We start from the raw sequence: 115,343 nt of genomic DNA, 5'->3' as shown, positions 1-115,343 counted from the left end.
GAAAATATTCACAACAATATAAATGCTTTCGAGCAAAAAAAGAGGAAAAGGAAATTTAGGGATTATACCGTTGCGGCTGTTATTACTTTAGGGTTTGTAATTGCACGCATTACGGGATATAATAATTTCATTAAACCAGATATTTATTTTGAACACACGCAAAATATTACAGTAAAACTAACAGATGGTTCTATTATAGCATTGCTAAAGGGGCTGAGCTAACCGTAGGAAGATTTTTCCTGTCAGATATCGAGACGTATTTCTCAAAGGTAATGCCATATCCAAGGTTTCAAAATCTAAAGAGCATCCGCTTATTGTTCATGGTTCACTTGAGCCTGCCAGGATCGTTAAAATGACAATCTCGTTCGAAACCCTGTTGACCGCGACAGCAAAGATACAGGAAGGAAGATTAGTGCTACAGATCACGTCCGTAGAATATAGAGGTAATATAGTTCCTATAGATATTTCGGCCTATGATCTGGATGGTCAGCTGGGTCTAAACCTGCCCTATTCTCCGGAGGTAAATGCCTTTAAGGAGATCGCTTCCGGATTGAGCAGTTCTGCCGGCACCAATATAACACTGAGTAGTTCTGCGAGGCAGCATATGATCTCTGATCTGACTAAAGAAGTAATACAGAGAACTACGGGCTATATCTCTAAAAGGATCGGGCATATCAAAGTTACCGTTAAGGCAGACCACCAGTGTTTTTACTTCCGAAAAAATAATAATCTTAATTACAGTACCTATGAAAAATAGGTGTGAGACAATAACAGGATTTGTTCTCCTGTTTACGGTTATGTTCTCGACCGTTAGCGCACAAAATGAAGACAACAATTCTAAGGCCGATACGATTAGGGAGACATCTTATAGGGCTGTCGTTCCCTATGATGTGTATGTGACTTATAATAAGACAACCCATTTTATTTTTCCTTCGGCGATTTAGGAGACTGGGCCAGGAACTTTTCTGTTAATTGGGGTCTTAGTGTGACAGGTGGCTATGGGACAATAAACAGAGGTGAAGAGAGATTTGCCAATAGCGCTGTCATACTAAGTCAAGATAAATTTATCTATGGTGGTAGCGCCAGGCTTTCTATTGAAACATATTTAGGTAACCGGCTTCTTTTGTTGATGCAGGGAAAATGTAAGTATCTGCTGGGATGATCGTAAGAGGGCTTCAGACCTGCAACTTCAAAACACTGAAAAGTTTGTACTCTATTCTACGGCACACTCAGGAGAAGAGGGTCATGAATTGATATATGGATAGCGGACAATTTTGGTAATGAACAGACGGCAAACTTTTCTTTTAATATTAAATAATAATGATAATAAAATTTCTATATAGTTAATTATTGCTAATATCTGAATAGCTATAGAAAGAAACTATCAATAGATCATTGAGTCAAATTTGAATTTTCGATAGTTGCTAATTTCGCTTGATCTTTTGAAGATACTTAGTTGATAGTGAATAAGCATCTTACTCCGATATTCAAATTTAACTGTGTTTAAGTTTTATAAAATCCAGAGGTACGTCTAGTGTGGCTGCTACTCTTCAATGTACTAACAATAAAATGGAGCTTCTTTAAGCAACAAAACAAAATACGATTCGCTCTGGGTTGAATATAGTCAATTCAAAATCGAACGATTCTATAGGGCTAAAATACAGACACAACGCCGTTCCTTATTTTCTAATTATTTCTATAAATTCTTATCATGAAAAAAATGTCTTTTTTTTTACTTTTATTTTTGGCCATTGAAGCTATAGGGCAACGCCCATACATTACAGTCTGGAAAACAAACAATAGCGGAGTCAGCGCTACTAATCAAATCAGGGTACCTGCTGAGGGGTCTTATACATATGTATGGGAGGAGGTGGGAAACCCAGGCAATAATGGCAATGGAAGTGGTGCGGACGAATTAACCATTACGTTCCCTTCTATCGGTACTTACCGCCTTTCAATGACACCAACTGGTACAATACCTTTTCATCGTATTGCCTTTCCCGTTTCTCCGCTGGTTGATAACAGGAAGTTGCTGTCTATCGAACAATGGGGCGATGTGGTCTGGAGTAGTATGCAACGGGCATATTACAGGTGTAGTAGTTTGGGTGGTCTAGGGCCTGTCGATGTTCCTGATTTAAGTAATGTAACAAACATGGCAGCAATGTTCCAGGAGGCTGGTAGTTTTAATTATCCTATAGGGAATTGGAATGTAAGCAACGTAGTTATTATGGATGCGTTATTTTTTTCTGCTACCAGCTTTAACCAGCCTATAGGAAACTGGGACGTAAGTAACGTTACATCAATGGCAAGTATGTTTTGGAACACACCAAGGTTTAATCAACCTATCGGAAACTGGAATGTAAGCAAGGTTACCAGTATGGAAGGTATGTTTGCCTATGCTACTGACTTTAATCAGGCGATAGAGGGGTGGGATGTAGGTAATGTTACAACAATGAGATTAATGTTTATAGACGCACGAAATTTTAACCGTCCAATTGCCAATTGGGATGTTAGTAAGGTGACTGTAATGGATTGGATGTTTTCTGGCGCTCGAAGTTTTAACCAAGATATCGGGATATGGGATCTTTCTGTTCTAGCCAATGCAACAAGGATGCTAGATAACAGCGGAATCAACTGTGAGAACTACAGCCACATATTGCACGGTTGGGCGAATAATCCACTTACTCCTTCGGGAGTGCCATTGGGTGCTGTTGGTCGTACTTATGGAGTTGCGGCGGCAGTTGATCGTGATATGCTTACTAATACGTTGAATTGGACGATCAATGGTGATGGACAGGGGTCCTGTGTAGTGACGTTGCCTGTGGTTTTTAATGACGTGAAGGCGCGGTACAGGAATGGGCAACTGATTGTAAACTGGAGAAGTTTAACAGAAACCAGTAATAGCCATTTTGATATTGAGGTTTCTGCGGATGGAACAAATTTCACAAAAATAGGTACTATAAAGAGCAAAGCCATTAATGGGAATTCGAGCCAGGAGCTGCATTATGAATTTATTACTGCTTACAGTGGATTGGCAGCATTGGGTCTAACCGCTTTTATGTTCCTCGGTGTCTTAGGCAAAAGAAAATCCCGTCTAATGTTATCCCTGATAGGGATGGTATTGGTTGTAGTCATTTCCTGTAGCAAATCTGTAAGTGAAGCAATAGATAACAAGCAAAAGATTTTTTATATAAGAATAGCACAAACAGATAAGGATGGCACAAGGACCTTTTCCAAGGTAATTAAAGTGGTTTCTGAATAAAGAGGCATATGTTACTATCATATACAAGGTTAGCCCGGTCGAAGACCGGGCTTTTATATTATTAATATTCAAGTAGAATATTATTCTTGTTCTTTAGATCTTCGGGGCAATTCAAAATGTGATCGGAATCGATTTCTATCCATGAAGGAAGATAATCTTTCATTTGACCGGCACGAATGCGCTGCAGGATTGATCCTGATTTGCGTTCATTTCTGGCCAGTTCTTTGTTATATAATAAAAAGTTTAAATAAGCTGATATGGTAGTAGTTAAGTCAATTCAAACCAACTATAGAGATGTAATGAGATCAAAATTCTAATTTCTTCCTTAGAAATGTATCTGGCCGTATATAATTGGAATGCTGCTATTGGGGTATGGACTGCCATTACCACAATTGAATACTTTACTATCGGGAATAATATACTTTTTTCACCTTTATAATTGTTATCCTGCTCCCGGTATATCATTTCAGTGCAAGAAATATCGTAAGGGCTAACCCATTTGATGCGGAAGTGCTTTTTAGTGAACAAAATATTGTTGTCAGGAATAGGAACAAAGATCTGGATGAAGTGAAAGACTGGTCGTGGATAAAGCGTATGAATATGACCAGAGGAACTGTTATGTTAGACCCCAACCAGCCAGAAATACTGGATAGGGAAAAGTTAACAGAAAATGAATGGCTTTTTTTTAAGAATATCCAAGAAAAAAATCCAACAGGAAGAACAAGTCTTTTATTGTTCAAAGAAAAAGCTTGCAGCCTGTTTGAGAAAATACAGCGGGAGGTTTTGGGGAAGCAGGAGATTTTATCAAGGGGGCTGCACCGCTTTAATAAGCGAAAAGGCGTTTCCGTCCGATAGGAAGGAAGCGTCTTTTCGCCGCCTGGTGGCCCAAAATTAAAGGCTTAGACTTGCTGCATATTGTAGTTAAAGAACAATACCAATTGTCTTATTCATGCTTTAAACACCACTAATAAACCTAATCGTTTTATTAGTGGTAGGAATTTGTATTGTATTTACGAGGAATAACTTAATATGTGAAGTTTCAAGACTTTCGCTACATTTTCTCTATAATTATTTACGTAGATTTGGTTAAGGCTTGTTTAAAATAGTTGCCTGTCTTCATTCGGGCATTATCATGTCAAAACTATCAAAGACAACTGTTTAAAACGGGCAAGCTCGTGGCAGACGATTGCCGTTGGAGGTTATTTATTAATTCATTTTTCAATGGATACTAAGCAAAGGTAAATCAAAGCTAGAGAAACCTGGATAAGGTGTTATGAACAGCTGGGTTCAATAAATAAAGCTGCTCGAAAGTGTGGTATTCCCCGATCTACCTTGTACAGATGGATAAAGCGATTTAAAGATAATGGTAAGGATGCCTTAAAAGTTCATTCCACACGTCCAAAAGTTTTAGCTAAACAAAAGGTCAGTGATGAATTAGTCACACTTATAAAAGCCATACGAGTTGAGTATAATTTTGGCCCACAAAGAATAAGCCTTCATCTTCTTCGAGTCCATAATATGGATATTTCTGCACCTACGGTTTGGCGGGTAATTAAAGAGAGCGGAATGCCTAACATAAAAAAATATAGGAAGCATGGGCAGACAACCCGCTACAGCAGGCCCATTCCAGGAGATCGGGTTCAAATGGATGTTACTAAAATAGGCGCCAAATGCTATCAATTCACGGCCATTGATGATTGTACCCGGATGAGAGCAATTAAACTGTACCCAATAAAAAGCAGAATCCACTGTAGATTGTCTGGGTTATGTGCTTGATACTTTTCAATTCCCTGTACATAGGATACAAACTGATTAGGGAACCGAACTTTTCAATGATTTATTCCAGGAAGAGCTAATGGTTCATTTTATAAAATTTAGGCCCATTAAGCCTAGAAGTCCACATCTGAATGGAAAGGTCGAAAGATCCCAACTCACAGATAAATCAGAGTTTTATTCAATCATTAATCGTAAAGAAAGAACTCTCGATCTTGCTACGAAATTACTTGAATGGCAAAATTTCTATAACTACAAACGCCCTCATGCATCATTGAATGGGAAGACCCCAAACGAAAAACTTCTTGAATTGGAAAACCTGATACCTATTCAACCAGATGTAACAACAAAGTATTGGGAACAGGAAGTCGAAATAATACCACGAAACAGCAAAATGTACTACAGAAATCGATAGGCATTTTGTCTCACATGTCTTGAAATATCACATCTTAGGACTGAATTGGTCAAAGGCTTATTTGGTGCTGTATTGTGATTAATGCTAATGTTTTTTTTAGCAACGATGTGAATTGTGCAATTTGTGATATTTTTAATCGTTTGTAAGTTGAAAAGTAGTGAGTACCCTGCATGATCAGATGGCCAAACATCATCGATGTCAGGAGCTGTCCTTATTATCTTTGAAGTAATTGCTTTTATTCCACACCCCTTATAATAAATGAAATCTATTCTGCAGGCAGGCAATTGTCCGTAAATAGGTGACCATGTACCTTCTGATTGCGCTACTTCATTGGGGTTTTTTCCCTGAAACTATCTTTATATCCTTTGGCCAATAAATAACGTGAAGTCGGGAAAGCAACAGGTCCATATCCAAAATGTAAAGGAATGGCAGCTTTTGTCCAGTCAAGGTGGCTACATGAGTTGAAGTCGCCTCCAATGATCACTGGTATATTTGAGTCTTTCAGATATGGTTCTGTGTCTTTTGAAATAATTTCGTGTATGTCTAACAGGTTTGACATAGAGTCCTTTGCTATCCATAAGTTAGTATTTGAACCCTTGTTAGGGTAGAGTGAAGTGTATTCGGGATTAGTTGCATACCTGAGCCAACAAGCATTCACCAGAATTTTTTTGCTATTGGGTAAAGTGAGTATCACTGGATTTGAATTGAAAGTGCTATAGGGAGGTAAATGTTTAGCTATAGGAAAACGGCTATATATGGCAAGATTGTCATTAGAAGATGCTGTACTTAGAAAGTAATTTAATGATTCGGCAATACGCAATTGTGAGCCATATGCTTCTTGCATAGTAATAATATCTGCATGTGTTGCTTTTATTAGATTTATAATGTTGTTGATTCCGTTATTTCCTACGTGTATACCTCCATGCCATATATTCCATTGTAAGACTTTTATAATATTGGCATCGGTGTAATTGTTAGGTGTTATTGTTGGAGCAATAGATGAATTTGTAGTCTCCGGTGTATAATGCCTATTATTTAACTCAAAAACAGGAATGTCTATTTTTATCTTATTTCCTATGGCAGCCTTGGCAGAAAAGTCAGCTGTAATCAAGAAATAATTTATACCCGCAGATAAACGAATAGGCGTATTTCTTTCTGAAAGAACAATTTTTTTAGATGGGATTGTTCCTTTTCCGAATATTTCTGATTTTATAGTTGAATGAGCTGTCTTGCCTGTGTGATAAATATGTATTCGCGAAATGTCTGATAGAGCTGATACTGACGATAGGTCCAGAGTTATGCCTGTAAGTGCTAATGGTGTTAGTGAACCGGTAACCGCAATTCTTAATTTTAATATGGCGTTGTCGGAAGCTCCTTGGTCAATGTCCCATTCGCTATGAATTGTTATTGCGTTAAATAATTTCTGTTCTTTTGCGGGTTTTACAAATTTTGGATTATCATTTATTTCGGTATATGCCAACGGCTTTTGTCCTTTATAATTATTTCTTCCGTTTCGTAAATGATAAGCTTGGGAACCTTTTCCTACCCAATTAATAGCAGATTTATCTATACCGTCATTAAATTATAGTAAGCCACAATTTTCTTAAAATTAGGATGTGACGGATTAATAGATTGGTGTGCCCATTTTTGTATTGTCTGTGCAGCTACCTCAGTCTGCCAAATGCGAACTTCATCCACCCAACCCCCAAAAGCAGTTTTTCTATTTTCGCATACTCCAATGGCACCTGGTATGATTGGAAATGCAATTCTCTTACTGCATATTTTTACGCCATCCAAATAGAGATGAGTGAAAACTCCGTTACAGCTAATAGCTACATGGTGCCACTGATCATTTAAAATGGTAGGAGATAATAATTGTGCGCCGGCGCTATGTAATTTTCCTTTTTGATAACAAGTGGCAGATTTTCAGCCGTATTTAAAGCGCTGTATTCACCACCGCCAAAAATCACCTCTTCTTCTTTCCAAGAGGTGTCATTTCCTTTGATCCATGCTTCCAGAGTCCAGGGCGCTTTCATAATCCCTATACCTGTACGTATCTGATTATCTTCTCCATCCAGATGCAAAGCAAGGTTGTTGTCAGCATTTTGGGCAAATATTCCAAGGGGGATACAATGGAGTAGACATATAACAATATGGTTTACTCTTTTTGATAAGTCTTCTTCTACCCTGGGCCATAAATAAATATGTTTATATAATTGTAATACTTTTTAAATATAAAAGCTGTTTTGCAGGTAAAGGCCGTTCACTGGAACGACCTTTACTTATCGAAGGATAAATGAACAATGTAATTTTTAAATCAGGCAATGAACATTTCTGTTTATAGTTAAGGCATCAAATATTAATTACAAAAGTAGCCTGTGATATCCAGGTGCCATTGTCATCATAATATACCGTAATTGTTCTGGCCTGTCCACAACCCGATTCTGCTTTAAAGAATACACCAAATATGTTTTCTGCTGATGTAACTGGTGTGTAAGTAATAGGATTGCCATTAACAACAGTATAAAAAGCGCATCCATCTTCACTTACTACTTTAAATTTATTACCAACATTCAGGTTGTTATACTTAAAGTAAACTGATTTTGTATAAGGCGATGGAGGCGCAGGAGCTGCATGCACAGTAATGCCGGCAAAATTGCTTTCTTTTAAGTTGGTAACTTTAATTCTACTAACACCAGGGGCGCTCATATCTGATACCTCAGCGGGAATGTATGAAATAAAAGATAGAGACAGAACAAACAATAAGAGTAATAAAACATTCTTTTTCATTGTAATTTTTTTTTGAGAATTATAAAATTTGAGAGTTTAAATATTTGAATAGCTTTTTACGATTTCCTTATTCCCAACCATGGGGTTGTTGCAATTTTGGGTTTTGCGTTGTTTGTGATATCGGTATCGGGAAATAATAATATTTTGGAGCTACAAATGTTCTGGGTGCTAATCCGGTTACAATAGGTCCTCCGGTTTCTCCGTTCTCTAATGGAATGCTACCTGATTGGCCAAAAGTGCCTACTTTATAATAAACAAGTGTCACACCAAGCGAGTTTTTTATTCTTTGATCAACGGGAGGAATTGTAGCAGTTCTGCTTACTAAAATTATATCTGCAACATTGTCTCCTGTTAAATCATATTGGCCCAGTCCTGGGAAATACATTCCCTGTGGATACTTTTCAAATACCTTACCTCCATTCCAACGCATTAAGTCATCGTACCGTTTGCCTTCAAATGCAAACTCCACTCTTCTCTCTCTTCTGATTTCCAAAATAGCTCCTTTATTGGCGCCTGTTACATCAGAGAATTTATTCGCTAAAACCGGATCTGGGTTGGCATTTGCATTTGCAAGGTTGAGCCCGGGTATACCGGCTCTTGTTCTTAATAGATTAATGGACTTATCTATATCTGCCTGAGTGAGGCTGCCGAGTTCGGCACTGGCCTCAGCATAGGTAAGCAGCACTTCAGCGTATCGTAATTCCGGAACGTCTGCGCCGCCCCTTACGTTTGGATCAATGCTGTTTTGATAGCCTTTTTTCTGGTAATATCCTGTAAAACCCGTACTTAAAAGTGGTACCAGCGGAGTTGTGGCCGGCAGCCTTACAAATCCAGGAGTCATAAATGTTGCATAGATCCGTGGGTCTCGATTTTTAAATTCTTCTACGTATTGTTTTTTCTGGTAGTCGTCAGTACTGGTAAACCGTGAACCGTCTATCATTAAGTACTCTTGTACTAGGTCTCTTGAAGGAGATTGCTCAAAGTTGGCCGAAACAACACTGTTGATGTCAGAGCCCGCTTGTTTTGCTACATCATAAACTGTATTTAAAATCACTTCCTTGTTCGCGCTCAGGTCCTGGCTAACAAACAGGTCGCCATAATTAGGTGTCAACAAAAATTTTCCGGAAGTAATAATATCGTTAGCCTGAGTTTTTGCCAGCTCCAGAAAACGGTTGGCAGTATTCTGCAAATTTAATTCGGGATGGTATTTCCTGTAAGTGCCCTCATGTAATGCTAAACGGGCATACATTGTTTTAACTGCCCAAAGACCCGGTGTTCCTGCCGGCACGCTTTCTCTTACATTATTTACGGCATAGTCCAGATCTTTAAAAATGCTGTCTATAATGAGGCTTCTGGGATCACTGGCCTTATACAAACTTGCAGAGTCTGATGCTTCAATTACGTGGCTGTACCATGGAACATTTGAGTATACTTTCACTTTATCCATATAGAATAAAGCCCTGTAATATCTGGCCAGACCTGCATAATGATTTTTTACTTCTGCGGTGGTATTAGCGCCGGAATAGTTATCTAAGAAGTAATTAATATTTCTTAGAGTAGACCAGCCCCAAAAGCTGGGCGTATTGTCGGCAGATATATTACCAGCGAGCATATTTTTCATGCGCACATTTCCTGTTGTTGAATAATCATCTGTTGATTGCTCGTCACTGTTTACATAAATGCTTGTTCCTCTCTTACTCAACATGCCATTCACATATAGGCTTAAATCACTTTCTGTTTTAAAATAAAGTTGTGGCGAAATAACCGTTTGCGGGTATCGGTCTAAAAAGTCCTTTTTACAGGAAGCCGTTGCTATGATCAACAAACATAAGTATATATAATTTTTCATTTCTTTTGCTTTAAAATTTTTACGATCGATTACTAAAATGTAACATTTAAGCCTAAAGAATATTTTCTCTGGTAAGGGTAGGCCCAGCCGTATCCATCAACAATAGATTCAGGGTCGAGATACTTTTTGATTTTAGAAAATTCGGTAATGTTGTCGCCAGTAAAAAATAATCTCAACCGGTCTATTCCTATTTTCTTTGTTAACTGGTTTGGAAGTGTATACCCAACTGTTATGTTTTTAACCCGTAAATAGGATGCATTAAGTAAGTATTTCGATTGTGCCAGATCTAAACCATAATCTTTGCCTCCCTCGTGATAGTTATTGTCTGCCAGCCACGATTGTAATACCGGATAATAGGAGTTGAGATTTGCGTCAGCAAGTCCCGCGTTAATATAAGCTTGGGGATAGCCCGCTCTTTCTTCGGCAGAAGCAGCTTCAGGCCTGTAGAAGTCAAGTAACCAGGGGTACATGTTGGCGTATGGCTGCTGGTAAAGCCCCCAAAACAAATAATGTTGAGGATAATAATCCATTTTACCCACCCCTTGTAAAAAGACGGATAAATCAATATTGTTCCATGACATATCTACATTAAATGAATACCTATACCGGGCCTGGCTATTCCCAATTATTTTTAAGTCTTTCGGATCTTTATCGCTAAGCCCCTGGATGATTTTTTTATCTCCGTCCTGGTCAATATACTTCGGCCAGCCTGGTACAATTTCAAGGGCTCCCCAAGGAATAATTGCCGACTGATCCAGAGTGGCTATATCTGCCTTGTCTTTAAAAAAGCCATCACTTTCAAGACCCCATATTTCTCCAACTGTCTGTCCTTGTCTCCAGGCTGCTGAAAATAGTCCAAGTGGATTATCGTATTTCGTAATCTTACTCTTGCTGTCCCATAACTGTCCTTTTATAGTGTAAGAAAACGGTTTGTTAGCTACTATAAAATTGTTATTATAGCTCGCTGTAAGCTCCCATCCATTTGTAGACATGTCGGCAGCGTTTTGCTGGGGCGCACTGCTTCCCAGAACGGCCGGTAGTACCTTAGCGGGGCCAAGCATTCCGGTGGTTTTCCTTACGTAATAGTCAAATGTAATATTCAGATGGTTCTTAAAAAGTCCTATGTCGGTTCCAAAATTGTTCGAGATAACACTTTCCCATGTATAATTATTAGGATCGACTGACAGGTTAGGAGCTGAGGTAACAGGCGTTCGGTTGCCACCAATAAGATAGCCGGAGGTTCCAATTGGCAGATTCTGCAAATAACCGTAATAGGCTACCGACTGATTACCCTGATTGGCATATGAAGCCCGCAATTTAAAATTAGGAATTATGTTATTTAAGTTATCCCAGAATTTTTCCTTGTTTACTACCCATGCCCCGGACACTCCCGGTGTAAATGCCCACCGGTTGTTGGAGGGAAACCGGGAAGAACCATCTCTGCGAGCTATAAAATCAAGAATGTAACGATCTTTGAACGAATAGTTTAAACGGCCAAAATAGCTGCGAATAGCATATTCGTAGTAGGAGCTGCCGAAACCAGACTGAGAGATGGAGGCCGATGTATTATCAACCGTTAGTGAAATGTAAGGCAGGTCTCTTGATATAAGCTGGTTTCTGCTGGCTGAGGTAGGGTCCCATTGATAGTTCTCCTGGTTGTAACCAGCAGTTAGTGCAAAGCTATGTTCTCCCCATTTTTTATGATAGTTCGCAAACAGATCGTAAATATCCTGAACAACAGTTCCGTTTACAGTAGAAATATAACCAGGAGTATTGACCTGACGTACATCATTAGGGCCATACCCTACTTCAAAAGGCAAGCTGGAGTAGTTGCCTTTCCATAGTTCCCTTTTGTTGCTCATAGATCCTGTAATAACCAGGTCTTTATCAAAGAAGCTAAGAACACCTCTGAGGATATTATTAAATCCAAAGCGGGTTTCCAAATTTCTGCCACCATCAACCAGCCCTCCTGCTAAAATACCGGCGCTGTTATTACCCCAGGTGCCATCCGGATTTTTAGGTACGTTAACAGGCTGGGTATAGTAAACATCTGTTACATTATAGGTCGGTAAATCTTTTTTCAACTGGTAAATGGTCATGTTGTCTTCGATTTTCAACCACGACAATGGATTGATGCCTATATTGCCTCTAAAGCCGCTTCTGGTCCAATCATTCTTTGTTATTTTAATAAGACCATTTTCTTTTGTATAATCGGCAGATAACAGGTAGGTGATGGGCATTTTTCCAGAAGACGACCCGCTAAAAGCAAGATTTTGATAATGAGAGAAATTACTTTTGCTAAAGAAGTAATCGTTAAAGTTGTTACTCCCCATATAGGCCCACTGTGTCGGATCGTCGGGATTGGGCCTGACATCTTCTACCGATGGGTCGTCGGAACGCTGCTTTGCCCATTCCTGCTCCCAGGGAAAGAAGGTGCCATAGGAGTTGTCATTCCATGGAGAATTTTCGAGGGCTATACGCCTTAGCTTTTTATAAATGTAAGGGTCGGTAATCGGGTCGGGCATCACCGTTCTTTTGGACAAAGCAAAGTAGTTATTGTATGATATAGTTTGACGTCCTCCCAGTTTACCTTTTTTAGTTTCTATCATTAAAACTCCGAATGCCGCACGGGCTCCATAAATAGCAGCTGTTCCGCCATCTCTTAACGTCGTAATTGATTCTATATCGGTTGGATTTAATCTCAACATATCATCTATCTGTGATGCTATTCCGTCGATCAGTATCAATGGCGATCCGCCGCCTCCATTAATGGATCCCATTCCTCTGATATTAATATTAGGAGTGGCTCCCGGCGAACCGCCGGCATAAGAAATATTGAGTCCTGCACTTAGTCCCTGTAGTCCTTGCAAAACATTGGCAACAGGGCGGTCGGAAATTTTCTTGCCTGCAATCTGATCTACAGCCCCCGCTACGTTTGTCCGTTTACGGGTACCATAACCTACAACCACCACTTCGTCCAATCCCTGCTCATTTTTTTTAAGTACGATGTTTATAGGTCCGGAGATGTCGGTTTCAACATCCTGGGTTGTATAACCAATTGCTGAAACGGTTAACAGGTCTTTTGAATTTACAGACACGGTAAAAGCTCCTGAAGCATCGGCCTGTACAGTAATGCTGGTTCCTTTCACAGAAATTGTGGCCCCTGGTATTGAAGCCCCTGTTTCATCTTTTACGTTGCCGGTTATTTGCCTGGTTTGCGCAATAACCGATGTAACCGCAAATAAGAAAAACAGCAGAATAGGTAGTTTGAATTTACTCATTGCAATTGTTTTTTTAACTAATAAATGATATAGCGAGAGATATAATTTGTTTTTAAAGCCTTGATTATTTGAAGCACAAACAAAAATTACAAAACATATACCGGCATGCACTGACACAACAGGAGAATACAGTATGAGATAAAATGATATTCTGCTATTTGCTAATACAAATTTAAATTGAATGTTTATTCAATTTAAATTAAAACTTGTTTTTGCGCAAACGTTTGCATCGATAAAAGATAAAGCACATAACTTGTGTTATTGTATTCCGGTCGGTGCCTGTAAAAAGACATTCTCATTCTTTTATGGTTTAAAATGGTTTGAAGAGATTAATGTGTAGCCCTTATCCCTAAAATACTTCAACTGATCCATTCAAAAATCCGGTCAACGTGACTGTAATCCAACTCACTGTTTTCAGTCTGTCAAAAATATATGGCAATACAATACTAGAAAAATTAATTGAATGAACATTCAATTAATTTAATATTATTTTTGTGTTACTTGTTTTTTGTTTACAGATTATGTTTATATTTAAATTAATTTCCAGTTACCTTCTGGCAAATAAATATTGTATTGCCTAACTACTTACTGGTGTTGGCGCCACTCTAATATAACTACTATGGGAAGACGAAGCTTAAAAGATGCTCGACAAAAAGAAATTATTGAAGTGTTTTACCAGATAGCCAAACAAGAAGGCCTGGAAAATGCTTCACTGGCTAAAACGGCCGAACTGGCCGGGATGAATCCGAGTTTGATCATACATTATTTCAAAAGCCGCGAGCAACTGGTTTATGGGCTTATCGAATTTATACTGGATCGATACCTGCAGATATTCAACGTCCCGGCATCTGATAGCAGTACACCCAAAACAGTACTGTTGAAAATTATCGATAATGTATTCTCAAAGAAATGGAATGTTTTATTTGATGACAGTGTTTCTTATAGTTGCTATGCGTTAGCCTTACGCGACGAAACTATAGCGGGCAGGTACAGGCAGTTATTGGAAACACTGCGTAAGAATATGGAGCAATATATCAAAGCGTGTAAAAAAGAAGGATTGCTCCAGGTGGCCAATGCTGCGGTAACAGCGGATCTTATTTTTGTACTGGTAGATGGGGCATACTATTACCTAAGCCTTGTTAAAGATGAAAAAGAGTATGCGGCTGGTCTGAAACGTTATAAAAAGCAGGCCATTGCCCTTCTTAATTTTGTTTAGTCTTCCGGAAAAAAATAGCTAAAATGGCGATAACGGCTATGGACAGCCATGCCAGGTTGCAGATTAAATTAGGTCCGTCGTTCATATAGACCGCATGCACAATAAGGCCAACAGCTCCCAGTATGTTAAGGATATGGTAGGCCGGCTTATTGGCTTTTACTTTGTTGAAGCTTACCAGGAGGTAGGCCAGTAGATAAAATCCGGTGCCCAGCCATCCAACAAATGATGATACAGATTCACTTACAAAAGCTTTCAATAACGGAACAGCTAATAGTTCAATGCAAGACATCATAGTACTTTAGTTGATTCGTGTTTTTCGGAGTTCCAAAAGATTTAAAGCGTTAGGGGTAAAGCCGCTTACGTTTTTCTGCACCAGGTGGATCACTTTATCATACCATAAAGGCACAACGGGCGCGTCGTTAATTACTATCTGATCTGCCTGCCTGTACAATGTATACCTGATGGAGTCATTGGTTTCCTTTATGGCCTGTTCAAAAACCTTATCGAAAGCGGGGTTGTTGTACCGGGTATAATTGGGAGGGGCGGGGTTTTTCGAATAGAAAACCGACAGATAATTCTCTGCATCCGGATAATCTGCAATCCACCCGCCGCGGAAAAAAGCAGCTTTAGAACCTGATGTCATTTCAAAGAGTAATGATTTTTGTACCACTTCTACCTGTACCGGGATGCCTAATTCTTCGAGTTGTCTCGCTATAAAATTGCCAAAGTCGGCATAAATTGAAATGGTTAACAGCTTTACCGGTGCTAGCCCTTTCCCTCCCGCGAACCCCGCTTCTTTCAACAGCTGAGCCGCTTTGGCAGGATTGTAGGTATACCCTTTTACTATAGAGTCGTTGAACGAGGGAAGACCCATAGGAATAAAACCACTTTCAGCGGGCGTGCCTAGGGAATTTCTTAAATAAAGGATCATTTTACGACGGTCGAAACCATAGTTGATGGCCTGCCTGATCTTTTTTAACCTGAGCGGGGTATTCTTTACTATAGGATTGGTGCTATCTACTAAAATACCCAGGTATTCTATATTTAAATAGGGTTGCGTTTGCAGTTCTATTTTATCTTTCCAGATATCACGCAGCGTTCCTTTTTTAGTAAGTACTTCGTCCTTAAAACTAGGGTCAAGCTCATTGATAAAATCGAGCTGGCCCTGTCTGAATAAAAGGAACTCTGTGGCACGACTATCTTTAAAACTTATTTTAATGCCATCGAGGTACGGCAGGCGTATGCCCGCACTGTCTTTTTCAAAATAGTTTTCATTTTTACCGAAAATCAAAGCCTGTCCTTCTTCCCATTTTACAAACTTAAAAGGGCCGCTGCCTACCGGGTGCTGCCTGAAATCTTTGCCGTATAACCGAACCGCCTCCGGCGCTACTATGGAGCAATACTGCATAGATAAAATGCCCAGTATTGGCTGATAAGGCTGCAGTAGCCTGAGTTGAAAAGTAGTATCATTTAATGCTTTGAACGGCTGGATGCTGTCTACCTTGCCGTTAAAGATCCAGGCACCCGGACTAGCTGTGGCCGGATCAATAATGCGGTTGAGGCTAAATACTACATCAGCAGCAACCAACCTCCGTCCTTTGTATTGAGGAAAGCAAGCATCGTTATGGAATAATATGTCGGGCCTTAAATAAAATGTGTAAGTCTTTTTGTCATCGGAGATATCCCAGTGTGTGGCGATAGAGGGCTTGATATTCAAACTGTCATCAATTTCTACCAGTGTGTTAAACAACTGGTGGGCAGGCCACATGGTAGATTGATTTTTGGCAAATGCCGGGTCGAGGGATGCTATGCCCGTATATTCGTTATAATGGAATATATTTTTGCCGGATTTGCCTTTGGTTGTGCAGGAGCTGATGATTAGTAGGGTACAGGCCAATAACCATATAACGCGTGAACTCTGGCCTCTGCGACACGCTGCGGGCCGGCGGCGGGCACGCCATAAATCAGCTATATAAAATGTGCGACCGTTTATCAATTTATAAAAACAGATTTAAGGTTGAACGGTTAAATTTACACTTCAATCATTTGTGTATGCTTAAAAACTTTTCCAAAATACTTGTTTTATTTTTTATAGCCATATCTGTATTGCCGGCAAGTGCACAACTAGGCGTTTCCAGGAAAACCTTCACCAGGCAGGATACATTGAGAGGCAGCAATGGTACTGGTAGAATGGGATGGGACGTATTGCGCTACGATATTTCGGTAAAGCCCGATCTTGCATCGAAAACTATCCGGGGGAAAAACAAAATTACTTTTTATGATACCGGTGCAAAGCTTATGCAAATTGATTTGCAGGAGCCCATGTTGATCGATAGTGTGGTATATGATGGAAAGGTCCTGCCGCAGAAAAGGGAAGGTAATGTTTATTGGGTGGAGTTCAGAAATCCTGAAATCAAATATAAAATAAAGCCTGGTCCCCGGGAGATTGGTATTTACTTTCACGGAACGCCAAAGGTGGCGAAGAATGCGCCCTGGGATGGAGGCTGGATCTGGAGCAAAGACGAAAAGGGACGTGACTGGATCAGTGTTGCCTGCCAGGGGCTGGGTGCCAGTGTTTGGTATCCGTGTAAAGATTACCAGGGAGACGAGCCTGATAAAGGCGCTTCTTTGGCCGTAACCGTACCTGATACTTTAGTAGCTGTGGGTAATGGCCGGCTGACGGGCGACCAGAAAAACGGAGATGGTACTGCTACCTGGACCTGGGAGGTGAAGAACCCAATCAATAGTTATAATATCATTCCGTATATAGGCAAATATGTGAACTTTAAGGATAAAGTGAAGGGGGAGAGGGGGGCGCTGGACCTGGACTATTGGGTGCTGGATTATAACCTTGAAAAAGCCAAAAAGCAGTTTGAAGTGGTAAAGCCTATGATTACCTGCTTTGAAAGCTGGATGGGACCTTACCCGTTTTATGAGGATAGCTATAAGCTGGTGGATGCACCACATTTAGGAATGGAACACCAGAGTGCTGTGGCTTATGGTAACAAGTATGGCATGGGCTACCTGGGTAAAGATTTGAGCGGAAGTGGGTGGGGATTGGAGTTCGACTTTATTATTATTCATGAAAGCGGGCATGAATGGTTTGCTAACAATATTACATCAAAAGATATTGCTGATATGTGGATACACGAAAGCTTTACCAATTACAGCGAAACCATGTTTACCGAATGTGGGTTTGGGAAAAAAGCCGGCAGCGAATATGTGATTGGTACCCGCAAAAAAATTGCTAATGATATACCCATCATAGGTGTTTACGGGGTGAACGAAGAGGGTAGTGGAGATATGTATTATAAGGGAGGGAATATGCTACATACCATCAGGCAGGTAATTGATAATGACGCTTTGTTTAAAAGCATTTTAAGAGGGTTGAACAAAGATTTCTACCATCAAACAGTAACAACTCAACAGGTAGAAAGCTATATGAGCCAGAAAAGCAAAAAAGATCTGAGTAAGATCTTTGACCAATACCTGCGAACCACCCGTATACCTGAGCTGCAGTATAAGGTAGAAGGAGGCAATATTTTATACAAGTGGGGCAATACAGTAAAAGGGTTTAATATGCCGGTTTTATTAACCAATGGTCGTTGGTTATTTCCCTCTGAAACCTTTCAGAAAATAAGCCTCAAAGAAGCGGGTGGAGCCATAAAAGTGGTACCTGATTTTTATATAACCGTTAAAGAAATATGATTTTTAGTTTTGCTTTTCGTGATGCCACTTAAAAATGTTCTAAGTTTGACGATTGGGTTATGGACAATTTAAAACGTAAACCAGCAACTTCATAATGAGTGCAAAAATCAGGCGGCAAAGTATTGTTTCTTCAATAATCGTATACTTTGGCTTTTCGGTAGGGTTGCTTAATACTTTTTTCTTTGCGAAAGAAGGACTTTTTACCAGCACAGAATTCGGACTTACAAAAATTTTCATAGACGTAGCAGCGCTGATGGCTTCGCTGTCGACACTGGCAATGCCGTCATTTATTTATAAGTTTTATCCCTATTATAACGATAATTTAAAGCCAGGCAAAAATGATATGCTGGCCTGGGCGCTGATAGTAAGCTTGATAGGATTTTTAGCAGTTGTGATTCTCGGCCTCGCGTTCCAGGACCTGGTGTCTAAAAAATACAGTGAAAATTCTCCTTTATTTGTTACTTATTATTACTGGGTGTTTCCGATGGGATTGGGGCTTACTCTGTTTAACATCTTAGAGGCTTTTGCCTGGAATTTACATAAGTCGGTTTTTACAGCTTTTTTAAGAGAAGTAGAATGGCGCTTACTGGTGACAATTACCATTGTTTTATTTTTCTTTAATGTCATTCCCGATTTTGATCTGTTCATAAAATGTTATTCGTTTACATACCTGGGTATAGCTGCGACACTGGGAGGCTATTTGATAATTACCCGGCAGGCCCATTTTGTGTTTAGCTTTAGCAGGGTGACCAGGAAGTTTGTTAAAAAAATTGCCCGCTTCTGTTTGTTTATGTATGGTACAAGTGTAATTGTAACCCTTTCTACAGTGTTTGACTCTTTTGTAATAGGAGCTACTTTAGATGATGGGATGGCAAAGGTGGGTATATTTACGCTGGCCTACACACTCACGAGTTTGATACAGGCCCCGCAGCGCGGTATCATTGCGGCAACTATCCCGCACCTGGCAAAGGCATGGAAGGACAAGAATATGCAGTCTATTCAAAACATTTATCACCGCTCATCTATCAATCAGCTCATTTTTGCCACGCTGATGCTAATATTGATCACATTAAATTACCGGCAGGCAGTAATTACTTTAGATCTAAAATCCGATTATTTACTGGGCTTTAATGCTTTCATTATTTTGGGTTGTACCCGTTTAGTTGATATGGGTACAGGAGTTAACGCCCAGATTATCGGTACCTCTAATTACTGGCGTTTTGAATTGTTAAGCGGTTTGGTGTTGCTGGTACTCATGCTCCCGCTTAATTACCTGCTCACAAAACAGCTTGATATCATTGGTCCGTCACTAGCCAATCTAATTTCATTTTCGATCTATAATACTGTCAGAATTATATTTCTCTGGAAAAAATTCAGGCTGTTTCCCTTCACATGGAAATCACTCCATGTATTATTGCTGGGCTTTGTTATTTATATCATTACCTGGTTACTATTTGATAAGCTAGAAGGATGGGGTGGTTTATTTACACGGTCGATTTTTGTAATAGTATTATTTGCGGCCGGAGTTTTTTTACTGAAACCTTCGCCCGATATTAAGCCGGTTCTGGATTCTTTACTTGATCGGATCATTCCTGGCCGACAAAAAAGAGATTGATATAGTTAATTATACATCAAAAAAACCGGAGGACTTAGTTAAAAGGCCCTCCGGTTTCAGTTATGTTATAAAACATCTGATAAGCTGGGCTTACCATAAAATATTAGAAGGCATCAGCTCATAAATTACGCCAAAGCCATAGCTATAATACAGGTTGGGATTATTAATGCCCGCACCGGTACGGCCATCCAGGTTCCTTGAAAAAAGCCGGGCGCTTCCTTCAGCTACTAACTTTACCCGGTTGTTGAGCTTATATTTTACGCCGCCGCCCACAGGCATAACAAATCCTATTTTATCGCCGCTCTCTTTTGGCCCTTCAGTAGACGAATAATTGAATAGAGCGTAGCCACCTACTCCCAGGTTTACAAAAGGTGTTACTTTGTGGCTTTGTAAATCGATGAAATCATATTCACCTTTCACAGCTAGCTCCGCCATTTCTGTTTGAAACTGCCCGTTAGGTTTGTTGGCTTGCGAGGCAACATTAGAATTATCACCTCTCATCCGGCCACCGAATGCTTCTGCACGAACATATAGCTTGTCCCAAACCTTCCTTCGGTACGCAATGGATGCATACAAAGAGGTGTGACTGGCTAAAGATGCATCAACTGCAAATCGCCCGGAATAGCTCAATGCTCCGAAATTAAATCCAATACTATTCTTTTGTGGACTGAATTTTTGGGCAGAAAGACTCAAAGAGCCGAGGATCACGGTAGAAACGATAACAACTTTTTTCAGAAAAATGGTCATAATAACAAAATTTGATAAGCAATTTACTTGTTTGTCCAGCCTTTTGAGCTCAGGTTATTCAATTGCTTTTGGATTATTTCTGCCTGGTCTGCTTTAAGAGGTGTATTGTTAAACCCATTCTCAGCATCCAGTGAAGATTTTTGGATCTCACTTTCAAAAAGACGGTTTTCAAATACTTCTTCCCAGGTAACATAACCCGATATGTTTAGAGGATTGGTGATATTATTACGCACTAAAGCTTTGCGAAGATCAGGATAATAAACCCAGAAAACGGCATGCTCGCTGTTTTCCATTGTGTATCCATCAGAGCTGGTATAGCTGGTAAGCGGAGCGATACCCAGAATTCTTACATAAGTTTTGCCATCACGCTTATTGAATATCCACTCTTCTTTTAACCGGAATTTATATACCGAATCCGGTGCAACATCCCTCGCTCTCACCTGGTAACCTGCTATATTTCCTTCCATATCATATTTAGCTACAGTATCCACACCTCCTCCAAATCCGGCAACCGCTTCATCGAAACTTATAGGAGTAGTAAAGCGATCATCAACATTACTGAAAGCCTGTACACTATCTTCCTTAATAGCCCTCAGTATTATGTTGATCAGTCTTTTATCGTCATCACCGTCGATAGATTTATTGTAAAAGTAGCGGGCATTTTTTTGTGTGCGGGCGTCAATAGTACGCCATACCCTTACCCTGTACATAGCATCTGCAGCATATAACTGGGTATAAGCCAGTGGCGTAGCAGCGCTGTCGGTATGATCATCTTCCAAAATATTATCTTTTCTCAGCGATTGCCTGGATACACTATATAAACCGCCTTCGCCCTGGTCTTCTACCACTTCAATAGGCATATTGGCAGCCGGTGTATTATAGTCGCCACCTTCACCTGCCCCCGTTTGCGCCGGCTTATCTTTTGACGAGGTCTTCTTTGTATCTGTGGTTTTTTTCTCCGTGCTTTTTGCCGGCGTTGAAGGCGTATTATCATAAGCACTACGCCGTTGCGCCATTAACGAGCCGCTGATCATTAAAAACAATACTATACTACAAGTTATACGAAATTTCATTTCTTCAGTTTTTATAAGTAATCATGGCTCACAGACGAATATTTTCATATTCCGGTTGCCCAATGTGATAATCTAGCCCGCAAACATTAAACCAAATCGTACTATTAGAAAAGGTTGAATGCAATTGGAGGTAATGTTCGGGTACCGCCAGGTCCGGAAGCTCTTATTTCATCAATAGTGATGGTACTTCCTGGCCTTGCCCTTTCAATGAGGCTGCGCACCGCATTGAATGAGTTGCCGGATACTGCTTTATGCATAAACTCAGGATAGCCTGCGCCTGTAAATGTCATGGTATATTCTACTACTGTAAACTTAACACCCTCAAATACAAAGTTTTCTAACTCTGCTCTTACCCCGGCCTGTGCTTTAAATTCATTAACCCGCATGCGGCCACCACGGCTGGCACCCACCATCGCTGTAGGTGTTGGTACCGATTTTACGCGAAAATCGAAACTGGTTGATTGTTTGCCATCATTGATTGTAACTTTTGCTGTTCCCGGTGTAGTAACTTTCGCAATATATTTACCGCCACTGCCCGAAATAGACCCCTGGCTGATGGATACACGAAGATTGGCTGCATTGGTTCCGCTTCCGCCGCCTACCGAGATGGGGTTATCAAGCCCTACATATAATACTTTTACAGCATCTGCACTTACCGTAAGACCGGTAGGAGATGCTACAGTATAAGTAATATCTTTTGAAAGCGTGGCAGTGGTACCATCAGGTTTTACAAACGAGATATTTACCTTCCTGGTATAAGTGCCCGGTCCGCCGGCAGTGGTCTTATATTCTGCCAAACCGTTGGCGTTTAATGGTACTGCAGATCCGTCAATTGTTACAGTAGGCTTCGCATTTTTACTAAAGGCTCCAACTCCTGCTGTAATGGTAAACTCGCTGCCTGGCAAAAGGAATTGTGCGTTAGCTGTAGCCAAGGCCTGGAACTCGTCATACACTACCTGCACTTCGCCAATTTGATTATGGCAGTATTCAACTACCTGTGCTTCAGCATTTTTAATATCACTTTGAAATTTTGAAAGAACCGTAATTGCAGCAATTGCCGGTGTCCTTCTAAAATACGCGTCCTCCCAGTTTTTATTGCTTTTGTTCTGTACATCCGGCATGCTTAAATCAAGAGGCAGGCTGTTTTGGAACTGGGCATTAATCTTAGCGTCAATTCCCAGCAGGCTCTTTTTGTAGTCGGTAAGTTTATTAAACAATTGCTGTCCGCCATCACCATCCACCAATATTTTTGTAGCTGCATTGGTGTTCTTTTCGTTAAAGTGCCCGCCATTGGCGCCACCTGCTTCATTGGTGATCTGTGTTTTTACATTGTCTATATAAGCAACTATTTCGTCAGACAGTTGCTTGGCCCGGTCAGCTTTGGGTTTCCATACTGCTGCCAGATCCCTGGTTTTGGGGTCGTTTAATTTACTCTCAAGTGAAGAAAATATAGTGGCCGTTTTTTTGTCGATAGTAGCACTGGCATTGGAAAAGCTTTTATCCATTGTTTTAAAAGCATTTAATACCTCGCTTGATATATTCAGTGCCAGCAATGCTGTGAGCACCAAATACATCACGTTAATCATTTTTTGCCGGGGCTCTTTAGGTAAAGCCATAAATTATTACTGATTTATGAGTTTTGATTTGAGATGCAAGACTTCTCAATATTCAATTTTAGATTCTGTTACTTCGATTCCATCACTATTGTAGTGTGTTTCGAAGACTCGTTTGAGAAAATACCGGCAAACATATTTTGACGGTTATAATAATACTATGCACCTTTCATTTGCATCGCAGAGATCATGCTACTATAAACCTGGTTTAATTTTGCAAGGTTTTTAGCCAGTTCTGCCATTTCCTTCTGAGTCGCCTTTGCATCTTCAGCACTGTTAATTAAGGCATGAGAAGTTTCCGCCAGCTTATTATAATAGGTATTTACCCTGTGAATAGAAAGCGTAGCCTCTTTCACTTGCTTGGCATATTCTTCAGTTTCAACAACACTGTTAGAAGCGCTGCTGATTTTATTGATATTAGTTTCAAGTGATCTAAAACCTTCGCTTAGCCTGTTTAGTGAATCAGGTGTAATATCCGCTGCTTGCAACATTTCGTCCATTGATGCCAATGCACTGCCGGTACGCGATGTTTTTGCCGGAGCTGCTTCAACTACAGCTACCGTTGTTGCATCGTCCAGAACTTCGGGTTTAAAAGCATATACCGCTGCATATATTAAAAAAACCAGTGCCTCTGTGTACATACCAAACTTTAGCCAGGTGTCAGGGTCCCCAATGGGAGCAGTATTAGTTAGTTTGAACAAGGCTCCCAATAACACAGGAACAGCGCCCAATGAGAAGAAAATATTCAAATAACGCTGAATGTTGGAGTTTTTTTCTGCCGGCATATAGTTTATTTTTTGTTATGTTTTATTGTTATTTATCGTGTTACATTATTCTGGTAGGTTTATTACTACACGGAAGCCGATATAGGAGTGTGCGGCATCCATATCTTCATACGATCGGTTATTTGTGTTAACCAGAGATGGTGAATCTTTCCAGCTTCCGCCTCTTAATACTTTTCTTCTCTGGAATTTAGATTGGGACTGTGGTGTTCCGAACTGTATATCAGGGTTAAACCGGTTCTGGAAATTTTCACCGCCTTCGTAGTAGGAGGTAATCATCCATTCTGATACGTTATCAGCCATATTATACAGTCCCGCCTGCCCTTTTTTACCATCGTTTACATAAGCCGGGAAGATTTTACCCTGGGCCTCTACGTTGCCCTGGTCACTCTCTTTAGACTTTGAAGATTTCTTTTTTTCGTTGCCGGTAATGTCAAGGCTGGCAGCATAGGACCACTCGGCTTCTGTTGGCAGACGGCATTTACCCCCTTCGGCCATTTTGTTCTTAGCCTGGTAAGAATTAATTTTTTGTTTGGTCATCCAGTCACAAAAAGCGTTGGCCTGGTTCCAGCTCACACCAACAACCGGGTAGTTCTGAAATTTAGGGCTGCTAAAATAACCCACCGCCATTTGTTCATTGTTAGAATACCCGAAATCCCTCATCCATGAAAGTGTATCGGGATAAACAGGAACCGAATATTTATAAATGAATTCGCTAGGTGCTTTGTCTTTGTTTTCTTTCTTCGCAGCCTCCTGGTAGTTAAAACCTTGTAACAGGTAAACAAGTTTTTGAGGGTCAATAGCTCTTTTGTTGTTTATGGTCTTGGAAGGATCCATAAGCAAATCGCCCAATTGACTCATAATCTGGGGATCAGAATAATTGATTTTTGATGCCTGTTTCCAGTTTACAGCAGTATCACCCGCGATAATGGAAACATATGCTCCCCCCAAAATGCGGGCAGCTATGGAGTCTCTCACCCAGTAAACAAACTCTTTGTATTGTGCATTGGTAATTTCTGTTTGCGACAGATAAAATCCACTTATTAACACTGGTTTGGATAATTCTTTCTTTAAAACGGAGGAAGTATCAGCTTCGTCTCCCATTACGAAGGTTCCGGTAGGGATTTCAACAACTGATAAAGGTAAAGTTGCAGAGATATCGGATTTTTTACTTACTAGTTTCTTTAATCGCTGCCCTTTTTGTGCAAAGGAAAAATTTGTCGTTAAAAAAAGAACAAATACTACAGCCAGAAGTCTCTTCATGTTATAACAGATAAGGTTTAAAACTTTACAAAACTCATTTTTCGAGCAAAACATATACCAAAAAAGGATTTTGTTTCGCAAATATAAGCCTTGAATAACATTTTAAACCTTGCTGTTGGACAGGCGCGGCTTTAAATTGGATGAAACCCCCCGATTTCACAGACCAAACAGTGCGGACCGCTGATTTTTAATAAATAATTTATGATAATTTTTTATACGCATGCTGCCTGCAACAATGCTTGCTGAAGGTCATTTATCAGGTAATCGGAATCCTCCAGGCCAAAATAAAGCCGGATGTGGCGGTGGCTTTCATTGTCCTCATCGTACACATTTTCTTTTACAAAGGCGCAGCGGGGAATAACCAGGCTTTCATGCCCTCCCCAGCTTACCGCCATTAAAAAATGTTGAAGACTTTCGCAAAATTTGATGATGGCCGCCCTTTTTTTATTTTTAATAATGATGGTAACCAGTCCCAGGGCCGCCTTCATCTGTTTTTTAGCAAGGTCATACTGGTCGAAAGACGGATGGAAAGGGAAGATCAGTCGTTCAACTGCTTCGTGAAGCTCTAAAAACCTGACAATTTCCGTTGTTGTTTGTTTGATTCGCTCCAGGCGCATGGGAAGTGTTCTCAGACCACGCAATAGCAGCCACCCGTTAAATGGCTGCAACCCGCTGCCAATTGTCATAAATTCTGTGTCAAAAATTTTTTTCATCATGACATTTGTCCCACAAAGAACACCGCCCAGCGTATCGCTGTGACCACCGATATATTTGGTGGCAGTTTGCATAGCTATGTCAATGCCCAGTTCCATTACATTCTGATAGATTGGAGTGCAATAAGTATTATCTATAAAGGTGATAATATTTTTTTCCCGTGCAAATTCGGCTATTTCCTGTAAGGGCTGCAACTCGTAGGTCCAGCTGTTGGGCGATTCAAGATAAAATAAAACGGTATTGTCTGTGGTTGCTTCCCTCCAATTATCAACCAGCTTGCCATCAATGTAGCTTACAGTAACATTAAAACGGGGTAAAATGGCATCGAACATTTTTTTTGCAGAACTGTACGGATTTTTAACTGATACGATATGGTCGCCCGCTTTTACATTGGCCAGTATCCCTGCAAAAATGGCCGCTGCACCACTGCTAAAAAGCAAACAATCTTCCGAACCCTCTAAAGCTGCCAGTTTTTTGCGCAGAATGTCGGTAGTAGGGTTGATACCTCTGCTATAGATATAATCGTTTCTTTCGTCTTCGAAAGCATTGCTAAAACTTTCTACATCTTTAAACGAAAAATTACTCGCCTGCCAAATAGGAGGCGCTACAGCATTAAAGTATTGATCCCTGTTTTCTCCGAATTCATTTATGATATGTGAGAGGTCCATTTTATAAAGAAGTTTTTTTATTTTTTCGATAAAATAGAAAATAGATAGCTACAAAAACTGCCAATACAATAATACCGGTTAACGCGGCATAGTTGTTTTTTTGATAGTCTACTGCAATACTAACGGCCAGGAATGCATAAGCAGCAATAAAAATAGCCGGCAGAAGCGGATAAAGCTTCATACTGTAAATGCCTGTACCATCCAGGTGTCGCGTTTTTCTCCTGAAGTAGAAAATACTTCCTGCTGAGAGCGCCATACCAAAACAATCCAGGAAAATAGAAAAGCTCAGGATTTTATCAAATTCTTCAGCCCAGAAAACAACGAGTACGGCGATCAATGAGAAAATAGTTAATGATGAAGTAAGAACGCCGTTTTTATTGGTTTTGGAAAATAAGGCGGGAAGTACCTTGTCGTTACTCATTGCATACATGACCCGCGGATTACTCAGGAGTGAGCCATTGATATAGCCCAATACGCCAAGGAACAATAATACAGATAAAATATTTTCGGCTTTGGTACCCAGTACTTTCGAGGCCATAATGGCGGCGATATTCTTGCTGTCTTTTAGCTGTTCAAAACCTATTACTCTGACATATGCATAGTTTACCAGGAGATATAAAGACACAATAATAAAAATGCCCCAAAAAATGCTACGTGGTACAGTGCGCGACGGATCTTTTACCTCTTCTCCAAAATTGATGGTTTGCTGGTAGCCACCGTAAGTAAAGCTCACCGCAACCAGTCCTATACCAAAAGCTTTGATATAGTCAGTAAGAGCCGTTGTTGTAGCATTTCCCGGTATTATGACAGGCGCAGCGGGTGCGAATAAAATAGATACGATGAGCAAAAGAACCATTCCTATTTTGATGATCATCAGAATATTCTGGGCGCGGGAGCTTAGCTTAAGCCCCAGCATGTTTACCCCATAGAAAATAATGATAGCAATGATGGCAAACGAAAGTTCTATTGTTTTGATCTTATCTGATGCCGGAAACAATACGCCAGAGAGGTACTCGCTCCCTACCAATGCCACCATCGCCAGCGAAGCTGCATTACTGACCAGGATGATACAATTGATAGCAAATGCTATTGACGGGTGGTAGGCATAGGAAAAAACTTTATAATATCCTCCCGTGGCAGGAGTGCGGGATCCTATTTCGGCATAGGTTAATGCTCCGCAAAAAGCAACGATGCCTCCTGCCAGCCAGCAAAGAAAATAAGTCAGTACATCGGGAGTAGCTTTAGCAACATTTACAGGGGCTCTGAATATACCCATCCCTATCACAAAGGATACGCAGATCATTGTCAGATCAAAAAGACCGAGCTGTTTTTTCATTCGTAAATTTTTGGGCAGCAAGCTGCAGTAGTGAGTAAGAGTTGTTTTCTCAAGTCTTGTGTTTAAAAGTCTGATAGTTTATGCCAATTGCTCGCTGTTTTAAAAACGTTTATGAGTACTGAAGATAAAGAATTATTGAAAGGCTATCCCCCTTTAGTACTTTAAAACATGCATATTTGTATATTAATATATGGAGATTGCGGGCTACATAGCAGCATTATTAATTGGTTTAACATTGGGACTTGTTGGCGGAGGCGGTTCTATATTAACCGTTCCTATACTGGTGTATCTCTTCCAGGTATCTCCCGTTCTGGCAACCTCTTACTCACTGTTTATTGTGGGTATAACCAGCCTGGTTGGTTCAGTGAATAGCTTCGCAAATAAAAAAGTTGACATTACAACGGTTGTCGTATTTGGAACCTTATCAATAGTTACCGTTTTCTGTATAAGGCATTATCTTATACCTCATCTTCCTTCATTTATAAGTATTGCCGGATATCAAATGCCGGTGTCTCTTCTGACCATGTTGTTGTTTGCCAGTCTAATGATTGTGTCCTCCTTTTCAATGATAAAAGACGATAAGGAAAAGAATAGGAGCGTTGTTCACAAGGCAGGAGCCGGTACTATTGCTTTATATGGTATTACAGTAGGACTGGTTACAGGTTTATTGGGTGCTGGAGGGGGCTTCCTGTTAATACCTGCTTTAACAGTATTGCTCCGGCTGCCCATAAAAAAAGCTATTGGTACTTCGCTGGTAATAATCACGCTGAATAGTCTCATAGGTTTTGCCGATGATGTAACCCATCATCAAATGAATTGGCCTTTGCTGTTTAAAATAACGGGGATATCTGTTATAGGGGTTCTCATTGGTTCGGTGATTGGTCAAAAAATTGATGGAAGTTTTTTGAAAAAAGGTTTTGGGTGGTTCGTTTTGCTAATGGGCACCTATATTCTGCTGCATGAACTAATAGGGTTGTTTTCGCTTTAATAATAAATAATGATTGGGCAATTGGTTAACTTTATGGACTATGATGGAGTTAATTAAAAAGCCCTGGCCCTGGTATGTGGCCGGCCCTCTGATAGGGTTGATTGTACCCACTTTATTATTACTAGGCAACAAGCATTTTGGTATATCAGCCAACCTTCGGCATATTTGTGCAGCCTGTTTCCCAGCCAATATTCCCTTCTTTCAATACAATTGGAAAAAAGAGATCTGGAACCTGTTTTTTGTAGCAGGCATCCTCGTTGGTGGATTTATAGCCGCGCATTGGTTATCTGACAGCAACGCAGTATCTATAGCGCCCGCATTGGCTGCAGAACTACGGGCCTATAATGTTACGGATACCAGGCATTTACTACCACAGGAAATATTTAGCTGGGAACATTTACTAACCTTGCGGAGTTTTATACTATTGATAGTTGGCGGATTCCTGGTTGGTTTCGGCACCCGTTATGCAGGTGGCTGTACAAGTGGTCATGCCATTATGGGGCTAAGTAATCTGCAATGGCCATCTCTTGTGGCAACGATATGCTTTATGGCCGGTGGCTTTGTCATGGCCAATGTTTTACTTCCTATCATCATGAAATTATAAAACTACATCAATGAACAATAAGGTTACTGATTTTGAAGTCCAGTCTTCAGATAATACCCAACCTGTCAATACCAATATTGCGTATAATTTAAGGTATTTATTGGTGGGTATTGTTTTTGGAATTGTGTTTGTAAAAGCCGAGATCGTTTCATGGTTTCGTATACAGGAGATGTTCAGGCTGCAGAGTTTTCATATGTATGGTGTAATAGGAAGTGCAGTGGTTGTGGGAATTATTTCTGTTTGGATAATAAAGAAGTTGGGTTTAAAGGCCATAGATGGAACTCCTGTTACCTTTCAATCTAAAAAATTTAATAAAGGCCAGATTTTCGGAGGGCTTATGTTTGGACTAGGTTGGGCCATGACCGGGGCCTGTCCGGGTCCTTTATTTGCACAGATCGGGTCGGGGTTTACTGTTGTAGCAGTAGTGTTGCTCAGTGCTATTGCCGGTACCTGGGTGTATGGTTATATAAGAGGAAAGCTCCCTCACTAAGAGAAAGCTTTTCTTTGACTATGAGCCGATCCTAAAATGTTTTTATAGTCATTATCTTTTTTGTAAGGGTTATCTGCCACCTCCGGGACCTGCGCTTCCGCCGGCGCTTGTAACCATGGATGATGTTGTAAAGGTGGTTCCCGAAGCGGCGTTGCCTTTTATAGTATAGTGCAGGTGCTGTAGTACTTAAAATGATGCTCTTGGGATAAGCTGTTATAGCTTCAATATGATTTAGCCGCTGCACCAGATTTCAAATATTGTGAAGGTTGTGTAATTATATTAGTCAGGTAATACCTGCGAGAGGGCTGCGTAGGCATATATTTTAAGAAATAGCAGGAGCCTTGGGCGGGTAGGTATTTTAAGACCCCTTGTTCATGTTGAAACAAGCTTAATACATTTCTGTACTTTTGCGCCGAATTTTGGTCTCCGCAGTTAGCGGAGTTAAAAGGGAAGTCCGGTGTACTTGTCTGCCGCAGGCATGGAGTCCGGCGCTATCCCCGTAGCTGTAAGGTTACAGGAATTACAGATTCCTGTTTTCGCTCATGATCCACTGTTCGCCGACGGGCGGATGGGAAGGGAGCGAAGTTGAACCAAGCCAGAAGACCTGCCAATTTTCATTCAATATTATTCAGGCTTTCGGGTGAAAAAGCGTGAAATGTAACCGCTGCTGCGTTTATGTTTCTTTTTGCCCTGCCGTTCAACTAAAACAATTTAAGAGTGAAAAAAGTAATTGTAGTATTAGCTGTTCTGCCATTCTGTAGCACGCTTCAGGCTCAAATCCAAAAAGGTTCTGATCGGAATTTAGATGAGGTGATTGTAACGGCCTCAAAAAAATCACAAAAACAATCACAGACCGGAAAAGTAGTTACGGTGATAGACCAATCTACATTAATAAACAATCGCGGAAAATCGCTTACCGAAATATTAAACCAGTTTTCTGGTGTTTTTACCGTAGGAGCTAATAATGCGCCGGGAAGTAATCAGGAGTTGTATCTGCGTGGCGCGGCAACCGGCAATACATTGTTTCTTCTCGATGGTGTTCCTCTTCAGGACCCTAACATGATCACCAATACCTATGATCTTAATAATATTAATCCGGACCAAATAGAGCGTATTGAAATACTGAAAGGTGCTCAAAGTACAATATGGGGAAGCGCAGCAGTAGCAGGAGTAGTAAATATAATTACCAAAAAAGGTGGTCCCCGAAAAATAGGGGCTTCAGCCACTGTTGCTTATGGAAGTTATAATACATGGAGAGTAGGTGCAGGCGTAAACGGAAACGTTGATAAATTCTCCTATCATTTAAATTATAACCGGGTTAATACCGATGGCTTTTCTGCCGCATACGACAGCATGGGAAGCAGGGGATTTGATAAGGATGGTTTAAAGCAGGATGGTTTCCAGGCGAATCTGGGCTACCGGTTTTCGCCATCTGTAACCGTTAATTACACCAATAATTATGGCTTCTTTAAAACGGATGCTGACGGCGGTGCATACCAGGACGACAGGGATGTAAGGGCCCGTATTAAAAACATGGTGAACAGTGTAAGCGTTAATTATAAGAACTCGAAGTCGGCTTTGCACCTGGTTCAAAGCTTTATCAACTCCGACCGGTTTTTTTACAATGATAGTACTGACATAGGTGCACTAAGAATTGATCCCAATGCTTCTTTTTATACAATCTGGTCTGAAAATAATTTAAAAGGCCGTTCTATTGTAACAGACTTATATGGCAACCACGATTTCACTGGCCATATTTCACTGGTGGCTGGGCTGCAGCATACTTTTCAGAAAACAAATCAAACATTTAATAGTATTTCCAATTATGGGCCCTACGATGCTTTTCCCATTCAGGATGATTCTGCACGTGTTAGGAACTTTTCTGGCTATGCATCAGCTCTTTTTACAGATATACGGGGCTTTAATCTGGAAGTAGGAGGTCGTTTAAATCATAATAGTTTGTACGGTAACAACACAACATTTACATTTAATCCATCTTACAACGTGAATGAACAAACACGGGTTTTTGTCAATATTTCAAGCGGTTACAACGTTCCTACATTGTATCAACTATATAGTGAATATGGTAACAGGGATTTGGCGCCTGAGAAAAGTGTGAATTATGAACTAGGGGTACAAACATTTACCAACGATCAAAAAAACTCGTTACGACTTGTAGCCTTCAAAAGAGACATCAAAGATTTGATCATTTACTATACCGATCCCGAAACTTTTGCAAGTAAGTATATGAATCGGGATGAGCAGAATGATTACGGATTTGAGGTAGAAAGCAATATAGCCGTAGGTAAAATAGGGCAGTGGGTAAGTAATTTTACTTATATCAATGGGCGGGGAATTAATGCAGGCCTGTCATCCAGAAATCTTTTCCGCCGGCCTAATTTCACTGTAAATAGTACGCTGGCACTGAACCCTGTTAAGAACCTCACCGTAGCTCCGGCGTTCAGGTATATTGGAGAACGTATTCCCGGCGAATATGATTTAGGCGGCCCCAACCCGATGCCTGCTTACTATACCATAGATTTTTATGCATCATATGCTATTAAAAGAAAGATAAACCTGTTTGCCGATTTGCGAAATATTACCGATCAGAGATATTTTGATGTGTATGGTTACAACAGTCGTAGAGCCAACTATATACTAGGGGTGAATTTCAATTTGTAAGCCGCGTTGGCAAACGGGAACCAGCAACTGTCGGATACCCAAAACAATGATCTATATTCGTAGAGCATTTGCTATTGGTAACCAAACAAACCAGCTCGCATGAATTTTAGCTATAAAGAAATTCTTACTGTTGCATTCACCCTTTTTGCTATTATTGATATCATAGGATCCGTGCCGATATTGATTTCTATAAAAAATAAAGCAGGGGGTATCAGGGAATTGAGGGTGACACTAATTGCAGGTGCACTAATGCTCTTATTTTTATTTTTGGGAGGGCCTATTCTGAACATACTGGGACTTGATGTTAAATCCTTCGCGGTAGCAGGTTCTATCGTGATTTTTATACTGGGACTGGAGATGGTTTTGGGTATCGAGTTTTTTAAATCAGATGGTGATGTGAAAGCTTCAACGGTGGTGCCCCTGGCATTCCCGTTAATTGCCGGCTCGGGAACATTGACTACCATTATGTCATTAAAAGCCAACTATGGGGTATATACCATTCTTATTGCAATTGTATTAAACCTGATTGTTATCTACGGAGTTTTAAAATCTTTGAGTGGCATATCAAAACTATTAGGGCCCAGTGGATTGATCGCCATCAGGAAGTTTTTCGGTGTGATACTTTTAGCCATCTCGGTCAAAATTTTTGCGGCAAACGCAGCGGGATTACTGAATCACGGATGAGTCATGATAAAAGCAAAAGCTACCGAAAAACCGGTAGCTTTTTGTTTATATGAAATTGAATTATTTCCTGTTGTCCCAAAGTGGCTTTTTGCCTGAAGGTTTCTGGGTTGTTTTAGCTTTCGATGGATTGATATTACCATGATAGGGGTCTCGTGCCGATGCTTTGAAATCTTCCGGTATATATTGCTGGTTAGGCACAGTTGCTGCAAAAACCGCCTGATCACTTTCTGTTTCCGGCGTAACAATATTATTAACATCAGCATTGGTAACAGGGTCGTTTGCATCATTGGTCGTAGGAGTACTGATGAATTCTCCTGTATCAGACGTTTCACCCGGCATTTTAGCCTTCGACTTCAAAGGCTTCTCCTTACTCCTGCTTTTTGATACAGCTTTAGGTGCGGCGGATTTTGCACCAGATTTTTTAGAAGCCGCTTTTTTAGGAGGTGATTTCGATGGTGCACTCTTTTTACCGGCGGTCTTTTTAGGTGTGGCCGCCTTCTTCGTCGCCGTTCTGCCTGTCTGGCGGGTAGATTTTTTAGGTGCTGCTTTCTTTTTGGCGGCCGTTCCGCCTGCCGGACGGGCAGGCTTTTTAGGCGCAGCCTTCTTTGCTGCGGTTTTTTTAGCTGGTACTTTAGCACCTTTTTCTCGGGCTTCTGAGAGACCAATAGCTATCGCCTGTTTTTTACTGGTTACTTTTTTGTCCGATTTGCCGGATGTGAGTGTGCCTTTTTTCATTCTTTTGACTGCACTTTTAACAGATTTTCCGGCAGCTTTTGAATATTTAGCCATAATGTTGGAATTTAGTGGAGGTTAGAAAATGAATTAGAAGTATTCGTAAACAACAGGAATTCCAAAAAGTGTACCACTAATATATCTACAGCCTCTATTAAATTGCGCGGGAGTAACCTTTTTCCTTTAATTTTGCGCGCTGCCAAATGCAACAGGCCTCGTAGTACAATGGATAGTATAAGAGTTTCCGAAGCTCCAGATCCCAGTTCGATTCTGGGCGAGGCCACCAAAAACACCAATAGCTTGTATTATACCTATGTAATCAAGAGTGTAGCCCACCATTACTATTACAAGGGCCACTGTGCTGATCTTCAAAAGCGTATCAATGAGCACAACTCAGGCAAAACATCATCTATTCGCAAGTATATTCCTTTTGTACTGGTATATGTTGAAGAGTTTGAAACGAGGGCGGAGGCAGTAGCGCGGGAAAAGTATTTTAAAACAGGTGCCGGGAGACGTTATCTGCTTTGAGCGTCTCTTGTGCTGTTGCGTTTATACATACTCCCCCGTTTTTAATTTTAAGTAAACCTGATTTATAAACTGCGTTGCGAAACCAGAGTATCGTAACCGTAATAAATGTATTATGAGTAAAAAATTATCTTTTTGGACGCTATGCTTATTAGCCTTGTGCGCGATTGTTGTCATTTATTCCTGCACCAAGAGCAAAGCCGCTGAACCACAGAACTATCCTAAAGCTCTTGCCGACTATGGAGATTTTAAAACCTTAGTAGGCCAGGTAGAGCAGTACCGTCAACAAAGACTGGTGAACCTGAATGATTTTTTGAAAATGCAGAAAGAACCCAACACCATTGTTTTAGACACCCGCTCTGCAAACCGTTATGCCGCCAGGCACCTGAAAGGAGCGATTTCTCTTCCTTTTACCGATTTCACGCAAGCCAACCTGGCCCGGCTGATCCCGGACGCAAATACGCGGGTATTGATTTATTGTAACAACAATTTTATGGGAGATCAGGTTAATTTTGCCACTAAAACTGCGGCGCCTTCGGCGGCTAACAATCATACACCGGTAACTTTAGCTTTAAATATTCCTACCTACATTAATCTCTACGGTTATGGCTATAAAAATATTTATGAGCTGGATGAGTTGGTTAATATGACAGATGGCCGGGTTCAATTTGAAGGAGCGGCGAGATAGCTTTATATTATTTAGTCATCGCCCATCCTGCAAAAGTGGCCAGCAGGCCCAATATCACACTGCCTAGTATGTAGGTGAAAAAATAAGTGTAAGACCCTTGTTTGAAAAGTGTTAATCCCTCATTTGAGAAAGTAGAAAATGTAGTATAGCCCCCGCATACCCCCGTAACCAATAATAGTTTCCATTCGGTGGCCGGGGTGGTTTGCCGGTCAATTATTCCCAGTAAAAAACCGATCAGCAAACAGCCTGAAATGTTGATGAGAAAAGTGCCCCAGGGAAATTGGCTTTGGTACCATTTTCCTACCCAGCTTTGTGCAAGGTACCGGAGCAGGCTTCCTGCGCCGCCACCCATAAACACCAATATAGCTTCTTTCATTTTCTGATTTCTGATTTCAAAGATATTCAAAAAAGAAAACTCCCGGGACGCCGGGAGTTTTTAGTATCTGTTGCAATAATTTATTTTAAAGCAGCCAATGCTGCTTCGTAGTTGGGTTCCTGTGCAATTTCAGGTACCTGTTCTGTGTAAACGATCTGCCCTTCTTCATTGGCAACTACTACTGCGCGGCTTAATAAGCCCTTCATGCCGGAGTCTGCCAGTGTAACACCATAATCAGTTCCAAAGCTGCCGCGAAAATCGGACAGGTTCTCCATATTATCCAATCCTTCTGCAGCACAAAAGCGCTTTAAGGCAAAAGGCAGATCTTTGGAGACATTTATAACTACAGTATTCTCCAGCGTGCTGGCTTCTTCATTGAATTTTCTTGCTGAAGCAGCGCAAATACCCGTATCTATGCTGGGAAAAATATTCAGTACTATTTTCCGGCCCTTGTAATCGGACAGGCTTTTTTCACTAAGATCATCTTTAACCAGGGTGAAATCTTTCAACGGGCTACCCACTTCAGGCAAAGCGCCTATTGTATTCACAGCATTACCTTTTAATGTAATTGTCGACATGTTTATTGTTTTTGATTAATTGAGTATTGAAATTACTTCCAACAAAAGTATTGTTAATTACTGTTGCACTACAAACGAAAAAAAACAAATTTGTATTGGTTATAAATTTCATATATTCATGCCCAAATAACGACGGCTATATTACAGACTGCAAGGCATTTATATTAATTTAATGGTTATTTAATAACCATTTAGGGGCGTTAAATAATCATTAAACAATAGGTCTTTAATCAGAAAAAAATAACAAAGAAAAATTTTGTTATAAATTATTTTTTGTTAGAATTGTAATCTATTTCACAAGCTTTAATATTTAAAAAACTAAAAAAACTAAGATCATGGCTGAAAATCAAGCTAAGCCGGTAGCGGCAGCAACGACATCTGTGCAACCTAAAAAAAGCAGTAATGCAATTTCGTGGATAGCACCTATCCTGTGTGTAGTGGCAGGTTATTCTATTTGGAGATTTATTATGGGTGATCCAGCGGGTTTTGATGTACCTGATGCAGCAGGCGGATTTTGGCCTCACCACAAAGGTCCTAAAGGAGCATTTAACGCCATTTACGAAGGTGGTATCATCGTACCTCTTCTGATTGGAATGTTATTGGTAGTTATTGTATTTGCGATTGAAAGATTCTTGACAATCAGCAAAGCATTAGGTAAAGGAAATATCAGCAACTTTATCCGTAAAGTACAGTATCACCTGGCTAATAAAAATGTTGACGCAGCTATTGCTGAGTGTGACAAACAAAAAGGTTCAGTTGGTAATGTGATGAAAGCTGGTCTTCGTCGTTACAAAGAAATGATCAACGAAACTGGTTTAGAAACTGAGCAAAAAGTAGTAGCTATCCAGAAAGAAGTTGAAGAAGCTACAGCATTGGAGCTGCCTATGCTTCAGAAAAACCTGGTGTTCCTGTCTACTATCGTATCAGCTGGTACACTTGTGGCATTATTAGGTACGGTAATGGGTATGATCCGTTCTTTCGCAGCCTTAGGTTCTTCTGGAGGCGGTGGCGATTCTTCTGCTCTTGCGGTTGGTATCTCTGAGGCCCTGTATAACACAGCGATTGGTATCGGTACTTCTACACTGGCGTTGATTTTATACAACATGTTAACTACAAGAATTGATGCAATTACTTATGGTATCGACGAGTCTGGATTTACTTTAACTCAGTCTTTTGCTTCTTTGTACAAATAGTAACTTGTAACAAAGACGAAAGTTGATTTATGGAAATTCCGAATTAATACGTCTCATATCAAAATAATAAATTCAATATGCCTAAAGTTAATATAGCCAAAAAGTCGACTGATACGGACATGACGCCCTTCGTGGACATCGCGTTCCTTATCCTGTCGTTCTTTATCATGGCTACTAAGTTCAAACCGGCTGAGGCAGTTCCCATTCAGACCCCTAATTCGGTTTCATCTCAAAAATTGCCAGAGAATGATGCGGTGATGATCAGCATTGATAAAGATGATAAAGTATACTTCTCTATCATGGCTCAAAAAGATCCGCAACAGGCAAGAGATATTATTAAAGCTGCTGCACAGGCAAGAAATATTCCTGTAACCGATGCACAGGTTGCCGGTTATTTTCCCGGTGATATGATTGGTGTTCCTTTTAACAAATTGGGAGCGTTCCTGGCATTGCCGGCAGATCAGAAGAAAACGTACGTACAGGAAGGTATTCCGGTTAAAGATTCAGCAAATAATGAATTGTATTACTGGATCGCTGCTTCGCGTAGTGTTTTTGCCGGTCAGCCTTTAAAATATTTGATTAAAGGTGATAATGTATCCAAATACCCTGCTTTTAAAGCCATCATTGATGCTTTGAAAAAGAATGATGAGCAGAAGTATAACCTGGTTACAATGCCTGAAGGCGCCCCAAGCGGAACTGAATTGTGGGTAGAACGCAACAGTAAATAATAGTTATTAATTTTTTTAAACAGAATTAGTTATGGCAAGTTTAGATACCGGCGATGGTGGCGGTCACAAAAAAGGCCCCGGCGTTAAGAAAGCCAAAAAGCTAAGCACCAGGGTAGACATGACGCCGATGGTGGACCTCGGTTTCCTGTTGATCACCTTCTTCATATTCACTTCTACCATGAGCTCTCCAACAACTATGGATCTCAATATGCCGAAGGATACTGAGAAGAAAGAAGAAGAGACCAAGGTGAAAATGTCGGGTGCGCTCACCATTATGGTTGGCCGGGATAATAATATTTTCTATTACGAAGGAGAGTTGACAAATGAAAATGCCAGCCAGGCATTTAAGTCGTCAACTATCAAAGACATAAGAGATGTAATTATCAAGAAAAAGAAAGAGGTGGAATCGAGGTATGTTACCGATGCTGCCTGTGAAGCCAAAGCAAAGCAGGAAGGTAAAAACCCTAATGATTGCCGGCAGAAAGATTTCTTTGTATTGATCAAGCCAACCGAAGAAGCAAACTATAAGGATGTAATTGATCTGTTGGATGAAATGACCATTAATAAAGTAGCCCGCTACGCATTATTGGAGCCATTCGACACGGAGAAAGATCTGATCAACGCTTCGCAGGGAGCGGCTCCGGCAGCAGCCCCAACAGCTCCTGCTGCAAAATAGCAGCATTAATTGGTGCTGATTGTGTGGAAATATGCACAGATTGCATCTTATAATTAACAAATTAAAGTATAATGGACGCTAATAAAATTTTAAGTACCGACTTCTTGGATCTTCTGTTTGAAGGCCGCAATAAGAGTTATGGTGCCTACGAACTTCGTAGAGGCTATAATAAAAGATTGTGGATTGCTATCGGTGGTACTGCTCTTGGCTTTGCTTTAATTGCAGGAGGTATTTTCCTGAAAAGCCAGATGACGCCGGCAGTAGACGAGGATGCAGTAAAGATCAATGAAGTTACTATACAACAAATTGAGCAGGAGAAGCCGGAAGAACCACCGCCTCCTCCGCCACCGCCGCCACCCAAGCAGGCACCGCCTCCAAAAATTGAAATGAAGGCGTTTACTCCTCCCAAGATCGTAAAAGATGAGGAAGTAAAAGAACCACCACCCGCGGTTGAAGAGCTGAAAGAAACCAAAATTGGTACAATCAGCCAGGAAGGTATCAAAGATATCGGTATCGTTACACCGCCTGCAGCAGCAGACGGAGGTAAAGGCCTTGTTGAGGCAAAACCGGTTGAAAAAGAGCCTGAAGTTTTTACCAAAGTGGAGGTTGATGCAAAATATCCTGGTAACTGGCGTTCTTTCCTTGAAAGAAACCTTGATGGCCAGGTAGCCGTTGATAACGGAGCTTCTCCCGGAACCTACACTGTAATTATCCAGTTCATTGTGGATGTTGCAGGTAACGTAAGTGATGTAAAAGCATTAACAAGCGTTGGATTTGGAATGGAGCAGGAAGCTGTAAGGGTAATCAAAAAGTCTGGTAAATGGAACCCCGCCATTCAAAATGGTAGAGAGGTGAAAGCTTACAGAAAGCAACCTATTACTTTCCAGGTTACAGATCAATAGTTTTACAGTATTTTATACAACCGATATTAAAACCCGTCGCAATGACGGGTTTTTTTGTGTGTATAGAGCCCCTGCTATTCAGTAGGTTTCATTGGGGTAAAGATTTCGGGTAGTAGCCTGACTTTTCGTGATATTCCCCTTATCTATCGGAATATAGTTGCTAATTGATAAGCAGGCTTTCAACAAGGTTAAAGCGAGCGATAGCATCCTGAGCCGTGTTTTGATATACCTATGTTTGTTAAAAGGGAAAGCAGGGAGATTTATATCGGGTCGATATAGTTGGAAGGGCAGAAGCGAAAGTACCAAAACCGGCTGGGCATTAAAAAACCGCCGATAGACGGCGGTTTAAGCTTGTTTGTTGTGAATATATATTAGTTCCTGTATTCAGGGTTGATCAGCATTTGAATAGATTCGTTCAGCATCTCATTTTTCTTGGATAAAAACAGGTCCATCTTCTCCAAAGGCAACTTAAGCTGGTAAGTAGCGTTAGAAGCTAATACCTTATCCATGCTCGGGTTCAGATGGCTGAATTCTTCAAGACTCATGTCCAGGTATTTCACAATGGCTTTTGAATTGTATCTGCCACTGATAGTCTGAACTTTTACATCCTTGTGTGTTACCTCGTCTTTTACAGTAGTCATCATAGCTAAAGCCTGCTGTTTGGAAACAGTGGTAATACCTCCTTCGCCCTCCATTATATAATGTGTAGCGATAAACTTTTTAACGTGGTTACGGCTTTCAGTGGGTAAATGATATTGAAGCTTCCAGAAATCGCTGCTACCTGCTTTGGCAATAGCAGAGTTAACCCGGCCGGGCCCGCAATTATATGCAGCAACTACCAATAACCAGTCTTCGTAAATATCATATAGATAGTTCAGGTATTTGCTGGCCGCCTTGGTACTTTTCAGGTAATCTCTTCTTTCATCTACACCACGGCCTACGCGAAGCCCCATGGTAGTAGCCGTGCCGGGCATAAATTGCCATGGACCCACAGCGCCCACCCAGGATACCGCTGACGACTTTAAATTAGATTCTATTACCGCAAGGTATTTTAGTTGCTTTGGAATATTATTCTGAGTAAGAATGTCATCCATCATGTCAAAATAAGGCTTACCCCAGGTTTGAAGCTCCTTTAGATCTTCGGAATATTTCTCCATATAATCCTGAACAAAGCTTAGCGCCTGCGGATTCAGGTGTTCCATACTAACACCCTTGAATGAAGCTACTTTTGCCGATGAGCCACCCGAAGATTCAAAAAGATTCTTAAAGCCTCCTTTAGGATCTGCTTTTTTAACAGCCTCGGCATTATTATTGACGCCGGAAGCTATTACTAAAGGATTTATTTGCCCGAAGGAAATGTAAGACAGAGAAGAAAAAAGAATTACCATTCCGCAATGCTTCACCACCTGTTTTTTATTAATCATTCTTTGTAAAATGTTTTTTAAAAAAGGTCAATTAAAAGTATATGGTTTGGTTGTAGTAGTTATTCGAATTCTTAATAACGTTTAATTCTCTAAAATATTGTTGCAAAAAGAAAGCAAAGATAATTCATTAAAATGAGCGGACATCAATTGCAGGCCAAATGGCATTTGGTTGCCGGGGTGGGAAAATAAAGGCACTGCTATGCCGGGAACACCGGTCAAATTAGCTATAACGGTATAAATATCAGCTATATACATAGCTATGGGGTCTTCCATCTTTTCGCCTATTTTGAAGGCTACCGATGGAGATGTGGGTAAACACAGGAAGTCGAAATCGTTGAAAATCAGCGATAGTTTATTTGTTAAAGTTCTCCTTACTTTTTGGGCCTGGGTAAAATAAGCATCATAATATCCCGAACTTAATACAAAGTTGCCTAACATAATTCTTCGCTTAACCTCCCATCCAAAGCCCTGGGAACGGTTTTCCTTATAGAAGGTATCCAGGTCGGTAATTGCCGTCTTATTGGCCCTGAAACCGTATTTTACGCCATCATACCTGGAAAGGTTAGAAGTGGCCTCTGCCGTTGTGAGGATGTAGTAAGCCGGAACAATATAGTCTAGCAGATCAAAATGCACTTCTTCAACCGTATGACCCTGGTTCTTCCAGTCTTCCAGTTTGCTTTTTATCGCATTTGAAATTTCCGGATCCAACCCTGGATGAGAAAGTGCTTCGGGAAAGTAGGCTATCTTGTATTTTTTGCCGGTTTCCAGCTCTTTGGAATAAGCCGGAACGGGCTCGTTGGATACGGTACTGTCAAAATCATCAGCACCAGCAATTACTTCAAGCAAAAGGGCCGCATCTGTTACAGTAGTAGAAAAAATACCGATCTGGTCGAAAGAAGAGGCATAAGCTATCAGGCCATACCTGGAAATGCGTCCGTAAGTGGGTTTTAAGCCAATAATACCGCAAAAGTCTGCAGGCTGTCTTACCGAACCACCTGTATCACTTCCCAGGGATACCATACAAAGTCCTGCCTGAACGGCAACTGCCGATCCACCTGAAGATCCACCCGAAATGCGTGTTTCATCTGCCGCATTCAGTACTTTTCCGTATACTGAATTTTCGTTGGTAGATCCCATTGCAAATTCATCACAGTTCAAACGCCCTATAATGATAGCACCTTCCGCCAGCATGCGTTCAACTGCTGTAGCCGAGAAAATAGAAGTAAAGCCTTTAAGAATATGGGAGGACGCGGTTACTTCATGCCCCTGGTGGCAAATAACGTCTTTAATACCTATAACTACCCCATGCAACCTGCCCTGGGGTGCTTCCAGCTGATCCAGTTCTTTCGCCCGGTTTCTTGCTTCTTCAGCATAAACTTCCACAAAAGCATTTAGCTGCTTTTGTGCTTCTATTTTTTGAAGATAAGTTTCAACAGTAGTTAGGCAAGATGTTTTGCCCTCTTTTAAGTCCTGATGGTAACGGGCAATAGAAATGAAATCTGGCAAAAGAATGGCTTTTGTAAGTCAGAAAAAAATATAGGATTGCGGTTTATTCGGCCCTCTTGGGTTCGCTGGTAATAGAGTTTGCGCTATCTTCTATTTCTTTTTTAACATTGTCCTTGGCATCGTTAAACTCGCGCATACCTTTACCTAAACCTCTCATCAATTCAGGGATTTTACGACCTCCGAATAACAGCAGCACAATAACCAGTATAATGATGATTTCATTTGTACCCAATGCGCCCAATAGTTGAATTTGTGTCATGATCAATAAAAATTAGTTATCAAAGATACGAGAAGAATACAAATACAGATGTGAACTTGTTTAAAAAATCGGCAATCGTATTCATTTATGGAAAGTGATTCAACAAAAAATCCCGCCAGGCAGGCAGGATTTTTATCAATATCTGTAGTTAAATTATGCTTTTGCAGCAGCAGGCTTTTTAGCGCTAACAGCCATGCGTTTTTCACGGATACGTGCGCTTTTACCGCTTCTTTCTCTTTGGTAAAACAGTTTGGCTCTGCGAACCTGGCCAACTTTATGCAATACGATAGAGTCGATATTAGGAGAAGTAAAAGGGAATAATCTTTCAACACCTATACCGTCAGAAATTTTTCTAACTGTAAAGGTTGCAGTAGCCCCGCTACCTTGTTTTTTGATAACGTCTCCTTTAAAAGACTGGATACGCTCTTTATTTCCTTCTATAATTTTATAGTTTACAGTAATATTATCACCGGCTTTAAAAGCTGGAAATTTTTTTGTCTGTGTCAATTGCTCGTGAACGAAAGCTATCGCGCTGCTCATAACTTATTTTTTTAAGGACTGCAAAGGTAGGGAGAAATTTTTAAATTTTGATATGGTTACCCAAAGTTTTTCTTTAACAACGCATATTATAATTCAGAGATCATGTCTACCGAGCTTTTTTCAACCTCGGCCTTCCGTGCCCGGTAACGTACGATGCCTTTTCCTGTTAAAAGTATAAACAGTGCGGTTAATGCACAAAAGCCCATCACCAGGCCTAATGGGGTAGCAGTTTTGTCATGAAAAACGCTAACCATTGCCGAAGAAAAGGCGCCTGTTGCCATCTGTATACAACCTAAAAGCGCAGAAGCACTGCCTGCATTTTCATTAAAGGGCGCCAGTGCGAGAGCAGATGCATTGGGAAATGTAAATCCCTGGCAGGCCAGGAAGATGCTGCAAAGGATAATACTACTCGCCATACCCCACCAGTTACAGGCGAAGCCAACAAACAGTAAAATGCCGGCGAAGGTTTGGAAAAATATAGCCCGGGGAATGATTTTTTCGCTTGAGGTAATCCTGAGGATCTGCGCATTTATTTGTGTAGCTACAATAAGGGCGCCTGCAATCATAGCGAATATCCAGCCGTATAGTTTTTCACTGGCGCCAAAAACTTCCATAAAAACATGAGGGGAGCCGGCTACATAAGCGTATAAACCTGCTGCCGTGAAGGCACTTGCAAAGGTGTAGATCACAAACTGAGGTTGTTTAAAAACATCAGCAAATCTTTTAAGGATGGCTGCCGGCGCCAACGAATAGTTTGGCGAAGGTTGTTTGCTCTCTGGTAACAGGAAAATACACAACAGTAAAATAATAAGCACAATGGCCAGCAGGATAATAAAAACATAGCGCCAGCCAATAGCTGCAGTAACATATCCCCCGATAGTAGGCGCCAGCAGGGGCGAAACTCCAATTACCAACATTAACAATGAAAAAACTTTGGCGCTTTCTTTTACATCGAAAAGGTCGCGCACCATGGCACGGGATGCTACCATACCGGCACAACCTCCCAACGCCTGGAGAAACCTGAAAATAATGAGCATATTCACAGAAGTTGACATAACACAGCCCAGGGAGGCCAGGATATATAAACCAAGACCAAAATAAAGCGGTTTTTTACGCCCGTATTTATCTAATAAGGGTCCGTACAAAAGCTGTCCTGCCGAAATGCCAATAAAAAAACTGGAAAGAGTTAGCGATACATTGCTCACATCTGTTTGCAGCTCTTTAGCAATATTGGGGAAGCCAGGCAGGTACATATCGATCGAAAATGGTCCTATTGCACTGAGCAGGCCTAAAAGAAGTATTTTTAAAAATTTATTATTGCCCTTCATAAATAATTTATATGTGTTTGGGCAAGCAAGAGTAAGGATAAAATAAGCGGCAAAGCTAAGGCAATTTTCGGGAACAGCGTTGTGGGGCAACCTTGACGCTGTAACAGTCAGCTTTTCCTGTTGTCGTAATTACGCTCATTTTTGTAAATGTATTCGCGAGCACACCTCTATTTTTGCAGGTATTAAACTAAATTTTGATGCGTTTATTGCTAACGTTTTTTCTCTTGTATGCCCTTGCAAGTCCTGTATGTGGACAAAATCAATATATTGATTCCCTGATCAACCGTATTAGTGATCTGCAGGTAGCAGAAACAGATGCTAATTACCCGCCAGGCTTGTTTCCTTCCCAAAGGGCTTATTTACCGGGCAGGAAAGCTCCCAAAGAAGATGATAATATTTTTTTTACAGGGTTGATCACCTGGACGCTCAAAAGCCTGAAAGAAGAGCTATCTGCCAGGAACCAGGCAATAGTGGATGCCATGACGGAAAAGACTGCTGCCAATTATTACCGGTATCAAAATAAAGATGGCAGACCCGTGTATAATTTCTGGCAGACCAACCCGTCGAGGCATTTCCCTAATAGCCGCTATTTTTCTCAACGAAAAAAATATATTATACCTGATGACCTGGATGATACCTCGATATTATACCTGTCTGCTGCATTCAGCGATAGTTTAAAACTGGTGGTAAAAAACCTCATGGCAGAAAATGCCAATGGGCAAAAGACTAAGATCCGCAACACTTTCAGGCGTTATAAAAAGGTGCCTGCTTACTCTACCTGGTTTGGCAAAAACATGCCGGTTGATTTTGATATTTGTGTGCAGGCTAACGGCATGCGGTTTGTTTTAGACAACCAGCTGGAGTTAAATCAGTTCGACAGCGCTACTATATGGCTGATGAAAGATATGCTGATCGCGCGGAAACATATTAAACGCCCGCACTACACTTCACCTCATTATCAGAATACCGCTGTTATTTTGTATCATATGGCCCGGCTGGTGGCTGCTCATTCAGCACATCCGCTTCTGGCCGATCTTAAGCCTTTGTTGATAAAGGATCTGAAAAGAGAAAAGCAGCAGGCAAAAAATGGAATGGAGCAAGTTATGCTGCAAACCTCACTGATAAAACTTGGCGAAGCGGGGGGAGAGCAGATCGTTGTATCTCAAAAGGATTCGGATCGTTTTTATTTCTTTGTTGCCAATATGACCTCAGTATTCCCTAATCCTGTAAAAGGTATTTTTGCGAACAGCCGGAAAACTAATTTCTTTTACAGATCGCAGGCATATTATTTAGCGCTGTTATTGGAAAATGAAGTTTGGAGGCTGAAGGAATAAGATAGCTACTGGTTAAACAGCTGTTGTTTTTTCTCTACCTTTTCAGCGTCTATATTTTCCCGCATCTCCCTGAATTCATTGCGCTCCGCCTGGGGTTCGCCAATATATGCCAGCAACGCTTTTTTCACATGTCCTTTTTTGGCCTGCTTGTAAGCGTCTTTGTTTTCTTTTACCAGGTCAATGATGTCTTCTTTGGCAGCGATCCTGAACTTATCTTTTTCTTTAATAAACAATAGCTCGTCATCGCCTTCGGTCTGGTAAAATTGCTCCACATTTCTATTGAGTTTGGACAGCCAGTATTTATTGTTGAAGTTGATGAATATTTCCATACCCGCGCGCCCGTTACGGCTGAGTTGTTTTAACTGGGATGGTGTATAAGTGTGTTCCTTACCTTCCGGCGTTTTTATTTCAACTATCGACAGATCGTTTTTGAATTTTATGGCGCCACTACCTGTGATCGTAGTGCCGTCTTTTAATTCGGCACTAAAGAAATTGGCTGATGGCACGTTTCTGAGCTGCCCGTTGGGTAAACCATCGGGCCTGCCTGCATGGTCTCGCATACCGCCGCCGCCAGGACGGCCACCGCCCATGCCATTGCCGCCAAATTGTGCATGTACAGTTGATAGTGTAAAAAGGCCGATCATTAGTGGAAGGAAATGCTTCATGCAAGATGGATTTAGGATATCAAAAGTACTAATGCCTGAGTTTGACAAAGCGGGGGATATGATAAAGTAATATTAAACTTAAAAACCAATATACAGGATACTGCTTTTTTTGTGGGTATTATCGGGTCTGGTATGGATAAGTTATCCTACAGGTTTGAAGAGCGTACCAATAATGCAAATAAAAATACCCCAATACCCAGCCACATAATAATTTTACCCCAATGCCTGGTTTGCTCATCATAAACGTAATATTGTTCTTCGTTGTTATCTTTTATTTTCGACTGACTGTAAATGTAGCCAGCATAAATTCCTAACAATCCGCCTAATAAGGCTAGCACGAAACTTAGCAAAATATACAAGGGACTTCCTTTTTTTCCTTGCTGAAGTTGTTGCTTTCTTACCTCTTCATTTTGTTCCCGAACTTCAGTATAGGCCCCGAGGTTTATGTTTCTTAAGCGTAGCTCTTCTTCAACAAGCTTCACAAATGTTGGATTATAATTCCACGGGTTATTGTAGATGTCAGTTAATTCCTGATCAGTTTGCTTTTTTATTTGCAGCGTGAAATCTGGTTGCATGGGAAAATGATATGGTTTTAAAATTAAAGATAAAGAAGCTTTAATGAACCCAGAGGTTTGAAAGTTTCTTAAAATAATTAGATAGTTCAATAGTGTTACTGCAAACGAATGGAGCGTCGCAAGCAAAGCATCATAGAAGCAAAACAGCCGGTCTCATAATAGAAACCGGCTGTACTGTCTTTAGTTGTATAATTATCTTGCCACGTTTACCGCTCTTTTTTCACGGATCACGGTTACTTTAATTTGCCCGGGGAAGGTCATTTCCGTCTGAATCTTCTGGGCTATTTCGAATGACAGTTTATCACTATCCTGGTCAGTTACTTTATCAGACTCCACTATTACACGCAACTCACGGCCGGCTTGTATCGCATATGCTTTTTCAACACCAGGGTAGCTGGTAGCCAGGTTTTCCAGGTCTTTAATGCGCTGCAGGTATTGCTGCATGATCTCGCGACGGGCACCGGGACGAGCACCGCTGATGGCATCACAAGCCTGTATAATCGGAGAGATTACATATTGCATTTCCGCTTCATCATGGTGGGCGGCGATGGCATTTACTACAGCAGGATTTTCGCCATATTTCTCAGCCAGTTTAGCACCCAACAGTGCGTGGCTCAATTCGCTTTCTTCATCGGGTACTTTACCAATATCGTGTAGTAAGCCCGCACGTTTGGCCAGTTTGGTCATGTTTTGGTTCATTCCCAATTCAGCAGCCATAGTTGCGCAGAGGTTAGCCGTTTCGCGGCTGTGCATCAACAGGTTTTGACCATAAGAGGAGCGATAACGCATACGGCCTACCATTCTTACCAGTTCTTTATGCAATCCATGTATACCTAAATCAATAACAGTACGTTCACCAATTTCCATAACCTGCTCTTCAATCTGCTTGCGGGTTTTTTCTACCACTTCTTCAATACGCGCGGGGTGAATACGACCATCCGTTACCAAACGCTGTAAGCTCAAACGGGCAATCTCTCTGCGCAAGGGGTCAAAGCATGATAACAAAATAGCTTCCGGGGTATCATCAACAATCAGGTCCACACCTGTTGCGGCTTCCAGGGCGCGTATATTACGGCCTTCTCTACCGATGATCTGGCCTTTTACCTCATCGCTTTCCAGGTTGAATACGGTGATCGCATTCTCAATGGCCTGCTCAGCAGCAGTACGTTGAATGGTTTGAATGATGATTTTACGGGCTTCTTTGTTGGCTTTTTGTTTAGCCTCGTCAATAATTTCCTGCTGAAGGCCAATGGCTTGTGTATGAGCCTCATTTTTAAGGCTATCTACCAGCTGTATCTTGGCCTCATCGGCAGTAAGACCAGCAATTTTTTCCAGGCGGCGTATATGCTCCTCCTGGTGTTTTTCGAGTTCCGTGCGTTTTTTATTAACTACTTCAATCTGTTTGTTCAGGTTGTCTTTAATAATATCGTTGTCTTTTACCTGTTTTTCAAGATTGATTTCTTTCTGGCTTAAAGACTGTTCTTTTTGTTTAATACGGTTTTCGCTTTCAGATAGCTTGCGGTTACGTTCGTTTACTTCTTTGTCATGAGCCGATTTTAAGGAAACAAATTTTTCTTTGGCCTGCAATTCTTTTTCCTTTCTGACGTTTTCTGCACTTAGCTCGGCTTCTTTTACAATGGTTTGCGCTCTTAAGCTAGCTTCGTCGATTTTTTGTTGTGTGTTTTTAGCGAAAATAAATTTACCCGCCACGATGCCCAACACCAGGGCCACTGCTGCTACAATAATTATTGTGGGTTCCATTAAAAGTCATTTGCTTTTTCTTTCGAAAAATGGTTCTATAATTCTAAATATCAAAAAAATACCCAACCAACGGGATGGGTAGTGGGCGAAGATAAAAATAAATTTGGTATTTAAGTTTGAGATTTGCTATTTGGCCCGCCTATCTTAAAAAGGAACTGCCGTTTGATTTTACAGATCAGAAGGTTCGCCAGCTTCTCACTTACAGATGAGCGTTCTATTGAAGCTCATTATCGATCAATGATTCTAGTTGCTCCAGTTTGCCCAGCAGGTGGTTTTCATCAGCAATTGAAACATTTTTGTTCTTACTTTCTGTTACAAACCAAACCAGCACCATTGATATATAATCCTGCATATCTTTTCCAGGTATTTTGGTTTTAAACTCAACAATTTTATCATTGATAATGCGCACCGACTGACGAACAACCTGCTCATCTTCGGGAGACATTTGCACCCGGTAGATCCTGTCGGCTATATTAATATTGGCGGGAATGAGATTTTCTTGCATGATAATAAATGGTGAATAGTGAATAGTGAATTGTGAGTAGTGAATTGACTATGAACTATGATCTATCGGCTATGAACCGGTTGCTAAACACTTAATAGCGCAATACATTTATCAATTTCTTTAATATACCCGTTGATCTTTTTTTCAAAAGCTTTCTTTTCTTCCGGGTTCATCATAGCCTGACTGTATTTTTTAGCGTCCAGCTGATGTTGTAAAGCTTCTGCTACGTCGGCTGCTTCATTAAACTGCAGCCGGGTTTCTGCCAGGGTTTCTTTCAGTGCCTGGTTTTCTTTCTTTATAGCCGCGTTTTGCTTTGCCAGTAATTGCAATTTTTCCTGTATCTGCTTTATTTTATCTTCAAGAATTTGCGACATGAGAGCAATTTAAAGTTCAATATTCAATGAGTGGCTGTTTACCAGCACACGCGATAGTATTTTACCTACCTCTTCAGCTACTTTCTGATCTCAGCTTGCAGCTCTCTTTCGAGAACCTGCATGATCTTTTTCATCCAGCCATCAATTTCACCATCGGTTAATGTTTTTTCTTCATCAAGAAATGTGAAATTTACTGCAATGGATTTTTTACCTGCGCCAAGCTTTTCACTTTCGAATACATCAAATAGCTGAACCGATTGTAATTTTTTCAGGTTCAATTTTTTTACCTGCTCTTCAACCGCCGCATATTTCAGTTCTTTCGAAATGATAACGGCAATATCTCTTTGTACCGCCGGGAACTTGGAAAGTGGCTTAAACTGAACTTTATCAGCTTTAGATTTTTTGAGAATCAGGTCCCAGCTGAGATCTGCAAAGAAAACGGGTTGTTTTACATCAAATCTTTCCAGCATTTTCTTGTTCACCAGTCCTATCTGGCCTATTATTTCTTTACCTGCTAAAATGGTTAACCCATATTCCAGCTGCGCACTGTCGGCTTCATCAAAACTGATCCCGCTGATTCCAGCCAGGGCCAATACTTTTTCAACCGTTCCTTTCAGCGTGTAGAAATCATTGGCTGAACCTTTTCCCTTCCACCCGTCGGCCAGTTTTTTACCGGTCAGGTATAAGCAAATATGCTCCGGTTCTTCAAATTCACCTTTACCGTTGACAGCGTAAGTTTTGCCATACTCAAACAAACGGAGGTTCTCATTTTTGCGGTTGAGGTTATGTGCCACAATCTCCAATCCTGTCTCCAGCATTTGCGGGCGCATAATATTTAACTCTGCGCTCAGGCTATTCTTCATTTTCACCACACTGGCCAATTCATCTTCACTAAAGTAGGCTTTGTTGGTGATGGAATTGGTCAATGTTTCGTTAAAACCCAGTCCCACGAGGTAGTTGGCCACTTTTTCTTTCAGCACTTCAGCCGCCCTGTTTTCTTCAACAGCCGGTGTCATGGTTATGGAGGTGGGGATCGTTACATTATCCAGCCCGTCAATTCGCAGTATTTCTTCTACAATATCGGCTGGCAGGCTAATATCAGGTTTGTGATAGGGCACCGCTATTTTAAGTGAATCGATATCTTCTTTTTCAATAACAAAACCCAGTGCTGTCAGTATTTTTTTTACTGCATCGGGGTGATAATTTTTGCCACTTAATTTCTTAAGATAATGGTACTTAAGTGTTACGGATGTTTTGGGTTTTTCTTCAGGATAAATATCAATAATGCCTGAAGCCACTTCACCGCCGCAAATTTCTAAAATAAGCTCCACGGCACGTTTCAAAACATTAACGGTCGCCGAAATATCCGTTCCTTTTTCGAAGCGGGCAGCCGCATCGGTTCTTAACCCGTGCGAGAAGGACGTTTTACGAATGGTGATGGAATCGAAGCAGGCGCTTTCCAAAAAAATGTTTTTGGTAACGTCTGTAACACCACTGTTTAAACCGCCGTAAACGCCACCAATGCACATTCCTCCATTATTATCACAGATCATCAGGTCGAAACTGTTCAGTTTTCTCTCTTTTCCGTCAAGGGTAACAAAAGGCGTGTCCTGCGGCAGATTTTTTACGATAATTTTTTGGCCTGAGATCTTGTCCGCATCGAACGCATGCAAGGGTTGCCCGGTTTCGTGCAATATGAAATTGGTAATGTCAACTATATTGCTGATAGGCTTTACTCCGATCGACTTCAATTTATCCTGAAGCCATTGGGGGCTTGGCGCTATAGTTACATTGTTTATAGAGATGCCACTATACCGGGGGCAGGCTGCCGTATTTTCAACGGAAACTTCCAGTGGGTTTTTGCCCTTAAACACGGGTAATGCTTTTATAGCCGGCAGTCTGGCTCCACCATTTTTTTTATCATGATGAGCTAAATAAGCAGAAACGTCCCTCGCTACTCCCCAATGGCTCATGGCATCCATACGGTTGGGCGTGAGGCCAATTTCAAATATTGTATCTGTATATATATTAAACAACTCGGCAACCGGCGTTCCGGGCCTGGAAGTCTCGGGCAACACCAATATTCCATCGTGCGCATTACCCAGTCCTACTTCATCCTCGGCGCAGATCATTCCCTGGCTTTCTTCGCCGCGAATTTTGGCAGCTTTCATTGTAAGCGGCTCGGCATTAAGCGGGTAGATGGTAGTGCCGATGGGAGCTACAATTACTTTTTGCCCAACAGCAACATTCGGCGCACCGCAAACTATTTTCAGTGGTTCGGCGGCTCCGGTATTTACGGTGGTTAGTTTCAGCTTATCAGCATTGGGATGCTTTTCGCAGGTAAGTACTTCACCCACAACCAGGCCTTTTAATCCTCCTTTATGCGATTCGTAATGTTCTACTGCTTCTACCTCAAGTCCGATTGACGTCAAAATCTGGCTCAGTCTTTCGGGTTGCACTTTATCTGACAGGCCTGTTTGTCCGGCAGGCAGGTACTCACTCAGCCAATTATAAGAAATGGTCATTTTAAATAACAGATTTTTGCCCGAAGAACCCCTTCGGGGAGCGCAAAGATACGCAATGTTTAAAGTTCAGGTAGTAATTGATTGCCAGGTACTGCCTAAAAAAACTCCCCGGTATTTACCGGGGAGGCGGTTTGGATAATGGTGAATTTTTAAAATGGTTCTCTCTAAATTACTTTTTGTCAGAAGGGGTTAATGAGCTTTGGGTCAATGATTGCTCATCGCCGGTTAAAAAAATTGAAGAAATGAAAGAAAAATCCGCGAAGGTCTTGGTCAGGGATCCTGCCAATTAAAAGGGTTTGCATCTCGGATTGTTATCAGATTCTTCTTCCACTTCCCGTTTATCGTTTTTGCAATAGCTAACAGTAGTAGTCAGCAATAGGCTGGCAACGGCGATAAAACATAAAGCTTTCTTCATTTATAGGTTTTATTGCTGGTTAAAAAAGCACCCGGCCTAATACGTTCTCATGCGTGCGCTTTCATAAACCGCTTTGGTTTTTTGTTAGGACGAGAGAAAACCTCAATATGTAACAGACACATTAAAAAAAATATAGGTTAATTTTTGCCGGGCCCGGTTTCTCTTATCCTGGTCAGCCTGCCAAATGTGTATAACCTGTGTTTTCGTGTAAGGAAAATGTTTGGAAATAAAGATTTTTTTCTACCCTTTTTCGGGTCTAAATTCGCCCTTTGGTTTTAACGGGTAAGTACACCTTAACTATTTAATTTTACAGAATTACAGGTAGGATTGCACCCAATGAATCGTTGGTAATAACTGATGACAGGACCTTTTATCCTTTGAATTGAACAATGGACCCCATTAATTTAAATAAAGACAGGAAACAGAAACGCAGAACCACCGGTGGTAGTGCAGCAGATGTAGGTACCATGGTATACGGCAAAGTGCCACCACAAGCCCGCGAGCTGGAAGAGGCCGTATTAGGCGCGATCATGCTTGAAAAGGGCGCTTTTGACGCTGTGATTGAAACCATACGTAATCCCGAATGCTTTTACGTAGATGCGCACCAGCGTATTTTTCGTGCTATACAATCGCTGGCTAATAAAAGCCAACCTATTGATATCCTTACTGTAGTGGAAGAACTTCGAATGAAGGAAGAGTTGGATTTGGTAGGTGGACCTTATTATGTAACCAAGCTCACTAATACAGTGGTATCGGCCGCAAACGTGGAGTCGCATGCCCGTATTATTATGCAAAAGTTCATTCAGCGGGAACTGATACGGATCAGTGGAGAGATACTGAGTGACGCCTACGAAGATAGTGCTGATGTTTTTGATCTGCTGGATGATGCCGAATCAAAGCTTTTCGAGATCACTAACTCTCACATGAAGAGTACCATGCAGTCTATCGACTCTGTATTGGTGGACACCATCAAGCGAATCGAAGACCTGCGTCACCGGAATGAAGATGTAACGGGTGTACCCAGTGGTTTTAAACCTTTGGACAAAGTAACTTATGGCTGGCAAAACAGTGACCTTATTATCCTGGCGGCAAGGCCGGCCGTGGGTAAAACGGCTTTTGCATTAAACCTTGCCCGTAATGCCATTATGAACCCATCGAAGCAGACACCGGTGGCCTTCTTCTCGTTGGAGATGAGCGCCGCCCAGCTGGTACAGCGGGTATTGTCGGCTGAAAGCGAGATCATGCTGGAAAAAATTGCCCGTGGTAAAATGGAAGAGCATGAGATGAAACAACTATATACCAAGGGTATACAACGACTATCACAAGCCCCTCTTTTTATTGATGATACCGCTGCCCTGAATATATTTGAGCTGCGTGCTAAATGCCGTAAGCTTAAGAACAAGCATAATATTGGTATGGTGATCATCGATTACCTGCAGCTGATGAGTGGCGGGGGAGATAATAAAAACGGTAACCGCGAGCAGGAGATCAGTACCATTAGCCGGAACCTGAAAGGGTTGGCAAAGGAGCTGAATATTCCGATTATTGCCCTGTCCCAGTTAAGTCGTGCCGTGGAGCAGCGTGGTACTAAAGAGGGGAGCCGTGTACCGCAGTTGAGTGACCTTCGTGAATCGGGAGCGATTGAGCAGGATGCGGATATGGTTATGTTTCTGTACCGTCCTGATTATTACGATATCAATACCAATTCGGAAGGCGAAGATCAAAAAGGTTTGACCGAGGTAAAGATTGCCAAACACCGTAATGGTTCGCTGGAAACTGTGAAGCTAAAAGCATTACTGCATATACAGAAGTTTATATCCTGGGATGAGGATCCCTATAATGCGGTCGGATTGGGCGGTGGTACCTGGCGGCCGGTAAACGATGATGCGGATGCCGGTGGCGGGGGAGCGAGACTTTTCCAGGCGCAAAGTAAGATGAACAATATGAGTGATGATGAGCTGGATGAAGCGCCATTCTAACAATTAAGAGATGACAGTTGTTAGTTAACTGAAAACAGCCATCGCTCTGATCAAATTTAAATCAGGATTTTGTTACCTTATTTCTATATACAGGAACTTCAGCTTAATTCAGAAATATCAGAAAGTGATGAAGGTATTTTCACTGCTGTTAGCCTGGTGGTTGATCAGCCAGGTGTTAATGTGATAGCTCCATCCCCTGAGACGACGGGTAATGATGAGAGTACAGGAACAGAGATAAGCAACGAATTTAATGCTGCAGCTAAAAAGGAGAGAAGAAAGAGGCCGGTTGTAACTATTACATTAGATGAAACCAATTCCAAACATGCTATCCAGGTGTTGAGAATGAAAATAGGGGATCAAATGCACCTGACCGATGGGAAGGGCCACCTGATTACCGCTTCCATTGTTAATGATCACCGGAAACACTGCCAGGTATCGGTGGATATTATTGAACCTAAAGAAAAAAGAGGTGCCACAGTAACTGTAGCTATTGCACTTACCAAAAATACCAGCCGGTTTGAATGGTTCCTCGAGAAAGCAGCAGAGCTGGGTGTAAGCAGGGTGATCCCGCTTATTACCAAACGTACCGAAACAGAGAAGTTCAAAGAAGAACGCCTTCACAATATATTAGTAAGCGCCATGCTGCAAAGTCAGCAAACCTGGCTACTGCAAATGAGCGCTCCTGTTGAGTTTAATAAATTTATAGCTGATCCCGAACCTGTGCCTGCCGCCCAAAAATATATTGCCCATTGTATTGAAACGGATAAGCAATATTTAAAATATTCCTCATCTCCTTCACTTATTTTAATCGGGCCCGAGGGTGACTTCACTCCGGAAGAAATTGAAGCTGCTTTGAATAAGGGCTACCAGCCTGTTACGTTGGGCGAAACCCGTTTGCGAACCGAAACGGCCGGGATGGTTGCCGCAACAATATTACGCATCGGTCATTAGCGCCGATAACTTCATTATGTTTGCTAAAAAACCGCATCATGGCGCAGGCAATCATTAATGCAACTGTTTTTACCGGTTCTGAAGTTTTAAAAAATGTAGCTGTACTTACCCGGCATGGAAAGATACTGGATATAACAGCTCATGTACCCGAGGGTTTTGCAATTGTTGATGCCGCAGGAAAGAATGCTGCCCCTGCTTTTATAGACATACAGCCCAACGGAGGCTATGATCTTTATTTTTCAAAGGAACTATCTGCTGCTGCTCTGCAGGACATGTACCAGGCTAGCATCGATCATGGTACAGGTTATATACTGCCCACATTAATTTCCTCTGGTTTTGAAACTATTTTAAAAGGTATTGAGGTGGTTAAAAGCTTTATGCAACAGCAACCCGGTGTATTGGGCATGCACCTGGAGGGGCCTTTTATAAATATTGATAAACGGGGAGCGCATCCGGCTGCTATCATTCGTAAGCCCACTGATGAAGAGTTGAAACAGATCATCGATTCGGGTAAAGATGTAATAAAGATAATTACAATAGCTCCCGAGTGTTTTACGGATGATCAATTGCAGTTATTGCTGGATAGCGGTATTAATATTGCCATTGGCCATACCGCTGTTACCTACGAGCAGGCACAGTATTATTTTTCGAAAGGGATTCAACTGGTGACTCATTTGTACAATGCCATGAACCAGATGGGGCATAGGGAGTGCGGCCTGGTGGGAGCAATATTCGATAATGAAAGTATATATGCTCCCGTTATTCTTGATGGAGGGCATTGCCATTACGCAGCCGCCAGAGTGGCTTATAAGCAAAAGGGCGACAAACTGATTCTATTATCAGATGCTGCCTTCCTGGGGAGGAAAAAACAGGTATTTGATTGGGAAAACCTTAGTATAAAAATGGTAGATGGCTATTACCGGGATGGGGCCGGTAATTTGGGCGGCGCAGCCATTTCTATGATCGATGCCGTTAAGAATGCAAGAACACATTTACATGTTACCTTACAGGAAGCTATTGAAATGGCTACCAGCCGGGTGGCCAAAGCCATAAAAATGGACGATCGTATAGGGTTTATACAGCCTGGTTACGATGCAAGGTTTGTGTTATTTGATGATGAGCTGGATTCGGTGGCGTTTATAGAAGGGTAACTGTTAAACGTCGCCTTCTTCAAATGAAAGTGCAATATGTTTTTGCTGTGCTTCCATCTTTCTCATGGCAATGCCAGCTTTTTCCAGCATTTTTTTGGAAGCGATAAAACTGTCTTGCGTAGCATATTTATCTGACAGGTAAATTACTTCTCCGATACCCGCCTGAATGATGGCCTTGGTACATTCGTTACAGGGAAAAAGTGCGGTGTATATTTTACAGCCATGAAGGCTGATGCCGATATTGTTCAAAATGGCGTTCAGTTCAGCATGACAAACATAAGGGTACTTGGTTTCCAAGAAAGTGCCTTGCTTTTGCCAGGGAAACTCATCGTCGCTGATGCCGATGGGTAAACCATTATATCCCACGCCTACAATTTTATTCTGCTTATTTACGATACAGGCGCCCACCTGTGTTGAAGGATCTTTACTGCGTTTGCCGGAAAGCAATGCTACGCCCATAAAATACTCATCCCAGCTAATATAATTCTCTCTTTTTGACATTGCGGAACTTTAACAGTTCTTGCAAAATTATCGGAATTGTGGTATCGTACTTAAGAAAACTATACAGTGTATCTGCTACGCTGGTTTGATGGCTTCTGCTATTTCAAGGTACAGCTTGTATACTTTTTGAGCGCCCAGCAAGGCACTGCTATGATCCTCATATTGATTGATTTTTTCCAGGAACTGCTTCCACATCACTCCTGTACGATCTGCGTAAACATTGTAATAAGCTAAAGGCAATGTGGCGAATAAGTCATTTTTTTTCAATCGCTTAATAATAACCTGTCCGCCTAAAGTAGCGCCTTCCAAAACATATAAAGCTCCCAATGCCTCAGCTTCACTGTTAAAAGCCGGTCGCTCAACAGGTAACTGCCGGTCTTGAGAAAGGTTGATCCCTGACGCTTCCATATCTTCTTCAAGAGCGTGTAGCTTTCTTCTTTTGGTGAGTTCAACCTCCTGGCTTATTCGTTCGCCTAACACATCAAAGATGACCGGTTCCAATAGCTGGTGTACCATGTAGTTAACGCGTAATACTTTGTTGTAATCGGCAAGGGTAAAACTTCCGTCCATAATAGCAGCAGCAAACAAATCCTGTTCCAGCCGGGTATGCAATGGAGCCGTAGTTGATTTAATAATGTTACTCAGCATTTAAGAAGGTGTATTTTGAAATACAAGGTAGAAGGCGGTGCCTTCGCCGAGGTTACTGATGCACCAGGCGTAACCTTTATGTTTTTCAAGGATCGTTTGTACAATGGGCAGGCCAATACCGGAACCCTCAAATTCACCGGCATTCTGGCAACGGTTGAACAGGTCAAATATGTGAGCATGATCTTCCGGCGGAATACCAATGCCATTATCCAGTATACGATAACAGGTATAGTTGTCTTTCTTAAAGCCGCTGATCTCAACTTTCGGGTTACCGGTTTTGGAACTATATTTTAAAGCATTACCAATGATGTTGGAGAAGCAATGATAAATAAGGTGATGGTCCCCGAATATTTCAGGAGTATTACCAATAACAATTTTTGTTTTATGGTATTCATGAGCGATGGTATGATCGCTCACAATATCATTAATGAGTTTAGAAACGTCTACCTCCTTAAAGGTGATCTCGTTTTTATTAATACGCGTAAGCTGGTTGACCCCCGATATCATTTCGCTCATTTTGTCAACACTGGTTACGATCTTTTTCGTGATCTCTTTTTCCTTCGGGCTCATAGAGTCTCCCGCCAGCAATAGCAGCTGGGCATAAGACCTGATGACGGTTAAGGGCGTTTTCAGATCATGAGAAACCGTATAGCTGAAAAATTCAAGGTCTTTGGTAATACGATTCAGCTTGCTATTGTAATCGGAAATCTGCTTTCTTTCTTTTTCGAAAGAAGAATCCAGCAACACTGCCACCCGTTGGGCCGAACTGATTTCTTCATTAGTCCAGCTTTCAGATTGATGGGTAATATTCTCTCGCCAGACAGCAAAGGATTTCCTGGGAACATAACGCTGTAGCTGCTGATTGCCTTTTACGGGTTGGGTATCCTTATCATGTGGGTTACCTGCCCATTGAACTACGTACCGGTTTTCTTTTTTAAACCACATCAGGTATCCTTCTTCAACAGTCAGTGGAGCAATTAATATACCGCTCGCCTTTTTATAGTATGCCACTGCTCTATGCTCTTCTTTCGAAAACTGTTGTGTATAGTATAGGCCGTAAATGCTTTTGGCTTTATGCCATTCTATTATAGATAGTATCTGGTCTCTTTCAGGCACCAGGCCATGAGTGTATAACTGACCATCAAACATCAGCGCAAAACCAGATGCGTTGGTGGTATGTAGCAGATGTTGCAGCCCTTTATTTAAGCCTGATTTAAAGTTGTGCTCCTGGATGATCAGTTCCTGCAGCTTCGAATAACTGGCCGTATATTTTCTTTCTGCCTGCTTGGACAGGTCTTTTAACTTTTCCGAAATTCCCGACATCATTACTTTGGCAATAAGTAAAGTAGCCTGCCTTACCTTGTAGTCAATTATCTTCCCGGTACTGTGATGGCAGGAAACCAGGCCCCAAAGTACGTTATCATCCATTATAGAAACGCTATAACTGGATGTGACGCCCATATTTTTTAAGTACTCGATATGGGTTGGAGATACGGCGCGCAGTACAGAATAAGTAAGATCAAGTGGGGTTGGAGTAGACGAAATTACCAGCGGCGTTGTCCCACCAGCTTCGTGTACCAGGCGGGTATGGTTTTTTTTATAGAGTTCCCGTGCTTGCCGGGGTATATCTGTCTCCGGATATCGTAATCCCATAAAGGGTTCCAGGCCACCATCTATTGCTTCTGCTACTACCTGTCCGCTTCCATCAGCATGAAACTGGTATATCATCACACGCTCCAAACCAGTGATCCGCTTTATCTCCGAAACAGCTGCATCCATAATATCGGCAATAACATTCTGGCCGATAACAGTGTCTACTATTTCAAAGATCTTATCAGATACGTCACCTTCCTGCAAAACAGGTTCCGTTTCAAATATCAGGTAGTTATTGCTGAAAGAATGAATGAGGTAATAATTAATATGATTGCAGGTTACTACCGGGTAATGATTGGGCAGGTTTTCATCGCCTTTACTTAGCGATGCCGCATAATGCGAGAACAAAAAGCCGGGCCCGGTAATAAGCTTGTCTAAAATTTTACAGTGCCTTCCAATAAGGTCATTGGCATCTATCGATAATAAACTATTTACATTTTCGCTGGCATGGGTAACCTGTTCTTTGTCCTTCTCTACGCCAATCAGGAAGCCCCTGTCCTGGATTCTACCAAGGATGTGGATGGGTTCTGTATGGCATTGAAGTATTGAAGAAGGATGACTCATAACGGTTTTGAGGATTATTCCTTATACGCCGGAGAAGGTAAATGTAACTATTGTTTACGATATATGGCCTATAAACGTTTTATCGAACTGTTTAGCATTGAATTTCATACCAGTAGAATGTTAAAGTTATTGTAACTGCTATGGAATATAGCCTTGGTCCGTGTCCTTTTTAAAATAATCTTATGACGAGAATTGGTTTAATATCCCTGCTGTTTTTATCGGGATGTGAACAGATTTCTATTCGCTCGGCTGTATATGACGAGCCGGAAATGCCGGTTTCAAATGTTGGTGTTTTTCGAAATGTGGGCGCTATAGAGGTGCCTGCTGGTTTTGTGCGACTGCCATGTAGAGCGGGGTCTTTCGGGTACTGGCTGCGGAAAGTTCCATTAAAATCTGATAACCAGGTTTTCTTATATGACGGGCGGTTGAAAACCAACCAGGAGGCCCAGTATGCCGTGATGGATATTTCTGTTGGAAGCAGAGACCTCCAGCAATGTGCCGATGCGGTTATGAGGCTTCGTGCCGAATTTTTGTTTGAGCAAAAGCGTTTTTCTGATATTGTTTTTATTGATAACCTGGGTAAGAGGTATGCCTGGACAGAAGGAGGTGACAAAACTAATTTCTCCCGGTACCTGGATCGCGTATTTGGCATGTGTGGTACGGCTTCATTGGAAAAGCAGTTGCGCCCGGGATCAATGAAAAATATCGAACCCGGCGATGTGCTCATCAAAGGCGGTTTTCCCGGCCATGCTATGATTGTTACAGATGTGGTGGTTAATGAAAAAGGGGAAAGACTGTTTATGCTGTCGCAAAGCTATATGCCTGCGCAGGATATACATGTAGTTAAGAACCCCCATGCTAACAATAGCCCCTGGTACAAGGCAGATGAGCTGCAACCCATTGTGACGCCTGAATGGACTTTTACAGCCCGCCAGTTAAGAAAGTGGTAAGCCGGTTATAGAAATCAAAGCAGTCACTATTGACTACAATCACTATTTCTATTGAGTTTTGTCATAAGCAGGCTTAAAAGCAAAAGCTAGTTTTACACTATCTTGGCTAAAATGCAACTATATATTTCTGAAGGCACCAGACCTGAGGATGTTAAGAATTTCTTTTCATCCTGCTACCCTTTTCTAAAAATTGAACTATATAAAATTGAAAAAGATAGTAATTCTAATCAGGGTAAAAAGCATAACCCCGTGATAGATAAGTTTGTCGATCTGCCCGGTGAGGGAGTTGTTGATATTCATAGCGATATAACTGTTGCCGAGTTAGGAAACAGCTTCGCCAGCTTTGGCTTACGAACTGAAGTATTTAGAAAGAGTGGTAATGTATGGGTAGCTACCTTACTTACTGATAGCTGGACGCTTCAGCAACAAAATAGTGCCGGAGAGGAGATAACCAATAATACCTGAACTGGAATTTAGTAAGGCAGGTTTTTTAATTTGCCTTCGTTCAATATAATAATACTTCCCCCTTTTATATCAATCAGCTTTTCTGCTTTAAAATCAGATAAGGTTCTGATCAATGATTCAGTGGCGATACCTGTAACCTGGGCAAGGTTATCCCTGGATAATCTGATTTCTTTTGTGTCAGGAGATTCGGCCTTAAACTTTTCAAGCATCGCTGTTAACTGGTAGGCTACTTTTTTACGTAGTGAATTGTATGCAATATTTAATAAAGTTTCTTCCTTCTCCAGCACATTATGTGTGATCAGTTTAATAAATTGCCTGGCAACCTGCATATCAGCAGACATCAATACCAGGAAATCATCTTTGGGAATCGTCATGATTTCTGCATCTTCCAAAACCTCTGCACTTTCTTTATACACTATATTTTCAAGTATATAGGTATATCCCAGGAAATCTCCTTTACCCAGTACGTTGGTGATCAATTCCTTACCATCATCATTCGATTTGAAGGTTTTTACCTTGCCCGATTTTACATAGTATACTGCTTTGGGCCTTTGCCCTTCCGCATAGATCTGCTGTTTCTTTTTATAATTATATACTTCCCTTTCTTCAGAAACCAGTGGTATATGACTTACTTTTTTAACGTTGGTCAGGAAGCTGTTAAGTGAGTCAGCGCTTTCAATGTCACGGGCCAGCTGCTGCTTTACAGCATCAGATTTATGTAACCGCATCTCTACAGCTTTTAATAATTCTATACCTTCAAAAGGCTTGGTGATATAGTCGTCAGCCCCCAGTTCCATCCCTTTTCTAAAATCTGTTTTCTCAGATTTTGCAGTTAAAAAAATAAAAGGAATACTATTGGTTTTAAGATGTTGATTGAGCAGGTATACCACACCATAGCCGTCTAATACAGGCATCATGATATCGCAGATGATGAGGTCCGGAAGCACTTGTATCGCTATTTCCGTACCCAGTTTGCCATTCTCTGCAGTAATTACTTCGTAGCCGGATAACTCCAGTATTTCTGCTATATTGTCTCTTACTTCGTCATTGTCTTCTATTACAAGAATTTTCTTCATCCTGTGCTTGGGGGTTTATTGAGGGATATGTATAGTGAAAACAGAGCCTTTTTCCAGTTCGCTTTTAAATTCAATCGATCCGTTCATTAACTCTATATAACGCAGCACAATATTTAGTCCAAGGCCTGTGCCCTGTATATTTACCGCATTTTTAGCTCTGAAGAATCTTTCAAATAAATGTACCTGGTCTTCTTCAGAAATGCCGATTCCGCTATCTTTTACGGAAAGCAATAATTCTTTGGAAGCAATATGACACATTAACCCGATGGGGCTATTTTCGGGAGAAAACTTAATGGCGTTGGAGAGCAGGTTGATCAATACATTTTTCAGTAATCTTTCATCGATCGTTACCGGAGTATCACCTTTAAAGTCAGTTAGAATTTGCTGACCGGGTTTGCAATGTACCGACATCTCGTAGACCACATCATTCAGGGCTTCAAAACAGGCTTCAGCACTAAGCGTTTCAGGTTTTGCCTGCACAATGCCTTCATCCAGTTTGTCCAGCGATAAAAAATCATCCAGTATCATCTTCATATCATTAACCGCATACTTAATACGATTGATATGTTTGGTTCTTTTACCAGGTTCATCAAGATCATTATATTTCTCCAGCAAAAAAGATGAAGATAAGATAGTGCTGAGCGGCGTTTTAAATTCGTGCGAAGCCATCGATACGAATTTGGATTTCATTTCACCCAGGTCCTTCTCTGTTTTTAAAGCTTCACTTAACTCCAGCTTCGATTGTTCTAAAGCAGAAAGCGTCTCCCGCAACATTTTGGTTCTATCATCGATTTTTTTTTCAAGTGATACATTGAGTTGCTTTATCTCTTTTGTAATTTGCTCTAACTCTTCTTTTTGCTTAATTACAATTTCTTCCTGGTGCTTCCTAACTGTTATGTTGATGACAAATGCAATCACAAAAAGCTCGTTATTCACCGTATAGCTGCTTAAACTCACTTCTACCGGGAACACACTGCCATCTTTCCGTTGTGCATAAAGGTCTCTTCCGTGCCCCATAGAGCGGGGCGTAGGATGTTCATAATAACCCTCCCTGTAATTTTCATGCCTGGATTTGATAGCAGGTGGTAACAGTATTTCAAGCGGCTGATGAATCACTTCTTCTTTCGGATAACCAAAGTCCCGCTCAGCCTGCTTATTAAAATTGATGATCAGCCCGTTTCGGTTGGTCACCACTATCCCGATAGTGGCATGATCAAACAAGGCTTCTATCCAGTTACGCTGATCTTCGTTGGTATGTTCAAAAAGCTGATGCATGTACTTTAATGTTCTTCAGACGGCTGTGCAGACTTCTCTGCATTTTCTAAAGAAGGAGCATTCAATTTTACTACATGGGTAGTTTTTTTGCGCATAACCATATTGAGTAATTCCACAATAAAAGAGAAAGCCATTGCAAAGTAGATATAGTTTTTCAGGTGGAGCTCATGTGCCATATCAGCGTTCCAACCCTCAACAATAAGGCTCACACCAATCATTACCAGGAAGGACAGCGCCAGCATTTTTAATGTAGGGTGCTTTTCGATAAATGCAGCGATTTTAGGACTGAAGGTAAACATCACAATCATAGCTACGATTACCGCTGCTACCATTATCTCAAGGTGCTTAGCAGTACCGCCGGCAGTAATTACACTATCGAAAGAGAATACCGCATCAATTACCAGTATCTGTGCAATAGCCTGCCCGAAACTCAGTTTTTTCTGGTTTTGGGCATTGGCTGAAGGATCTTCCCCTTCCAGTTTATGATGTATTTCTTTAACCGATTTGTAAATAAGGAACAGACCGCCTGCCAGCATCACAATGCTTGCCAGGTCAAAACCTTTGCCAAACCAGGACTCAGGAATGATATGTTTACCTTTTTGAGCCAATAGCCAGCTCAATCCCGCCAGCAAAAGGCAGCGACTTAGTATCCCTGTAAACATCCAGGTACGCCTGGCTTTCTTTTGCAAATTAACCGGGAGCCGGTTTAAAATAATGCTTACAAAAATTACATTATCTATACCCAGCACTACTTCCAGTACCACGAGTATTAAAAAGCTGAGTAGAGATTCGAACGTAAAAAGTTCCGAACCGGAAATGAATAGAAGATCCATTTTATATGTTATAAGGATTTACAGATTTGCTTAACAATATCAGGACCCTGGTAAATAAAGCCGGTCCATACCTGCACTAACGATGCACCGGCAGCCATTTTCTCACGGGCATCAATCCCCGTAAAAATACCACCGGAGCCAATGATAGGTATACTTCCGCCTGTTTGTTTATGTACATACTCAATAATACCCGTGCTTTTGGCACGTACAGGCTTACCGCTCAATCCACCGGCTCCTATTTTTTCCTGTTCGGCTATTGGCGTATTTAGTCCGTTGCGGTCGATGGTAGTATTGCTGATAACCAGGCCGTCTAACTTTACTTCCGATGCCAGGTCTATTACATCATCAAGTTGTGATTGGGTGAGGTCTGGAGCAATCTTTAGTAAAATAGGCTTGGCCACAGCCTTGCCATTATTGATCATAGCCAGGTTCCAGATGATTTTACGCAGCGACTCCTTTTCCTGTAACTCGCGTAGGCCAGGTGTATTAGGGCTACTTACATTCACCACGAAATAGTCTACATAATGATGTAGCTTATTAAAGCAGGTGGCATAGTCCTTCCAGGCATCTTCATTAGGCGTAACCTTGTTTTTGCCAATATTACCGCCAATAATCAATGGTTGTTTATCCGTGCTTTTCGCTTTTTTCTCCCTCCATTTTTTCAATCGCTCCGTAATAACATCAGCTCCTTCGTTGTTAAAGCCCATGCGGTTAATCAGTGCTTTATCCTGCGGCAGGCGGAATAGCCTTGGCTGCGGATTACCATCCTGGGCCAGCGGTGTAACAGTTCCAATTTCGACGAATCCAAATCCGAGTGCTTCCAGCTCATTCAGGTAGCGGGCATTTTTATCAAATCCGGCACCCAGGCCAACCGGGTTTTTAAAGGTCATATTTAAAAACCGGGTCTCGTGTCGGTTATCTGCCGGTGCAGCTATGGCGCTCACCAGTTTTTTTCCGGCTTTGGAAGCTGTAAGCAGGCTTAGCTGGTTCATAGCCATATAATGGGCCTGCTCGGCCGGGAACATAAAATACAATTTGCGCAGTAATGAATACATTGGGTGCAAAAATAAGTATTCTGAATATTGCGCTAAGGTTTCTCCGTTAATGCGATAAAGAATATAGGCCATAATTGTATTGATCAGCATCATTATTTACTATTACCCGTTGATTAATACTGGCAGTCACCCATTTTATAATGGCTGGAAATACTTAAATTTGAGTAATAAAGTTGTTTATGCAACTAATTATTTCATTCAAAATAATTTGCCATGGAAGCATATATTGTTGCCGGGTACAGAACGGCAGTAGGAAAAGCAAAAAGAGGTGGTTTCCGTTTTTATCGTCCCGACGACCTGGCCATTGAGGTAATTAAAGGATTAATGAATAGCATTCCTCAGTTAGAGCCGGGTAGGGTAGATGATGTGATTGTAGGAAATGCGGTACCTGAAGCCGAGCAGGGCTTACAGGTAGGCCGGATCATTGCGGCACGTGCTCTTGGAATTGATACGCCCGGTATGACCGTGAATCGTTATTGTGCATCGGGTTTGGAAACCATAGCGATAGCCAGCGCCAAAATCAGGAGTGGAATGGCCGATTGTATTATAGCGGGTGGGACGGAAAGTATGAGCCTGGTGCCCGCTTCAGGCTGGAAAACAGTTCCTTCTTACTCAATAGCCAGTGATGCCCCAGACTACTACCTGAACATGGGCTTAACGGCGGAGGCTGTTGCCAAAGACTTTAATATAAGCCGGCAGGCACAGGATGAGTTTAGCTACAACTCGCACCGGAAGGCAATGGAGGCGATCTCGAAAGGCTATTTTAAAGAGGGTATTCTTCCAATTGATGTAGAGGAGGTTTACTTGGATGAGAAAGGTAAAAAACAGAAAAGAAATTTTGTGGTAGATACAGATGAGGGGCCGAGAGCCGATACGTCTTTAGAAGCGTTGAATAAACTGAAGCCGGTGTTTGCCGCGGGAGGAACGGTAACGGCCGGCAACGCATCACAAACCAGCGATGGTGCTGCTTTTGTGGTGGTAATGAGCGAAAAGCTGATGAATGAGCTGCTGCTTCAGCCTATCGGCAGATTGGTTGCATCCGCTGTTGCTGGGGTTGACCCGCGCATTATGGGAATAGGCCCCGTGGCTGCTATACCCAAAGCCTTGCAGCAGGCAGGTAAGAACCTGGGAGATATTGATTTGATAGAGTTAAACGAGGCATTCGCATCGCAGGCCCTGGCGGTTATACAGGAAGCCAACCTGGATCCCGAAAAAGTAAATATCAACGGGGGCGCCATAGCATTGGGCCATCCCCTGGGTTGTACCGGTACTAAATTAAGCATCCAGGTGTTGGGTGATTTAAAAAGATTAAACAAGAAGTATGGTATGGTGACGGCTTGTGTAGGTGGGGGACAGGGTATTGCGGGTATTATAGAAAGATTATAAGAGCCAGATTAAGGTTCAGGATTAAAGGTTTAAGGTTTGTAACAGGCTTTAAGCCTTTTTTTATATGTTTTGTTTTTTGCTATCAAATGAAAGTGGTGTTGTTGAACTATAAAAGTTTTTACCGGGAATCTCGTCTAATCAGCATAATAAACCTAACCCTTAATTTAAAGAATGGCGAAACCTTTTTCTAAAACATTAAACCTCGTAAGCATAGTCAGGCAGTTATGGCCTTTTGTAAAGCCCTATCGTACCATGATCTTTGGAACACTTGCGCTTACATTGATAGGTTCACTGGCTGCGCAGGTAAATCCGCTGGTTTTAAAATATACGGTTGATCATGTCGATAATTTAATACAACTGCCAGACCCTATGAAAGAGGGGTTAAGGCTGCTGACTATTATTTCGGTAATCCTTTTCACCAAAGAGATCGTCAATATATTTATCCAGTTTGGCCAAAAATTTTATGGGGAGAAGATCCGGATTAATGTAAGTAATAGCCTTGCACAAAAAGCAATACGGCGGATACTGACTTATCATATGGGATTTTTTGCGGCACCTGAAAACCAGTCAGGGAAACTGCAAACACGCATAGACAGGGGCGTTGAGAGCCTCACAAGACTGGTTCAGAATTTCTTTATAGATATATTGCCCTTATTCTGTAATGCCATCCTGGCCCTGGTAATTATGTTTATGGCCAATGTTTATGTGGGCCTGATAGCGATCACTATACTACCTGCCTATTTTTATGTAAGCGCCCGCCAGGCGAAAAAGCTGCAGGGGGTAAGGAGGCAATTGCGCGGAGGCCGGGAGAATAAAAGCAACGGCCTGCTCAATATTATCGACTCCATGACGGTGATCAAAAGCTTTGTAAGGGAAGATGTAGAAGAGAAGAAGCAATTAGTAATACAGCAACAGTTAACTGATGACCAGCTGTATACCCGGCGTACCAACTTTACCTATGACGGGGTAAAATCTTTTATTGAGCAGATTGGCGTAGTGTTGATCATCATTTTAACGGCTTACCTGGTATTGAACCACCAGATCAGCATTGGTGCTATTATGCTGCATATAATGTTGTTCAATAACGTATCGGCGCCCATCAGGCAATTGCATCGTATTTATGATGAGGTAAACGATGCCTTTATATATGCCGAAGCTTTTTTCCAGATCATTGAAGATGATGAGGAAATTGAACAAACGGGCACGCATGCGGTTACCGAAGCCGAAGGTACTTTTGGAATGAAGCAGGTAAACTTTACTTATCCGAATGGAACCAAGGCATTGCATGATATAAGCCTTAAAATTGAAAGAGGAAAGACCACGGCGCTGGTAGGCTTAAGCGGTGCAGGCAAGAGCACGATACTCAACCTGCTGAACAAATTTTATGAGCCTGATAGCGGAGCTATATTATTAGACGGAGTTAATCTTAATGAATATGAAAATGCTTCGCTTCGTAGCGAGATAGGGCTAGTACTTCAGAAGAATCATATTTTTAAAGGAACGATTGAAGATAATATCCGGTATGGAAAAATAGAAGCTACCAACGAAGAAATTATAATCGCGGCACGGAAAGCCTATCTGCACGATCAGATCATGGAACTTCCTATGCAATACCAAAGTGATGCACAATTGTTGAGCGGTGGTCAGCAGCAACGTATTGCCATAGCCCGTTTATTTCTGAAAGATCCGCCCATTATATTCCTGGACGAACCTACAGCCAGCCTGGATGCTATTGCAACCGAACAGATCAAGAACAGTCTGGATGCGATTAAAGAAAACCGCACTGTAGTGATTATATCACATTCTATTTCGCAGATCGTGGATGCGGACATCATTTATGTTTTAAAGCAGGGACGATTGGTAGAAAGTGGTAAGCATGAAGACCTTGTAAAACAGGAGGGCGTGTATAAAGAGATCTTTGATGCATCTGCGCGGAGTCTTAATATTGCCCGTATCGCGCAGACGCTTATGCCCTGATGCGTTTTTATTGTTTTGTTAACAACTGTAGCTCTTTTTGACAAGTCTTACCAGTAAATCCATTCAACGATGAAAGCAAGAATTACAATTTTAGCACTGGTATTTCTTTTATTAGGTGTTACGAGTGCCGACGCCCAAAAGCATTATCACAAAGGCAAAAAAATGTATGCCAGGCATGGCTACTATCATAAAGGCCACCCTCGTCATTATGGCGGTCATAAGTACCGGTACAGGAACGTGAGGTATGCTGAGCCGGTGCGTCATTATTATTATCCAGCCCGCTATAGCAGGAGAGCAGTGTATGCAAGACCTTATCCCGGCAGGCACCACAGCAGGGCACCCTATTACAGACCAGGAATTCAGGCGTCTATCTTTTTGCCGTAAACGCAATTCATTGTAGCCTATTTTAAAAAGACCGTTATGTATTAAGCACAACGGTCTTTTTAATTTGTATGACTGTTTATTTTCCCGATCTCGTAAACGGTTTTTCCCGATTTCGAAAATGAATGACGGAGAGTGATAGTATTTTCGTTTTACAAAAGCAATCGGGCATCTCTGGCTTTTTCTCCCGCTTCGGTGGTTGATTTTTGAGAGCAACCCAACAAAAAATAGTATAGTTTTCCTTAAGCCCGCCTGAATGACTAGTCGGGCAGGCAGATAGTTTTCGAGAGTGCACCGTTTATTTCTATAAGGGGTGCTTTTTTTTGACTATAATCGTAAGTAAAGAAAGTTGAGGGCGTATTGTATAAAAACCTTTTCAACTAATCAACCAGTAAACTTGTCAACTTATCTATGGCACATTAATATACTTATGTATCTGCAGGCTGAGCTCCCATTTAGGATTTTGTTTGATGTACTCAACAATAAGCGGTGTCATGGCATCAGCCTTGCTCCATTCTGGTTGCAGGTATAATTTGCAGTTATCAGAAACCTGGGCTGCAAAACTTTCTCCCCAGGCAAAATCAGACTTGTTATATACAATGATCTTCAGTTCGTTGGCTACGGGAAGAATTTCGGGTAGCGGAGCTTTGAATTTTTTGGGCGAAAGGCAGATCCAGTCCCAGCTACCGCTTAAAGGTGAAGAACCAGATGTTTCGATATTGGTAGCGATGCCTTCTTTTTGAATAGCGGCGGTCAGTTCATCCAGGTTGTGCATTAACGGCTCTCCGCCGGTGATCACTGCCAGCGGCGTATGGGAGGCTTTAATGGTGCCCACGATTGCTTCAAGTGGCATAATAGGATGACCGTCAAAAGACCAGCTATCTTTCACATCGCACCAAACACATCCCACATCGCATCCCCCCAGTCTTACAAAGTAAGCCGCACGACCCTGGTGGAAACCTTCTCCCTGTATGGTGTAGAAATGCTCCATAACGGGAAAGGATGATACTTGTTGCTCGATATTTGATATTTGATGTTCGATAATTTGATATTTGATGTTCGATAATTTGATGCCTGATAATGATCCTGCATCCAATATCTTGTATCCAGTATCTATATTTACTTCACACTCACATGGCCTTCTTCTACTGCTTGTATAAACCTGTTTAGCTTTCTGCCTAATAAATCAATTTTTTCTTTAAGTGAGATAAACGTTTGCTCATCGGTGAAGGAGCCTGTTTCAAACAGTGTTTCAAGATGATCAATTGTTTCATCATTTGATGCTTGTGCATAAACAAGGAACTTGATAAACTCGTTTTTGTATCTCCTTCTGCCGTAACCTTCAACGATAGTTGACTTCACAGACTTACTCGAACGTCTGATTTGCTGCCCTTCTTCAAACAGCTCAAATTTGGGAAGTTGGAGCGACATTTTGTGAACTTCGATAACAATTTCTCTGGATACTTGCCAGACTTCTAATTTTCGGTAGCTCATAGGATAGAATTTTTAATTATAAAACTAATATTGTCTAATCAGAGTATTACCGTATCCAGCATCGATTATCCAGTATCCCGCATCCTCTTAATCCCTAGCTACGCAAGATTTATACGTATTCTTCATCAACGCTGCGATGGTCATAGGACCCACGCCACCCGGAACCGGGGTAATGAAAGAGCATTTGGGAGCCACCTGTTCAAAATCTACGTCACCCACCAGTCTATAGCCCGATTTTTTAGAAGCATCTTCCAGGCGGGTTATACCTACATCTATTACTACAGCCCCTTCTTTAACCATTTCTGCTTTTAAAAACTCGGGTTGACCGATAGCTGCCACAATGATATCTGCCTGGCTGCATATTTCATTCAGGTTCTGCGTTCTGGAATGACAAACAGTAACCGTGCAATTACCAGGGTTGGTATTATTGCTTAATAAAATACTCATGGGGCGCCCTACTATATTACTACGGCCCAGCACAACGGCATGTTTACCGTTGGTAGCGATATTATTATGCTCTAATAATAGCATAATACCATAAGGAGTGGCAGGGATGAAAGCCTCGTCCTCACCCATGATCATGCGGCCGATATTCTCAGGGTGAAAGCCATCTACATCTTTGCTGACAGCTATAGCTTCGATCACTTTTTTTTCTGAGATATGGGCAGGTAAAGGCAATTGTACCAATATCCCGTCCACCGACATATCCTCATTCAGCTCCTGGATCTTATCCAGCAGTTTCATTTCACTTATTTCCTCTTCGTATTCTATTAGGGTAGAAATAAAGCCAATTTCGTTACAGGCTTTAACCTTTGAGTTAACGTAAGTTTGGCTGGCGCCGTTGGTACCCACCAATATTGCCGCCAGGTGCGGAATTTTTTTACCTGTTGCAGCCCGCTGCGCTACATCTATTTTAACGGTATTCAATATAGCTTTGGCCGTCTTTTTTCCATCCAGTAATTGCATTTTGCAAAGATGCATCAATTTTTTAAGAGGTGCTAAAATTTGTTAAGATAGAAGTTTAAACATCAAAATTAGAATTGACTACGATCAAGTTTGTTTTTATGTTATGTTATTAACTAATATGTAAGATTTTATATTGAAATACTTTTTAAATTTCTTTTGTAACTTTTTAAAATTTGTATTAAAAAAACGTCAACTTATTGTTAAAAAAAATATAATTTAGTCTTAGCGCTAAAATTATCTGAAACCAACCTCCAGGACATTTTAGCTGCTTTTTTTTTAAATACAAAAAGTTTTACATGAGAAAAATTCTATTGCTTTTAGCAATGTTTATGGGATTTTCGTATCTGGCCATTTCTCAAACCAGAACGGTTACCGGAACGGTGGTTGATGAAACTGCTAATCCCATACCTTTTGCATCTATTGCAGTTAAGGGAACAAGTTCCGGCGTTTCCGCCGACGCCGACGGAAACTTTTCCATACAGGCAGGTCCTGGCGCAACTTTAGTAGTTTCGGCAACAGGCTATACCAGTAAGGAAGTGGCTGCAAATCAAACATCATTAACTGTAATTCTGGTAAAAGGAGGCAATGATGTTATTGAAGAAGTAGTGGTAACTGCTACGGGTCAGAGGGTTAACAAAAAGACGGTAGGCTATGCCGCAACCGTGGTTAATTCAGAAACATTGGTGCAGGCTGCGCCCATAAATGCAGCAACGGCTTTATCTGGTAAAGTACCTGGTCTGCAAATCAATGTAACTGGTAGCGGCGTAAACCCTGCTGTCAGTGTGGTACTCCGCGGATACCGTTCTATTACAGGTAATAATCAGGCCCTGATAGTACTGGACAATGTTATCGTTCCTAATGAAATGCTTGGGAATATTAATCCTAACGACATCGAAAGTATCAATGTTCTGAATGGTTCAAGCGCAGCGGCCCTATATGGTTCGCGTGCATCGAATGGAGCTTTAATCGTAACTACTAAGAAAGGCACGCCAGGCAGAACAGATGTACGTATAGCACAAACCATTACTGCTTCAAGTGTGGCATTTTTGCCGAAAGTGCAAAAGAAGTTTGGTTCAGGATCTACTGGTTATGTAAAGATTTATGATCCATATGAAAACCAGCAATACGGTCCGGCTTTCGATGGGTCTATGGTGGACTTAGGGGAATACCCAACCCCTGGGGGACAAATGCAGAAAGTACCCTATACATATAAAGAAGATGGGGGAAAGCTTGATTTTTGGAAACCTGATGTTTCTTATCAAACCGATCTTTCAATGTCTACATCGGGCGAAAAAGGCAGGTTTTATTTTTCAGGTCAATTTGTAACCAACGAAGGTACCATTGAAGGAGATAGCTATAAACGTGCTGCAGTAGGGTTGGGTGGTACACAAAAAATTTATGACAACCTGAGTATAGACTATTCAGCCCGATACACACAAAATTATACGCGCCAAACTTCCGCAGCCGCCTCACTATATGATTTATTATTGAACTCGCCAGGCCAGGCACCAGTTACGTCGTATAAGAATTGGCGTCGCGACTCTTTTGCCATGCCCGATTACTATTATAATGCATACTATAACAACCCATATTTCATAAAGGACAATAACAGGTCGTTGGCCAGGAATGAATACCTGGTGGGAAATATTGCGTTGAAATGGGCTCCGCTAACCTGGTTAGATATAGTAGGTAAAGCAGGGATGACGTCCAGAAATTACTCTGGCAAGACATGGTCTGATAAATACATTTTTAGCACTTATGCTAAAGGGCTATCGCATGGGTCGTACAAAAAGTCTGATATTTTAGGAGGTGTATCTGAAAATCTATTCTATACCAATACGCTGGTTGGTGATTTTCAGGCGATGTTTAAAAAAACAAATATTGAGAACTGGGATTTCAAACTGAATTTAGGTACACAATTAATCCAGGATGACGCTAAAGATCTTAGTGCCAATATCAATGGGTTAGCGCTTCCGGGAATTTTTAATCTGTCCAATCTCACTACAACATGGAATGCTGGAGAAGGTATTTCCCAGGCAAGAACAATCGGGGTATATGGTGAGCTGTATGCCACATACAAAAAATTGGGTGCTACTTTACACGTTACCGGGCGAAGAGACCATGTATCTGTATTAGACCCAGGGTTCAATACTTTCTTCTATCCGTCTGCAGATTTAGCGGTAGTATTATCGGACGCGATTCCAGCTTTAAAAAATAACCGCAATATTAACCTGTTAAAAATAAGGGGAGGCATTTCAAATGTAGGTAATGTAAATCTTGGACCTTATAGCACAGAGCCCACGGTTGGCCAGGGTGCCGGATATCCCTATAACGGCATTGTATCCTACACAATTGGCGACAGGCTGGTACAAAAAGGGCTGAAGCCAGAGTTTACCCTCGGAAGAGAGATAGGTTTTGAGTTTGAATTTTTCAGAAAAGTGTCGGGTGAATTTACTTACTATGTAAACGAAACAAAAAATCAGACCCTGCCTGTGTCTATTGCCACATCGTCGGGGTATTCAGGCTTACTTACCAATGTGGGTTTGACAAGGGGTGCAGGGGTTGAAGCTACCTTAAATGTAAAAGTTTTGCAGACAGATAACTTCAGTCTTGCAGTCGGAGGTAATTATACCTACAATGATAATAAGATCGTAGATCTGGGCATTCAGGATATAGACAGGTTGGCCAGGTTTACTTTTGGAAACGGATCGGGCGTGTATGCTGCAGAAGGCTTACCTTTCCCTGCTTATTTTGGAACCACCCATGTCAGGGATTCTGCTTCGGGTAAAGTGATCGTAGATGCTATCACTGGTTTGCCAACAGTAAATACTACTATCAAATACCTGGGTAATACACAACCCCGGCATAGGGCTGGTGTTAATTTAGACGTTGAGTATAAAGGGATTAATTTGCGTGTGTTAGCTGAGTACAGGGGCGGATACATTATGTATGCCGGCGCAGGACCCACTTACGATTTTTCAGGATCTGGTATTAATACGGCTTTGTTTGACAGAGAACGTTTTGTATTTCCTAATTCTGTGTACAAAGATCCGGCAACAGGCCAGTATGTAGACAATACCAATGTTACGATAGCAGATGGTAATGTTGGTTACTGGACGCAGGATCAAAGAAGGGGTATTACTGAAAATTATATTGTTTCCGGCGACTTCTGGAAATTAAGAGAAGTATCACTTTCTTACAATCTTCCGAAGTATTTATTTTCCAATTCGAGGTTTATTAAAGGGGCTGCTATTAATTTAATTGGCAGAAACCTGTTAATATTAGTGCCTAAGGAAAATGTTTATGCAGCTGATCCAGAGTATAGCGATAATGGAACAGGAAATAACCTTGGTATAAGTACGTTATCGCAAAATCCACCTACAAGATTTTATGGGGCAACAATCTCGGTTAACTTCTAAATATTATTTGTATGAATACAATAAAGAGTAAAAAGTATGTGTTTTTGATGCTGATTGGGATCGTTGCTTTCTCAGCATCCTGCAAAAAATTTATGGATATTAATAAAAATCCAAATTCACCAACAGGAACTGTTGAAGAATCATTTTTATTGGGCAAAGCTATTGTTACCTGGGCCCGCACTTATCCTGCGGCAGACAGCTATGGTGGTGAAATGAGCGGATCCATCTCCAACCCCGGCGGTGTTTCGGGGTTTGCAGCCTTGATTAACTACAATTTCGGACCCGGTGATTATGGGTTCTGGTGGGGCTTATATGATAATATAACTGACCTGAACGCTATTATTGCCCGGGGCAAGGCCGAAGAAACCTATAAAAATTATGCAGGCATTGCTAAAATTATAAAGGCAATTCATTTTCAGGCCCTGGTAGACGCTTACAATAACGTACCTTTTTCAGGGGCTAATCTTGGGATAGAAGATATGACGCCCTCTTATGATAACGGCCCCGATATTTATAAGGCTATAGCGGCCATGATTGATGAAGCGTTCGTGGATTTCTCTTCTGCTAATTCGGCAGCTTTGAAACCTACCAACAGTACTGATCCGCTTTTTGGAGGAGATCTTACCAAATGGAAGCAGTTGGCCAATACCGTAAAGCTGAGAATTATTTTGAGAGGCGGTGATAAGGTTACTTTTAGCAATAAGACTTTTACCGCCGATGGTTTTTTAACAGCAGACGCTATGGTGCAGCCTGGTTTTGCTAACCAGGATGGGAAAACCAATCCTACATGGGGGCGGGTATATTCTGCCGCAGGTGCAGCTCAGGGACTTACCCAGCGTGTACCTACATTTTTTATGCTAGGCTTTTATGATGGGAACAAAATAACCGACTTTTTCCGCGGCCGTCTTTTATACAGAACCTTTCCTACACCAGCCGTTAATCAACTGGGAGAACCAGGTGGTACAGGCGCTGTTGTGAAGCAGCCTAACGACTGGTATCTAACGCTGGCTGCTACTCCTTCTGCCACCAACTATGCTGCACTGGGTATTTTTAAAGGCCCGGCGGCGCCTCAGCCGGTCGTACTTGCTGCCGAAAGCTATTTTCTACAGGCAGAAGCGCAGGTACGTGGCCTGATTCAGGGCAATGCTAAGACCTCCTTTAATGCAGGTATTTTAGAGTCTTTTAGGTATTTAAATAAAGACGAATCAGGTGGATTGTCTACTAAATTTGTAGATACTGCTACCGGAGCTATAGCAGCCTCAGCCACAACCGCTAGGTTTATTCAAATCAATCCTCAAAAGGAGTTTGATATATATTTGCGAAGTAACCCACTGAATTATTTGGTCAATTTTGATCTGGCAATAAGTGATGAGCAAAAGATCGAGGCAATTATTACTCAAAAATATATTGCGCACAATATGATTAGGGGCGATGAATCCTGGAATGAATATCGGAGAACGAAATATCCTTTATCGAGTGGAACGAACACAATAGCCAATAGATATAACAGTATAGCATCAACGCTTTCACCATCTACTCTCCCAGATAAATTACCGACCAGACTTCAGTATCCTTCCTCTGAATTTTCTTACAATGCAGATAATGTAAATCAACAAAAGGGGGCAGCGATTGGAGGCGGTGTTAGTCCTCTATTGGATAAAATATTTTGGGCCAAATAAATAATTATAGTATGAAGAAGTTAAATTTTTTGATATTAGCGGTTGTAGTTTTTATATTACAATCATGTTTGAAGGGAAGGGATATGGTATTGGATCCGGACCAGGTAAAAGACGTAATTGAGTTTGGTGATATTTCAGCCCCTACTTCTGCTGCTACGGCACCGTTTAGACTTTTTGTTCCTATGACCCTTGATCCTGAAGTATCCGAAGTTACTTTAGAAGCCTTTGTGAATTTTGTTGGTCCTAATACGGCCCCTGAAGACATTACTGTGTCAATAGGGGTGGATCCCGCGGCGCTTGCCAGGTATAACACTTCACAAAATTCAAGTTATAATCATTTAGAGGTTGGGGCATACGAAATGCCGACTACGGTTCTTATTAAGAAGGGCCAACGAAAAGGTACTTTCCCTATAAAACTAAAGACGGCCCAATTCGATCAGCTAAAGAATAATGCGTTGACGCTTAAAATAACTCAGGCGAGCAATGGACAAACAATCAGCGGGAATTTTGGCACTGTTATTTATAGTTTTCCCATTAAGAGTATTTGGGATGGTACCTACACTTATACAGTGAAGAATGATTTTGGCACAATTGATGGCAATAATATCAACTTTACAGAGACAGATATACCTTTAAGGACAGTAGGCCCTAATAGAGTGAGGATGACTAATTTGTGGCAAACTTATTCTGGATATTCAGAATATCAGTTTAATGCTTCTAATACAAATATTACCGAGGTTTTAGCTTTCAGCGGTTCTCTAAGGGCGTCTTCAATTAATCAGGTTGTAGTAGTTGATCCAGTGAATCATATTTTTGAAATTCATTGGACAGGTATAGGACGGGGCGTTAAGGAACGATTTGTTAGAACAGGCGATTAAGCTTTAGTACAATAGAATGCAAAAAAGCTGAAGTGAACCCCAAAAGTTAGACATAACTTTTGGGGTTCAACATTTATGTCGAGCACGCATTTGAGAATAAGTTGGGAGTAGTTTTTCGAGTAAGAAAAGGTAGCCTATATTTCAGATATATTGGCAACCGACACATTCGTTAGCGGGATGAATGTGGAAGTATGATCTTTACAATGAAAGTGACCTGATCAAACAACCTACCGTTGAGTTGCCTGCTTGCAGGGTTGTACGGGCTGTTAGAAAATGGATAACCTTTAGTAGAGGATATTCTTCAATTATGAAGTAAGCAAGACCGCATTAGAGCTCTGGGTAAAATCAGTATGAATAGAGGTGGGGTATGCCGCCCCACATCCACCCATTATGAGGCAATCAAAGAAACATGAACCTGAGACAACGTTAAAAAAGCTCCAGGCAGAGAATACTTGTTTGCGGGCAGAGAACGTTCTATTAAAATAAGTAAATGCTTTGGTCAAGAAAGAGAAGCCCACGACCCTATGAGATAAGTACGATGTCTGTCGAGTAACTTCTATATCATCAAGGCGCATGTCTGTAACTTACCATGAAATACTAAATATATTCTCGCTACTTGGTATGGATTCTTTAGTGGTGTACTTCTAAAATCCAGGCATGACTGTGGGTGTACCCTTGAAAATAACAGTAAATTCTACTATATCTTCATAACCTCTAAATGCCTGGATACAAAGCCACCAAAACTTTTGATTCATAGAATGAGTTATTAAGTTAAATAAATGAGCAGCGTTAAAAAGGTATGTATCGCTACATTATTCCAAAAGATAGTAATTCGTCATTTAAAACAAAATCACTGCCGTCCTGGAGTTTTCCAACACACGTAACATAGTATTTGTGTGTTTCTGGAGTACTGCCAAATTCCACCCTGAAACTACCGACGGGAGTTTCGGAAAATGGCAAATAACTTAACACTTCGGTTATGGGACCATAACCTCTATTAACATCAAAACTATTGGCTCGGAAAAAAACATAATTACTAATATTTCCATATAAATAGTATGATCCAAGATCACTATAGGTGTCATCTAGTGCAGCCTGATCATATGGGTAAATAGCCATTCCCGAAGGTGAATTAGTATTCATTAGTATCCTTCCTTTAATAATAAGAATACCATCGCTGTTAACAGCAAATACTGGCCCATCAAGCATTGTAGAACTTAGTGGGTTTTTTAATTTGATGCCTTTTGCTTTGGCTTTTATTGTATCGAGCGAATAGTATTTATTGGTTGATGTGTTCCAATATAGTGAAGTATATCGGTCTATATTTTGCCAGGTGGTATTTCCCACTGTTTGTATAGTTCCTAGGACATCTATCTCATATGCTGTCCAATTCAATACCTTTTGTGTGCTGTAGCTAGGCCCACTAGGCAATGTTGCATTGGGTAGAGATGGTAAATACGCCGTGAATTTATCTCCGTCAATGTCAACCCCGATAAGCCCTCATCCCTGGCGGACATAGAGCTGATGCCGACTCCGGCCTGCCCTGTTAAATATCCTGAACTGGGATGTGTCAGTTGAGGACCAAAATCAAAAAGAGCAGATTTGTAATGTCCGTCAACCGGATCTAAAGAAATGTATCCCGAACTTATTTCCGAATGGCCCGGCAAAGTCATTACAGCTTCTGGTGGCTCAATTACCTCCGGTTTTTGTTCTTCAACAATTGTTTTAGTACAACTAAATAGAGCCACAATTGCGACAATGCAGCTTAGTTTTTGGAATGCTTTCATAAATAAAAATATTAGGGTTAAAAAAAATAAGATAGTTACTAAATATAAAGAAAAGAAAATTGATGTGGTAAAATATTTATATATAATAGGCGACAATTTTATCGTTTGGCCCGCACACCTGATGCTAATCCCAATTCAGGTAGCCTTCAAGAGATTTGCGGGTTTCATTTTTAAATAGATTAGAATGATATTAATCTCATTGATCTACATCAATTTTTCTATAAAACAATTGTTTTTAACGATTATTTTTAATTTACTGTATATCAATTAATTAACAAAAAGGTGACAGAAGTATTTGTTTGAATTCGTAATAAATTATTAAGAAAAGGTGATTTTTTTGTTAAAAAGCTTCTAACTTGTATTAGAAAACTTAAGGAATGTGTTCCAATTACACACTCCATTTTAATCCGAGTTAACCAATTTTTTTAACCAAAAAGTTTTTCAATGAGAAGAATTCTATTGCTTTTTGCAATGTTAACGGGGCTGTCTTTTCTGGCTTTTTCTCAAACCAGAACGGTTACAGGTACTGTTTTAGACGAAACAGGTGCGCCAGTTCCCTTTGCCTCCGTATCAGTAAAGGGTGCCCAAACAGGCGTCTCCGCCGATGAAAAAGGTAATTTTAGCATCACAGTTTCTCCCGGTGCTGTGTTGGTGATCACTGCTACCGGTTACACCGCCGCAGAAACAGCAGCTACCGGAAACACGGTAAGTGTTGTTCTGAAAAAGGGAGAGGGACAAGTGATCGAAGAAGTGATAGTAACCACAGCTTTGGGAATACAGAGGCAGGCCCGATCTCTCGGAACAGCTGCCACAACTTTAAATAACAGCACCATTACCAAAGGTAAAGCGCCTAATTTTCAACAGGCTCTGAATGGGAAAGTTTCTGGTGTAAACGTTTCTACGGTAAACAGCGGCGTTTTTGAAGATGCAAAGATTAATATTCGGGGTATCCGATCTTTAACGGGTAACAACCAACCTTTATTAGTATTGGATGGACAACCGGTACCTTTAAGTTTTCTTAGTACCATCGCACCCGATGATATTGAAAGCTCTACGTTGTCAAAAAGCTCTGCTTCTGCGGCGCTTTACGGACCAGATGCGGTAAACGGTGTTATCTTCGTTAATACTAAAAGAGGCACTGGTTCCGATAAGCCTATTATAAACTATAGCACTACTGTGCAGGCAGCCAGAGTAGCTTTTTTTCCAAAGCTTCAACATGAGTTTGGAGGTGGTGCAGGAGAGGGGTATGATCCTTACGGTAACATAACTTATTGGCCTACCGAAAACCAGCTTTACGGACCGAGATTTGACGGATCAATGCGGCAGGTAGGTCCTGTTTTGGAAGATGGTACTTACCAGGAGTTCCCTTATTCTAACCAATTTGCCTCGGATAAAAAGAAATTCTGGAATACGGGGTTGACCATCCAAAATCAATTTTCTTATGCTGCGAAAAACTTTTATTTTGGCGTTACTGATGCTAACATTAAAGGGCTTATGCCTGACGATAGAAACAGAAGGACTGCTTTTCGTTTAAATGCAGGTAAAGAATATAATAAATTCAGCATTAAATATGGCGTTGACTATACATTACAAAACTGGGATATCGTAAATGAATCACTGTTACCCAGTGTGTTTGCAAGTAGTTCCTCTTATGTTGGAAGTGTATTGTCTGCCGTATTACAGACCCCCGATAATGTTCCCTTAACAAGGTACAAAAACTGGCAATCAGACAAGTGGTCTATGTATGACAATTATTGGAATGATTTTGCCCTGAATCCCTATTGGATTATTGGAAATTTACGGCAAAAAGGAACTCAGCATTATTTTATAGGTCATGCTGATGCCGCATATGATATTACAGATTGGTTGAAAGCGAATCTAAAAGTTAGTTCAACAGTAAGTTCTCAGTCATTTCGAAATACTACGGGGGCTATTGAAGTAAGTGACTGGACACACGCTAATCGCCCTTCTACACAGTACACAAGCAACCCTGGTAAAGTTTTTGATGGCAGCGCACTTTCCAGCAGAATAAATCTTGATTACTTTTTAAATGGGAAAAATGATTTTGGCGACATCAATTTACAATATGTTTTGGGTGGTAGTATCAGACAAGATAAGTCCTCTTCTGTAGGTGCAGGAGGTAATAACCAGATCGTTAAAGGTGTATATAATGTAAATCTCCGATTGGGAGAACCCACAGTAGGCGCGAACTCTATATTTATGAACAGGCTGGCTTCTGCGTATGGTAGTGCAAGTGTTGGGTATAAAAATTGGGCATTTGTTGAGCTTACCGGAAGAAATGATTGGGATAGCCGGTTAAGTTCTAAGAATTGGTCTGTTTTCTATCCTTCTGTCAGTGCGTCTCTGGTGTTATCCGATGCAATCAGCAGCTTAAAAAACGCCCATGCTTTATCTTATCTTAAAGTGAGGGGTGCCTACTCAAAATCGGGTAATGTTAATTTAGGTGCTTATGCTTTAGATCCTACCTATTCTCAATTTAGCGGATTCCCTTATGAAACAACACCAGGGTTTACTGCAAATAACGTTGATGTTGATCCGAACTTGTCTCCTGAAATTGTAACAACCACTGAGGCTGGTATTGAACTGGGTTTCCTTAGAAATCGTATTAATTTTGAAGCAACCTGGTTTAATCAAAATAATGACGATCAAATTTTAGCAGTAAATCGGTCTCCGGCATCAGGATATAGTTTTTATTTAACGAATGCTGCAAGCTTTAAAAACTATGGAGTGGAGTTAGATCTCGGATTAACTCCGTTGGTGAATATTGGAAAAGGAAAAATTGATTTAAAAGTAAATGCTACATATAATGATAACAAGGTAACAAAGACCTTGAATGGAAGTACAATATCCATTGGCGGTAGTGGCGGCTTCATCCAGAACTCTGTTTCATCAACCGGTGTATCAATTGTAGCTGAAGAGGGAGGACATGCATTTGCATTTCAAGGATATGACTACAAAAGAGACCCGGCTACAGGTAAAGTGATTGTGGATGCGGTAACAGGTTTGCCTGATCAGGCTGAACTAACTTCAAATTTCGGGAGAACATTACCTCTTTGGGTTGTTGGTGCAACTCCAACATTCAGTTACGGAAATCTCAGCTTTGCCATGACCTGGGATTATAAAACGGGGCATACCTATTTTGCTGGTGTAGGGGCCGACATGGATTTTTCGGGAATCTCTGCCAGAAGCGCAGCATATGGAAGACAAAGATTTGTATTCCCCAACTCTGTTTATTGGGATGAAGCGCAGGAAAAGTACGTTGATAATACCAACATTATGACTCAGGATGGAAATTATGCGTTCTGGACTGGTGGTAAGACCAATACGCTTATCCTGACCAACTATTTAAGCAGCGCCGCAGCTATAAGACTAAGAGAGGTAAACTTGTCCTACACAATCCCTGAAAACTTATTGGGAAAGGTATCAACAGTTATTAAAAAGCTAACTGTTAGTGCAATTGGCAGAAACCTGTTCTTGTTTGTTCCCAAATCAAATCAATGGGGGGATCCTGAATTTAACTATTCTTCTACAGGCAACACCTATGGAGTTAGTAGTAGTTATCAATCTCCGGCTTCAAGATTTTTTGGAGGTTCCCTTTCTATTCAATTCTAATATTAAAACTTTTATCAATGAGAAATACGATAAAATTTATTTGCGGGCTCATTTTTATAGGATCAATTACTTCATGTAAAAAGTTTTTAGATGTTAACCAGAATCCTAATCAGGCAGTTGACGCAAATGTCCCCTACAGACCCATATTTACAGGGGCGCTTCAAAGTGCAGCAGAGAACCAGGGTGGCGGCCCCAGCATTTTAATGAGATGGATGGGATATTGGGGTGTTCCGGGAGACTATGCAATCGATCAGTCTGAAACAAGCTATAATGTACCCAACACCACATCAAACGCACCCTGGATTGGCAACTACGATATCCTGTATGATTTATATCTGGCAAAAACAAAAGCGCTTGCGGTTAATGATAAGGTAACCGCCGGATGTGCGATGATTCTTTCTGTGAGATATTTCCAGGATTTGGTGGATATGTTTGGTAATGTTCCCTATCGGGATATATTTCAGTCAAATAAAAACCCTCAGCCCAAATACAATAAAGCGCAGGAGATTTATGCTGACCTGTTTAAAGTGTTAGATACAGCAATCACATATGTTAATTCTCCTATGAATGAAACACAAACGGCTGCTTTTAATAAGTCTGATATAGCAACCGGTGGCGATATAGAGAAGTGGAATAAATTGGCTAATACTTATAGGTTGAGACTATGCATAAGACAATCTGAGGTTTCGGGATTTAACCCTTCTCCGGAAATAGCGAAAATTGTTGCGAACGGCGGTGTGTTACATGCGGGAGAATCTTTTGATGTTAACCCCGGCTATGCTGATGCAGATAATAAACAATCGCCTTTCTATGGAAATTTTGCGTTCACGCCTTTAGGTAATGATGCGAGTGCTACTACGCGTGCCAACCAATATATGGTGCATATATTGGAAAATTCTGCTGACACCAGGTTAATCAACTATTACAGGCCACTTTCGGGAACTACAGTTATAGGTGTTACTTATGGCGCAAACTCTTCTGATAACCCGACTGGAAGCGGTAGCTCTAAAGTAGGTATTGGTATTGCAAAAAGTGCAACTCAGAATGCATGGATTTTCCCTTCTTTTGAATCAATGTTCCTGGAAGCAGAAGCCATTACAAGAGGCTGGATGCCTGGGAATGCCAAAGCTGCATATGAGGCTGCAGTTATCGAGAATTATGTCTGGTTAAATGCTAACCAATATGGACCACCGGCCGAAGATGCTGCATGGTATATGGACGAAAGCCAAAACCCGGATGGCGGCCCTATTTCTGATTTTGACAATGCAGGAACAACTGTGGCGTCAAAGGCTAAATTTATTGCATATCAGAAATATATTGCTCTGAATGGTATTGATGTTTTGGAGGCCTGGTTCGATCTTAATCGCTTACATATGATACCTGATAATGGATATATTTCTGCAAATCCTGCAAAAGTTTCTAATACTCTTCCCGTTAGATTCCCTTATCCGGATATTGAGCGCAGAACTAATGCCGCAAATGTGGCTGCAGAAGGCACCATTAATATTTTTACAGGAAAATTGTTTTGGCAACCCTAAAAACAACTTAAACAATGAAAAAACTATTATATACTATACAAACGGGTATTATACTTCCTGTCATACTGTTAACCGGTTGTCTTAAAGACAAGCAATTTGATGATGGAACGTATCAGCCAATCAGAGATGGCGAGAAAGTTATTAGCCTGGGGCTGAATACTATTGCAGCTCCCCCCAATTTCGCGATTGTGGCCTTTGACAATTCTAGCAATGATACTATTGTAAATCTTGTACCAGTTGAACTTGGAGGGCCGGTTAGTGCTCCTGAAGACATAAATGTTACTGTTGAACAACAAAATAGCCTGGTAACAGATTATAATGAGGAATACGAGACGGACTACGCTGTACCATCGGCAGTTTCAATAGTTAATCCGGTTGTTACAATTAAAAAAGGCACACGTGTTGGTTTTTTACAGGTAAAGCTTAAGCCAAGCACATTAATCGGTACTAGCAGTGCCATGGGTTTTTCAATTAAAAGTGTTGCTCCTTCTACTGGTTATACTGTTACAAACCAGGGGGCGGGTGTTGCCGCACTACTGATTAAAAATCGATATGATGGTAAGTATTTAGCTTCAGGTACCATGACACACCCAAGTTTAGGGGGTTCATTTACAAATAAGGAATGGGTTATACAAACGACGGGTGCAAACACTGTAGAATTTCAGTTAAATACTACAGCACTATTCAGCGTTATTATCAAAATGACAATTAATGCGGATAACTCAATTACTCTTGCCTCCGACGATGTAAGCTTAGTGCCTTATGTTCAATCCAAAAACTTTTATGATCCGGCAACCAGGACATTTAATGTTGATTTTGGGTACACTGGTGACACACGCCATATTACAGCCAAGGCTGTTTATAATAGTCCAAGGTAATATCGAACATATTTTAAAAGATTAAAGGAGTTTTTTAGGGCTCCGTATGAAGGGTGACTCTAAAGTCACCCTTTTGTATTTTATTATGGTGCAAATCTTTTAGCGCTAGGAGTGTTGAATAATACAGACACAAGAGGTTGATTTGGATCAATAATTTTTTCTGATTTTATTGATTTAGTGAAGAAGGATATAATTTTTTTTTTATAAATTATTTTTCAAATTGATGATATACAGGTATTTATAAATTATTCTATAGAATATTCTTTAATTAATAATGTACTTAATTGATGTTTTCCAAAATATTTTATGCCGCCTCTAATATTTTATATCCATCAGTTTTGTTTTTTGAATTTTTCTAAGAAAAATAATTTAATGTTATATTTTTTCTAAAAAAAGTATTCATTTAAGAAATCAAGATATTAATTTAACTAAAATTTTACATAGTTTTAGCCCTGTATTCAAATTTTAATTTAAAAAAGTTTTAAATGAGGAAATTCAAGCTACTGCTTACAGCTACCCTATTGCTGATAACAAGTATGGCCTGGTCGCAAACCAAAACTATAACCGGTAAAGTAATGGATGAAGAGGGTAATCCTATTTCATTTGCTTCAATTCAAGAGAAGGGAACCACCAATGGTACTTCTGCTGACACCGATGGCAGATTTAATCTTACTCTTAAGTCCGGAAATACAATTGTAGTATCTGCGGCTGGTTTTCAATCTTTGGATGTCAGTGCCTCAAACTCATCTTCTATTGTATTGAAACGAGTAAGCGACTTGCAGGAAAGCGTTGTAGTTACTGCTTTGGGAATATCGAGAAATCGGAAAGTACTTTCTTATAACCCACAGGTAATTAAGTCAGATCTTTTGCAAGAAAAAGGAGATAATAATCTATTATCTCTTTTACAAGGTAAAATAGCCGGAGCTGATATAGCTGGATCGAGCGGATCAGCAGGAGCTTCAGTGAATTTTATCCTAAGAGGAATGACTTCAATATCAAATAATAATCAGGCATTATTTGTAGTTGATGGGGTCCCTATCAGCAATGATGTGGATCAAACGGGGAGCACTTTGTATGGTGTGCAACCTGCAAACAGAGGTTATGATTTAAATCCTAACAATATTGAGTCGGTATCCGTTTTACCTGGTCCTGCGGCAGCCGTTCTATATGGTTCGAGAGCTGCAAGTGGAGCAGTTATCATTACGACGAAAAGAGGTGCCGGAGGTAAAGGTAAAGTATTGGTTACTGCATCTACTTCTTATTCGCAACAGAAGGTATATGGATTTCCTAAGCTACAAAATGAATATGGACAGGGCGCTTCAGGTATTTTTAACAACACTTCAACGTTTTCATGGGGCCCTAAATTTGGTTCGACTCCTTCCCGCACTAACGGTTTAATTGCCGTTGCGGATCAGGTTGTTAACGGAGTACAATATAAAGCCGGAGATGTTATTCCTTTTCAACCATATAAGGATAATCTGATAGGCTTTTTCGAAACAGGAAGTATTTGGGATAACAATTTTGGAATTAATGGAGGTGATGATAAAGGATTTTTCAATATTGCCCTAAATAATAGTACTACACAAGGGATAATGCCCAATACTAAATTTATAAGAAACAGTGTGGAGTTTAATGCAGGTTCTCAGCTCACGGAAAAACTTAATGTTTCAGGTAGTGCAAAAGTTATGAACTCTATACAAGATGGTACTACTCAGGGAAATGGGGGAAGCAGTGCCATGTTTAGGCTTTGGCAGGTTACGAGAAGTACTAATCTTAACTATTATAGAGATAATTATGAGAACCCTGATGGAAGCAATAACTGGTTTGTGTCAGGTGTAGATAACCCTTACTGGGCGGCGTATAATAATCCGTTAAGAAGCAATTTGATGCGTTTTATCGGACAGGTTAAAATCGGATACGATTTCACTCCATGGTTAAATGTGGCTTACAGAATTGGTGCAGACTATTATACAGACCGTCGTAAAAAAATCTCAGCGTTAGGATCTACAGCTGGCTCCGGTCTTGGACAAGTAACTGAAGATTTTTTCTGGAGATCTGAGCTGAACGGGGATTTAATGATCAATCTGAAAAAAGATCATCTATTTGGGTCTGACATTAGCGGAAGTTTATTACTGGGACAGAACATTAATCAAAGAGTATTCCAAAATCCGTATATCGTATCATCCAGCTTGGCACTTCCTGATTTCTACAATGTTAGTAATGGTTCTAATTTCAATGGAACCGGAGAGTATTCTTCTAAAAGAAGACTTCTCGGACATTTTGCGCAATTAAATCTGGGATATAAAAGTTATTTGAACACAGAGTTTACTGCTCGTGTAGATCAATCATCTACTTTACCCGTAAATAACAATACCTACTTGTATTATTCTGCAGGTGGTAGCTTCGTATTCACAGAAGCGTTTAGAGAGCTAAGGTCTGATGTATTAAATTTTGGAAAAGTTCGTTTGAACTATGCTCAGGTGGGTAATGATGCTCCGGTGTATAGCATAGACAATAGTTATTCTTCGTGGTCTTTTGGAAATAATACAGGTTCATTTAGTTTCCCTTATGGTACATTGACTGGTTTTGGCGCATCTGGAACCCTGCCTAATGCAAATTTAAAGCCTGAGATTACAAAATCTTTTGAAGTGGGGGCTAACTTCGGATTGCTGAAAGATCGCATTACCTTAGATTTTACTGCATATTGGTCTTCAAGTATCAATCAGATTATGTCTATTTCAATACCTGCGGCTAGTGGATATACCAGCCAATATGTAAACGCGGGAAAAATTAATAACAAGGGTACGGAGATAAGTTTAGGTATAACTCCAGTTAAAAACTCAGAAGTTACTTGGACAATGAACTTCACTTTCTCCAGGAACAGAAATGAAGTAAAAGAATTGTTTGGAGATATAAAAACAGCTAACGTTTCTGGATTGCGTTTCGGTGGTGTTTCTCCTTCTGCTAGAATTGGTTATCCGCTTGGTGTAATAGTAGGTAGCAAGGTTCCAAGAAGTCCTGATGGTCAGTACCTGATTGATTCCACTACCGGAAACTTCGCAGTACAAATTACTGACCAAGTAGTGGCAGATCCTAACAGGAAATGGATAGCTGGTTTAGTAAACACAGTAAGCTATAAAGGTTTCACTTTGTCTGCTACTCTTGATTATAAGTATGGAGGAGACATAATGTCTTGGACTGTTGCTACTCTGCGCTCAAACGGATCTTTGTATGAAACTGCAATCGATAGAGAGAGTCCAAAAATTCTTCCTGGTGTAATAGACAGGGGGAATGGTAATTATGTTCAAAATAATATCGCTATTCCGGCTCAGGTTTATTGGAATACAAATATGGGAGGAATTGGAGGTAGTGAGTTCACTGTATTCGATGCAACTACCTTCAGAATTAGAGAGGCCTCATTAGGTTATGATTTTGCAAACCTTGGTGTTAAAAATAAGTTTGTAAATGGCTTGAAGTTAGTTGCTTTTGCCAGAAATCTCTTCTTCTATGCTCCTAATAGTCCTATCGATCCGGAACTGAGCACACAAGGTGCGGGAAATATTAGAGGACTTGAATTACAAAGTGCTCCTAATACCCGTTCTTTTGGAGCTAGTTTAAAAGTTACTTTTTAAATAGTTTATATTATTAAAAAATTTATGATGAAAATTATATCTAAATATACTTTTGTGGGGTTGTCTCTATTAAGTCTGGCATCTTGCAAAAAATTCATTGACGTAAATCAGAATCCCAATTCTCCTACGGATGTGCAGCCGAAGGTTTTGCTACCAACAACGTCAATGGGAATAGGGTTCACGAACGTTAACCAGTTGGGGTTGGCGGCAGGGCTGATGGTTCAACACAATGCAGCAATAGCTCAATGGACAGCTTTTGATGTTTATAATTTGGATGGCCAAACCGGTATAACGAACGCATGGAGTTTTGAGCTTTATAATGGCATAATAAATAACCTGAGAATATTGATAGATAAAACTCAGGAAACAAGTCCTGCTTATAGCGGAATAGCAAAAATTCAATTGGCCTACGCATTTGGACTTGTTACAGATTTGTGGGGAGATGTTCCTTACTCACAGGCAGGCTTTGGATTGGCGAATACGTCTCCAAGATATGATGCTCAACAGGACATCTACAAAGGCAACGCGGCATCCGGAATAACCAGCCTCTTTGATTTAATTAGGGACGGAATTGCTGATCTTGACAAAACATCCATATTAAAACCTACTACAGATGACCCAATTTACGGAGGTGATCTTGCTAAGTGGAAAAGAGCTGGAAATTCATTGATTTTGAAGTTCGCAATGCAAATGTCGAATGTTGAGCCGGCGTTGGCCAAGTCTACTATTGAAACGGTGTTGGCTGGGAATAATTTTATCAATGATAATACGTTGAACTTTAGTGTTCCTTTTGGAACATCTGCCGGGAACCAGAATCCAGGCTATGTTCGCGATATCATTGGTTCATTTAAAAATAACCAGATGTTAAGTACTAGGTTTCTTACTTTATCTAGATCTTTAAACGATACAGTGAGATTGGCAAAGTTTTACACAAAACCTAACAATGTATTTACCTCGTATGATAACGGTGCTACTGTAGCAGCTGTTGCAGCAGCTAACAGATCTCAGTATAACGCTTATATTGTTGGAACAACGGGAGAGGGGCCAGCACGATTGTTAACAAATCATCAAGTGAAATTTATCTTGGCAGAGGCTGCAGTTCGGTATGGTATAACCGGCGACGCGAATACTTACTACCAGGATGGAATTAAAGCTTCAATGCGTTTGACAGGCATGACAGATGCAGAAATAAATGCTTACTTTGCTGGTAATCCTTCTGTGGTAACATTGGCTGGTACTAACGACGAAAAAATTAAGCAGATTATTACACAAAAGTACATTTCTCTTGTAGGAAACGGTGTCGAAGCCTATAACGATTACAGGAGAACTGGGTATCCTGTACTTGCCGTGGCTCAAAATGCTACCGGAGATGATCCAACCACAATTCCTAAGAGATTACCTTATTTGGCTACAGAAGCGAATAATCCTAATCAACCTAATCCAAGGCCAAAAACTAATGTAAAAGTTTGGTGGGGTTTATAATATGTCAATACAATAAAACTAATTTATATGTTTAAACTGTTCTACAATATTTTTTTTGGTCTTTTTTTAGTTACTCTTATTTCTTGTAAAAAAGAAGAGGTGTTTTCCATAACCAATCATGAACCTGAGATTCCTGTTACTGTTCTAAATCAAAAAGAAAACTTTGTTGTGCCAACAGTTACAGGCTCCAAGGCAGCTGGTACATTCACAATCGAACTGGGAATTCCTGCAAATTCTGGACGTACAATAAAGGAAATATCAAGGGTTGTTTATACAAGTTCGGCGACAGGTGCTGCGAACTTACTTAAAGTAGGTACTTTTACTAATACTGCGGCATCGGGTATTTATGTAAGCACCCCTATTGCGGGGAATGGAACTAAAGCTACCTTTTCATCTTCATTTGATGAATTTAAAGTGAAGACATTGCAAACCGCTGTGGCTACCGCTGTACCTGAGCCAACAGCTAATAGCGCATTGATCAACCGGTTTTTCCATTTTATGATCACGTTAGACGATGGAACGAAGATTATTCCAATGGGTGTTAGGGTATTAGTGGTGCCTTAGTAGATCGAATGCATTGACTCATAAAAGCCGTTCCTGAACAGGAATGGCTTTTTTCTTTATCTTCACCCCCAAATTAATAACATGCAGAATCAACAAGAAGGAAACCAGCTGAATATTGAGATTTCAGAAGAAGTGGCAGAAGGAACTTATGCTAACCTGGCTATAATTACACATTCGCACGCCGAGTTTGTATTCGACTTTGTAAACATTATGCCCGGAACGCCTAAGAGCAGGGTGAAATCAAGAATTATTTTTACACCCCAGCATGCTAAGCGTTTTATGAAAGCATTGGTGGATAATATTGAAAAATTCGAAGCCATGAACGGCACGATTAAAGACCTGGACGAAACGCAGATCCCGGTGAACTTTGGCGGACCGACCGCTCAGGCCTAGTTCTCTCGATAGCTTATAGTTCATAGATCATGGCAGGTATCTATACAATCAACAATCTATGAACTATTTGCCTATCTGTATTTCTTCCGCTGACTCCCACTGTCACCTGTTAAAGGCGGATCAGGTTTTTGCTTGATCCAGATCACTACCTGCCTCGTTTTATCTTTATCAGATTTTAAGCTGGCGGTTACAGTTACCTTTGAAACGTTCGGATTGTCGGGCAATACCAGGTCGTTACCCTCGAATTTGCCGTAATCTGTTTTGAAATCCAACTCTTTGGCTGTAAGCGGTTTCCAGCTGCCGTCACTCATTTTTCCATCTACATTGATATAATTATGTGTGCCTTTTTTGAGGCTGTCAGTATATAAATGAAAGTGAATACTTTCCACACGCTGTGCATGTGAAGAGCAGATGGCGAAGAAGAAAACAGCAAACAAAAAAAATCTCATTTTATATGTATATAAGCTATTGACGAGTAAACTGATCAAAACGTTGGATAAGTTACCGGTCAAATACTTCGCTCCAATTGCCTTTTATATAGCTGTATAGTGTTTTCAAATCCCAGGTATAGGGCATCGCAGATCAATGCATGGCCAATGCTTACTTCGTCCAGCCAGGGAATATTGGCTGCAAAAAACTGCAGGTTATTCAGGTCCAGATCGTGGCCGGCATTCAACCCCAGCCCGAGCTCCTGCGCTTTCCTGGCAGCCAAAACATAAGGAGCAATCGCAGCATCCCTATCGGTAGAGTAGTACCTCGCATAACCTTCGGTATATAACTCAATACGATCAGTACCGGTTGCCGCAGCACCTTCTACCATGCGCTCATCAGGATCAACAAAGATTGAAACCCTGATACCGGCCTCTTTGAAAATACTGATGATATTTTCCAGGTAATCTCTATGCTTAATAGTATCCCAGCCATGATCACTGGTTAATTGTCCCAGCGCATCGGGAACGAGGGTTACCTGGTGAGGCTTAACTTCCAGAACAAGGTCAATAAACTTTTGCTCGGTGCAGTTACCTTCTATATTGAATTCCGTGGTTAGCAGGGGTTTCAGATCGCGAACATCGGCGTAACGTATATGCCGCTCGTCGGGCCTTGGATGCACGGTAATTCCATCCGCTCCGAACCGTTCCGCATCTTTTGCCATTTTCACCAAATCAGGATTGTTGCCCCCACGTGAGTTTCTGAGGGTCGCAATTTTATTTATATTTACAGAGAGTTTCGTCATTTTCAATATCGCTTTAAAACATCGAAGGTACTACTATCATTGTTTTGCTGAAGTCTAAAAAAAGAGCAACTTCCTTATTTACTATCCTTTAATAATTAATTCAGTTGTTATGATGATCCATAAATTAACATTACTACTCTTATTTACTGCCTTTGCAGCGGTATCAATCGCACAGAAAGAACCTTTGCCCGCGGATTCCGTTTTATCAAGAGCTTTAAGTAAAGCTAAAGCGGATAAAAAGAATGTGTTTATCATTTTTCATGCTTCCTGGTGTGGATGGTGCAAAAAAATGGATGCTGCGATGAGTGATCCGGCCTGTAAACCTTTTTTTGATGCGAACTATGTGGTTGAGCACCTAACTATCCTCGAATCGAAGGATAAGAAGAACCTGGAGAACCCGGGAGCCGAAGCCTTGTATAAAAAACACGCTCCTGCCGATTCAGGAATCCCTTTCTGGCTGATCTATGATGCTGAAGGAAGGCTTATTGCTGATGCTAAAATGCCGGATGGCAGTAATGCGGGTTGTCCTGCAACAGCTGATGAGGTAACACATCTGATTAATACGCTAAAACGCTCTTCATCGATAGACGAAAAAACCAGTAAAGCAATTTTTGAACGTTTTCGCAGGAATGAGCCTGTAAAACAATAATATTAAAAAAATGCATCACCTAAATTAGGGATACATTTTTTTTTGTAAAATCTTTAACAAAGTTTACTTTTATACCTACTTATGATATAAAATATTAAGAGAAACACCGGTATCCGCTGGAGAAGTCATTTTTCAGCGGATATTTTTTTTATTGTAATTGCTGCTCTACCAGCGGAGTGCTGGTTTCTACCTTCCGGTAAAAACGTTTTTGAAAAACCAGTAATGTGATAACGCCGGTGGAAATAGCCATGTCGGCAATATTAAAGATCGGACTGAAAAATTCGAAAGGTTCACCACCAACCCAGGGTAACCAGGAGGGATAAGTAGTTTTTACCATAGGAAAGTACAGCATGTCTACCACGCTGCCATGCAGGAAAGAAGAGTAGCCTTTGCCGCCCATAGAAGCAATGCCTCCATAACCTACATAGTCGCCTACCGCCGCATCAAAATGAAGACCTTTGTCAAACAGCATTCCGTAAAACATACTGTCAATAAGATTGCCTAAAGCGCCGGCATAAATAAGCGCTACGCAAACCATAAACCCACGGGAGTATTTTTCTTTTGCAAATTTTACGATCAGCCAGCTGCCAAAAATAACTGCTACCAGCCTGAACAGGGTTAAAGCAACCTTTCCGCCCTCATTACCAAACTTCCAGCCCCAGGCCATACCACTATTTTCTATGAAGTGTATACGTGCCCAATCCATGCCCAGAATCCGGGTAACTTCACCCACCGGATAACTTGTTTTGATATATATCTTAACCACCTGATCTACTATGAGAATCAGTAAAATAATAATAATAGATGTACTTAACTTCCCTGCCTTCATAAGGTTGCAAAGATGATTTTTAATTTTTAAATTTCAATTTTTAATTTTCCCTGGTTTAGATATAAAAATGCTAAAAATTCAATGCTAAAGAGGAACTCAGGAACACATACAGTGCCTGTGACTGCTCAATAATTCTGCGTTTTCTCTGCTTCTCATTTTCCCCTGCGGTTAACCAACTAAACAGATAAGAGTCAACCAGAGATAAGCTGTCGGGGAATAAAACATTTTATTCGCTCCAATACACTCTTTTTACCCTTTGCGAAATACCAGTCATGATCTCATAAGGGATGGTACCAATTGCTTTGGCCAATTCCTCTACAGGAAGCCCATTCCCAAAAACGATTACATCATCCCCTTCTTTAACGCCTTTTATATGGGTTACGTCAATCATTACCATATCCATGCAAACAGTGCCTATTACCCGGGCCTTTTTGCCGTTAACGAGCATGTAACCTATACCATTGCTAAGCCGCCTGGAGTAACCATCAGCATAACCAATTCTTACCGTGGCAATGGTAGACTTTTGCGTAGCCACTCCCCGGCGATTATAACTTACTGTTTCGCCCTTCTGGATTTGCTTTAATTGCGCAATGGTTGATTTCAACGTAAGTGCGGGTTGTAATTGTTTGGCTACTTTTTTTCCGGCAATGCCGTATAAACCAATACCCAGGCGAACCATGTCCATTTGAAGTTTTGGAAAACGGGCAATAGCTGAAGAGTTAGCAATATGTGTGAGAAAAGAATACCCAAGATCTTCTTTCAATTGGCTGGCCGCTTGCTGCAGTAGCTCATATTGATGTAAGGTAAATGCATCTTCCACAACATCCTCGCTGGCCGCAAGGTGGGAGAAAACAGACTGCACCTTCAGAAAGCTATTGTTTTTTAGTCTTTGTGCCAACACACTAACATCGGCCGTAGCAAATCCAAGCCGGTTCATCCCGGTTTCAATTTCAATATGTACCGGATAATGTTTCAGTCCTGACTGCTGTATATGTTTTTCGAAAGCATCCAGTTGTTCAAAAGAAAAAAGATCCGGCTCAAGCAGGTGCTCTGTGATAGCATCAAATGCATTGGGTTCGGGGTTTAACACCATAATGGGTATCGATATACCGGCCTTACGGATTTCAACACCTTCATCAGCATAAGCCACTCCCAGGTAATCTGCTTTATGATATTGTAACAAACCTGCCACTTCTGTTCCGCCGCTTCCGTAAGCAAAGGCTTTTACCATTACCATTACCCTGGTGGTGGGCCTTAGCATCTGTTGAAACGTCTTATAATTATGAGCAATGGCATTCAAATTGATCTCCAGTATGGTTTGATGAGCCTTCTGCTCCAGCAACGATGCAATCTGCTCAAATTCAAAAACACGGCCTCCCTTAATCAGAATAGCTTCGTCTTTGAAGTTAAAGAAGTGCAGGTGTTGTATAAAGTCGGCCGTCGAAAGAAAAAAGTTGTAGTCGATCTTTGCTTTTTTCGTTGTGATCAATGCAAGCATTACCGACTGCATTTTTTCTCCTATACCTATGAACCTCGCTATTTTATGTTTTTGCAGCTGCTCCAAAATGTTCTGGTATAGCTGTGCGGCATCACTACCTGTTTGAGAAAAGTCGGATAAAATAACTGTTTTTTGCAGCCCCTTAGCCTGTTGCTGTAGAAAATGCAGGGCTATCGAGAGTGAGTCCAGGTCGGCACTATAACTGTCATTAATAATAATGCAATTATTGTTGCCTTTCTTAAACTCCAGGCGCATATTTACAGGTTGGAGCAGTGGTACGCGTTCCTGTAAAATGTTACTGTCAATTTTCAGGTAAAGTGTAACCGCACAAGCTGTCATTATATTTTCTATGGAAGCTGCGTCGGTGAAAGATGTCTGAACTGAAAATTTATTTCCCTGGTAGCTGAGGTTTATTTCCGTACCGGCCGCTTTCTTCTTTATTGCAATTACCTGCAGATTGCACGCTTTGCTTTTTCCCCAGTAAAAAACCGGTATGGCCAACTGGTCTACCTGCTCTTTTATAAACGTCTCATCGCCGTTGGCAATAATTATATCGCTATTCTTAAAAAGCAGCAGCTTTTCCTTCAGCTTTTCAGTATTGTTTTTGAAACCCTCGCTGTGGGCGCTCCCGATATTGGTGATGACACCAATGGTGGGTTGTATAATCTCCCGCAGCTGCTGCATTTCACCGGGTTGGCTAATGCCTGCTTCAAATATAGCCAGGTCATTCGCCGGTTCTATTTCCCAAACGCTCAAAGGCACGCCTATTTGTGAATTGTAACTTTTGGGACTTCTGACGATCGTTTTATCTGCCTGTAGCAACTGGTACAGCCATTCTTTTACAATAGTTTTACCATTACTTCCTGTTATGCCAATTACTTCTATGTCAAACTTCGACCGGTGAAAAGCGGCAAGTTTTTGTAAAGCTGTCAGTACATTATCTACCGTCAGGAACAGGGCATCCGGATAATTCTTTATATTGACTTTTTCTGAAACTACAAAGTAGCGCAGTCCGGCTTTATATAACTCGGGTATAAATACATGTCCATCTCTTCGCGGGCCTGCTAATGCAAAAAACAGGCAAGATTCGGGGTTGACAAGCTTCCTGCTGTCTGTAAGTAAAGTATAAATAGCAACCTTCGGTATATGTTGTGCCGATAAACCAAGAGCGCCTGCAATATCCTGTAGCGTGTGCATGAGCCTGTTAATCGTTTGGCGTGTCAGCAATCTTTTCCTCTTCGTCAGGAACTCCTTTTCGCTTTTTCAAAATAGAGTAAACAATGCTGCCTGCAATACAAAGTACAATTACCAGTAGGGACAATATAACTTGTTGTGATTTTCCCACCCACTGCGAGATCCAATGTTCCCCCAGCATTTTGGCTCCGATGAAAATAAGTACAATGGCAATACCCTGTTGCAGGTAATCGAATTTGGCAATAGCGCCTCTTAATAAAAAAAACAACGAACGCAGTCCCAGTACTGCGAAAATATTGGAGGTATAGATCACCATTTTATTAGTAGAAATACCCATGACAGCCGGAATAGAGTCTACAGCAAAAACAAGGTCAATAACTGAAAGCATTACAACCACCACAAAGAGCATGGTATAACGTCTTTTGCCATCTTCTTTAATAGTATACCTACCCCCTCCGTCGTGCGGAACCAGCGGTAATACTTTTTTCATCCATTTATAAACAGGGTGTCCTTTAGGGTCGAACTCCTCATCGTCGCCGGCCGTGAACATTTTAATTCCGGTATATACCAGGAAAGCGCCAAACAGGTATAATATCCAATGAAAACGGTTGACCAGTTCCACCCCCAGGGTTATAAAAATAATACGGAACACAATGGCCATTAAAACCCCGAACAACAGCGCACGGCTATAATAGATCTCCTTTACCCTGAAAGCGTTGAAAATAAGGATGAACACGAAAATATTATCAATGCTCAGGCTCTTTTCCATCAGGTAGGCGCTTAGGTATTCCAGGGCAATCGTCTTGTTCTCCTCAAAAATCAGGAAAACAAAGAAGCCAAGGCCCAATGCTACCCAGAATACAGACTGCCAAAGTGCTGTTTTAATAGTTATAGCGGTGTTCTTCTTGCTAAAAAGTCCCATGTCGAATACAAGGGCAATAACGATTACAATACCAAATACGAGGTAAGAAATTTGATCGGGTGTCATGAAACTTTAAGTTGGATAAGATATAGAAGGTACCTTAGTACTATACAGCGAAACTTTCGCCACAGGCACAGGTACGCGCCGCATTGGGATTGTTGAAAAAGAAACCCTTACCGCTAAGTCCCTCTGAAAACTCAAGCGTAGTACCTAAAAGATACAAAAGACTTTTCATGTCTGTCACTATCTTAATACCGTTGTCTTCAAAAACCTGGTCTTTAGGTTTTTCTTCACTGTCGAAGTCAAGTTTATAGCTTAAACCCGAACAGCCTCCGCTAACCACACTCACTCTCACAAAGCTGGTGGCCCCTTTTTCCTGGTTTTCAGCAAGAATTTGTTCTATGCGAACTTTTGCGGTATCGCTTATTTTGATGCTATCTGCAGAAAATGTATTGTTCATCCTTATTTTTTTAAAGCTATCAGTTCTATATCTCCTCTAAAAAATGTTACCTGCCTGACAGCTCGTGTAAAATGCAAAGTTACCACATTTATTGAAAGAGTCAGAGCACTGCTCCGTGTTATATTTTAGGAGGTTTCCTGGCAATAAAATAGGTGTAAACGGCTGTTTGTTATTGAAATGTGTCTCCCGGAGACGAATAAAATAGGATTTCTTACTTTTACCCCTGTTCACATTGATTGTTTAATCGTTTTACATTACTATGAAACTACTTCAACCTCTGATCTTGTTTGTACTTCTTTTTTGCTCCTGCGGATTAAGCGAAAGGGAAAAAGCAATGAAGCATAAGGAAGCAGAACTCAACGACCGGCAGCAGGCATTGGTACTATGGGAACAGCAATTAACCCAAAAAGAAAGTACGTTAAAAGACCGGGAGCACCGTTTGGATAGCACCAAAAGGGAGATTGACTCTGTAGTGATACATGGCCCCTCTGTTGTAGGTAAATGGCAGGTCAAAATGCAGTGTGTAGAAACTTCCTGTTCGGGTTCTGCAATAGGTGATGTAAAAACGGAACAATGGGAATTCGCCAGCGAAGGAAATGAAGTGGTGGTGAAAGCTTATGCCGGTAAAAATTTAACCCGTATTTACAATGGTACTTATACGAGCAGGGGCATGCAATTGGCCGACAAAGGAGCGCTCAGCTCAACCACCATGGAAGTTACTTTGAGAATGCTGAACGAAAAGAAAATGGATGGACTGAGGGAAATTACCCTCCCGGATTGTAAAACAACTTATTCGATTACCGCCGAACGTTTATAAGAGGTATTTATTTATGATCGCATTACTCGCATCTTTAGATTTCTCGTTACCGTTAACCAACCCGGTAATCATATTCGCGCTGGTACTTTTTATTATTTTGTTTGCGCCCATCATTTTCAGCAAAATAAAAGTGCCGCATATTATCGGGCTGATCATAGCTGGTGTGTTAGTGGGGCCGCATGGTTTCAACCTTTTAAAACGTGATACCAGTATCGTGTTATTTGGAACAGTAGGGTTATTATATATCATGTTCCTGGCGGGCCTGGAAATAGATCTTGCTGAATTTAAAAAGAACCGAAAAAAGATATTTGTTTTTGGGGTGCTCACATTTTTGTTGCCATTGATCTGCGGTACCCTTGCGGCTTATTATATTTTGGGGTATAGCTTTTTGTCTTCGCTGCTACTGGCCAGTATGTTTTCAACTCACACGCTGGTAGCTTATCCTATTGCCAGTAAATATGGTGTCATTCGCAACCGGGCTGTTGCCATGGCGGTAGGAGGCACCATGATCACCGATACAGTAGCACTTTTATTGTTGGCAGCCATATCGGGAATGGCGAAAGAACAGGTATCACCTGCATTTTGGGTACAGTTGGGACTGTCTTCTATTGTGTTTGTCTGTATTGTATTATTTCTTTTCCCGGTAATCATCCGGTGGTTTTTTAAAAAATTTGACGACAGCGTTTCCCAATATGTTTTCGTGCTGGGCATGGTTTTCCTGGCTTCCTTTTTAGCAGAAGCGGCGGGTATTGAAGCTATCATCGGAGCCTTCTTCTCCGGCCTGGTATTGAACCGCTTTGTGCCGCATACTTCGGCACTCATGAATCGAATCAATTTTGTTGGTAATGCCCTGTTTATTCCCTTCTTTCTCATCAGTGTGGGCATGCTCGTAGACGTGAAGGTTTTAGTAAAAGGCCTGGGTGCGGCAAAAGTTGCCGCTGTAATTATTGTTGTGGCCTTGATCACCAAGTATGTAGCCGCATGGGCAACACAGAAAATATTCAAGCTAACAGCAACCGAAGGTAAAATGCTTTTTGGACTGAGTGCTTCGCATGCCGCTGCCACACTGGCGATTATACTGGTGGGTTATAATATTATTACAGGGGAAACCGCTACCGGCGAACCTATTCGTTTGCTGGACGAAGATGTGTTAAACGGAACCATATTATTGATCCTGGTAAGTTGTGGCGTAGGCTCTTTTGTAACAGAAAAGGCTGCCAAAAAACTGGCCCTGCAGGAAAATGAACAGGTGCCGGAAATTGAAGACGGGGAGAACAAAGAAAAAATCCTGATATCATTAGCCTATGCTGAAATTGCTACTGATATGGTGGACCTGGGCGTATTGTTAAAGCCTAAGAAAAGTAGCTTACCCCTGTTTGGTTTGCATATTGTTGATGATGCCGTAGAAGGCTCCAATGCCGCAGGCAAAGGCAAAAAAATATTAGAAAAATCCGTATCTCATGCGGCGGCTTCTGAAAATACTCTTACCCCTTTAATGCGGTACGACTCCAGTATCAGCAATGGCATTGTTTACACCATTAAAGAGCAACAGGTAACCGATATTGTTATCGGGTTGCATAAAAACGCTGACCAGAAAGTTTTTTTCGGAGAGGTGGCTGAAAATATTATAAGGCGGATTTACCAAACTATTTATGTATACAAACCGGCGCAACCTTTTAACACGTTAAAACGAATGATTGTAGCCGTTCCTCCTAATGCCGAAACTGAACCAGGTTTTATACATTGGCTGCAAAAAATAACCCTGCTATCAAAGGAGTCGGGAATGAAGGTTGGTTTTTATGGAACTGACACCACTTTGGCCGCTATTCAATCTGTTACACAAAGGGAGAATAGTAACCTGCAGGCTGCTTACAACGAGTTTAGTAATTGGGATGATTTCCTGATTTTTACCAGAGAACTGAATACAAATGACCTGTTCATTATTATCTCCTCACGAAAAGGGTATAACTCCTATCTGCCGCAGTTTAACAAGCTTCCTTATTATCTCACCAATTACTTCGGTAAACTGAGTTATATCATATTATACCCCGAGCAACTGGAAACAGGTATTAATATGAGCGATATTCAGCAGGCAGACGGTAAATTGATCGAAACCCTTAGCGAGCAGATCGGTGCGATTAACAAAGCAGGTAAATATTTAAAAAAGCTCTGGAAAAAGTAAAAAAGGATTTGTTAACTGATCTTCTGGCCATTCTTTACCGGTTTATCAGTTGTAAGTAATGTAACTTCTTTATCTGCGCCCAAAACACCTAATACCAGGCATTCGCTAAAGAAATTGGCGATTTGTTTTACGGGGAAATTAACAACAGCGATCACCTGCTTATTCAAAAGTTCTTCGGGTTGATAGAGCCTGGTAATTTGCGCTGACGACTTTTTGACGCCCAGCTCTTCACCAAAATCAATTAATAGTTTATAGGCCGGGTTACGCACTTCGGCAAATACTTCGGCCCGGATGACGGTGCCAACGCGTATATCTATTTTTTCAAAATCGCTCCAGTTAATCGCTGCAGGTATAGTCATAAATGTTTAATGTTGAAAGCCTGTAAGTTTTGTTTCATCAAAGTCGAGCTGCATTTCCATGTTGCGCAATACCACGTCATCAAATTTGCGTTCCCGGCGTATTTTATGCAGCTCTACCCGCTGCAATTTAATGATATCCCTGATCACGTCCCGGTTGCGGGCTGCGGCTGCCTGAAAATGCTCGGAGTGATCGATACAGCTGAATTTATCGGTAAGCAATTCCAGCTCATTTTCCAGCTTGGTTTTTTGATGTCGCACCAGGCTGTTTTCTGTGAGATCATTATTGTAGTCGCTGTTTATTTTTTCAAGTGCTACCTGTTTTAATTGTTTTTGAATGATGGCCTCCTGTTTTTCATGCGGAACTTTAACTTCGTCTTCTTCTACTTTTATCCATTTCAACACTGCAGGCAATAACAGGCCCTGGCCCACCAACGTGATCAGGATAATGACAAACGTGACAAACAGGATAATATTCCGATGAGGTAAATTTAACGGGATGGACAGTGCTGCGGCCAAAGATACCACGCCTCTCATAGCCGCAAAGCTGATAATGAATGGCTCTTTCCAATTGGGTTTTGGCCGGGTAAGGCGTATCTTTTTAAAACAGAACCCCGGTAGATAGGCCAGGGCATAGCTATAGAGCAGTCGTAACGCAATCATCGCCCCGCCTATTATAATGGCGTATTTAATACCCTCTCCAATAGAATAGTCCTTCATACCTGCTACAACCACGGGCAATTCCAGGCCTATCAATACAAATACAATGGCATTGATGGTGAAAATAAGGGTACTCCAAACGGCTCCTGCCTGTATACGTGCTGTATGACTTAAAAAACAATGGGAGTGATAAGACATCATGAGTCCACCGCTAACTACAGCCAGCACGCCTGAGAAATGAAAATGCTCAGCCGTTATATACATTACATAGGGAACAATTAATGTAATAATAGTGTCAATGTTAGAGTTAGAAGGAATAATGCGCAATAATGCGGAGAACAGGTAGCCAACGGCTAAACCGATAGCTATACCCATTGCAGACATGAGGAAAAAATCGCCGATGGCTTGTTTAAAAACAAACTGGCCGGTTAATGCCGCCGCGAGAGCGAACTTAAAAACAATAAGGCTGGAAGCGTCGTTGATCAGGCTTTCTCCTTCCAGTACGGTAATGGTTTTCTGGGGAATCTTAAGATGTTTCAGAACCGAAGTAGCTGCTACTGCGTCGGGCGGAGAGTTAACACCTCCTAATAAAAAGCCCATTGCAAGTGTAAGACCCGGAATTAGTGAAGATGAAACATATGCTACTACCAGGGAGGTTAGAAAAACCAGTCCGAAAGCCATCCAGGAAATCTGCTTCCTGTGTTTCCAAAAGTCTTTCCAGGACGTAAACCAGGCTGCTTCAAATAATATGGGAGGCAGGAAGATGAGAAATACAATATCCGGATCAATCTGAAATGCAGGCATACCCGGAACCAGGCTTATAATAAGCCCGGCAATTACCAAAAAAATAGGATAAGCTACTTTTAGTTTCTGGCCAATCAGCACCAGCATCATCACACTAAAAGCAACTGCAATAGCAATTAATACATAATTCTGAATCATACAAAACAATTTGGATTGGCTGTCAACTTAAACGATACTTCCTACAACAACATTAAGGCATTCTGCCGAAAAAACGTTCTTTTGAATTTCGGTTTAGAATAACATACAAAGAGCGCTTTTTGTTTAGTGTAACTCACTTAGTCTCTTAAGCTCCTGTAAGCTAAGGGCATAGTTGGTTGCGATTGTCTTTTGAGCTCTTTTAAACAGCATCATGATGCTTAAAGGGTAGGGCACGTGGCTATTGAAATTGAGCGTTACCCTGGTTGTGTTACCTATTGGTTGTAAGCTGATATATGTTTTAGCCTGCATTCGATAAGGAGCATAACAAATAATGTCTAACGTTACGTCTCTTAAGGTGGTTAGTTGTGAGATGGTGAGGCAGCCTTCTCCCAGTTCTGTGCTGTCACTTTCCCAGCAAAAGCTTGATCCGGGGCGACCTTCGTTTCCTCCGATCGATGTTTTCATCATTTTATCCCGCTTAAACCATGCATTCCAGCTATTTAAGGCCGTTATATTATTTGTAAAATTCCATACGTTTTCAACAGGAGCATTAATAGCAATAGTTTGTTGAACCTTGATATCTCCGTCTACAAATGCAGCGATGATCAGAACCGTTGCTGATAAAACAAGGATGCCAATAAGCAATTTTTTAAGAATACTCATATTGAGTGTCCGGTTTCTGGTTGAGTAACAGTTATCCCTTTTCGGTAAGGTTTATGGTTTATATCAATTCTTTCAAAAAATCCCGGGATTATGATGAAGACCCGTCTTAAAAATGAATGTTTAGTTCCTAAAGGTAGCAAAACCTTGCTGAAAAAAAATATTTATAAAATGCTGTAGAAAAGAAATTTAAGCAGGTTGATGAGCATTTCTATGCGCCAGGGCCCGCAACGAAACTGTAGCTTGCACGATACCCATTGCATGAGTTTTTTAAACTTTAGTATGCGGGTATAAGCGTTTCGTTTTTATCAGAATTTTGTTTTGCTTATTTTTTCACTGTAAGGTAAATACATGGGTAAGGCTGCCGATCCGTACCAGTCGAGAAGGTCGTAAGCCAGCAAACCCGATTTAATTGCAGGGTCGGTCATAAGTAGCTTTTCAGCTTCTTCCTTATTCTTAGCTTTTAAGATAAACAGCCCCCGGTATTGTTTGTCGTTTTTACCAAAAGGCCCTGCTACAACCAGGTAGCCATCTTTTACCAGCTTGCTTATATTTTGCATATGACCAGCAAAAAACTGTTTAACGGAGTCCTTGTCGGCAATAGTAACGGGACCGGTTTTTAATATTACGAATTGATACATTTTCATGCCCCGCTCATCAGATCCCAGGCTATCGGCCAGAGATTTATTATACGCTGCGTTGTGCTGGGCACAAATAACAGAAGATGAGAACAGAATGATCAGCAAAGCAAAAAGAAAGCGGCTCATAATTTAAAATAAAAGTGATCAAATAGTTTAAACGCCAAATTGAGTAAGGTGGTGGTCGAGGTGTTTGGCAAACATATTATTCCACTCGGTCTGGGTGAGTGCACCAAATGAGTGGGACTCTTTACCTTCAAAATAACGACCACCCAATTCCTGTGTTTTGATCAGGTAGTCGATTAACCTCTTTTTTTCCGCCTCATAGTTTTTATGATCAGCAATTACAAAAGCGGGTGAAGTGCGCATATTATGCGGATACGGTTTTTCGTTGACAATATTCTTTTTTACAAATTTTTTCAGGATCCATTTCAATAATCCTTTGGGCTTAGGGTGTTTACCTGGCTCATAAAGCATCTCATAGGCTACATTTACATGGGCCAGCATTTGGTCCACCGTCATTTTGCCCCAGTATGGTTTTGTTTGGGGAGTTAAGTTATTGATGCGTGCAATAAAGGTCATTACTCCTCCCGAAGAAAACAGATCAGTCATTGTTATTTGGTTTGTGTAAAAGTACAACATATAGATACTATTTTATTATATCACTTGTAATATGACTGTACATGACGGAGCGTCTGTTAAATCTTCGTATTTTTAAGGCTCCCTAAATAAATCAAAAAAATATACATGAAAAAGATTCTTGCTATTGTTTCAATGTTGTTGTTGGCTTCTATGTTACATGCTCAAAAGGCATTCTGGCTTTTTAATGGTAAAAACCTGAATGGGTGGACGGTACATGGTACTGAGAAATGGTATGTGGAAAAAGGTGAATTGGTTTGCGAAAGTGGGCCGGATAAGCAGTATGGCTATTTGTCCACCGATAAAAAATATAAAAACTTTGAATTGACCTTAAAATTTAAGCAAGAGGCAAATGGCAACAGTGGGGTCTTTTTTAGGTCTTCAATTGACGGAGTGAAGATCAGCGGCTGGCAGGTAGAAGTGGCGCCACTTAATAACCATACCGGTGGTATTTACGAATCATACGGTCGTGGCTGGATGATAAAACCTAAACCCGAAGATGAAAAGTGGCTCAAACAGGGTAAATGGAATACCATGAAAATACGCGTACTGAACGATCAGGTTACTACCTGGCTTAACGGCCACCAGATGATTGATCTGGCAGATTCTAAAGTTGGTGCTGCAAATGGTTTTATTGCTTTACAAATACATGATGGTGGTGGCATTAAAGTACGTTGGAAAGATATTATCCTGAAAGAATTGTAGTAAACTTTTACTTCTCGTTAAAGTATTTTACGTGCATGTACCATTGTATTTATTAGCGTATTCGTGGTAATTGAAATACATTTGCGCCATGAGCGATAAAAAAGTCAGAGTACGTTTTGCCCCCTCGCCTACAGGGGGCTTACATTTGGGCGGTGTAAGAACCGTTTTATATAATTACCTGTTCGCAAAAAAACACGGTGGTGATTTTATTTTAAGGATAGAAGATACCGACCAGACGCGTTTTGTGCCGGGTGCAGAGGAGTACATTTTTGAATGTTTGAAATGGGCAGGGCTGGAGCCGGATGAAAGTGCGCGGCACGGCGGAAATTATGGTCCCTACAGGCAAAGCGAACGCAAAGAGTTATACCGAAACTATGCTGACCAGTTGGTAGCTGAAGGGCATGCCTACTATGCTTTCGACACGCCAGAAGAGTTAGAACAAATGCGGAAGCAATACAAAACAGATGAGAATCCTGCCCCCCAGTATGATCAGAAGATCCGTATGCAAATGCGCAACTCCCTGACACTGGATGGAGATACGGTACATGAACTAATGCATAGCGATACACCTTATGTGATCCGTATTAAAATGCCGGAGAACGAAACGGTGAGTTTTAATGATATGATTCGTGGCGAAGTGAGCTTTAACACTTCTGTAGTTGATGATAAAGTATTATTAAAGGCAGATGGGATGCCTACCTATCATCTGGCAGTAGTAGTGGATGATCATTTAATGGAGATCAGTCACGCTTTTCGTGGAGAAGAGTGGCTGCCTAGCGCGCCTGTGCACGTATTACTTTGGAAATATCTTTTTGGTGAAGATAAAATGCCGCAATGGGCACATTTCCCGCTTATATTAGGTCCTCATGGTAAGCTTAGTAAAAGAGACGGTGCAAAATATGGCTTCCCCGTATTTGCGATGAACTGGAAAGATCCTAAGAGTGGTGAATTGACAGAAGGGTTTAAAGAAAAAGGATTTTTGCCCGAAGCATTTATTAACCTGCTTGCCGTATTAGGCTGGAACGATGGGACCGAACAGGAGCTCTTTTCCATAGAAGAAATGATTGATAAATTTTCGATGGACCGCGTGCATAGTGCCGGAGCGAAATTCGACTATGAAAAGGCAAAGTGGTTTAACCAGGAATGGATCAAAAAACTGGATGGATCGGTGTTGCTTCCCCAAGTGCGGGAGATACTGGTAGCCAAAGGAGTTGACGTTGCCGACGACGCTTTACTGGGCAGGGTGATAGAGCTGGTAAAAGATCGATCTACGTTACTATCCGACTTCTATGAGCAGGCTTCCTACTTTTTTGCTACACCTCAGGTAATTGATCTGGCGGCAATTCAACCCAAGTGGAATGAAGCAAAGACGCTGTTTTTCCAGGAAGTAATAAGAAACTATCAGTTGGCTGGCATTTGGGAGGCGCATGAGCTTGAAAATAATTTTAAGGAGATTGCAGCGGCCAATCAGCTTAAACCCGGTGAGGTAATGTTACCCCTGCGCATTATGCTGGTAGGAGGCAAATTTGGACCCGGCGTGTTCGATATTGCCCAGATCATTGGCAAAGACGAAACTATTAAAAGAATTGAAAATACTTTAAAGCAACTGAGTACAGGCAATTAAAAGCCTTAAAAGCTGAAGCCATTAAGGGATCAGAATTAAGCTACAATTGATTACTAGTTTGTTCGAATGCCTTGATGGCTTTTTTTGTTGCCAGCCCTCGCCAGCTTAATGTTAATACCTGTTTCAATAGTTTGGTATCATAGGAATGAACCCACATACAGAGGTAGGGATAATTTTTAAAGTGATCGGGAAGGTGAAACAATTCGGGATGACTGTCTAAATACTGATCTCTTAGTTTGAAGTTCAGGCGTATGGGAATAAAGCTACCGGTTTCGTGCAGGCGACACATTAATTTTCCTCTCACCTTCACCGATGGTGTTCCTTCGTGTGAAACCGACTCTTCCGTTTCCGGAAAAGACAATGCGATCTGCTTCACGATTTCAAAATGGGCCGGGTTGTAAGCGGGCAGATAGGATTTCATTGCTACTTCTTTTTTAGGCATTGTTGAAGCCAATCCGTTGCAGTCATTTCAAACCTGATTTCATTTTTCCCGTTAGTGCCGTTTTCTTTCCATCCGGCTTTTTTATAAAATGCAGCGGCCCGTGTTCCAGGTGCAGTGCCCAGCCATACCATTTGCGAGGTTTGCGTAAAATACCAATTCATCATTGTATGGTGCAAAAGTTGGCCAACACCCCGGTGTTCAAAATCAGGATGTACAAACAAAGCCCATATATTGTGCTCCAGCAGGTCGGCAATAGCGAAGCCCGCCATTCTTCCGTCTTCTTCACAAACCCACCCTTTTCCTCTTTCCTGTATAAAGTGTGCGCAATCAGCGTCGGTAACCAGGCCGGGATCAGAAAGCCTGTTCTCTTTCACAGCATTTCTTATGATCTGTATTTGAGGAATATCTTCTGTTTGAGCTTGTCTTATAGTCATGGTTCAATAGTTGAATGGTGTATTAAGGTTTGTCGCGTCCAATAAATCGCTCTTTACCTTTTAGAAAATTAAGTGCGCGAATGACATTTTTATGAATGCTCTCCTGTGTTTTTAAGCCGGAAAGATACCGGTTAATCTCTTTTCGCAGGTAGGGTGCCAATTGGTCGTATACCGCTTTTGCTTCCTTATCTTTCGTAAGCGCCTGTTCAAATGCCGCCGGGGCTTTTGTTTCAGGCGGGACTATGTTATTGTAAGCGATAGTTATATGTATTTTTTCACCAATGCGTTGCGGGGAGTTGGACAACATGCTGGTGTTGATATACAACCGCCATTCACCTCTGAACCTGACCAGGGTTTGGGTATAAGGCTCTTTGTTGACCGTACCTTTAACAGGTATGGGTCCCTTCTCCTTGCCTGCGGCTACGAAAATACTTTTAAGGATGAGGTCCGGCACCAATACGAAGGGGTTAATGCCTATAAGGTCAAGAGATGCGGTAAATGTGTAAATACTTGCTTTTGTCATTGGATCATCATCACTTTATTTTATATGACCGCTATTTTAAAAATATAGGCCTAAGCTATTTAGCGGTATAACATTAAAGTTAATTCAATACGGCTATATGGCGCATTACAGGAAGCGATTGATCGAATGAAAAAAGTGATTCATCGAAAAAATGAAGCCATTCATCGAAAAGAATTTTTTGTAACCGGTATCAGATATTTCCTTTGTAATATCGAAGATGCCATGGGTTTTTCTGAGATGACTTCTAAACGTATTTGATAATAGCCCTGAAATTACAACAGCCCGCAATGTAGGGGTCCGTTAAAATGCAATTTAGAAGTTGGTAACTGTCTCCAATATACTGCTGTAGTTCTAAACAAATTTTTATGAAACCTCTTCTTAATGCCCCCTTTTTATTTTGTTGCATAATAGCATCAGATTAGCAGGTGACTTCTAATACGTTTATATTTCAACATCTCCTGTATAGAAACAAAAGTGTTCCCTCTTCATAAACATATTTGTTATTGTCCGATGATTACAGCCCAAAAAAAAGATAAACCATTGGTGGTTGACCTGCTGGTTCAGTGTTTTTGCGATAGTAAAAACATTCACTATATTATAGAAAAGGATAATGTCGGGAAACGGCATCTAAAGGTCCTGATGTCTTATGCTTTCGACCATTGTATGAATTTTGGAGAAATATTTCTTTCGGAAGACAGGCAGGCCTGCGCCCTGGTTTTGTATCCTGAGAAAAAGATCCTGTCCATCGAAACGCTCTGGCAGCAGCTGAGCCTTGTGGTAAAGTCGTCAGGAGCACAATACTTTAAACGGATATCAGCCAGGCAAAAAGTGATCAGGCAAATTCATCCGCATGATCTGAAGTTTCATCTATGGTTTATGGGAGTGAAACCGGATATGCAGGGCAAGGGAACAGGTAGCCGTATATTGAAGGAACTCATTGCAGCGTCTAAACAGCAACAACGTATTTTTTGCCTGGAAACACCTGACTCCAGGCATATTCCCTGGCTGCATAAACATGGTTTTGGTATTTATCGCCAGCTCGACCTCGGGCATCTGCTTTATTGTATGTTTCATAAAGATGTGCTCTGGAAGGCGCACCCATTTGATCAAGCCTGGAAGCCCCGCCAGGAAAAGCGCTATAACTCTTTAAAAGGAGGACTGAGGCTGGTATAGCTATAACAGATAAGCTTTGTAGGAATGGATCAGTTCCCTGATCCGGTTTTCAAGGTAGGGATTACCGCCCTCCAAATAGGTTGCTATCAAAACTGCTTCGTCTAGGTACAGCGATTTTTTCGAAGCATTCCAAAGCTCCGGAGGCTTTTGCAGGTTCGTAATTCTATCGGCTAATTTAACTGCCCATATTTCTTTAGGAAGCGCTCGTATGCGGCTCAAACTATCCGGCATTTGTTCCGCTTTGGGCAGGTCTTCGTTTTTAGTTAAGGCAAGTACACCGGCGGCAATGTCTTTGCCAAATACTTCACTTAGCTCATCGTAACCGGTATGAGTGTCTTCAATAGTATCATGCAATAGTGCTACCTGTACCGCATCGATTACATTGAAGCCCTGTGAGTGCTGGCTTGCAATTAAAATTTCCATAGCTACATTACAAATATGTACCAGGTAGGGAATATTGGTGCCGGTTATGTTTTGCCCTGCATGCTTTTGTGCTGCAAAACTGATAGCTTTCTGATAAGAGGATTGTAAATCCATAGGAGATATTTAGGTTAAGATCGGTGTATAGAGGACGCAATCAATTGGCCAATATGAACCGTATGTAAAGAGGTATAACTTCGTTGATCAAAACTGTTTTGGTTTTTGTTGTTGAGCAGCTGATTGGGCAACTTCAGTAATTCGTTTAAACCTGGTCTCGGGCCTTTTGGCTGATACGATCCAATACAGGATCATTTTTTTTACCGACTTACTGAGCGTTTCAAAATACGCTTTCGATCCTTTATGTGCTTTGAACAACTTTTCAAGATCAGGGGGAATACTTAAGGCATCCACTTCATTCAATGTATTCCAGGACCCATTTTCCCTGGCGGTTTCGATTGCTTTATGTCCTGCTTCTTTCATTAAACCTGCTTCGATCAGGCGTTCTGTCTTATCCTTATTTATTTTAGACCAGGTGCTTTTAGGCTTTCGTTTGCTAAAGAACTGTATAGAACTTTCTTCATCATGCTTCTTTTTAATGCTGTCGATCCATCCAAAACATAATGCTTCATCCACTGCTTCACTCCAGGAGATAGTTGGTTTTTCGGATGCTTTTTTATACATTACTACCCATACGCTGTCCTGCTTTTTATGATTTTTCTCCAGCCATTTCCTCCACTCTTTATTGTTTTTAGGATAGAAGGTTTCAATTGTTTTTTGTGACATACCGTAACGGGTTTTTGAAAGAAATATAAATGCTATTCGGCAAGGCAGTTGCCGGGATGAGGTATTATTTCCTGACTTTCCTGTTTATGAAAATAAATACAAGCGAAAGAACCATAAAAAGAGCCAGTATAATCAATGCATTTATTAAGGTTTGCTGCAGTCCTATTTCTGTAACATTTACAAAAGGATAGGGGTAGAAGCCGGAAATGCTGCCCCTTATCAATATAAAGAGCAGGTACACCAATGGGTAAATACTCCATGCAAAAATTTGTGAGTACCGAAGACCCTTTTTTTCGAACAGGTACCAATAAATTAAAGCTCCGAGTGGAATAACCGAGTGCAGCAGTTCATCTACCCATTTTTGGAGCCCTTGTGGATCCCAGATATGCCTTAATGCCACCTGGTATACCAACCCTACAATGATAATATAGATGGTTATCGGAGATAATAAACCCTTCTTTCTGGCAATGGGAGCGTCGAACAGCAGGGCTGTGTAATACGTAGCTACCGCAATATTGGTGAGAATAGTAAAATAGCTGAAAAAGCGGATGGTAGCTTCCCCAACAGTATTCACATTGTTGTTAAGCATTAAAACGTATTGGGCTATTACGGCAAACCAACCGGCCAAAGCCAGTAAGCCTGCAAATGATTTTTGCATACTATTGTTGTATGTTGTATAACCGGGGGCTATCCAGGTAAAATTATTGAGTATTGGTGATATTTTTTACAGACACACCAGGCATTTTTTCAAATATATCCTGCATGTATTTTCTGTGATTGGCGCCCGCTATCACTACCACTTTTTGATGTTTTAACGCCCTGGCTCTATTCACAACATTTTCGCACATGCCCTTGTTACGAATCAGCCACCAATGTATTTGCGATAGTATTTCTTCTTTGGGAAAATCTTTTAATTCATATAGCTCCGGGAAATAAAAATCACCCGAAGCTAAAATAGCTGAAGCTTCGTTAGTGTTTAACCATTCGGTAAACCGGGTTGACTTTTTTTCTATGTCCGAACATTCTTCAAATCCTTTCATTCTTTTGGTTAAAATAGCCTCCAGCTCTTTTGCATAAGAAGCCGTCGAGTCTTTTTTAAAGGGTTCAAAACGGGCATAAAATGCAAGGGCCGATGCAGACCAGTTGAGGTCATAATCCTGGCAATCCATAGGTAGCAGTTCCCGGATATTCATTTCCTGCATTAAAGGAAATGCAATCAATGCATATTCTGAAGTTTTCAACCTTCTCATACTCCGGCCGGTGGTGTCTGAATCCGGGCTCAAAAGCTTATTGACATAGTTTTCCAATTGAATATCCGGCGATTTTTGTAAATGATCCCAGACCTGCCAATATTGATAATGCGCATTGGAGACATCCTGGTTCAGGTAATAAGCATGTGCTAAATCTGCTTTTAACCGATAATCTTTGGGGTTTGATAATACCTGCGTTTTTAAACTGTCAATGGTACGGGAAAGGTGTTCTGTTTTAATGTCTCTGTTATTCCTGAGTATTTTCAACCGCTTCATATTATCCTCTTTGCACCAGTAATCCATAACCAGCCTTTCATCTTCTTTACTCAGGAATTCGCCAAAGAACGCAGTAGGTTTAAAGTTTCTGATTTGTGCATAGAGATTGGATACGTCCTGCCGGGGGGATTTGCTGTAGTTGTGTGCGACGCCTATTAATAATACATCAACTTGCTGCGCGTATGTATTAAAGGTTGCGAAAAGAAAAAGTGAAAGAAAATATTTCATGTTTTGTTTGCGTTAGACACATGCTTCTTTATTTGAAGCCTTATGCCAGGGTTATTGGTAAAGGTTTGGGCTTGGGTGAGATATAGTTTCAATAGTTACAGTTGCCTGCCGCACTTTCATTCGGTCTTCCATTGTATCTAGGTTTCTGCAATACCGCCTATTGCTGCTATTTGCCCATTTTCAAACCGGAATTCCAGTCCATGTTCCGTATCTATCTGATAACGTATAGAAAGCTTGATCGCATCATCATCCGGTACACGCAAATATATGATCTCCTTAATGTATTCGTTATGTTTTGCTATGCTGTTAATATTCAATGCAGGTTCACCTGACTTTTCCGGGTTTTCGTAATAATGGGCATATAATTTCAGGTACCGTTCGAATGCTTTAGACTGTATCTGCTCAATATGTGTGTCGATGTGGTTCAGGAATTGCTGATAAGTTGCTGCGAAGTTATCGAGCCTGCTTTCTGTAGGCGGCTCATCTATTTCTTCGCCGTCCTCATCAAACTCTTCTCCCAGGAAGACTTCCACATTTTGCTTGTTAAAAAACGGGTTTGAAAATGTTATGTCTGATGAAAAGCCCGCCCAGTCCTGTTCTATATTTCCCCAGTATGAATGTTTCATAATAAATGCCTATGATTTTCTATTCTATAAAATGCCTGCCGGCTCTACTCTTCCTCGTTACCATCTTCATCTTCATATGAAGTATAAGACCAGTTAACTTTGATTTGGTCGAGTATTTTGTCAAAACGATCCTGGTAGCTCGTGCCTGTGAATATGGCAGTGCCCTTGTTATTTTCATCAAAACAAACACTGACCACTTCATGGAAGTTATCTGTGTAAACTTTCTGTTGTTCGAAGGAGATTTCCGGCACGAGCGTCCATCTTTCTTCGATTGATTGAACCACTTTTTGAGGGATCTTACCCAAATAATTCGCATTGTATTTTAGCCCGCCCATGGTACCATTGTACACCGCCATTAGCAAAAAGAACTGATCAGTTGAATTAGTTTCCAGGTACCAGTCGGGTTCTTCTTCTGTGCCTGAATTGCCCCATACAGGCGGGTTATCCAATTTTAAATCTTCTTCTTTGATACCCCAGCTTACTACTGCCTGGTTTTCTTCATAGATCATTAAATACCTGTCTTTGGAAAAGCCTATCTCTTTTTCGGATGACAGTAGCCGGTTATGGGAAGTGTTAAGGGGTTTATTCCTGCCCAGGTCTGAGTAGTATTTTTTTAACTCGAAAGGTAAACTAATAGCTAAGCTTTTTTCGAGGTCTTTTATTTCCGTTTCTGAAAAGCCTAAATCTTCTTCATCAGGCAAGGTGTAGAGCCGCTTTATTTTTTTTGTGATTGTCATAAGTAGAGACAGGTATCTGGGTTGTGTAATAATTTTTTCGTTAATACCAAATGTTCATAATTGTTTATCAGCAACTGTTGTTCTTACAGGTT

General features: G+C 41.0%; 108 protein-coding genes, 1 tRNA gene, 1 pseudogene and 1 riboswitch (2 of these 111 cut by a window edge). Of the genes and pseudogenes, 47 read left to right on the top strand and 63 right to left on the bottom strand.

Going from position 1 to position 115,343, the window contains the following annotated elements:
- The 7 genes and pseudogenes from ACLOAU_RS24730 to ACLOAU_RS24700 form a co-directional block, all read left to right on the top strand.
- On the top strand, window positions 1-222 hold the 3' portion of the coding sequence (locus ACLOAU_RS24730) for a hypothetical protein (RefSeq protein WP_427860331.1). Its footprint begins 102 nt before the window's first position; the window shows 222 of its 324 coding nt (coding positions 103-324); its start codon lies off the left edge, out of view; its stop codon occupies window positions 220-222.
- Window positions 223-232: 10 nt separating this feature from the next.
- Window positions 233-757 (top strand): conjugative transposon protein TraM, encoded by a 525-nt coding sequence (gene traM, locus ACLOAU_RS24725; protein WP_427864899.1) that lies wholly within the window; start codon window positions 233-235, stop codon window positions 755-757.
- A 186-nt stretch (window positions 758-943) separates the two neighbouring features.
- A pseudogene (locus ACLOAU_RS24720) lies at window positions 944-1,162 on the top strand (conjugal transfer protein TraO); the annotation flags it as partial.
- 549 nt (window positions 1,163-1,711) lie between these two features.
- Entirely contained in the window at window positions 1,712-3,262 is a 1,551-nt protein-coding gene (locus ACLOAU_RS24715; protein WP_427860332.1) for a BspA family leucine-rich repeat surface protein, read from the top strand.
- A gap of 510 nt (window positions 3,263-3,772) precedes the next feature.
- Window positions 3,773-4,117: a hypothetical protein gene (locus tag ACLOAU_RS24710; protein WP_427860333.1), complete on the top strand. Its 345-nt coding sequence runs from the start codon at window positions 3,773-3,775 to the stop codon at window positions 4,115-4,117.
- A gap of 387 nt (window positions 4,118-4,504) precedes the next feature.
- Window positions 4,505-5,038, top strand: a complete 534-nt coding sequence (locus ACLOAU_RS24705) for a helix-turn-helix domain-containing protein (RefSeq protein ID WP_427864898.1) — start codon at window positions 4,505-4,507, stop codon at window positions 5,036-5,038.
- A 79-nt stretch (window positions 5,039-5,117) separates the two neighbouring features.
- Window positions 5,118-5,450, top strand: a complete 333-nt coding sequence (locus tag ACLOAU_RS24700) for an integrase core domain-containing protein (protein ID WP_427860334.1) — start codon at window positions 5,118-5,120, stop codon at window positions 5,448-5,450.
- A gap of 322 nt (window positions 5,451-5,772) precedes the next feature.
- Here the strand turns inward: ACLOAU_RS24700 and ACLOAU_RS24695 are convergent, their stop codons facing one another.
- From ACLOAU_RS24695 to ACLOAU_RS24670, 6 genes are all read right to left on the bottom strand, one after another.
- Window positions 5,773-6,930 carry a BNR-repeat neuraminidase N-terminal domain-containing protein gene (locus ACLOAU_RS24695; RefSeq protein ID WP_427864599.1) on the bottom strand — a complete coding sequence of 386 codons (1,158 nt, stop codon included), beginning with the start codon at window positions 6,928-6,930 and terminating at the stop codon, window positions 5,773-5,775.
- Window positions 6,931-7,016: 86 nt separating this feature from the next.
- On the bottom strand, window positions 7,017-7,280 hold the full coding sequence (locus ACLOAU_RS24690) for a hypothetical protein (RefSeq protein ID WP_427864897.1): 264 nt from the start codon (window positions 7,278-7,280) through the stop codon (window positions 7,017-7,019).
- A 23-nt stretch (window positions 7,281-7,303) separates the two neighbouring features.
- Entirely contained in the window at window positions 7,304-7,534 is a 231-nt protein-coding gene (locus ACLOAU_RS24685) for a hypothetical protein (protein WP_427864598.1), read from the bottom strand.
- Between the two features lie 268 nt (window positions 7,535-7,802).
- Window positions 7,803-8,240: a hypothetical protein gene (locus tag ACLOAU_RS24680; RefSeq protein ID WP_427860341.1), complete on the bottom strand. Its 438-nt coding sequence runs from the start codon at window positions 8,238-8,240 to the stop codon at window positions 7,803-7,805.
- Between the two features lie 67 nt (window positions 8,241-8,307).
- Entirely contained in the window at window positions 8,308-10,089 is a 1,782-nt protein-coding gene (locus tag ACLOAU_RS24675; protein ID WP_427860337.1) for a RagB/SusD family nutrient uptake outer membrane protein, read from the bottom strand.
- Between the two features lie 32 nt (window positions 10,090-10,121).
- A complete protein-coding gene (locus ACLOAU_RS24670) occupies window positions 10,122-13,370 on the bottom strand; it encodes a SusC/RagA family TonB-linked outer membrane protein (RefSeq protein WP_427864597.1) in 3,249 nt (1,082 codons plus the stop codon).
- 619 nt (window positions 13,371-13,989) lie between these two features.
- Between ACLOAU_RS24670 and ACLOAU_RS24665 the strand changes: the two genes are divergently transcribed.
- Window positions 13,990-14,586, top strand: coding sequence for a TetR family transcriptional regulator C-terminal domain-containing protein (locus tag ACLOAU_RS24665; RefSeq protein ID WP_427864596.1), 597 nt, complete (start codon window positions 13,990-13,992; stop codon window positions 14,584-14,586).
- Here ACLOAU_RS24665 and ACLOAU_RS24660 read toward each other — a convergent pair.
- Together ACLOAU_RS24660 and ACLOAU_RS24655 are read right to left on the bottom strand one after the other, a co-directional pair.
- Entirely contained in the window at window positions 14,573-14,878 is a 306-nt protein-coding gene (locus tag ACLOAU_RS24660) for a CBU_0592 family membrane protein (protein WP_427864595.1), read from the bottom strand. The genes ACLOAU_RS24665 and ACLOAU_RS24660 overlap by 14 nt on opposite strands.
- 6 nt (window positions 14,879-14,884) lie before the next feature.
- Window positions 14,885-16,582 carry an ABC transporter substrate-binding protein gene (locus tag ACLOAU_RS24655; RefSeq protein WP_427864594.1) on the bottom strand — a complete coding sequence of 566 codons (1,698 nt, stop codon included), beginning with the start codon at window positions 16,580-16,582 and terminating at the stop codon, window positions 14,885-14,887.
- A gap of 56 nt (window positions 16,583-16,638) precedes the next feature.
- Here ACLOAU_RS24655 and ACLOAU_RS24650 point away from each other — a divergent pair, with 56 nt between their 5' ends.
- Window positions 16,639-18,294, top strand: coding sequence for a M1 family metallopeptidase (locus ACLOAU_RS24650; protein ID WP_427864593.1), 1,656 nt, complete (start codon window positions 16,639-16,641; stop codon window positions 18,292-18,294).
- A gap of 94 nt (window positions 18,295-18,388) precedes the next feature.
- Window positions 18,389-19,909 (top strand): polysaccharide biosynthesis C-terminal domain-containing protein, encoded by a 1,521-nt coding sequence (locus tag ACLOAU_RS24645; protein ID WP_427864592.1) that lies wholly within the window; start codon window positions 18,389-18,391, stop codon window positions 19,907-19,909.
- Window positions 19,910-19,999: 90 nt separating this feature from the next.
- On the opposite strand, the gene ACLOAU_RS24640 is transcribed toward ACLOAU_RS24645, so the two are convergent.
- The 7 genes from ACLOAU_RS24640 to ACLOAU_RS24610 form a co-directional block, all read right to left on the bottom strand.
- Window positions 20,000-20,656, bottom strand: a complete 657-nt coding sequence (locus tag ACLOAU_RS24640; protein WP_427864591.1) for a DUF6089 family protein — start codon at window positions 20,654-20,656, stop codon at window positions 20,000-20,002.
- 23 nt (window positions 20,657-20,679) lie between these two features.
- The gene (gene porN, locus ACLOAU_RS24635; protein WP_427864590.1) at window positions 20,680-21,729 is read right to left on the bottom strand and encodes a type IX secretion system ring subunit PorN/GldN; all 1,050 of its coding nucleotides are present in this window, start codon (window positions 21,727-21,729) and stop codon (window positions 20,680-20,682) included.
- Window positions 21,730-21,833: 104 nt separating this feature from the next.
- Window positions 21,834-23,345, bottom strand: coding sequence for a type IX secretion system motor protein PorM/GldM (gene porM / locus ACLOAU_RS24630; protein ID WP_427864589.1), 1,512 nt, complete (start codon window positions 23,343-23,345; stop codon window positions 21,834-21,836).
- Between the two features lie 155 nt (window positions 23,346-23,500).
- Entirely contained in the window at window positions 23,501-24,127 is a 627-nt protein-coding gene (locus tag ACLOAU_RS24625; RefSeq protein ID WP_427864588.1) for a GldL-related protein, read from the bottom strand.
- Window positions 24,128-24,172: 45 nt separating this feature from the next.
- Window positions 24,173-25,387, bottom strand: a complete 1,215-nt coding sequence (gene porK / locus ACLOAU_RS24620) for a T9SS ring complex lipoprotein PorK/GldK (RefSeq protein WP_427864587.1) — start codon at window positions 25,385-25,387, stop codon at window positions 24,173-24,175.
- Between the two features lie 212 nt (window positions 25,388-25,599).
- The gene (locus tag ACLOAU_RS24615) at window positions 25,600-26,769 is read right to left on the bottom strand and encodes a trans-sulfuration enzyme family protein (protein ID WP_427864586.1); all 1,170 of its coding nucleotides are present in this window, start codon (window positions 26,767-26,769) and stop codon (window positions 25,600-25,602) included.
- 1 nt (window position 26,770) lies between these two features.
- On the bottom strand, window positions 26,771-28,105 hold the full coding sequence (locus tag ACLOAU_RS24610) for an APC family permease (RefSeq protein ID WP_427864585.1): 1,335 nt from the start codon (window positions 28,103-28,105) through the stop codon (window positions 26,771-26,773).
- 190 nt (window positions 28,106-28,295) lie between these two features.
- On the opposite strand from ACLOAU_RS24610, the gene ACLOAU_RS24605 reads away from it, so the two are divergent.
- From ACLOAU_RS24605 to ACLOAU_RS24585, 5 genes are all read left to right on the top strand, one after another.
- On the top strand, window positions 28,296-29,093 hold the full coding sequence (locus tag ACLOAU_RS24605; RefSeq protein WP_427864584.1) for a sulfite exporter TauE/SafE family protein: 798 nt from the start codon (window positions 28,296-28,298) through the stop codon (window positions 29,091-29,093).
- 40 nt (window positions 29,094-29,133) lie between these two features.
- Window positions 29,134-29,697, top strand: a complete 564-nt coding sequence (locus tag ACLOAU_RS24600) for a YeeE/YedE family protein (protein ID WP_427864583.1) — start codon at window positions 29,134-29,136, stop codon at window positions 29,695-29,697.
- Between the two features lie 10 nt (window positions 29,698-29,707).
- Window positions 29,708-30,187: a DUF6691 family protein gene (locus tag ACLOAU_RS24595; protein ID WP_427864582.1), complete on the top strand. Its 480-nt coding sequence runs from the start codon at window positions 29,708-29,710 to the stop codon at window positions 30,185-30,187.
- A 403-nt stretch (window positions 30,188-30,590) separates the two neighbouring features.
- A riboswitch (cobalamin riboswitch) is annotated at window positions 30,591-30,813 on the top strand.
- Between the two features lie 91 nt (window positions 30,814-30,904).
- Complete coding sequence (locus tag ACLOAU_RS24590) at window positions 30,905-32,869, top strand: TonB-dependent receptor plug domain-containing protein (RefSeq protein ID WP_427864581.1); 1,965 nt, start codon at window positions 30,905-30,907, stop codon at window positions 32,867-32,869.
- A 99-nt stretch (window positions 32,870-32,968) separates the two neighbouring features.
- Window positions 32,969-33,553 (top strand): MarC family protein, encoded by a 585-nt coding sequence (locus tag ACLOAU_RS24585; RefSeq protein WP_427864580.1) that lies wholly within the window; start codon window positions 32,969-32,971, stop codon window positions 33,551-33,553.
- Window positions 33,554-33,613: 60 nt separating this feature from the next.
- Here the strand turns inward: ACLOAU_RS24585 and ACLOAU_RS24580 are convergent, their stop codons facing one another.
- Window positions 33,614-34,342 (bottom strand): DUF6496 domain-containing protein, encoded by a 729-nt coding sequence (locus tag ACLOAU_RS24580; RefSeq protein ID WP_427864579.1) that lies wholly within the window; start codon window positions 34,340-34,342, stop codon window positions 33,614-33,616.
- A gap of 154 nt (window positions 34,343-34,496) precedes the next feature.
- Here ACLOAU_RS24580 and ACLOAU_RS24575 point away from each other — a divergent pair.
- From ACLOAU_RS24575 to ACLOAU_RS24565, 3 genes are all read left to right on the top strand, one after another.
- Window positions 34,497-34,571 (top strand) — tRNA-Arg (locus ACLOAU_RS24575).
- A 14-nt stretch (window positions 34,572-34,585) separates the two neighbouring features.
- Window positions 34,586-34,813, top strand: coding sequence for a GIY-YIG nuclease family protein (locus tag ACLOAU_RS24570; RefSeq protein WP_427864578.1), 228 nt, complete (start codon window positions 34,586-34,588; stop codon window positions 34,811-34,813).
- Between the two features lie 112 nt (window positions 34,814-34,925).
- Window positions 34,926-35,498 carry a rhodanese-like domain-containing protein gene (locus ACLOAU_RS24565; protein ID WP_427864577.1) on the top strand — a complete coding sequence of 191 codons (573 nt, stop codon included), beginning with the start codon at window positions 34,926-34,928 and terminating at the stop codon, window positions 35,496-35,498.
- 7 nt (window positions 35,499-35,505) lie between these two features.
- Here the strand turns inward: ACLOAU_RS24565 and crcB are convergent, their stop codons facing one another.
- Window positions 35,506-35,874 carry a fluoride efflux transporter CrcB gene (gene crcB / locus ACLOAU_RS24560; RefSeq protein WP_427864576.1) on the bottom strand — a complete coding sequence of 123 codons (369 nt, stop codon included), beginning with the start codon at window positions 35,872-35,874 and terminating at the stop codon, window positions 35,506-35,508.
- An 80-nt stretch (window positions 35,875-35,954) separates the two neighbouring features.
- Window positions 35,955-36,452: a thiol peroxidase gene (gene tpx, locus ACLOAU_RS24555; RefSeq protein ID WP_427864575.1), complete on the bottom strand. Its 498-nt coding sequence runs from the start codon at window positions 36,450-36,452 to the stop codon at window positions 35,955-35,957.
- 335 nt (window positions 36,453-36,787) lie between these two features.
- Between tpx and ACLOAU_RS24550 the strand changes: the two genes are divergently transcribed.
- From ACLOAU_RS24550 to ACLOAU_RS24535, 4 genes are all read left to right on the top strand, one after another.
- Window positions 36,788-37,645 carry a MotA/TolQ/ExbB proton channel family protein gene (locus ACLOAU_RS24550; protein ID WP_427864574.1) on the top strand — a complete coding sequence of 286 codons (858 nt, stop codon included), beginning with the start codon at window positions 36,788-36,790 and terminating at the stop codon, window positions 37,643-37,645.
- A gap of 77 nt (window positions 37,646-37,722) precedes the next feature.
- A complete protein-coding gene (locus tag ACLOAU_RS24545) occupies window positions 37,723-38,373 on the top strand; it encodes an ExbD/TolR family protein (RefSeq protein WP_427864573.1) in 651 nt (216 codons plus the stop codon).
- Window positions 38,374-38,404: 31 nt separating this feature from the next.
- Window positions 38,405-39,049, top strand: a complete 645-nt coding sequence (locus tag ACLOAU_RS24540; RefSeq protein ID WP_427864572.1) for an ExbD/TolR family protein — start codon at window positions 38,405-38,407, stop codon at window positions 39,047-39,049.
- Between the two features lie 71 nt (window positions 39,050-39,120).
- Window positions 39,121-39,951, top strand: a complete 831-nt coding sequence (locus ACLOAU_RS24535) for an energy transducer TonB (protein ID WP_427864571.1) — start codon at window positions 39,121-39,123, stop codon at window positions 39,949-39,951.
- A gap of 371 nt (window positions 39,952-40,322) precedes the next feature.
- Here the strand turns inward: ACLOAU_RS24535 and ACLOAU_RS24530 are convergent, their stop codons facing one another.
- From ACLOAU_RS24530 to ACLOAU_RS24510, 5 genes are all read right to left on the bottom strand, one after another.
- Window positions 40,323-41,375: a lytic transglycosylase domain-containing protein gene (locus ACLOAU_RS24530; RefSeq protein WP_427864570.1), complete on the bottom strand. Its 1,053-nt coding sequence runs from the start codon at window positions 41,373-41,375 to the stop codon at window positions 40,323-40,325.
- Window positions 41,376-41,456: 81 nt separating this feature from the next.
- Complete coding sequence (gatA, locus tag ACLOAU_RS24525) at window positions 41,457-42,881, bottom strand: Asp-tRNA(Asn)/Glu-tRNA(Gln) amidotransferase subunit GatA (protein WP_427864569.1); 1,425 nt, start codon at window positions 42,879-42,881, stop codon at window positions 41,457-41,459.
- Window positions 42,882-42,924: 43 nt separating this feature from the next.
- The gene (locus ACLOAU_RS24520) at window positions 42,925-43,140 is read right to left on the bottom strand and encodes a Sec-independent protein translocase subunit TatA/TatB (protein WP_427864568.1); all 216 of its coding nucleotides are present in this window, start codon (window positions 43,138-43,140) and stop codon (window positions 42,925-42,927) included.
- A gap of 153 nt (window positions 43,141-43,293) precedes the next feature.
- A complete protein-coding gene (gene rplS / locus ACLOAU_RS24515) occupies window positions 43,294-43,680 on the bottom strand; it encodes a 50S ribosomal protein L19 (RefSeq protein WP_427864567.1) in 387 nt (128 codons plus the stop codon).
- An 86-nt stretch (window positions 43,681-43,766) separates the two neighbouring features.
- Entirely contained in the window at window positions 43,767-45,008 is a 1,242-nt protein-coding gene (locus ACLOAU_RS24510; protein ID WP_427864566.1) for a multidrug effflux MFS transporter, read from the bottom strand.
- A 197-nt stretch (window positions 45,009-45,205) separates the two neighbouring features.
- On the opposite strand from ACLOAU_RS24510, the gene ACLOAU_RS24505 reads away from it, so the two are divergent.
- Complete coding sequence (locus ACLOAU_RS24505; RefSeq protein ID WP_427864565.1) at window positions 45,206-46,342, top strand: hypothetical protein; 1,137 nt, start codon at window positions 45,206-45,208, stop codon at window positions 46,340-46,342.
- A 5-nt stretch (window positions 46,343-46,347) separates the two neighbouring features.
- Here ACLOAU_RS24505 and ACLOAU_RS24500 read toward each other — a convergent pair whose 3' ends face one another.
- The 7 genes from ACLOAU_RS24500 to ACLOAU_RS24470 form a co-directional block, all read right to left on the bottom strand.
- Complete coding sequence (locus tag ACLOAU_RS24500; RefSeq protein ID WP_427864564.1) at window positions 46,348-47,007, bottom strand: hypothetical protein; 660 nt, start codon at window positions 47,005-47,007, stop codon at window positions 46,348-46,350.
- Between the two features lie 146 nt (window positions 47,008-47,153).
- The gene (locus ACLOAU_RS24495) at window positions 47,154-47,582 is read right to left on the bottom strand and encodes a hypothetical protein (RefSeq protein ID WP_427864563.1); all 429 of its coding nucleotides are present in this window, start codon (window positions 47,580-47,582) and stop codon (window positions 47,154-47,156) included.
- A 192-nt stretch (window positions 47,583-47,774) separates the two neighbouring features.
- A complete protein-coding gene (gene rny / locus ACLOAU_RS24490) occupies window positions 47,775-49,343 on the bottom strand; it encodes a ribonuclease Y (RefSeq protein ID WP_427864562.1) in 1,569 nt (522 codons plus the stop codon).
- Between the two features lie 214 nt (window positions 49,344-49,557).
- The gene (locus tag ACLOAU_RS24485; RefSeq protein WP_427864561.1) at window positions 49,558-49,848 is read right to left on the bottom strand and encodes a cell division protein ZapA; all 291 of its coding nucleotides are present in this window, start codon (window positions 49,846-49,848) and stop codon (window positions 49,558-49,560) included.
- Between the two features lie 83 nt (window positions 49,849-49,931).
- Window positions 49,932-50,222 (bottom strand): hypothetical protein, encoded by a 291-nt coding sequence (locus ACLOAU_RS24480; protein ID WP_427864560.1) that lies wholly within the window; start codon window positions 50,220-50,222, stop codon window positions 49,932-49,934.
- Window positions 50,223-50,299: 77 nt separating this feature from the next.
- Window positions 50,300-52,747, bottom strand: coding sequence for a phenylalanine--tRNA ligase subunit beta (gene pheT, locus ACLOAU_RS24475; RefSeq protein WP_427864559.1), 2,448 nt, complete (start codon window positions 52,745-52,747; stop codon window positions 50,300-50,302).
- A gap of 286 nt (window positions 52,748-53,033) precedes the next feature.
- Window positions 53,034-53,162 (bottom strand): hypothetical protein, encoded by a 129-nt coding sequence (locus ACLOAU_RS24470; protein WP_427864558.1) that lies wholly within the window; start codon window positions 53,160-53,162, stop codon window positions 53,034-53,036.
- Between the two features lie 389 nt (window positions 53,163-53,551).
- Here ACLOAU_RS24470 and dnaB point away from each other — a divergent pair, with 389 nt between their 5' ends.
- The 3 genes from dnaB to nagA all read left to right on the top strand — a co-directional run bounded on the left by dnaB (window position 53,552) and on the right by nagA (window position 57,243).
- On the top strand, window positions 53,552-55,141 hold the full coding sequence (gene dnaB / locus ACLOAU_RS24465) for a replicative DNA helicase (RefSeq protein ID WP_427864557.1): 1,590 nt from the start codon (window positions 53,552-53,554) through the stop codon (window positions 55,139-55,141).
- 69 nt (window positions 55,142-55,210) lie between these two features.
- On the top strand, window positions 55,211-56,092 hold the full coding sequence (locus tag ACLOAU_RS24460) for an RsmE family RNA methyltransferase (RefSeq protein ID WP_427864556.1): 882 nt from the start codon (window positions 55,211-55,213) through the stop codon (window positions 56,090-56,092).
- 38 nt (window positions 56,093-56,130) lie between these two features.
- Complete coding sequence (gene nagA / locus ACLOAU_RS24455; protein ID WP_427864555.1) at window positions 56,131-57,243, top strand: N-acetylglucosamine-6-phosphate deacetylase; 1,113 nt, start codon at window positions 56,131-56,133, stop codon at window positions 57,241-57,243.
- Window positions 57,244-57,246: 3 nt separating this feature from the next.
- Here the strand turns inward: nagA and ACLOAU_RS24450 are convergent, their stop codons facing one another.
- The 3 genes from ACLOAU_RS24450 to ACLOAU_RS24440 form a co-directional block, all read right to left on the bottom strand.
- Window positions 57,247-57,744 carry a deoxycytidylate deaminase gene (locus tag ACLOAU_RS24450; RefSeq protein ID WP_427864554.1) on the bottom strand — a complete coding sequence of 166 codons (498 nt, stop codon included), beginning with the start codon at window positions 57,742-57,744 and terminating at the stop codon, window positions 57,247-57,249.
- A 75-nt stretch (window positions 57,745-57,819) separates the two neighbouring features.
- Window positions 57,820-58,392 (bottom strand): biliverdin-producing heme oxygenase, encoded by a 573-nt coding sequence (locus ACLOAU_RS24445; RefSeq protein ID WP_427864553.1) that lies wholly within the window; start codon window positions 58,390-58,392, stop codon window positions 57,820-57,822.
- Window positions 58,393-60,609: an ATP-binding protein gene (locus ACLOAU_RS24440; RefSeq protein ID WP_427864552.1), complete on the bottom strand. Its 2,217-nt coding sequence runs from the start codon at window positions 60,607-60,609 to the stop codon at window positions 58,393-58,395.
- Window positions 60,610-60,791: 182 nt separating this feature from the next.
- Between ACLOAU_RS24440 and ACLOAU_RS24435 the strand changes: the two genes are divergently transcribed.
- Together ACLOAU_RS24435 and ACLOAU_RS24430 are read left to right on the top strand one after the other, a co-directional pair.
- Window positions 60,792-61,559, top strand: a complete 768-nt coding sequence (locus ACLOAU_RS24435) for a DUF4846 domain-containing protein (RefSeq protein ID WP_427864551.1) — start codon at window positions 60,792-60,794, stop codon at window positions 61,557-61,559.
- A 111-nt stretch (window positions 61,560-61,670) separates the two neighbouring features.
- Window positions 61,671-62,024: a hypothetical protein gene (locus tag ACLOAU_RS24430; protein WP_427864550.1), complete on the top strand. Its 354-nt coding sequence runs from the start codon at window positions 61,671-61,673 to the stop codon at window positions 62,022-62,024.
- Window positions 62,025-62,032: 8 nt separating this feature from the next.
- On the opposite strand, the gene ACLOAU_RS24425 is transcribed toward ACLOAU_RS24430, so the two are convergent.
- The 4 genes from ACLOAU_RS24425 to ACLOAU_RS24410 are packed head-to-tail and all read right to left on the bottom strand — an operon-like array spanning window position 62,033 to window position 66,356.
- Window positions 62,033-63,100 (bottom strand): response regulator, encoded by a 1,068-nt coding sequence (locus tag ACLOAU_RS24425; protein WP_427864549.1) that lies wholly within the window; start codon window positions 63,098-63,100, stop codon window positions 62,033-62,035.
- A gap of 15 nt (window positions 63,101-63,115) precedes the next feature.
- Window positions 63,116-64,375, bottom strand: a complete 1,260-nt coding sequence (locus ACLOAU_RS24420) for an ATP-binding protein (protein WP_427864548.1) — start codon at window positions 64,373-64,375, stop codon at window positions 63,116-63,118.
- A gap of 5 nt (window positions 64,376-64,380) precedes the next feature.
- Window positions 64,381-65,208, bottom strand: coding sequence for a TerC family protein (locus ACLOAU_RS24415; RefSeq protein ID WP_427864547.1), 828 nt, complete (start codon window positions 65,206-65,208; stop codon window positions 64,381-64,383).
- Between the two features lie 8 nt (window positions 65,209-65,216).
- A complete protein-coding gene (locus ACLOAU_RS24410) occupies window positions 65,217-66,356 on the bottom strand; it encodes a quinone-dependent dihydroorotate dehydrogenase (protein WP_427864546.1) in 1,140 nt (379 codons plus the stop codon).
- Between the two features lie 120 nt (window positions 66,357-66,476).
- Here ACLOAU_RS24410 and ACLOAU_RS24405 point away from each other — a divergent pair, with 120 nt between their 5' ends.
- The 3 genes from ACLOAU_RS24405 to ACLOAU_RS24395 all read left to right on the top strand — a co-directional run bounded on the left by ACLOAU_RS24405 (window position 66,477) and on the right by ACLOAU_RS24395 (window position 70,010).
- On the top strand, window positions 66,477-67,649 hold the full coding sequence (locus tag ACLOAU_RS24405) for a thiolase family protein (protein WP_427864545.1): 1,173 nt from the start codon (window positions 66,477-66,479) through the stop codon (window positions 67,647-67,649).
- 171 nt (window positions 67,650-67,820) lie between these two features.
- Window positions 67,821-69,626: an ABC transporter ATP-binding protein gene (locus ACLOAU_RS24400; protein ID WP_427864544.1), complete on the top strand. Its 1,806-nt coding sequence runs from the start codon at window positions 67,821-67,823 to the stop codon at window positions 69,624-69,626.
- Between the two features lie 69 nt (window positions 69,627-69,695).
- On the top strand, window positions 69,696-70,010 hold the full coding sequence (locus tag ACLOAU_RS24395) for a hypothetical protein (protein WP_427864543.1): 315 nt from the start codon (window positions 69,696-69,698) through the stop codon (window positions 70,008-70,010).
- A 406-nt stretch (window positions 70,011-70,416) separates the two neighbouring features.
- On the opposite strand, the gene ACLOAU_RS24390 is transcribed toward ACLOAU_RS24395, so the two are convergent.
- From ACLOAU_RS24390 to ACLOAU_RS24380, 3 genes are all read right to left on the bottom strand, one after another.
- Complete coding sequence (locus tag ACLOAU_RS24390; protein ID WP_427864542.1) at window positions 70,417-70,998, bottom strand: 7-carboxy-7-deazaguanine synthase QueE; 582 nt, start codon at window positions 70,996-70,998, stop codon at window positions 70,417-70,419.
- A gap of 128 nt (window positions 70,999-71,126) precedes the next feature.
- Window positions 71,127-71,501, bottom strand: a complete 375-nt coding sequence (locus tag ACLOAU_RS24385; RefSeq protein ID WP_427864541.1) for a four helix bundle protein — start codon at window positions 71,499-71,501, stop codon at window positions 71,127-71,129.
- A gap of 87 nt (window positions 71,502-71,588) precedes the next feature.
- Complete coding sequence (locus ACLOAU_RS24380) at window positions 71,589-72,482, bottom strand: bifunctional 5,10-methylenetetrahydrofolate dehydrogenase/5,10-methenyltetrahydrofolate cyclohydrolase (RefSeq protein WP_427864540.1); 894 nt, start codon at window positions 72,480-72,482, stop codon at window positions 71,589-71,591.
- Window positions 72,483-72,763: 281 nt separating this feature from the next.
- Here ACLOAU_RS24380 and ACLOAU_RS24375 point away from each other — a divergent pair, with 281 nt between their 5' ends.
- Genes ACLOAU_RS24375 through ACLOAU_RS24365 form a run of 3 tightly spaced genes read left to right on the top strand, consistent with a single transcriptional unit; the run spans window position 72,764 to window position 78,443 of the window.
- Entirely contained in the window at window positions 72,764-75,886 is a 3,123-nt protein-coding gene (locus tag ACLOAU_RS24375; protein WP_427864539.1) for a SusC/RagA family TonB-linked outer membrane protein, read from the top strand.
- 11 nt (window positions 75,887-75,897) lie between these two features.
- A complete protein-coding gene (locus ACLOAU_RS24370) occupies window positions 75,898-77,565 on the top strand; it encodes a SusD/RagB family nutrient-binding outer membrane lipoprotein (RefSeq protein ID WP_427864538.1) in 1,668 nt (555 codons plus the stop codon).
- 11 nt (window positions 77,566-77,576) lie between these two features.
- Entirely contained in the window at window positions 77,577-78,443 is an 867-nt protein-coding gene (locus ACLOAU_RS24365) for a DUF1735 domain-containing protein (protein WP_427864537.1), read from the top strand.
- Window positions 78,444-79,250: 807 nt separating this feature from the next.
- Here the strand turns inward: ACLOAU_RS24365 and ACLOAU_RS24360 are convergent.
- Entirely contained in the window at window positions 79,251-79,838 is a 588-nt protein-coding gene (locus ACLOAU_RS24360; RefSeq protein ID WP_427864536.1) for a hypothetical protein, read from the bottom strand.
- Window positions 79,835-80,230: a hypothetical protein gene (locus tag ACLOAU_RS24355; RefSeq protein ID WP_427864535.1), complete on the bottom strand. Its 396-nt coding sequence runs from the start codon at window positions 80,228-80,230 to the stop codon at window positions 79,835-79,837. Before ACLOAU_RS24355 ends, ACLOAU_RS24360 begins: the two co-directional genes overlap by 4 nt.
- Before the next feature lie 444 nt (window positions 80,231-80,674).
- On the opposite strand from ACLOAU_RS24355, the gene ACLOAU_RS24350 reads away from it, so the two are divergent.
- The 7 genes from ACLOAU_RS24350 (at window position 80,675) to ACLOAU_RS24320 (ending at window position 92,350) form a co-directional block, all read left to right on the top strand.
- Window positions 80,675-83,863 (top strand): SusC/RagA family TonB-linked outer membrane protein, encoded by a 3,189-nt coding sequence (locus tag ACLOAU_RS24350; RefSeq protein WP_427864534.1) that lies wholly within the window; start codon window positions 80,675-80,677, stop codon window positions 83,861-83,863.
- A gap of 17 nt (window positions 83,864-83,880) precedes the next feature.
- Window positions 83,881-85,401: a SusD/RagB family nutrient-binding outer membrane lipoprotein gene (locus ACLOAU_RS24345; RefSeq protein ID WP_427864533.1), complete on the top strand. Its 1,521-nt coding sequence runs from the start codon at window positions 83,881-83,883 to the stop codon at window positions 85,399-85,401.
- A 14-nt stretch (window positions 85,402-85,415) separates the two neighbouring features.
- Window positions 85,416-86,279 carry a BT_3987 domain-containing protein gene (locus ACLOAU_RS24340; protein ID WP_427864532.1) on the top strand — a complete coding sequence of 288 codons (864 nt, stop codon included), beginning with the start codon at window positions 85,416-85,418 and terminating at the stop codon, window positions 86,277-86,279.
- A gap of 485 nt (window positions 86,280-86,764) precedes the next feature.
- Complete coding sequence (locus tag ACLOAU_RS24335) at window positions 86,765-89,911, top strand: SusC/RagA family TonB-linked outer membrane protein (protein ID WP_427864531.1); 3,147 nt, start codon at window positions 86,765-86,767, stop codon at window positions 89,909-89,911.
- 24 nt (window positions 89,912-89,935) lie between these two features.
- Entirely contained in the window at window positions 89,936-91,393 is a 1,458-nt protein-coding gene (locus ACLOAU_RS24330; RefSeq protein WP_427864530.1) for a SusD/RagB family nutrient-binding outer membrane lipoprotein, read from the top strand.
- A 27-nt stretch (window positions 91,394-91,420) separates the two neighbouring features.
- A complete protein-coding gene (locus tag ACLOAU_RS24325; protein WP_427864529.1) occupies window positions 91,421-91,957 on the top strand; it encodes a hypothetical protein in 537 nt (178 codons plus the stop codon).
- A gap of 81 nt (window positions 91,958-92,038) precedes the next feature.
- Window positions 92,039-92,350 (top strand): DUF3467 domain-containing protein, encoded by a 312-nt coding sequence (locus ACLOAU_RS24320; protein WP_240847600.1) that lies wholly within the window; start codon window positions 92,039-92,041, stop codon window positions 92,348-92,350.
- A gap of 71 nt (window positions 92,351-92,421) precedes the next feature.
- On the opposite strand, the gene ACLOAU_RS24315 is transcribed toward ACLOAU_RS24320, so the two are convergent.
- On the bottom strand, window positions 92,422-92,799 hold the full coding sequence (locus tag ACLOAU_RS24315) for a hypothetical protein (protein WP_427864528.1): 378 nt from the start codon (window positions 92,797-92,799) through the stop codon (window positions 92,422-92,424).
- A 59-nt stretch (window positions 92,800-92,858) separates the two neighbouring features.
- Window positions 92,859-93,584, bottom strand: coding sequence for a pyridoxine 5'-phosphate synthase (locus ACLOAU_RS24310; protein ID WP_427864527.1), 726 nt, complete (start codon window positions 93,582-93,584; stop codon window positions 92,859-92,861).
- A 109-nt stretch (window positions 93,585-93,693) separates the two neighbouring features.
- Between ACLOAU_RS24310 and ACLOAU_RS24305 the strand changes: the two genes are divergently transcribed.
- Window positions 93,694-94,233 carry a thioredoxin family protein gene (locus ACLOAU_RS24305; protein WP_427864526.1) on the top strand — a complete coding sequence of 180 codons (540 nt, stop codon included), beginning with the start codon at window positions 93,694-93,696 and terminating at the stop codon, window positions 94,231-94,233.
- 148 nt (window positions 94,234-94,381) lie between these two features.
- Here the strand turns inward: ACLOAU_RS24305 and ACLOAU_RS24300 are convergent, their stop codons facing one another.
- The 4 genes from ACLOAU_RS24300 to ACLOAU_RS24285 form a co-directional block, all read right to left on the bottom strand.
- Window positions 94,382-95,062, bottom strand: a complete 681-nt coding sequence (locus tag ACLOAU_RS24300) for a lipoprotein signal peptidase (protein WP_427864525.1) — start codon at window positions 95,060-95,062, stop codon at window positions 94,382-94,384.
- 226 nt (window positions 95,063-95,288) lie between these two features.
- Window positions 95,289-97,757: a bifunctional UDP-N-acetylmuramoyl-tripeptide:D-alanyl-D-alanine ligase/alanine racemase gene (locus tag ACLOAU_RS24295; RefSeq protein ID WP_427864524.1), complete on the bottom strand. Its 2,469-nt coding sequence runs from the start codon at window positions 97,755-97,757 to the stop codon at window positions 95,289-95,291.
- 7 nt (window positions 97,758-97,764) lie between these two features.
- Window positions 97,765-98,742: a TerC/Alx family metal homeostasis membrane protein gene (locus ACLOAU_RS24290; RefSeq protein WP_427864523.1), complete on the bottom strand. Its 978-nt coding sequence runs from the start codon at window positions 98,740-98,742 to the stop codon at window positions 97,765-97,767.
- 40 nt (window positions 98,743-98,782) lie between these two features.
- Window positions 98,783-99,136: a HesB/IscA family protein gene (locus ACLOAU_RS24285; RefSeq protein WP_427864522.1), complete on the bottom strand. Its 354-nt coding sequence runs from the start codon at window positions 99,134-99,136 to the stop codon at window positions 98,783-98,785.
- Window positions 99,137-99,395: 259 nt separating this feature from the next.
- Between ACLOAU_RS24285 and ACLOAU_RS24280 the strand changes: the two genes are divergently transcribed.
- Together ACLOAU_RS24280 and ACLOAU_RS24275 are read left to right on the top strand one after the other, a co-directional pair.
- The gene (locus ACLOAU_RS24280) at window positions 99,396-99,953 is read left to right on the top strand and encodes a hypothetical protein (protein ID WP_427864521.1); all 558 of its coding nucleotides are present in this window, start codon (window positions 99,396-99,398) and stop codon (window positions 99,951-99,953) included.
- Window positions 99,954-99,966: 13 nt separating this feature from the next.
- On the top strand, window positions 99,967-102,135 hold the full coding sequence (locus ACLOAU_RS24275) for a cation:proton antiporter domain-containing protein (RefSeq protein WP_427864520.1): 2,169 nt from the start codon (window positions 99,967-99,969) through the stop codon (window positions 102,133-102,135).
- 11 nt (window positions 102,136-102,146) lie between these two features.
- On the opposite strand, the gene ACLOAU_RS24270 is transcribed toward ACLOAU_RS24275, so the two are convergent.
- From ACLOAU_RS24270 to ACLOAU_RS24250, 5 genes are all read right to left on the bottom strand, one after another.
- Entirely contained in the window at window positions 102,147-102,494 is a 348-nt protein-coding gene (locus ACLOAU_RS24270; RefSeq protein WP_427864519.1) for a tRNA-binding protein, read from the bottom strand.
- A gap of 6 nt (window positions 102,495-102,500) precedes the next feature.
- The gene (locus ACLOAU_RS24265; RefSeq protein ID WP_427864518.1) at window positions 102,501-104,093 is read right to left on the bottom strand and encodes a Na+/H+ antiporter; all 1,593 of its coding nucleotides are present in this window, start codon (window positions 104,091-104,093) and stop codon (window positions 102,501-102,503) included.
- A 123-nt stretch (window positions 104,094-104,216) separates the two neighbouring features.
- Complete coding sequence (locus tag ACLOAU_RS24260; protein WP_427864517.1) at window positions 104,217-104,756, bottom strand: SRPBCC family protein; 540 nt, start codon at window positions 104,754-104,756, stop codon at window positions 104,217-104,219.
- A 305-nt stretch (window positions 104,757-105,061) separates the two neighbouring features.
- Window positions 105,062-105,520, bottom strand: coding sequence for a YciI family protein (locus tag ACLOAU_RS24255; protein WP_427864516.1), 459 nt, complete (start codon window positions 105,518-105,520; stop codon window positions 105,062-105,064).
- Window positions 105,521-105,547: 27 nt separating this feature from the next.
- Window positions 105,548-106,003 carry a DUF1569 domain-containing protein gene (locus ACLOAU_RS24250; protein WP_427864515.1) on the bottom strand — a complete coding sequence of 152 codons (456 nt, stop codon included), beginning with the start codon at window positions 106,001-106,003 and terminating at the stop codon, window positions 105,548-105,550.
- Between the two features lie 135 nt (window positions 106,004-106,138).
- On the opposite strand from ACLOAU_RS24250, the gene ACLOAU_RS24245 reads away from it, so the two are divergent.
- Both ACLOAU_RS24245 and gltX read left to right on the top strand, forming a co-directional pair.
- Window positions 106,139-106,735, top strand: coding sequence for a 3-keto-disaccharide hydrolase (locus ACLOAU_RS24245; protein WP_427864514.1), 597 nt, complete (start codon window positions 106,139-106,141; stop codon window positions 106,733-106,735).
- A gap of 88 nt (window positions 106,736-106,823) precedes the next feature.
- The gene (gene gltX / locus ACLOAU_RS24240) at window positions 106,824-108,359 is read left to right on the top strand and encodes a glutamate--tRNA ligase (protein ID WP_427864513.1); all 1,536 of its coding nucleotides are present in this window, start codon (window positions 106,824-106,826) and stop codon (window positions 108,357-108,359) included.
- A gap of 40 nt (window positions 108,360-108,399) precedes the next feature.
- Here gltX and ACLOAU_RS24235 read toward each other — a convergent pair whose 3' ends face one another.
- Genes ACLOAU_RS24235 through ACLOAU_RS24225 form a run of 3 tightly spaced genes read right to left on the bottom strand, consistent with a single transcriptional unit; the run spans window position 108,400 to window position 109,758 of the window.
- A complete protein-coding gene (locus ACLOAU_RS24235) occupies window positions 108,400-108,780 on the bottom strand; it encodes a hypothetical protein (protein WP_427864512.1) in 381 nt (126 codons plus the stop codon).
- 2 nt (window positions 108,781-108,782) lie between these two features.
- A complete protein-coding gene (locus tag ACLOAU_RS24230) occupies window positions 108,783-109,235 on the bottom strand; it encodes a GNAT family N-acetyltransferase (protein WP_427864511.1) in 453 nt (150 codons plus the stop codon).
- 22 nt (window positions 109,236-109,257) lie between these two features.
- Window positions 109,258-109,758, bottom strand: coding sequence for a YdeI/OmpD-associated family protein (locus ACLOAU_RS24225; RefSeq protein WP_427864510.1), 501 nt, complete (start codon window positions 109,756-109,758; stop codon window positions 109,258-109,260).
- A 510-nt stretch (window positions 109,759-110,268) separates the two neighbouring features.
- On the opposite strand from ACLOAU_RS24225, the gene ACLOAU_RS24220 reads away from it, so the two are divergent.
- Entirely contained in the window at window positions 110,269-110,931 is a 663-nt protein-coding gene (locus tag ACLOAU_RS24220; RefSeq protein WP_427864509.1) for a GNAT family N-acetyltransferase, read from the top strand.
- Here the strand turns inward: ACLOAU_RS24220 and ACLOAU_RS24215 are convergent, their stop codons facing one another.
- From ACLOAU_RS24215 to ACLOAU_RS24185, 7 genes are all read right to left on the bottom strand, one after another.
- Window positions 110,932-111,468: an HD domain-containing protein gene (locus tag ACLOAU_RS24215; protein WP_427864508.1), complete on the bottom strand. Its 537-nt coding sequence runs from the start codon at window positions 111,466-111,468 to the stop codon at window positions 110,932-110,934.
- Window positions 111,469-111,555: 87 nt separating this feature from the next.
- A complete protein-coding gene (locus ACLOAU_RS24210) occupies window positions 111,556-112,134 on the bottom strand; it encodes a YdeI/OmpD-associated family protein (protein WP_427864507.1) in 579 nt (192 codons plus the stop codon).
- A gap of 64 nt (window positions 112,135-112,198) precedes the next feature.
- On the bottom strand, window positions 112,199-112,792 hold the full coding sequence (locus tag ACLOAU_RS24205; protein ID WP_427864506.1) for a Pr6Pr family membrane protein: 594 nt from the start codon (window positions 112,790-112,792) through the stop codon (window positions 112,199-112,201).
- 43 nt (window positions 112,793-112,835) lie between these two features.
- Window positions 112,836-113,888 (bottom strand): DUF5694 domain-containing protein, encoded by a 1,053-nt coding sequence (locus tag ACLOAU_RS24200; protein WP_427864505.1) that lies wholly within the window; start codon window positions 113,886-113,888, stop codon window positions 112,836-112,838.
- A 137-nt stretch (window positions 113,889-114,025) separates the two neighbouring features.
- Window positions 114,026-114,514: a DUF6985 domain-containing protein gene (locus ACLOAU_RS24195; protein ID WP_427864504.1), complete on the bottom strand. Its 489-nt coding sequence runs from the start codon at window positions 114,512-114,514 to the stop codon at window positions 114,026-114,028.
- Between the two features lie 44 nt (window positions 114,515-114,558).
- Window positions 114,559-115,251, bottom strand: a complete 693-nt coding sequence (locus tag ACLOAU_RS24190) for a hypothetical protein (RefSeq protein ID WP_427864503.1) — start codon at window positions 115,249-115,251, stop codon at window positions 114,559-114,561.
- Window positions 115,252-115,334: 83 nt separating this feature from the next.
- Window positions 115,335-115,343, bottom strand: partial view of a leucine-rich repeat domain-containing protein gene (locus tag ACLOAU_RS24185; RefSeq protein WP_427864502.1) — the end only. It continues 714 nt past the right edge of the window; 9 of the gene's 723 nt are visible here — the last part of the coding sequence; its start codon lies off the right edge, out of view; the stop codon is at window positions 115,335-115,337.

Origin of the sequence: Paraniabella aurantiaca (assembly GCF_050309965.1) — a bacterium.
In the GTDB taxonomy this organism is placed as follows: domain Bacteria; phylum Bacteroidota; class Bacteroidia; order Chitinophagales; family Chitinophagaceae; genus Niabella.
This window is presented reverse-complemented; position numbering and strand designations above follow the sequence as displayed.

Coding starts and splice junctions, on each gene's coding strand:
- ACLOAU_RS24715 (WP_427860332.1), top strand. CDS start 1,712: ATGAAAAAAATGTCTTTTTTTTTACTTTTATTTTTGGCCATTGAAGCT.
- ACLOAU_RS24700 (WP_427860334.1), top strand. CDS start 5,118: ATGGTTCATTTTATAAAATTTAGGCCCATTAAGCCTAGAAGTCCACAT.
- ACLOAU_RS24680 (WP_427860341.1), bottom strand. CDS start 8,240: ATGAAAAAGAATGTTTTATTACTCTTATTGTTTGTTCTGTCTCTATCT.
- ACLOAU_RS24675 (WP_427860337.1), bottom strand. CDS start 10,089: ATGAAAAATTATATATACTTATGTTTGTTGATCATAGCAACGGCTTCC.
- ACLOAU_RS24670 (WP_427864597.1), bottom strand. CDS start 13,370: ATGAGTAAATTCAAACTACCTATTCTGCTGTTTTTCTTATTTGCGGTT.
- ACLOAU_RS24665 (WP_427864596.1), top strand. CDS start 13,990: ATGGGAAGACGAAGCTTAAAAGATGCTCGACAAAAAGAAATTATTGAA.
- ACLOAU_RS24660 (WP_427864595.1), bottom strand. CDS start 14,878: ATGATGTCTTGCATTGAACTATTAGCTGTTCCGTTATTGAAAGCTTTT.
- ACLOAU_RS24650 (WP_427864593.1), top strand. CDS start 16,639: ATGCTTAAAAACTTTTCCAAAATACTTGTTTTATTTTTTATAGCCATA.
- ACLOAU_RS24645 (WP_427864592.1), top strand. CDS start 18,389: ATGAGTGCAAAAATCAGGCGGCAAAGTATTGTTTCTTCAATAATCGTA.
- ACLOAU_RS24640 (WP_427864591.1), bottom strand. CDS start 20,656: ATGACCATTTTTCTGAAAAAAGTTGTTATCGTTTCTACCGTGATCCTC.
- porN (WP_427864590.1), bottom strand. CDS start 21,729: ATGAAATTTCGTATAACTTGTAGTATAGTATTGTTTTTAATGATCAGC.
- porM (WP_427864589.1), bottom strand. CDS start 23,345: ATGGCTTTACCTAAAGAGCCCCGGCAAAAAATGATTAACGTGATGTAT.
- ACLOAU_RS24625 (WP_427864588.1), bottom strand. CDS start 24,127: ATGCCGGCAGAAAAAAACTCCAACATTCAGCGTTATTTGAATATTTTC.
- porK (WP_427864587.1), bottom strand. CDS start 25,387: ATGAAGAGACTTCTGGCTGTAGTATTTGTTCTTTTTTTAACGACAAAT.
- ACLOAU_RS24615 (WP_427864586.1), bottom strand. CDS start 26,769: ATGGACCTCTCACATATCATAAATGAATTCGGAGAAAACAGGGATCAA.
- ACLOAU_RS24610 (WP_427864585.1), bottom strand. CDS start 28,105: ATGAAAAAACAGCTCGGTCTTTTTGATCTGACAATGATCTGCGTATCC.
- ACLOAU_RS24605 (WP_427864584.1), top strand. CDS start 28,296: ATGGAGATTGCGGGCTACATAGCAGCATTATTAATTGGTTTAACATTG.
- ACLOAU_RS24600 (WP_427864583.1), top strand. CDS start 29,134: ATGATGGAGTTAATTAAAAAGCCCTGGCCCTGGTATGTGGCCGGCCCT.
- ACLOAU_RS24595 (WP_427864582.1), top strand. CDS start 29,708: ATGAACAATAAGGTTACTGATTTTGAAGTCCAGTCTTCAGATAATACC.
- ACLOAU_RS24585 (WP_427864580.1), top strand. CDS start 32,969: ATGAATTTTAGCTATAAAGAAATTCTTACTGTTGCATTCACCCTTTTT.
- ACLOAU_RS24580 (WP_427864579.1), bottom strand. CDS start 34,342: ATGGCTAAATATTCAAAAGCTGCCGGAAAATCTGTTAAAAGTGCAGTC.
- ACLOAU_RS24565 (WP_427864577.1), top strand. CDS start 34,926: ATGAGTAAAAAATTATCTTTTTGGACGCTATGCTTATTAGCCTTGTGC.
- crcB (WP_427864576.1), bottom strand. CDS start 35,874: ATGAAAGAAGCTATATTGGTGTTTATGGGTGGCGGCGCAGGAAGCCTG.
- tpx (WP_427864575.1), bottom strand. CDS start 36,452: ATGTCGACAATTACATTAAAAGGTAATGCTGTGAATACAATAGGCGCT.
- ACLOAU_RS24550 (WP_427864574.1), top strand. CDS start 36,788: ATGGCTGAAAATCAAGCTAAGCCGGTAGCGGCAGCAACGACATCTGTG.
- ACLOAU_RS24545 (WP_427864573.1), top strand. CDS start 37,723: ATGCCTAAAGTTAATATAGCCAAAAAGTCGACTGATACGGACATGACG.
- ACLOAU_RS24540 (WP_427864572.1), top strand. CDS start 38,405: ATGGCAAGTTTAGATACCGGCGATGGTGGCGGTCACAAAAAAGGCCCC.
- ACLOAU_RS24535 (WP_427864571.1), top strand. CDS start 39,121: ATGGACGCTAATAAAATTTTAAGTACCGACTTCTTGGATCTTCTGTTT.
- ACLOAU_RS24530 (WP_427864570.1), bottom strand. CDS start 41,375: ATGATTAATAAAAAACAGGTGGTGAAGCATTGCGGAATGGTAATTCTT.
- ACLOAU_RS24520 (WP_427864568.1), bottom strand. CDS start 43,140: ATGACACAAATTCAACTATTGGGCGCATTGGGTACAAATGAAATCATC.
- rplS (WP_427864567.1), bottom strand. CDS start 43,680: ATGAGCAGCGCGATAGCTTTCGTTCACGAGCAATTGACACAGACAAAA.
- ACLOAU_RS24510 (WP_427864566.1), bottom strand. CDS start 45,008: ATGAAGGGCAATAATAAATTTTTAAAAATACTTCTTTTAGGCCTGCTC.
- ACLOAU_RS24505 (WP_427864565.1), top strand. CDS start 45,206: ATGCGTTTATTGCTAACGTTTTTTCTCTTGTATGCCCTTGCAAGTCCT.
- ACLOAU_RS24500 (WP_427864564.1), bottom strand. CDS start 47,007: ATGAAGCATTTCCTTCCACTAATGATCGGCCTTTTTACACTATCAACT.
- ACLOAU_RS24495 (WP_427864563.1), bottom strand. CDS start 47,582: ATGCAACCAGATTTCACGCTGCAAATAAAAAAGCAAACTGATCAGGAA.
- rny (WP_427864562.1), bottom strand. CDS start 49,343: ATGGAACCCACAATAATTATTGTAGCAGCAGTGGCCCTGGTGTTGGGC.
- ACLOAU_RS24485 (WP_427864561.1), bottom strand. CDS start 49,848: ATGCAAGAAAATCTCATTCCCGCCAATATTAATATAGCCGACAGGATC.
- ACLOAU_RS24480 (WP_427864560.1), bottom strand. CDS start 50,222: ATGTCGCAAATTCTTGAAGATAAAATAAAGCAGATACAGGAAAAATTG.
- pheT (WP_427864559.1), bottom strand. CDS start 52,747: ATGACCATTTCTTATAATTGGCTGAGTGAGTACCTGCCTGCCGGACAA.
- ACLOAU_RS24470 (WP_427864558.1), bottom strand. CDS start 53,162: ATGAAGAAAGCTTTATGTTTTATCGCCGTTGCCAGCCTATTGCTGACT.
- dnaB (WP_427864557.1), top strand. CDS start 53,552: ATGGACCCCATTAATTTAAATAAAGACAGGAAACAGAAACGCAGAACC.
- nagA (WP_427864555.1), top strand. CDS start 56,131: ATGGCGCAGGCAATCATTAATGCAACTGTTTTTACCGGTTCTGAAGTT.
- ACLOAU_RS24450 (WP_427864554.1), bottom strand. CDS start 57,744: ATGTCAAAAAGAGAGAATTATATTAGCTGGGATGAGTATTTTATGGGC.
- ACLOAU_RS24445 (WP_427864553.1), bottom strand. CDS start 58,392: ATGCTGAGTAACATTATTAAATCAACTACGGCTCCATTGCATACCCGG.
- ACLOAU_RS24440 (WP_427864552.1), bottom strand. CDS start 60,609: ATGAGTCATCCTTCTTCAATACTTCAATGCCATACAGAACCCATCCAC.
- ACLOAU_RS24435 (WP_427864551.1), top strand. CDS start 60,792: ATGACGAGAATTGGTTTAATATCCCTGCTGTTTTTATCGGGATGTGAA.
- ACLOAU_RS24430 (WP_427864550.1), top strand. CDS start 61,671: ATGCAACTATATATTTCTGAAGGCACCAGACCTGAGGATGTTAAGAAT.
- ACLOAU_RS24425 (WP_427864549.1), bottom strand. CDS start 63,100: ATGAAGAAAATTCTTGTAATAGAAGACAATGACGAAGTAAGAGACAAT.
- ACLOAU_RS24420 (WP_427864548.1), bottom strand. CDS start 64,375: ATGCATCAGCTTTTTGAACATACCAACGAAGATCAGCGTAACTGGATA.
- ACLOAU_RS24415 (WP_427864547.1), bottom strand. CDS start 65,208: ATGGATCTTCTATTCATTTCCGGTTCGGAACTTTTTACGTTCGAATCT.
- ACLOAU_RS24410 (WP_427864546.1), bottom strand. CDS start 66,356: ATGATGCTGATCAATACAATTATGGCCTATATTCTTTATCGCATTAAC.
- ACLOAU_RS24405 (WP_427864545.1), top strand. CDS start 66,477: ATGGAAGCATATATTGTTGCCGGGTACAGAACGGCAGTAGGAAAAGCA.
- ACLOAU_RS24400 (WP_427864544.1), top strand. CDS start 67,821: ATGGCGAAACCTTTTTCTAAAACATTAAACCTCGTAAGCATAGTCAGG.
- ACLOAU_RS24395 (WP_427864543.1), top strand. CDS start 69,696: ATGAAAGCAAGAATTACAATTTTAGCACTGGTATTTCTTTTATTAGGT.
- ACLOAU_RS24390 (WP_427864542.1), bottom strand. CDS start 70,998: ATGGAGCATTTCTACACCATACAGGGAGAAGGTTTCCACCAGGGTCGT.
- ACLOAU_RS24385 (WP_427864541.1), bottom strand. CDS start 71,501: ATGAGCTACCGAAAATTAGAAGTCTGGCAAGTATCCAGAGAAATTGTT.
- ACLOAU_RS24380 (WP_427864540.1), bottom strand. CDS start 72,482: ATGCATCTTTGCAAAATGCAATTACTGGATGGAAAAAAGACGGCCAAA.
- ACLOAU_RS24375 (WP_427864539.1), top strand. CDS start 72,764: ATGAGAAAAATTCTATTGCTTTTAGCAATGTTTATGGGATTTTCGTAT.
- ACLOAU_RS24370 (WP_427864538.1), top strand. CDS start 75,898: ATGAATACAATAAAGAGTAAAAAGTATGTGTTTTTGATGCTGATTGGG.
- ACLOAU_RS24365 (WP_427864537.1), top strand. CDS start 77,577: ATGAAGAAGTTAAATTTTTTGATATTAGCGGTTGTAGTTTTTATATTA.
- ACLOAU_RS24355 (WP_427864535.1), bottom strand. CDS start 80,230: ATGAAAGCATTCCAAAAACTAAGCTGCATTGTCGCAATTGTGGCTCTA.
- ACLOAU_RS24350 (WP_427864534.1), top strand. CDS start 80,675: ATGAGAAGAATTCTATTGCTTTTTGCAATGTTAACGGGGCTGTCTTTT.
- ACLOAU_RS24345 (WP_427864533.1), top strand. CDS start 83,881: ATGAGAAATACGATAAAATTTATTTGCGGGCTCATTTTTATAGGATCA.
- ACLOAU_RS24340 (WP_427864532.1), top strand. CDS start 85,416: ATGAAAAAACTATTATATACTATACAAACGGGTATTATACTTCCTGTC.
- ACLOAU_RS24335 (WP_427864531.1), top strand. CDS start 86,765: ATGAGGAAATTCAAGCTACTGCTTACAGCTACCCTATTGCTGATAACA.
- ACLOAU_RS24330 (WP_427864530.1), top strand. CDS start 89,936: ATGATGAAAATTATATCTAAATATACTTTTGTGGGGTTGTCTCTATTA.
- ACLOAU_RS24325 (WP_427864529.1), top strand. CDS start 91,421: ATGTTTAAACTGTTCTACAATATTTTTTTTGGTCTTTTTTTAGTTACT.
- ACLOAU_RS24320 (WP_240847600.1), top strand. CDS start 92,039: ATGCAGAATCAACAAGAAGGAAACCAGCTGAATATTGAGATTTCAGAA.
- ACLOAU_RS24315 (WP_427864528.1), bottom strand. CDS start 92,799: ATGAGATTTTTTTTGTTTGCTGTTTTCTTCTTCGCCATCTGCTCTTCA.
- ACLOAU_RS24310 (WP_427864527.1), bottom strand. CDS start 93,584: ATGACGAAACTCTCTGTAAATATAAATAAAATTGCGACCCTCAGAAAC.
- ACLOAU_RS24305 (WP_427864526.1), top strand. CDS start 93,694: ATGATGATCCATAAATTAACATTACTACTCTTATTTACTGCCTTTGCA.
- ACLOAU_RS24300 (WP_427864525.1), bottom strand. CDS start 95,062: ATGAAGGCAGGGAAGTTAAGTACATCTATTATTATTATTTTACTGATT.
- ACLOAU_RS24295 (WP_427864524.1), bottom strand. CDS start 97,757: ATGCACACGCTACAGGATATTGCAGGCGCTCTTGGTTTATCGGCACAA.
- ACLOAU_RS24290 (WP_427864523.1), bottom strand. CDS start 98,742: ATGACACCCGATCAAATTTCTTACCTCGTATTTGGTATTGTAATCGTT.
- ACLOAU_RS24285 (WP_427864522.1), bottom strand. CDS start 99,136: ATGAACAATACATTTTCTGCAGATAGCATCAAAATAAGCGATACCGCA.
- ACLOAU_RS24280 (WP_427864521.1), top strand. CDS start 99,396: ATGAAACTACTTCAACCTCTGATCTTGTTTGTACTTCTTTTTTGCTCC.
- ACLOAU_RS24275 (WP_427864520.1), top strand. CDS start 99,967: ATGATCGCATTACTCGCATCTTTAGATTTCTCGTTACCGTTAACCAAC.
- ACLOAU_RS24270 (WP_427864519.1), bottom strand. CDS start 102,494: ATGACTATACCTGCAGCGATTAACTGGAGCGATTTTGAAAAAATAGAT.
- ACLOAU_RS24265 (WP_427864518.1), bottom strand. CDS start 104,093: ATGATTCAGAATTATGTATTAATTGCTATTGCAGTTGCTTTTAGTGTG.
- ACLOAU_RS24260 (WP_427864517.1), bottom strand. CDS start 104,756: ATGAGTATTCTTAAAAAATTGCTTATTGGCATCCTTGTTTTATCAGCA.
- ACLOAU_RS24255 (WP_427864516.1), bottom strand. CDS start 105,520: ATGAGCCGCTTTCTTTTTGCTTTGCTGATCATTCTGTTCTCATCTTCT.
- ACLOAU_RS24250 (WP_427864515.1), bottom strand. CDS start 106,003: ATGACTGATCTGTTTTCTTCGGGAGGAGTAATGACCTTTATTGCACGC.
- ACLOAU_RS24245 (WP_427864514.1), top strand. CDS start 106,139: ATGAAAAAGATTCTTGCTATTGTTTCAATGTTGTTGTTGGCTTCTATG.
- gltX (WP_427864513.1), top strand. CDS start 106,824: ATGAGCGATAAAAAAGTCAGAGTACGTTTTGCCCCCTCGCCTACAGGG.
- ACLOAU_RS24235 (WP_427864512.1), bottom strand. CDS start 108,780: ATGAAATCCTATCTGCCCGCTTACAACCCGGCCCATTTTGAAATCGTG.
- ACLOAU_RS24230 (WP_427864511.1), bottom strand. CDS start 109,235: ATGACTATAAGACAAGCTCAAACAGAAGATATTCCTCAAATACAGATC.
- ACLOAU_RS24225 (WP_427864510.1), bottom strand. CDS start 109,758: ATGACAAAAGCAAGTATTTACACATTTACCGCATCTCTTGACCTTATA.
- ACLOAU_RS24220 (WP_427864509.1), top strand. CDS start 110,269: ATGATTACAGCCCAAAAAAAAGATAAACCATTGGTGGTTGACCTGCTG.
- ACLOAU_RS24215 (WP_427864508.1), bottom strand. CDS start 111,468: ATGGATTTACAATCCTCTTATCAGAAAGCTATCAGTTTTGCAGCACAA.
- ACLOAU_RS24210 (WP_427864507.1), bottom strand. CDS start 112,134: ATGTCACAAAAAACAATTGAAACCTTCTATCCTAAAAACAATAAAGAG.
- ACLOAU_RS24205 (WP_427864506.1), bottom strand. CDS start 112,792: ATGCAAAAATCATTTGCAGGCTTACTGGCTTTGGCCGGTTGGTTTGCC.
- ACLOAU_RS24200 (WP_427864505.1), bottom strand. CDS start 113,888: ATGAAATATTTTCTTTCACTTTTTCTTTTCGCAACCTTTAATACATAC.
- ACLOAU_RS24195 (WP_427864504.1), bottom strand. CDS start 114,514: ATGAAACATTCATACTGGGGAAATATAGAACAGGACTGGGCGGGCTTT.
- ACLOAU_RS24190 (WP_427864503.1), bottom strand. CDS start 115,251: ATGACAATCACAAAAAAAATAAAGCGGCTCTACACCTTGCCTGATGAA.